Origin of the sequence: Methylobacterium sp. J-090 (genome assembly GCF_022829345.1) — a bacterium.
GTDB lineage: Bacteria > Pseudomonadota > Alphaproteobacteria > Rhizobiales > Beijerinckiaceae > Methylobacterium.
Genome location: NZ_JAKSXV010000075.1, coordinates 1 through 115,343 on the forward strand (window position 1 = coordinate 1; position 115,343 = coordinate 115,343).

Here is a 115,343-nt window from a genome sequence, read left to right on the forward strand (position 1 = left end):
GCGGCCAACGGCACCTGGAGCGTCGACGTCCCGGCCCTGGCCGACGGCGCCTACAGCTTCACCGCCAGCCTCACGGCGAACGGCAGCGTGGTCACCTCCCAGCCCCTCGCGCTCACCATCGACACCACCGCCGATGCCGGCACGGTGGCGACCCTGACCGTCGATCCCACCGGCGACCATAGGATCAATGCCAGCGAGGCCGGCACCGTGGCCTTCACCATCGCCGGCCTCGACCCGGATGCCGTCGGCCGGGTGACGTTCACGGATGCGACCCACGGCATGACGTCCATGGACGTCGGCAACGGCACCTACAGCGCCGACCTCTCGGGCTTTTCCGGACCGGTGACCTCGGTCCTGACGATCCAGGACGCGGCCGGCAACACCGCCACCCGCACCGGCACCCTCGTGACCGTCGATGCCGTCGCCCCCATGGGCACCGCGACGCCGTCCCCGCAGGGCGGCAGCGGCGCCACCACGTTCACCTACGCGGTGACCTTCTCGGAGGCCGTCGCCAACGTGACGGCGGACGATTTCGTCCTGACCGGCACCGGTGGTGCGTCGGGACGGGTCGGCTCCGTCGCGGTCGACGGCACCGGCTACCTGGTGACGGTGACCGATGTCGCCGGGACCGGAAACCTATCTCTGGGACTGGCCGCCACCGCCGACATCGCCGATGCCTTCGGCAACCGCGCAACCCTGTCGGCGACGCCGCGGGCGGTCGATGTCGGCGGAGCGCCGCAACCGGCCCCCACGCTCATCACCGGGTTCGGTGACGACACCGGTGTCCGGGGCGACGGGATCACGGCCGATGCCACCCCGGCGCTGTCGGGAACGGCTGCCGCCGGTGGAACCGTCACGGTCGCCTATGTCGAGGCCGGCGTGTCGAAATCGGTGAGCGCTCCGGTGGACGCCACCGGCGCCTGGACCGTGGCGATCCCCGCCCTGGCGGACGGCAGCTACAGCTTCACCGCCTCGGCGGTGACGGCCGGTGGGGCGCCCTCCGGGACGTCCGGGCCCCTGACGGTCACCGTGGACACCGTGGCGGATGCCGTCCCCCTCGTCTCCCTCACCGTCGATGGACCGGCCGGCGGGGTCCTGACCCCGGCCCAGGCGGCGGCCGTGACCTTCGTGGTCGCGGGCCTCGACCCGGGTTCCGCCGCCGCCGTGACCTTCACCGACGGAAGCCACACGGTCCGGGTCGAGGCCGGCGCGGACGGCTCCTACCACGCCGATCTGTCGGGCCTGACCGGACCCGTGACGTCCGCCTTCGTCGTCTCCGACGCCGCCGGCAACAATGCCGTGGGAACCGGGAACGGCGTCGTCATCGGCCAGACCGGCACGTCTCCCGGGGGCCCGCCGCCCACCGGCGAAGGCCCTCCGTCCGGCGGAAGCGCGCCGGGCCACGATACACCGCCCGTCGTCGCGCCCGTCGTCACCGGCCTCCAGCCCGATACCGGCATTCCGGGCGACGGAATCACCAGCGATCCGTCCCCGACCGTCGCCGGGACGGGCACGCCCGGCGGCAGCGTGACCGTCACCTACGGCACCGGTTCCGGGTCGCAGAGCGTCACGGCGCCCATCGGCTCCGACGGCGCCTGGACGGTCAAGCTGCCGACCTTGCCCGACGGCACCTACGACGTGGTCGCGACGGGGCGCGACGCGGCCGGCACCGCGACGCCGGCCGGCCAGCCCTTCCGGATCGTCGTCGATACCGTGGCCGATGGCGGGACGCCCGTGTCCCTCGCCGTCGAGCCGACCGCTGACGGGGTGGTCAACGCCGTCGAGGCCGTCGACACGGCCTATCGCGTCGCCGGCCTCGATGCCGGGTCGGTGGCGGCGGTGACGTTCACCGACGGCACCCACACGGTCACCACGCAGGTGACGGGCGACGGCCGCTACGCCGTCGATCTGTCCGGCCTGAACGGCCCGGTGACGAGCACGATCCTCGCCACCGATGCCGCCGGGAACGGAGCGCGGGCCACGGGCAACACCGTGACCTTCGACACCGTCGCACCGGCCGCCCCGGTGGTGACGGGCTTCTCCGAGGATACCGGCATCCTCGGCAACGCCACCACCGCCGATGCCACGCCGACCCTCCTCGGGACCGCCGAGGCCGGAAGCATCGTGTCCATCGCCTACGACACGCAGCAGGGGCCGCGCACGGCCACGGCGGTGGCCGGGACGGACGGTCACTGGAGCCTCGATCTGCCGCGCCTGGCCGAAGGCAGCTATGCCTTCGTCGCCAGCGCGACGGATGCGGCGGGCAACCGCGGCCAGGCCTCGGCCGCCTTCGGCCTCACCATCGATCCGCGCGACGGCGGAGCGGCGACCGGCGGCGGGAACGCGACGGACGGGGGTGGCACCGGCGTCAACCTGGCACCGAACGCCGTGGCCGACACCATCGCGACGGTGACGCACGCGGCGGCGGTGACCGGCAACGTGCTCGCCAACGACAGCGATCCCAACGCGGGCGACGTCCTGCACGTGACGGCGGTTCGCTTCGCCGGCGGGATCACCCTGGCCGTTCCCACCGAGGGGACCGTCACGGTCCTCGGGGATCACGGGACGCTGCATCTCGCCGCCGATGGCAGCTACAGCTACCAGGCCATCGGATCGAGCAACCTCTCGACCAGCGTCCACGTCGCCGAGCTCTTCACCTACACGGTCTCGGACGGGAAGGGCCTCTCGGCCCAGGCGGGACTCGCCGTGTCCCTCGCCGGGGCGGCACCGGCGGCGGAAGCCTCCTTCGGCTTCGCCTTCACCGAGGCCCGGGTGGAACGCCTCGGGGAGACCCTCGTCCTGACGGGTCCGGATGGAATCCAGCACGATATCGGCGGGATCGGGACCCTCCATTTCGCCGACGGATCGATCCAGCAGAATGACGGGCACGCCCTCGTCGACGACGTCTGGTACCTCGCGCACAACCTCGACGTCTGGAAGGCGGGCGTCGATGCCGACACCCACTACGCGACCTACGGCTGGCACGAAGGCCGTGATCCGAACGCCTACTTCTCGACGCAGGCGTACCTCGCGGCGAACCCGGACGTCGCGGCGGCGGGGGTCAACCCCCTGGAGCACTACGCCCAGTACGGCGAGCACGAGGGCCGCAGCCCGAGTTCGGACTTTTCGGGCGAGGCTTATCTGGCCCTGTACTCCGACGTCGCGGCATCGGGCGAGAATGCCCTGGAGCACTACCTGCACTACGGCCAGGGCGAAGGCCGCAACGTTCAGGACGGAAAGGGGAGCCAGGGCCATATCGGCGCCTTCGACCCGGCCTTCTATCTCGCGCAGAACCCCGATGTGGCCGCGGTGGCGGCTGAAGCGGGGGCCTTCACCCTCTCGGCGCCGGACTACGCGTTCCACCACTACGTCACCTACGGGGCCGGCGAAGGGCGCGCGCCCAACGCCGTGTTCGACCCGGGCTTCTACCTGTCCGCCAACCCGGACGTGGCTGCGAGCGGCCTCAATCCGCTCCTCCACTACGAGGAGTACGGTTGGCGCGAGGGTCGTGACCCGAGCCCCGGCTTCGACACCAACGCCTACCTCGAGCACAATCCCGATGTGGCCGCCGCCGACATCGATCCGCTCCAGCATTACCTGGACTTCGGCATGAAGGAGGGCCGCCTCCCGGTCTGAACGCGGTCCCGGCTCGGGGGGCCCGGCGGTGAAACGCCGGGCCTTCTCCGATTTCGGGGGTTCGCGGTGGCAGGCCTCTCGCGGAGACGCGCTTGTCGCGGGCGTGCCCCTCGTCAAGATCGGCGAGTTCGGCCGACCGAAATCATTTTCAAGTTCTTATCTGTCGATCTTGCCGTCGAATTCCAACTTAATATTATTAAAATCGGGCTTTTATCTGATGTTTAACCATTCATCGAGAAAGAGTGGCACTCAAATACGTAGTACGACTTATAAATAGACGCCTCGATTGGTTTCGGCGCCGCAAAGTCAGGGCACCCCACCTGGAGTTCGACAATGCCGTACTCAATTTTCGTCAGAAGAATCGACTCGTCCCGGGGGTCCGCCCCCGAGATCCTCGCGCGTGAGATCGAGAACGAGGGCGAGGCCTGCAAGATCGTGCGCGGCCTGGCGAGTTCCTACGGGGAGTTCGGTCTCGACTCGCGCAGAAGCGTCTACTGGTTCCGCAACAGGCGAGGCCTGCACGAGATCTGGACCGCGGCGTCGGACTGACGGACGGGGCCGTCATGGTCCCGGCGACGGATGCGTGAAGGACGACACCGTGGCGCTTCCGTCGCCTTCCAGCCGGAAAACACCGGTCTCGGCGCGGGGCCTACTGGCTTCGCCTGCGCGCCAGGATTCGCCCGATCCTGAACAGGAGCATATCCACCAGGACGGCCAGATAGGTGTCGCCGCTCCGCCGGATCGCCGCATGGGCCCGGATGCAATGGTCGGCGGCCAGGTGGAGGGGGTCCGCATCCGTCGATACCTCCGGCACTGGCGTGAAGGGCGAGGCCCGCCGGGTCTCCGTCGTGTCGATGTAGGCCCCGTAGCCGTGCATCAGGCCGGTGGTGTCGAGGGTCAAATGACCGCGATTCAAGATCCAGCGGACCTCGCCCGCCGCGCTCAGGACGCGAAATTCGATTGCGATTGGGCCCCCGGTCTGGCGAACGCGGCGAACGGCTGCGAACACCCACTCCCGATCCTCGGGGTGGATGCACCCGAACGCGACATCGAGGGGGATCGGTTTCCCCGCCAGAGCCCGGTTCCCCGCCAGGAGCGCGGCGGCGCCTTCGTCCAGCAGGGACAGACCGGCAGGCACGTCCGTGTCCCAGGTGCCGACTATCCCTGCTGCGTGCAAGGCAGACATATTCGTCGATGAGGATAACATTCATCTACCTGAGCATGATGGTCGGATCACAATCGAAGTCACGCACCTTTTTTACAGCACATCTCACTACCCATCTCCGCGAGACGGTTATGAGCTCTGGATTTGATACTTTTTGCGAAGACCTTTTTTCCGAAAGAAACCCGACAAATTTGTTCTCATACCAAAACGACGATGACTTCAACGCGTGGCCGTCGGCCCGTGCGACAGCGTGGGGGCGACGTCCGTCGAATGCGCCGAACTCGACCACGGGTCGGGTTCAGCGCCGATCGGTTTGTGTGTGCAGATGCTGCTCAGGCCGCTCCTGCAAGCGCACGATCCACCGAAGGTCCGACGGCACGTCTCCGCTTGAAACATTCAATCAGACCCACGCCGTTGTAAACAGTGGGACAAAATCGCCCGACGCTTCATCAACGTAAGAATTGGCTTTCTGTTTCCGTACGATATCGCGCCTAAGTAAGACACTTGTCTCTTCTGGAGAGGTGTTCGCTGAAAGCAATGGATGCCGGCCATCAGGAACTCAGCGATCCCGTCGCAGCGGGGGTGCGAGCCGGCGTTCCGTTGCTCGACGGGGCAGGGGCGTTCACATCGAGATCTTCCACATCGAGATCTTCGGGTTGCGGGAGGATGCCACCCGATCGAACGATCGTGTTCACCGACGGGCATGCCCGGCCCCGATCTCACTGCGCCGCATCGGGCCGTGGCGCGGTCTCGTCGGAGATGCCGACCTTCGCCCACACGTACACGGCAAGCAGTGCCACCGGCAGCCCGATCAACGACGTACCGACGAAGAACCACGTGAAGCCGGTCCGCTCGATGGCAAGGCCCGAAAACCCCGCGAGCACGCTTCCCGGGAAGGCGCACAGCGACGTCAGCAGCCCGAACTGGCTCGCCGCGTGATCGGCCGATGCGAGCGTCGACATGTAGGTGATCAGGACGACGGACGCGAAGGCATAGGCGAAACCGTCGATGCTGACGGCGGCTGCGAATGTCCAGAACGCCGTCCCGCCATCGCCTCCGTGGGCCGCGAGGTAGGCGAGGCTCAGGTGCGCGGCCGAGCCCGCCACGGTGCCGATCAGCAGGCTGGGCAACATGCCGATCCGGGGAATGAGGGCGCCGGCCAGGAACGTGCCGCCGAGGCCGATCCAGAAGCCGAAGACCTTCGTGACGGTGGCGATGTCGGTGTTGGAGAAACCCTGGTGCTTGAACAGCGGAACAGCCATCGCACTCGCGACGTAGCCCGGCATGCGGAAGCCGGCGACGAGAAGCAGGATCACGGGCGCCATAGGCCCGAGCCGGGCTAGGAGTTCCCGAATCGGCGCCCAGATCGTGTCGATGAAGCCGGTCCCGGCAAGGTGGGGACGCTGGTCGGAGGGCGGTTCGGGCGCGAGCACCGCCGCGATCATGCCGGGGAGCATCAGCGCAGCCATACAGAGATAGGCACCACGCCAGCCGATCCTGTCGGCCAGGAGCAAAGCACCGGCGCCGGCCGCCAAGTTGCCGATCCGCCAGCCGATCTCCGTCCATGACGAGAGCACAGCCTGCTTTTCGGGCGGCCGCACGCTGGTGATGCGCCAGCCGTCGATCACGAGATCGAGCGTTGCTCCGGCGAAACCGAGGACGAGCGAGAAGCCGATGGTCCAGGCGAGTTGGTGGGCGGGATCACCGAAAGCGATGCCCGCTGCCGCCGCCATGACGCCCAGCTGTGCGACCACGATCCAACCGCGCCTTCGGCCGAGAAGGCGCCCGAACAGGGGTGGATCGTACCGGTCGAGGAATGGCGCCCATAGGAACTTGAACTTGTAGGCGAGGGTCAGCTCGCTCAAGAGCCCGATCGTCACGATCGAGATCCCGATGTCGGACAGCCAAGCCGATTGCGTCGCGTAGACGAGAAGGAACGGGATGCCGGACGTGAAGCCGAGGCCGAGGGCCGGTGCGATCCGTCGATCCGTGAACAACGCCGACCAGAAGGGTGTCGCCTCCGGTTTCGCTACGTTTGCCGGGCTCATGTTCGGTCTTCTCCGGTTCCGCCTGTGCGGGTGCTCGCCGTTCCCGGTTCAGGCACCCCCGTCCGTTCCGAGGCGCACTGTGCCATGGCCCGCACCCCTGCGAGCGCTCGTCGGACCGGCCCAAGGCTGTACCGTCCCGCCCTCTTCCGTTCCACCAGCGTGCGCAGGTCGCCCCCGGGGCGCCCGATGCGCACGTCTCGCTGTTCGTTGGCCGCCATCGCTGTCGAGTTCCACGGCGCGCCCGGGCGCCGGAGGTGACAGGGACCTCGTTTTATCATCGCCCGAACGGCTCGATCGGCATGGCACCCGTCGCCCCCCCCCTCGTCCCGGTAGGAGGTACCGTTCTCCCTTCTGAAACAAACCTCGCGTCTTCATTTCCCGAACCCATGGGCCTTGATGCGCGAGGCCAGGGTGGTGGGACGCAGTCCCAGCAGGGCGGCGGCGCCGTTCGGCCCGAACACCCGGCCGCCCGTGAGGGCGAGCGCCGCTGCGATCTCGGCGCGGTCGCGGGCCCGGCGGTCGGTCTCGGTTGGTGGGCGGTCTGCAGGAAGCGCGGCAGGGGGCGTGGCGAGGCGGCGAGGCGGGTCGGTCTCCGGGAGGTCGAAACGGAGCCGACCGCCGACGGCCAGGATGGCCGCCCGCTCGATCACGTTCTCCAGCTCGCGCACGTTGCCGGGCCACGCGTAGCGCGCGAGCCGGCGCGCATCGCCTTCCGTGAGGCGCGGCTCGGGGATGTTGAGCCGGCGCGCGGCGCCTTTCAGGAAGTGCTGCGCGATCAGCGCGATATCCTCCGGGCGCTCGCGCAGGGGGCTCGCCGCCACGGGAAAGACGTTGAGGCGGAAATACAGGTCCTCGCGAAAACGTCCGCGGCGCACCTCGTCCTTGAGGTCGCGGTTGGTCGCGGCGACGAGGCGGATGTCGACGGCGCGGGTGCGCTCCTCGCCGACGCGTTCGAACGAGCGCTCCTGCAGCACCCGCAGCAGCTTGCCCTGGAGGTCCAGCGGGATCTCGCCGACCTCGTCGAGGAACAGCGTGCCGCCATCGGCGAGTTCGAAGCGGCCGACCCGGTCGCGGAGCGCGCCGGTGAAGGCGCCCTTGGCATGGCCGAAGAACTCGCTCTCGAACAATTCGCGGGGCACGGCGGCGCAGTTCACGCGGATCAGCGGGCGGTCGCGCCGGCGGCTCGCCTCGTGGATCGCGCGGGCGATCAGCTCCTTGCCGGTGCCGGATTCGCCGGTGACCAGGACCGTGGCGTCGGTGCCGGCCACGAGGTCGATCTGGCGGAGCGTCGCCTCGATGGCCGGCGAGCGGCCGATGATCCCCTGGTGATGGCTCTCCAGCCGGATCTCCTCCTTGAGGTAGGCGTTCTCCAGCTCCAGCCGCTCGCGCAGGCTATCGACCTCGGCGAGCGCGCTGCGCAGGCGCTCCTCGGCCTCGCGGCGCTGGCTGATGTCGCGGAACACGATGACCGCGCCGAGCAATTGCCCGCGGTCGCGGATCGGCGTCGAGGTGTACTCGACGGGAAACGACGTGCCGTCCTTGCGCCAGAACACCTCGCTGTCGACCTGATGCACCGCGCCGTCGCGGAAGGCGGCGTAGATCGGACAGTCGTGGTGATGGTAATGCCCCCCGTCGGGGTGGGTGTGGTGCACGGTGGCGTGCATGTCCTTGCCGACGAGATCCGTGGCGAGCCAGCCGAGCATGCGCTCGGCGGCCGGGTTGATGAAGGTGGTGACGCCGTCGGCGTTGACACCGTAGATGCCCTCGCCGGCCGCCCGGAGGATCAGCTGGTTCTCGCGCTCGATATCGCGAAAAATCCGCTCCATCCGCTGCCACTCGGCGATGCCGGCGCGCATGTGCTGGTCCGCCTGCCCGTCGATCACCCGGCGGCGGCGGGCGTCGAGGTCGGCGAGCGTCACGAGCAACCGGCCGTCCCCGAGGGGGCTCGCGGAATATTCGAGGCGCAGGCTCTTGCCGTCGGCGTGGCGGGGGATGAGCGCCTGCGACCACCATTGCCCCTTGGCCAGGGCCCCTTGCGTGAACACGATCAGTGCCGGGCGCTGGCCCGGATGGAGGGCGCTCGGCGCCATGGCGCGGAGCACCGCGCGGTCGTAGCCGAGCAGCCGTGCGGCGGCCGGGTTGGCATCGACGATCCGGTCGGCCGCCGGATCGAGCACCAGCATCGGCTCCCGGTGCTGCTCGAAGACCAGCCCGAGTTGTTCACCCCGGTCACACGCCAAGTCCGCTCTCCCCACTACGAAACTTCGTGATATGGCTACGAGATTTCATGATACACGAGATTTCGTAATTTTCATGAGGTCCGACAACCTCTTGTGCGCATTCGATTTTCACGAATTTTCCGGGCTGGCACATCGCTTGCGCTGAGGGGGCAGGCACCATCCGCTGCGCGAGGACCCCATGGCCCTGTTCGACAATCCCTTCGACGCGAAGCTGCGCCTCTCGCGCGGCGGCTGCACCTGCGGCGAGCATGCGAGTCAGGCCGCGCACGAAGCGGCGTTCTCGGGCGATGCCGAGATCCAGCGGGTGGTCGATGGCGCGGTGATGCGCGCGCTGTTCCCGCAGGACGCCCAGCGCCGCGCCTTCCTGCGCAGCGTCGGTGCCGCGACGGCCGCCGCGGCCGTTGCTCAGTTCTTCCCGACGAAGTTCGCGGCCGAGGCTTTTGCCGCGTCCGGCGTACCCGAGAAAAAAGATCTCAAGGTCGGCTTCATCCCCATCACCTGCGCCACGCCGATCATCATGGCGAAACCCATGGGCTTCTACGAGAAGCAGGGCTTGAACGTCGACGTGGTGAAGACCGCCGGCTGGGCGGTGATCCGCGACAAGACCCTGAACAAGGAATACGACGCCGCCCACATGCTGGCGCCGATGCCGCTGGCCATCTCGCTGGGCGTCGGCTCGAACCCGACGCCGTACACGGCGGCCGCCATCGAGAACGTCAACGGCCAGGCGATCACGCTGGCCATGAAGCACAAGGACCGGCGCGACCCGAAGGATTGGAAGGGCTTCAAGCTCGCCGTGCCGTTCGACTACTCGATGCACAACTACCTGCTGCGCTACTACCTCGCGGAAGCCGGCATCGACCCAGACACCGACGTGCAGATCCGTGCCGTGCCGCCGCCGGACATGGTCGCCAACCTGCGCGCCGACAACATCGACGGGTTCCTGGCGCCCGATCCGGTGAACCAGCGCGCGGTCTATGACGGCGTCGGCTTCATCCACATCCTGTCGAAGGAGATCTGGGACCGCCATCCGTGCTGCGCGTTTGCGGCCTCGAACGACTTCATCACCCAGACGCCGAACACCTACGCCGCTCTGCTCCGCGCGATCATCGAGGCCACCGCCTACGCCTCGAAAGCGGAAAACCGGAAGGAAATCGCCGCCCAGATCGCGCCGGCGAACTACCTCAACCAGCCGGTGACGGTGGTGGAGCAGGTGCTCACCGGCACTTTCGCGGACGGGCTCGGCAACGTGCGGAAGGTGCCCGACCGCGTCGATTTCGATCCCTTCCCGTGGCAATCCTTCGCCGTCTGGATCATCACCCAGATGCAGCGCTGGGGTCAGGTGAAGGGCGAGGTCGACTACAAGGCGGTCGCCGACAAGGTCTTCCTGGCGACAGACGCCGCCAAGCTGATGAAACAGGAAGGCCAGACGCCCCCGACCACGACCAGCAAGACCTTCGTGGTGATGGGCAAGACCTTCGATCCGGACAAGCCGAAGGAATACCTCGAGTCGTTCAAGATCCGGAAGGCCGGCTGACGCCATGGCCCGCAGCCTTCCTTTACGCGCAGCCCTGCTGTCGCTCTCGCTCCTCGTCGGCTTCCTGCTCGTCTGGCAGGTCGCCGTCAGCGGCACGGGCAAGACGCAGGCGATGGACCCCGAATACGCCGCCCTGATGGGGCAGGCCGCCACGACCGGCAAGTCGGCGATGCCGGGGCCGATGGATGTCGGCGCCACGATCTGGAAGCACCTCAAGGACCCGTTCTACGACCGCGGGCCCAACGACAAGGGGCTCGGCATCCAGCTCGCCTACTCGATCGGTCGCGTGGCTCTGGGCTACCTGCTGGCGGTCGTCGTCGCGATTCCGGTGGGCTTCCTCATCGGCATGTCGCCCCTGATGGGCCGGGCGCTCGATCCGTTCATCCAGCTCCTGAAGCCGGTCTCGCCGCTCGCCTGGATGCCGCTCGCGCTCTACACGATCAAGGATTCCGGCCTCTCGGCGATCTTCGTGATCTTCATCTGCTCGCTCTGGCCGATGCTGATCAACACCGCCTTCGGCGTCTCGGGCACCCGCAAGGAATGGCTGAACGTCGCGCGCACCCTGGAGGTCGGGCCGATCCGCCGCGCCTTCACGGTGATCCTGCCGGCTGCCGCACCCACGATCCTCACCGGCATGCGGATCTCCATCGGCATCGCGTGGCTGGTGATCGTCGCCGCCGAGATGCTCGTGGGCGGTACCGGCATCGGTTACTTCGTCTGGAACGAGTGGAACAACCTCTCGATCAACAACGTGATCGTCTCGATCTTGGTGATCGGCCTCGTCGGCATGATTCTGGACCAGCTGCTCGCCCGCGCCCAGCGCCTCGTGACTTTCCCGGAGTGAGGCCATGCCCGGAGTGAGACGATGAGCATCCTCCCCTTCGCCCGGCGCAAGCCCGACGCCCCTGCCAGGACTGCCGGAACCCGCCCCATGTCCGACGAAAAATTCATCTCGATCGAGGGCATCGCCCGGCGCTATCCGGCACCCGGGGGCAAGTCTTCGGGCAGCAAGACCTCGACCGTGTTCGAGGATCTATGGCTGCCGATGCGGCGCGGCGAGTTCGTGTGCATGATCGGGCACTCGGGCTGCGGCAAGACCACGGTGCTCAACATCCTGGCCGGCCTCGAAGCGCCGACCGAGGGCGTCGTCATCGCGGCGGGCGAGGCGATCGAGGGCACGAGCCTCGATCGCGCGGTGATCTTCCAGGGCCATGCCCTGCTGCCCTGGCGGACGGTGCTCGGCAACGTCGCCTACGCGGTGTCCTCCCGCTGGCGGAAGGCCGGCAAGGCCGAGGTCGAGGCGCGGGCGCGGAAAGCCATCGCCACGGTGGGCTTGGCCGGCTCCGAGCACAAGCGCCCGTCCGAACTCTCCGGCGGCATGAAGCAGCGCGTCGGCATCGCGAGGGCGCTGTCGATCGAGCCCAAAATCCTACTGATGGACGAGCCGTTCTCGGCCCTCGACGCGCTCACCCGCGGCACCCTGCAGGACGAGGTCAGGCGCATCTGCGTCGAGACCGGGCAGACCGTGTTCATGATCACCCACGACGTCGACGAGTCGATCTATCTCGCCGACCGCATCGTGCTGATGACGAACGGACCGATGGCGAAGGTCGCCGAGATCGTCGAGAACCCGCTGCCCAAGGACCGCGACCGGACGCAGCTCCACCACGCGCCCGGCTACTATGCGCTCCGCAACCATCTGATGGACTTCCTCGTCACCCGCTCGAAGACGCTGCGGGACGCGATGCCGGCCGGCTACGACCAGCGCAACCCGCCGGTCGTACGCCCGACGCTGAGCGAGGCGGATGCTGCGGCGATCGCTGCGAGCGAGCCCGTCGGGAAGCGTGCCTGATCTTTCAACACAGAGGACGGAACACCATGAAGCGCGAAGACCTCACGGAAAAGCTCCTCGACATCAAGCGCGAGAAGGGCTGGACCTGGAAGCACATCCAGGCCGAGATCGGCGGACTCTCGCCGATCCTCATCACCGCGGCCTGCATGGGGCAGATGAAGCTGCCGAAAGCCCAGGCGAAGAAGGCGGCCGAGCTGTTCGGCCTGACCCAGGCCGAGGAGCGGATGCTCAACGAGGCGCCCTATCGCGGCTCGATCCCCCAGATGCCGCCCACGGACCCGCTGATCTACCGCTTCTACGAGCTGGTGATGGTCTACGGCACGACGTGGAAGGAGCTGATCCAGGCGGATTTCGGCGACGGCATCATGTCGGCCATCGACTTCAACATGACCATGGAGCGCGAGCCCAACAACAAGGGCGACCGGGTGAAGATGAACCTCTCGGGCAAGTTCCTGCCGTACAAGTACTACGACAACGAGGACGGCGTCCCGGAATACGGCTTCAAGGAAAGCTGAAACAGTATTGCAGCGAGTCCCGCCGTACCGATTTGTGCGGCGGGAGCTTGAGATGATATCACAAACGAGATTGAAATCCATTTTTCCATGAAATTGCTGATGCGCGTGCCTGCTCTCGGGACGCGCGCAGAATGACCCAATGGCGAGGTCGTATCGGAGGCAAACAGTTCCGATTGTCGGAAGTGCTCCCCTGTCACGATCTGGGCACTCGAAGATCGCATGGCAGCCTGAAGCGCCTTTGGCAGGGGGGGCAACCTGGAGCGCTCGGCGGCTCTCTCCGGTGGGACGATCAGGCCGACCGACACACGGGGCTGTTCGGCATGTGAACAGTCACATGAACGAAGATAGTGATTTTCAGGAAACGGCTCTGATCGATCTGGCCGGTAATATCGTTTCGGCCTTCGTGTCGAGCAATTCGGTGCCCGTGGCGGAACTACCGATGCTGATCCGCAGCGTCCACGCGGCGTTGAGCGGTCTCTCTGCCGGCCCGGCGCAGGTCGGGGCGCAGTCCGTAGCGGAACCCGCCGAGAAGCCGACGGCGGCACAGGTCCGCAAGTCCCTGACGCCGGACGGCATCGTCAGCTTCGTGGACGGCAAGACCTACAAGACCATGAAGCGGCACCTGACCACGAACGGCTTCGATCCGTACAGTTACCGCGAACGATTCGGCCTGCCGGCCGACTATCCGATGGTCGCACCGAACTACGCGGCGCAGCGCTCGGCCCTGGCCAAGTCCATCGGACTTGGTCGCCCCGGCGGCCGCAGCGAGGGTGCACAACCAGCGAAGGTCCCGGGCCGGAAGCAGGCTGCCTGAGTTCTCTACGGTCACCCGAGCTACCGAAGCCCCGCAGCCTTTTCAACGCGGGGCTTTGTCGGACCATCATGCGAACCAGTATGCTACCAGAGAGCTTCGGTTCGGATCGGCAGCTGTCGCAATCGTTTGCCGGTAGCGTTGAACACGGCATTGGCGATCGCAGCGTTGACGCCAATAATGCCGAGTTCGCCCAGGCCTTTCAGGCCGAGGGCGTTCACCTCCGTATCCGCGTCCGGCACCAGGATGGCTTCCATCGCGGGCGTGTCGGCGAAGGTTGGCACGAGGTATTCGGCGAGGTCATCGTTGCGGTAGTGCCCGGCATCGACCACGGTTTCCTCCAGCAGCGCCGAGCCGAGGCCCCACAGCATCCCGCCGACGAGTTGGCTGCGGGCCGTCAGCGGGTTGAGGACCCGGCCAGCCGCGAAGGCGCCCGTGAGACGGGCCACCCGGATTTCACCGGTCTCGCCATGCACGTGCACCTCGGCGAACTGCGCCCCGAAGGCCCAAGACAGCGTATCGGCGCCTCCGCTCTTCAGGGCGATCCGCCCGGCCCGCATGGCGTCGAGGGCTTCTGTCCCGCTGCCTGGCGGGACGAACTCGGCCAGCGTCGTGATGCGGTCGCCGCCGCTGCGTGCCACAAGGTCGCTCGACTGCTCATACCGCCCGTCCGGCGCCGCCAGGGTTTTTGTGCGGAATCGCAGATGCGCCGGGTCGCAACCGGCAAGGGGGCCGCCGGGCGTGACGGCCACAGCCGCCAAGCGAGCACGAAGCGCCTCGCAGCCGAGGGCCAGGGTGTGCATCAGGCTCGTCGTCGTCGATGAGCCGCCCGACAGGCCAGCGGGTGGCAGCGCCGTATCGCCGAGGCGCACGGTGACGGCCTCGACGGAGATCCCGAGCCCGTCGGCGGCCCCCATGGCGAGCAGCGTCGCGATCCCATTGCCGATCTCGTGATGCGCCGTCTCCACGTGGGCGGTGCCATCGGCCAGAACAGTCACCCGCATGGTGGCCGGCGAAATCTTGACCGGGCGTACGGAACTCGCGCAGCCGAGGCCGACCCGCCAGGGGCCCGTGCGCCGGGTTCCGGGCTCGCGGCGGCGCTCCCAGCCGAAAGCCGGCGCGCCCGCGTCGAAGCAGGCCATGAGGGGGCGGGACGAGAACGGCTTGCCGCTGATCGGGTCGATGTCGGTGTCGTTGCGTCGGCGCAGGGCGATGGGGTCGAGGCCGAGGGCGTGGGCCATCTCGTCGACGGCGCTCTCGAGGGCGAACAGGTAGGGCACCTCGGGTGGTGCCCGCATGGGGCCCGGCGTGTTGCGATCGATCCGGACCGCACGCTCGTCCGTGTGAACGTTGGGGCAGGCATAGAGGCTCGCCGTGACGTCCGTGCCCTCCATGGCGAACGGGTCGAAGCGCGAGGTGGTCACGGCCGCCTCATGCACGAGTGCAGTGAAGCGGCCGTCACGGTCCGCCCCGAGGCGGATGTTGTGGCGGGTCTCGGGCCGGAAGTTGGCGATGGTGAAGCACTGGCGCCGCGTGGGGACGAGGGACACCGGGCGTCCGAGGCGCCGGGCCGCCAGAGCGATGGGGGCTGTGTACTGAGACAGGGCGAATTTCGAGCCGAAATGGCCGCCGATGAGGTTTGCCACAACGCGGACGTTTGCTGGATCGAGGCCGAGCTGCGCGGCGAGCCCGTGCTGGACGGCTCCGAGATAGCGGGTCGGTTCATGGACGGTGAGGTGCGGTCCGTCCCAGATACAGGTTGTGGTGAACAACTCCATGGGGTTGTGATGCTGCACCGGCGTCTCGTAGCGCGCCTCGATGCGCACGGGCGCGCTCGTCATGGCCACGGCGGCATCGCCGGTGCGAGGATCTTGATGATCGGGCTTGAGGTCGGCAAGGCGCACGGTCTCGGCGCCAGGTTCGTCGAACCCGGCGGCAAATGGGCTCTTCTCGTAGGTCACCCGCACCCGTGCAGCGGCGGCCTGAGCCGCTTCTCGGGTCTCGGCAACCACTACGGCAACGATCTGGCCGGCATACGCGATGGCGTCGGAGCCGAGGGGTAGGTGCGAAGAGTTCGCGTAGCCGCCGGCCATCAGGTGATCGACGGGGCGGATCGTCCCGGCGAAGTCGCGATGGGTGAAGAGGCCGAGGACGCCGGGCATGGCCTTCGCCGCCTCGAGCTCGAACCCGACGATGCGGCCGCGGACGATGGTGCTGGTGACCAGGGCCGCATGGGCGAGGCCCGGCAGAACGATGTCGGAAGCGTAAATCGCCGCCCCCGTCACCTTCGCCGGCCCGTCGATCCGGGTGTGCGGATGTCCCAGATGAGTACGGGCTCGAGGTTCGACGGCGTGGTCGCCGCTCACGGCAGACCGTTGCCGCCGGCCGCGCCGTAGACCTGCCCCGTCGCGTAGCTGCCGTCGGAGGAGGCGAGCTGCACGTAGATCCCCGCGAGTTCCACGGGCTGGCCGGGGCGGCCGAACGGCGTCTGCGCGCCGAACTTCTCGAGCTTCTCCATGGAGGCGCCGCCAGAGACCTGGAGCGGTGTCCAGATCGGTCCTGGCGCCACGCCGTTGACGCGGATGCCCTTCTTGGCGAGCTGCTTGCCGAGCGAGCGCACGAAGTTCGTCGTGGCGGCCTTGGTCTGTGCGTAGTCGTAGAGATCCGGCGTCGGGTCGGTCGCCTGTTCGGAGGTCGACGCGATGATCGTCGCGCCCGGCTTCAGATGCGGCAGGGCCGCTTTGATGATCCAGAACGGCGCGTAGATGTTCGTCTTCATCGTCCAGTCGAACTGCTCGTTGGAGATGTCGAGGATCGAATCGTGGGCCTGCTGGCGGCCGGCATTGCTCACGAGGATGTCGAGGCCGCCAAGACCCTCGACGGCCCGCGCGACGAGGTCGCGGCAGAAGGCTTCGTCGCGTAGGTCGCCCGGGATGGCGATGCCCTTGCGACCGGCCGCCTTGATCAGATCGACGACCTCGCGCGCATCCGGCTCTTCATCCGGAAGGTAGTTGATGGCCACGTCCGCGCCCTCGCGAGCGAAGGCGATCGCCGCCGCCCGGCCCATGCCGGAATCACCCCCGGTGATGAGGGCCTTGCGCCCGGCGAGCCGGCCCGACCCACGATAGCTCGTCTCGCCGTGGTCGGGCTTCGGGTCCATGCGGCCAGCGAGGCCCGGCCAGGGTTGCGATTGACGCTTGAACGGCGGCGCCGGAAACTTGCCGATGGGGTCCGTCAGGGGCTGCTGCGCCGCAGCCGACGGCTCCTGCGCCTGTGCGGCGCTTGTTGCAGCGGCGACGGCGAGACCCGTGCCAACGGCGCCGACGATTTGACGGCGCGAGGGCGAAGGGATGTCGTTCGAGGTCATTCGATTGTCCTGCATTGCTATGCTGGGAGAACCGGTACGGGGTCGGAACGTTCAGGCGCAGCGCTGTCGCAGGAAGCGATCGATGATTTCCGGACGCAGCTCCGCTCGCGGACGATCGATATCTTAGGTTAAGGTTCGGCGAGCGCCTGCTGATCCATGGCATCCGCGACCGCAAGCGCCAGTGCGAGATCACCCGGCGTTGGTGGCTTGTCGACGGCGCCGGCCGGCGCATCGACTACGAGGCCGAGCGGTTCGACGCCTATGGCGGTCTCAGCCGCGAGGAAGAGATGATCGGCCCGACGATCCCCCTCGATACCATGCCGGGAAAGGGCGTGCTGCGTGGCGTCATCGCCTACGACTGCAACCCGCTGCAGCGCGCGCTGGGCTGGTCGACCATCTCCATGCTCCAGCCCTCGGAGTTCGAGATCATGCCGAAGGCGGCGCCGTGACCTGTTCACCCGTCGAGCTGCAGGATTTCGGGGCCGTCTCCGCGCTGATCGCGGGCCTCGTGGGTCTGATCATCGGGGGAGCGGCCGGGAAGCGGTAGATCTGGCACACCAGCCGCTTCGTACGGTGCACCCCCACGACGGGACATCCTCATCCAAGAACCAACCCGATCCGTTCGCAGCAATGCAAGGCTTCGATTATTTACATTCAATCTCGGAAACCTGTAGCCGCCTCCATGGTTATTTGTGGAGAGGGCTCAACCATGCGTGTCCGAATCTCTTTTCTCGCATTGCTCGGTCTCTGTGCACCCTCGCTGGCGCAATCCCCAGCGCCCCCGTCATCCGACGGGGGCAAGGTCGATGTGCGGTTGGATGAGCTTCGCTATGCAGCCACCCCAAGGCAGGCGAAGGATCTCGACACTCTGAAGCTGGCCTCGGCACAGCGACAGCGCGCCGAGTCGGTCAGTGAGAAGACGAACGGCTTATGGCAGTCCTGGATCGTTTCGATTTGCGAAGGGTGCGGAAACACGCCGCCCTACAAGAAGACGGTCGGCGACGATTTCGCGAATCGGAAGGGTCGCTACGTGGCTGGCCTGGAAGGCAAGGTCGTCGAACCGCAGGCCTCCGCTCCACGAAAGGCCTTGCCCGTGAGAAACTGGCGCAGCCTCTACGCGGACCTCTCCACCGAGAACATCAGCCAGATCCGGCGTATGCCGGCACGGTAGTGTCCAGAAGCCGATCGAGCCATTCCAGCCGCCCGGAGCAGCTCGTGGCAGGTTCTTCGTTTGGCCCTCAGCCCTCCACGAACGGAGGATGGGCTAGAGCCAGCTCGAACATCCGTGTCACCCAACCGTTGGTCTCTTCCAAGAAGCCAGCGAGGAAACGATGAGCGAGAAGAAAGCGCCCCCGAGTGATGCGACCTCCGCGTCGACCGCACCTGATCCGCAGGACGCTCTGAACGTGCCCATGGACCAGGTGATCACGAAGACCCCGAAGATCGAAGGCAGCCACACGCAGGAGACCATCGATCCGGCTGAGCGGCTACCCGAGGACCCCGAGGAACAGAACGACCTCGCCTGACCCGGCATATCCGCCGACCTAAAGTCCGGCGGACTCGCGCCCCGGCGGGCTTTTCACCGGAACGGACGGGCGGGCACGGTGGTTGCCGCTGAGGTTCAGAACTGGAGCACACATGACCAAGATTATGGCTCTCGCCCTCGGCGCGTCGCTGTGCAGCGTCTCGGCCCTCGCACAAACGTCCACCGGTCCCGCGACTGGCCCCGGACAGGGCTCTGCGCCCGTCGTGCAGGGGCAGCCGAATACCACCGGCAACGACCCGAGCGTATCGATCTCGCGTGGCGCGACGGGCGCCGAGACGGCTACAACCGATTCAGCTTCCGGAGGCAATGCGAGCAAGCCTGAGCAGTCCGTACCAAACAGCAGCGCGGGCGGCAGCAGCCGCTGAGCCCCGCAGCGCAGGAGACTAACTTCACCCGCCCGGAGCAATCCGAGGCGGGTTTTTTGTGAGCAGTTGCCCTGAGGTGTGACACAGGGCCCGGGAAACCGTTGCCGTCGACACGACTTTACCTACCCCAACGGCCGATGACGCTTCCGTCATACAGCCCACCGAAAGCATTCCGTGAAGATCTCTCTAATCGCCGGCGTCGCCATGCTCATCGCCGTCCCAGCGTTCGCCCAGGGCGGCCCTCCGCGTCAGCCGGGCGTCATCGTCCAGAACGAAACGAACACGACGGGCAATGACGGAAACATCGTGATCTCCCGCGGGGCGACCGGCGCCGATACGATCACCACCAATTCGGCGGCTGGCGGGAATGCATCGCGACCCGAGCAGGCGTTCCCCAACGGCAGCGCCAACGGCGGCGGCGGCGGGGGGCGCTGATTCACCGGCGCAACGAGCGCTTATCGTACCCGCCCGGCTCGCGTCGCGGCGGGTTTTACTTTGCTGGGCGAGCCTACAACACGTTCCGCTCGGATGCTTAGCTCTATCCAAAAATTTTTGACATCCATCTCAGCTTAACGATTTAAACAGAACGTTCTCTTGATCCACAAATCGAAGCACTAAGATTATTTTCCAAAATTTGCACTGAATTCAATCATATGATGTATTTACGAAAATAATTCAAATTTATTGGTCAGCGTAGCTTGCCAAATATTATTTCTCCACAGAGTATTCGATTAAAGAGACCTTATTGATGTGGAGAGTGCTATGCGAGAGAGCGCTGGTTTGCAGACAGTCAATATTCTCAATCTCGCAGGGGTTATTACGGCCGCCTTCGTGTCGAATAGCTCACTATCCGTAGCAGAGCTGCCGGCGCTGATCCGCAGCGTCCACACCGCCCTGAGCAGCCTCGCCACCAACACGATGGAGGCAGCGGAGGAGTCCGGCGAGAAGCCCACTGCCGCGCAGATCCGAAAGTCCGTCACGCCGGACGGCATCGTCAGCTTCGTGGACGGCAAGACCTACAAGACCATGAAGCGGCACCTGACCACGAACGGATTCGATCCGTACAGTTACCGCGAACGATTCGGCCTGCCCGCCGACTATCCGATGGTCGCATCGAACTACGCGGCGCAGCGCTCCGCGTTGGCCAAGTCCATCGGCCTCGGTCGGCCTTTTGGCGGGCGCGAGGTTGAAAGGCCGGTAAAATCCTCTGGTCGCAAGCAAGCCGCTTGAGTGCGCCAATCGATCATCGCATCTGTTAGGCCATTTTAACCTCTTCGGCTCTGGCCGCACACATGAGCGGCCGGGGCCTTTTCCACCTCAGCCGCCCTGCAGGCTCTCCGCGAAGTCCTCCGGCACCTCGCCGAGCTGCCCGAGCCTGTGCTCGCGTGAAATCGGCGCAGGCAGCCGCGCGGTGCAACGGCCTCGCAGCCTGCGCGTAGCTCCCTTGCGGGGGCATCGACCACGCGCAACCTCGGGAAGCGAACGGCCCATGAATCACAAGCCCCTGCGCGATCAGGTGATCGTCGTCACCGGCGCCTCTTCCGGGATCGGCCTCGCCACGGCCCGCATGGCCGCGAAGGGCGGAGCGCGCGTGGTGTTGGCGGCCCGCAGCGGCGCGGCGTTGGCCAACATCGTCGCGGAGATCGAGGCAGGTGGGGGAGAGGCCGTCTGGGTCGAAGCCGATGTCGGCGAACGGGCCGAGGTCGAGGTCATCGCCGCCAAGGCGATCACGGCGTTCGGCGGCTTCGACACCTGGGTCAACGTCGCCGGCGTGACCATATACGGTCCCCTGCGGGCGGTGTCGGACGCGGATCACGCCCGGCTGGTGCAGACCAACTTCTGGGGCACCGTCTACGGATCGCTGGTCGCCGTCGAGCACCTGAGCCGGCGTGGCGGCGCGCTGATCAACGTCGGCAGCCTCGCCTCCGACCTCGCCTTCCCGTTCCAGGGCATGTACTCGGCCACCAAGCACGCGGTGAAGGGCTTCACCGACGCCCTCCGGATGGAGCTGCGCCACGAAGGCGCCCCGGTCTCCGTGAGCCTGATCAAGCCGGCCTCCATCGATACGCCCCTGCCGCGTCGGGCCCGCAACTACATGGATCGCGAGCCGATGCTGCCGCCGCCGGTCTATCCACCGGAAGAAGTCGCCAACGCGATCCTGCATTGCGCCGTGCATCCGCTGCGCGACGTCATCGTCGGCGGCGCTGGCAAGGTCTTCGCGGCGAGCAAGGAGTTCGCCCCCGGCGCCTTCGATCTCCTCGCCCCGGCCATCGTCGCCATGCAGAAGCGCCCCGGCCGCCCGCGCCGTCCGGCCGGGACCCTCCACGAACCCCAGCAGGACGACACCGGCTTCGCCAAGGGGGACCAGCCGGGCTATGTCATGCGGACCAGCGCCTATACCCGCGCCAGCCTGCACCCCCTCGCCCTCGTGGCCGGAGCGATCGGGCTCGGCCTCGCCGCGACGGCGGTCCTCGCGCCGCGCGGCACCGGACGGCGGTCTTGACGTGAACGCACCTGCGCTGCGCCTGAGCCCAGCGGCGCCCTCGACCGCCGACAGGGCGGTGACCCGCCGTACGGTGGATCTTGGGGGCGGACGCACCCTCGCCTATGCCGAAGCGGGCGAGGGACCCGCCCTCGTCCTGATCCACGGGACGCTGATGGCGCTGGAGGATATGTGGCTCGCCCTCATGCCGATCCTGTCCCGTCACTACCGTGTCATCGCCGTCGATCGTCCCGGACACGGCCTGAGCCGGCGGCGGCGGTCGATCGACGCCTCGCCCTGGCGACAGGCCGAGATCATCCACGACGCGCTCCAGATCATCGGCGTCAAGCGTCCCCTTCTGGTCGGCCACTCATTCGGCGGAACGGTTGCCCTGTGTCACGGCTTGCGCTTCCCGGCTGAGACGGCGGGCATCCTGGCCCTCGCCCCACTATGCTTTCCGGAGGTCCGCCTTGAACAGATGCTGTTCGGGCCGCGGTTCACCCCCGGCCTCGGCGAGGTGTTGGCGCCGCTCCTGGCTGGAACCTCGGACCCCGCCCTGCTGCCGCTCCTGTGGCGTGCGATCTTCCTGCCGCAGATCATGCCGAAGCCGTTCGCCGAGGGCTTCCCCTTCGCCCTGGCCAGCGGACCGGAGCGGATGATCGCCGAGGGCGAGGATGCGGTGAGCGTCTGGCCGGCGCTGACCCGTGCCGCGATGGCCTACACCGGTTGCGCGGTGCCGGTTCGCATCCTCGGCGGTACGGCCGATGTCGTCGTCAACAACGCTTTGCATGGGGCCCTCGCCGCTTTGTCGCTGGCGGGGGGAAGTTTCGATTGGGTGCCGGGTGCGGGGCACATGCTCCATCACTTCCACCAAGACTTAGTTTCGTCAGCTGTTGAGACGCTTAGCAACCGCGCCCCCTGACGCCGATGGCGGGAGCTGCACCTCCGCATGACAGTCCTACGGAGTTCTTAGGCGGTGTCCTAGGATTCGCATGGGCAATCGCCCGAGACCTGTCGGCGTTCAGGGTTTGTGCGCGGATAGGAACGCTTCGGATCACAGGCGCTTTGCTCCCTACAACAATCAGGGAGTGAAACAGTGATCCAGGCCGATACGCCACTGCCCGGTGCCGATCTCCAACCAATCGAGGATGCGCCGGCCCCACCGGAACTGCCCGAGCGAGAGGCACCAGCCATCCCGGAAGAAGACGATCCGGAGATCGAGAAAACCGAAGAGCAGCCGAGCTGAAGCGCCTTCAGAGCCGCAATCCTGGGAGACACGTCATGGACAGCGCATCAACGAGCGGGGCGCCGGACGGATCGGTGATCCGCCGCGATTCCCCTCGGCCGGATCTTCTGGCCTTCGAAATCAAGGACAAGATCACCAAGGCCGATATCGAGTGGATGTCGGCGCACACCGACGAGGCCATGCAAACCCTCGACAAGATCGACATGCTGATCATCATGTCGAACTACGAAGGCTCGGACCTCGGTGCGACTTTCGACGGTTACGCGGCCAGCGTGAAGGTTCGCTCGGTCGCGCACATCAGGCGCTACGTTGTGGTCGGTGCACCGGCCTTCGCTCAAGCCATGATCAACCTCTCAGGCTTCGTCATGCCGGTCGAAACCAAAACGTTCGATCTTGAGGACGAGCCTGCGGCCTGGGCTTGGCTCGCGCAGGACCCGTCTGCAACCGGCTGATCGGAAGGGGCCGAACGCGATCATCGAAGCGCGGCGGACGGACTGATCGCCCGCCGGGCCACACCGAAGCCAAGGCTTACGGCGGGTCCTTCCTGGAGCCCTGCGCCACGATCCGCATCTCGGCGTCGGGTAGCGGTCGCTGAAGCTCCAGGGCGATCTCCGTGGGGGCTGCGAGCCACGTGCTCCATTCCTCCGGCGTCGTCAGCAGCACCGGCATGGCCTTCGGATGGACGGGGCCGACCACGCCGTTCGGCTCGCAGGTGAGGAACGAGAACAGCCGGTGCTCTTCCTCGGTCCGGTCGGGGTTCTCGGCCTTCGTGCCGCGCACGCCCGTCCAGGGGCGCCAGATGCCGGCGAAGGCGAACAGCGGCCGATCCTCGTCGAGGGCGAACCACGTCGGGGTCTTCTTCGGCTTGGTGTCGGCGTATTCGCTGAAGGACGAGACCGGCACGAGGCAGCGGAACTCGGGCTTGAGCCAGGGCCGCCAGTGCGGGCTCTTCACGTTGCGCACGTTGGTGACGGGGTGCTCGCCGAACTGCTTCGGTCCCGGGATGCCCCAACGGAACATCTCCATGACGCGTTCGCCGTCCGCGTCGACCCGCACGATCGGCGCCCGCTGGTCGGGAAAGATCCCCGGCATCGCCGGTAGGTTGCCGGTGTGGTCGGCCGCGACGCCGAAGGATTCCCGGATCTCGGTCTGGGACGTCACCAGGCTGTAGAGGTTGCACATTCACCTATGGACGCCCGTTAGTTGGCACCGAGGACATGATGTCTCGAATCGTGCTGCGCCGATCGGATTGACGGCCAGTTATGGATCTCAGGCCGCCCGTGCGAGGGCGGCCTGGAACTCCGACTCCGGCAACAGGGCCCCACCGGTGGTCCAGACGACGTGCGTCGCGTGGGCGATGTCCGGCAGGGCGGCACAGGCCGGTCCCACGGCCGCGAAAGCCGCCGCCGCCGACGGTTCGAGGCGTAAGGCCGCCCGGTCCCAGAGCACGCGCAGCCAGGCGAACAGGTCGGCGTCGCTCACCGTCACCACGGCCTCGACGAGGGCGCCGACGGTGCCGGCCACGAGCATCGAGGCCGTGGCCACGGCCAAGCCGTCCGCGGCAGTGCGGTTGTCGAGGCCAAAATCGTAGACGCTCACCGACCGCTCCAGGCCCGCGGCGAGTTGCACTAGCATGCAGGGCGCGGCGACGGGCTCGACGAAGACGCAGCGCACGGCATCGCCGAAGAGCAGCTTCAGGCCGAGGGTGACGCCGCCGGGGGCGCCCCCGACGCCGCAGGGGAGGTAGACGCACAGCGGATGGGCCTCGTCCACCGTCACGCCCGCCGCGTGGAGCTGGCGCCGCAGGTCGAAGGCCGCCGCCGCGTAGCCGAGGAACAGGTCCACCGAACTCTCGTCGTCGACGAAGTGGGCATCACCCCGGCCCTCGAACGCGACCCGCGCGGCGGCGACGGCGCTTCCATAATCGCCCGCATGCTCCACCACCCGGGCGCCGAGGTCGCGCAGGCGCCGCTTCTTCCAGGCCTTGGCATCGTGGGACATGTGCACCTCGACCTGGAAGCCGAGGGCGCGGGCGATCACCCCGACGCTGAACCCGAGGTTGCCGGTGCTTCCCACCGCCACCGTATGAGCGCCGAGCGCCGCGCGGACATCCGGTTCGGCGAGGCGCGCGTAAGATTGCCCGGGGGTCAGCCAGCCCGCCGCGAAGCCGAGCCGCTCGGCATGGACCAGCACCTCGTAGACCCCGCCCCGCGCCTTGATGCAGCCGGTGAGCGGCAGATCGTGGTCGGCCTTGACCCAAACCGCCGTCCCGGCTTGCCCCGACACCCGCTCTGCCATTTCGGTGGAGAGCGGGTGGAGGGGGGAATCGATCCGCCCGGTCTCGAGTTCGGGAAACAGCCGGGCGAGCAGCGGATCGAACCGACGCCAGCGCGCCTGCGCACCCTCCACCTCGGCGAGGCCGTAGGCCAATCCCGGCAGGATCTCGGCCGCGCGGCCGAGGCGCGGATTGCGCCAAAGGGTGGGCCGGCCCTCCCGCACGGCCCCGGGGATCTCGCCGGAGAAGGCCGGTGCCGCGCCGTCGGTGGTCATGCTGGTGGGTGTCCTGTGCCAGGAATCAGAGATCGATGGGCGCATTGTCGACCACTTCCTTCATGACGAAGAAGGTCCGGGTCTGGCGCACGCCCGGCAGGGCGATCAGCGTCGCGCTGTGAAGCCGGTTGAAATCCGCCATATCGGAGACGCGGATCTTGAGGAAGTAGTCGAAATCACCGGCGACCAGGTGGCAGTCGAGCACCATCGGCATGGCGCGGGCCGCGGCCTCGAAGGCGGCGAAGCTCTCGGGGGTCGAGCGGTCCAGCACCACGCCGACCATCACGAGGGAGCCGCGGCCGACCTTCTCGGGTGCGATCAGCGCCCGGATCCCCCGGACGTAGCCCTCGTCGAACAGGCGCTGGATGCGCCGATGGCAGGTGGCCGCGCTGGTGTTCACCCGCTTGGCGATCTCGGCATTGCCCATGCGCCCGTCCGCCTGGAGCAGGCGGAGAATCTTCAGGTCCATCCGGTCCAGCCCAGCGTCCATGAAAGATCCTTCCGTCCGACCGGCCGATAACGCAACGATCCTGCGATCATCGATGCCGAACTTCACGGGAGGCAAGAAACGGGCGCGCATTTCGAGAGCACCTTCCGCCGCTCCTTTGCTAGCTTTTCCGGGCTGACCAAGATCATGGCCGACCAGGAAGGGCACTGCACCCATGCTATCGAACTTCGAGCGCTATCCCCTCACCTTCGGCCCGAGCCCGATCGAGAAGCTGTCGCGCCTCACCGACCATCTCGGCGGCGATGTCGAGATCTACGCCAAACGCGAGGATTGCAATTCGGGCCTCGCCTATGGCGGCAACAAGCTGCGCAAACTCGAATACATCGTGCCCGATGCCATCTCGAGCGGGGCCGACACCCTGGTCTCCATCGGCGGCGTCCAGTCGAACCACACCCGCATGGTCGCGGCGGTGGCCGCCAAGATCGGCATGAAGTGCCGGCTGATCCAGGAGGCCTGGGTGCCGCACGAGGATGCGGTCTACGACCGGGTCGGCAACATCCTTCTGTCGCGGATTATGGGCGCCGAGACGCAGCTCGTGGACGACGGCTTCGACATCGGCATCCGCGAGAGCTGGACGGCCGCCCTCGCGGACGTGAAGGCCAAGGGCGGCAAGCCCTACGCGATCCCCGCCGGCGCCTCGGTGCACAAGTTCGGCGGCCTCGGCTACGTCGGCTTCGCCGAAGAGGTGCGCGCCCAGGAGGCCGAGATGGGCCTGCGCTTCGACTACATCGTCGTCTGCACCGTCACGGGCTCGACCCATGCCGGCATGGTGGTGGGCTTTGCCGCCGACGGGCGCGCCCGCAACGTCATCGGCATCGACGCCTCCTTCACGCCGGCTCAGACCAAGGCGCAGGTGCTCGACATCGCCCAGAAGACGGCGGCCCTCATCGGCGCCCCCGAGATCGTCGCCGACGACGTCGTGCTGAACGAGGATTACGCCTACCCGGTCTACGGCGTGCCCTCGAAAGAGACCATCGAGGCGATCCGCCTCTCGGCCCGTCTGGAGGCCATGATCACGGACCCCGTCTACGAGGGGAAGTCCATGCAGGGCATGATCGACCTCGTGAAGAAGGGCTTCTTCCCCAAGGGCTCGAAGGTGCTCTACGCCCATCTCGGCGGCGCCCCGGCGCTCAACGGCTACAGCTACACCTTCCGCAACGGCTGATGTCAGCCGCCGTCGGCAGCCACCGGCGGCAGGGCGGCGACGAGCTGCCGGAGGAAGGCCTGCACTGCGTGCGGGAGCTTGCGCTCCTGCATCACTTGAACCTGGATGCCCCGCATCAGGCTCATCCGCGACTGCACGGGGATGCTCACAAGCTCACCGAGCCGGATCGGCGTCTGGACCGAGAGCGCCGACATCAGTGCGAGGCCCTTCGTCCGGCGCACGAATGGGAGAAGCGCGGAGAGGATGTTGGCCGTCAGTGTTGGCTCGATGACGATCCCCTCGGCGAGGCAGGCCGCGTCGAAAACCTGACGGGCGGTCGTGTCCAGGGTCGGCACGGCGATGGGATAGGTCCGCAGATCGGCGATCTGGATCGCGGCGCGCCCCGCCAGGGGATGATCCGGGACGCAGAGCGCGATCATCGCGACGACGTTGTCGTAGACCACGCGGACGAGGGAGGTCGGCGACAAGCAGAAGGTGATGCCGATATCGGCGTCGCCTGCCGCTACGGCCTGGGTGACCTGGGCCGGCGGCAGCATCTGCAACTCGAATCGGATGCCGGGATAGAGCGCATGGAACTCTGCGATGGCGTTGGGCAGCAGATCGAGGGCGAAGCCTTCCGAGGTCGCCACGCGGATGAAGCCGCGCGCGAGCCCCTGCAGCTCCTGGATCTCGGCCGCCACCTGCTCGGCGCGCAAGAGGGTCTGCCGGGCATGCTCGGCCAGCAGCTCCCCGGCGGGACTCGGGACCATGCCGCGCGGGCGCCGTTCGAACAGCACGCATCCGAGTTCGGCCTCGAGGTTGGCGATCTGTCGACTGATCGCGGACGCGGCGACGTTCAGCCGGTTCGAGGCGGCCGCAATTGATCCGGCATGGGCGACGGCCAGGAAATAACGCAGGCCAACCATCTGCATCCCACGACCTCCCTTGCCGAAACGGCACGGCATCCATCGCTAAATTCTACTTGTTGCGATGCAAAATGCACAACATCATGACACGACGAAAAAAGCGGCACCGCGGGACTTGATTCGGTGAAGCGATGCGCCGCGCAGCGTAAAGGACATCGGGATATGGCGAGACACACCTGTGCGGTGGGCGCGGCCCTCGCTCTCCTGCTCGGCGCGACGGTCCTTCCGGCGCTCGCCGGCAAGGCCACGGACACCCTGGTCTATGCGTCGGACACGGAGCCGGAAAACGTCAGCCCGTATCACAACAGTGCCCGCGAGGGCGTCATCCTGGCCCGCAACGTCTGGGACACCCTGATCTACCGCGACCCGAAGACGGGTGCGTACCAGCCAATGCTCGCCACCGCCTGGAAATGGGTCGACCCGACCACCCTCGAACTGACCCTGCGCGAGGGCGTGACCTTCCACAACGGCGACGCGTTCACTGCCGAGGACGTAGCCTTCACGTTCAACTACGTGCTGACGCCCGAAGCCCGCACGGTGACGAAGCAGAACGTCGACTGGATGAAGTCGACGGAGGTGGTGGACGCCCGGACCGTCCGCATCCACCTGAAGTCGGCCTTCCCGGCGGCACTCGAATACCTCGCCGGCCCGACGCCGATCTTCCCCGGCGCCTACTTCAGGAAGGTGGGCCTCGACGGTTTCGCCAAGGCCCCCGTCGGTACCGGTCCCTATCGCATCACCGCCGTCGAGAACGGCCGCGGCGTGAAAATGGAGCGATTCGCCAAGTACTGGCCCGGCAGCCCCATCGGAATGCCGAAGATCGGCAAGCTCGAATTCCGCGTCATTCCCGATGCCGACAGCCGCATGGCCGAGCTCGTCACCGGCGGCATCGACTGGATCTGGCGCGTGCCGAGCGACCAGGCCGATCAGCTGAAGGGCGCCCCCAACGTCTCGGTCCTCAGCGCCGAGACCATGCGGGTCGGCTTCCTGCAGTTCGACACCCTCGGCCGGGCCAAGGAAAACTCGCCTCTGAAGGACCCCCGCGTCCGCCAAGCGATCTCCTACGCCATCGATCGCAAGGCGATGGTCGACAACCTCGTGCGCGGCGGAAGCCGGGTGATGAACGCGGCCTGCTTCATCGACCAGTTCGGCTGCACCGACGAGGGCGTGACGCGCTATGCTTACGATCCGGCGAAAGCCAAGGCGCTCCTCAAGGAGGCCGGCTATCCCAACGGTTTCGAGATCGATCTCGGCGCCTATCGCGAGCGGGACTACGCGGAGGCCGTGATCGGCTACCTGCGCGCGGTCGGCATCACCGCCCGCCTCAACTACCTGCGCTACGCCGCGTTGCGCGATCTCATCCGGGGCGGCAAGGTCTCCATCGCCTTCCAGACCTGGGGCTCGTTCTCGGTCCTCGACGTCTCCGCCTTCACCGGCGTCTACCTCAAGGGCGGCGACGAGGACCTGACCAAGGACCCCGAGACCATCGCGGCCCTTCAGGCCGGCGACGGCGCCGTCGATCCGGCCGTGCGCAAGGCGAAGTACGCCGAGGCGCTCAAGCGCATCGCGGCCCAGGCCTACATCCTGCCGATGTTCTCGTACTCCACGAATTACGCCTTCACCCAGGACCTCGCCTTTACGGCGCAGCCCGACGAGCTGCCGCGCTTCTACGCCGCCAGCTGGAAGTAGCTTCCGCGCTCCCATGGCGGCGGCGCGCCGCCGTGGGACGGGGAAGCGCAACCGCGTTCACTGACCGGAGGAGCCGGCCCATGCTCAGGTTCATGCTGCAACGGGTGATCGTCGCCATCGCGGTGGCCATCACCGTCTCGGTGGCGAGCTTCCTGCTGCTCCACCTTTCCGGCGACCTCGCCGCCGCCATCGCCGGCCCCGAGGCCACCGCCGCGCAGGTGGAGGCGATCCGGGTTCAGCACGGGCTGAACCAGCCGATCCTGGCGCAGTTCGTCGCCTGGGCGGCCCGCGCGATCCGCCTCGACTTCGGCAATTCCTTCTACTTCCGGGAGAGCGTGGTCGAGTTGCTCGCCTCCCGCATGCCGATCACCCTTCTGCTCGGTGTCGTGGCGCTGGCCGTCGCCCTGTTCGTGGCGATCCCGCTGGGCGTCCTGGCGGCGGTCAAGCGCGGCACCTGGATCGACCGGGCCGCCCTGTCGGTCTCGGTGCTGGGGCAGGCGATGCCGAGTTTCTGGTTCGGCCTGACCCTGATCATGATCTTTTCGGTGAACCTGCGCTGGCTGCCCGTCTCGGGCAACACGACGTGGAAGCACTTCGTCCTGCCGGCGGTGGCGCTCGGCTACTACGCCATGCCCGCCGTCATGCGGCTGACCCGCAACGGCATGCTGGAGGTGCTGGCCTCCGACTACGTCCGCACGGCCCGGGCCAAGGGCTTGGCACCGCGAAAGATCCTGATCCGCCACGCCCTGCGCAACGCCGTGATCCCGGTCATCGCGCTGGCCGCCGTCCAGTTCGGCTTCATGCTTGGCGGCTCCATCGTCATCGAGGCGGTGTTCTCCCTCCAGGGGCTCGGACAGCTCGCCTGGGAATCCATCGCCCGCAACGACTTCCCCGTCGTCCAGGCGATCGTGCTGGTCCTGGCCATGATCTACATCGCCCTGACCCTGGCCGCCGATCTCCTCAACGCCTTCCTCGACCCCCGGCTGCGCCAATGACCCGCCAGCCCGCCGCCGCTCCCTCCCATCCCGGCAGACAGGGGACGCCCGTGTCCGATGCGCTGATGTCCACGCCGTCGATCGCCACGCCCGAGTTCGTGGCCCCGCCGATCCTGGCTCGGCAGGGGCCCTCCTCGTCCCCGGCCGAGCCCTTGTCCGGACCCTTGCCCGCCGCGCGCTCGCCCACGGCCCTGGCGCTCCGGCGCGGCCTCGGCCATGGCGGGTTCCTCATCGGCGCGGGCATCCTTGGCGTCATTGTCCTGGCGGCGCTGGCCGCCCCACTCATCGCGCCGCACGATCCCTACGCGCAGGACGTCTCGCGCCGGCTGATCCCGCCGATCTGGAACGCGAAGGGGACGTGGGACCACGTGCTCGGCACCGACAAGCTCGGGCGCGACTATCTCAGCCGCCTGATCTACGGCAGCCAGATCTCGCTCCTGATCGGTCTGGCCTCGGCGGTCATCTCAGGGATCATCGGCACGATGCTCGGGGTCTGCGCCGGATATTTCGGGGGCCGGGTCGATGCGGTGGTGAGCTACGTCGTCACCACGCGACTCGCCATGCCGGTGGTCCTCGTGGCGCTCGCCATGGCCTCCCTGGTGGGCGGCTCCCTGAAGGTGGTCGTGCTCGTCCTCGGCTTCCTCCTGTGGGACCGCTTCGCCGTGGTCACCCGCGCGGCGACCCGCCAGATCCGGGATCAGGACTTCATCGCGGCAGCCCGCGCCACCGGCTTCTCGAATACCCGCATCCTGGTCCAGGAGGTGCTGCCCAACATCCTCAACGCCCTCATCGTGGTGGCGACCCTGGAGATGGCCCACGCGATCCTGCTGGAGGCCGCCCTGTCGTTCCTCGGCCTCGGCGTCCAGCCGCCCTTGCCCTCCTGGGGCCTGATGATCGCGGAGGGCAAGCCGTACATGTTCTTCCAGCCCTGGGTCATCACCATCCCGGGCGTCGCTCTGCTGGTTCTCGTGCTCGGCATCAACCTGCTCGGCGACGGCGTGCGCGACATCACCGCGCCCGAGGGCCGGCGCTGAGCCTTTCGACACCCCTCCAGGCTACCGGAACCCGAGGATCCATGTCCCGACACGATGCCATCGCGCGCGCGACGCGCCACTACGACGAGGGTGGCTTCCTCGCCGCCCTGCAGGACGCCGTCGCCCGGCCCACCGAGAGCCAGACCACTGGCCAAGTGCCGGCGCTCCACGCCTACCTCACCGACTGGCTCGTCCCGGCGATCGCGCCCCTCGGCTTCACCGGCCGCGTCTACGACAATCCGGACGGCGTCCACGGCCCGTTCCTTATCGCCACCCGGCACGAGGGCGACGACCTGCCGACCGTGCTGATCTACGGGCACGGCGACACCGTGCGCGGCTACCCCGAGCAGTGGCGCGCGGGCCTCGATCCCTGGCGGATCGTCATCGAGGGGGACCGCTGGTACGGCCGCGGCACCGCCGACAACAAGGGCCAGCACATCCTCAACCTTGGGGCCCTGGGGGCCGTGATCGCGGCGCGCGACGGGCGCCTCGGCTTCAACACCACACTCCTCATCGAGATGGGCGAGGAAGCCGGCTCGCCGGGCCTGCGCGAGCTCTGCCGGGCCGAGGCCACGGCGCTCCGCGCCGACGTGCTCATCGCCTCCGACGGGCCGCGGGTGAGCGCCGAGCGCCCGACCGTATTCCTCGGCTCGCGCGGCGGCTTCACCTTCGAGCTCGACCTCGACCTGCGCGAGGGCAGCCACCATTCCGGCAACTGGGGCGGCCTGCTGCGCAATCCCGGGACGGTGCTGGCCAACGCCATCGCCACCCTGGTCGACGGGCGGGGCACCATCCTCCTCGATGCCTTGCGCCCGCCGCCGATCCCCGAGGGCGTACGCGCGGCACTCGCCGACATCACCGTCGGCAGCGACCCGACGGCCCCGGAGATCGACGCGGATTGGGGCGAGCCCGGCCTGTCGCCCGCCGAGCGCGTCTTCGGCTGGAACACCCTCGAAGTGCTCGCCTTCAAGACCGGCGATCCCGACGGCCCCCTCAACGCCGTGCCGTCCAAGGCCAAGGCGACGCTACAACTGCGCTTCGTCGTCGGCACCGATTGGGAAAGCATCCTGCCGGCGGTCCGCGCCCACCTCGACGCCCACGGCTTTCCCATGGTCGCGGTGAGGGCCGCCCGCACGGAGGTGTTTCGCGCGACCCGGCTTCCCGTCGACGACCCCTGGGTCGGCTGGGCCCTCGCTTCCATTGCCGAGAGCACGGGCAAGCGCCCGGCGCTGCTGCCCAATCTCGGCGGGTCGCTCCCCAACGACGCCTTCTCGGAGATCCTCGGCCTGCCGACCCTCTGGGTGCCCCATTCCTACCCGGCCTGCCTCCAGCACGGGCCCGACGAGCACCTCCTTGGCTCGACCTCCCGCGAGGCCCTCGGCCTGATGGCCGGGCTGTTCTGGGACCTCGGCGAGACCGGATCGGCCATCCTGGCGACACGCAAGGCCCGGCGGGAGACCTGACCATGACCGAGCCCGTCATCCGCATCCGGAACCTCACGCTGGCCCTCCCCAAGGGCGCCGACCGTCCGAACGCCGTCGAGGACCTGTCCCTCGACCTGATGCCGGGCAAGATCCTCTGCGTCGTCGGCGAGTCGGGTTCGGGCAAGTCCATGAGCGCCTACGCGCTCACGGGCCTGCTGCCCCGCGCCCTGACTCCGACCAATGGCCGGATCGAGTTCGAGGGCCGGGATCTTCTCACCCTGGACGAGCGGGGCTGGCGGACCCTGCGGGGCCGCCGCATCGCCATGGTGTTCCAGGAGCCGATGACGGCCCTCAACCCGGTGATGCGCATCGGCGACCAGATCGCCGAGATGTTCGAGGCGCACAACCTCCTCACCCCGGCCGAGCGCCGGGTGCGCGCCATCGCGCTGGCCACCGAGGTCGGCCTGCCCGATCCCGCCCAGATCGTGCGCGCCTATCCCCACCAGCTCTCCGGCGGCCAGCGCCAGCGCGCCATGATCGCCATGGCGCTGGCCCTCGAACCCTCCATCCTCGTCGCCGACGAGCCGACCACGGCCCTGGATGTCACCACCCAGGCGCAGATCCTGACGCTGATCCGCGAATTGCAGCAGCGCCGGGGCATGAGCGTCCTGTTCATCACCCACGATTTCGGTGTGGTGGCCGACATCGCCGACCACGTGGCCGTGATCCAGCGCGGCCGGCTCGTGGAACAGGGCTCGGCGCAGGAGGTCCTCGGAAACCCGCAGCATCCCTACACCCGGGCGCTCCTCGCGGCGGTGCCGAGCCTCGTGCCGCCGCCGCGCGAATCCCGCGCGGACGCGCCCGTGGCCCTCTCCGCCATCGGCCTGACCAAGACCTACACCACGCGCGGCGGGCTGTTCGGCAAGCCCCGCGTGGTCCAGGCCGTGAAGGAGGTCGCCTTCGACGTCCGGCGCGGCGAGACCCTGGGGCTCGTCGGCGAATCCGGCTCCGGCAAGTCCACCACGGCGCGCCTCGCCATCCGCCTGGTCGAGCCGGACCGGGGCACGGTGCGGCTCGGCGCCCTCGACTACACGGCTTTGGGCGCGCGGGACCTGCGGGCGGAGCGCCACCGCATCCAGATGATCTTCCAGGACCCCTTCGCGTCGCTGAATCCGCGCCGGACCGTCGAGCAGATCCTCACTGCCGGACCCATCGCCCACGGGGTCCCGGCGCGCGTGGCGCAGGAGCGGGCCCGCGAACTCCTCGACCTCGTCGGCCTCTCGGCCAGCGCGGCCGCGCGCTACCCCAACGCCTTCTCGGGCGGCCAGCGCCAGCGCATCGGCATCGCCCGGGCGCTCGCCATGGAGCCCGACGTGCTCGTGGCCGACGAGGCCGTCTCCGCCCTCGACGTCTCGGTCCAGGCCCAGGTGCTCGACCTCCTCGAAGATCTCAAGCAGCGCTTGAACCTCGCGATGCTGTTCATCACCCACGACCTGCGGGTCGCCGCCAAGATCTGCGATCGGATCGCCGTGATGCATCGCGGCGCCATCGTGGAGATGCGCCCCACCGCCGATCTCTTCCGGCAGCCGGATCATGCCTATACCCGCACGCTCCTCGCGGCGGTGCCGGGCGTGCAGGCCATGCGGCCCTGACCGCGCGTCGGCCCGCCCTCGCGCGTGGATGGGCGTGGGCAGCGCCCCGTGGTCCCATCTCCGCCTCGCGCACATCCGTCCTTCGGGGTATGGGCCGCCGTGTCCCACGGCATGAAGATCGGGCGGGCCGATGATCGACTTGTTCAGCGATACACAGACGCGGCCGACGGCGGGCATGCGCGCGGCCATGGCGGCGGCGGAGGTGGGGGACGAGCAGTCCGATTCGGACCCGTCGACGCTCGCCCTGTGCGCGCGCGTGGCGGCGTTGCTGGGCTGCGAGGCGGGTGTCCTCATGCCGTCCGGCACGATGTGCAACCTCGTGTCGATCTTGGTCCACACGCGGCCCGGGGACGAGATCGTCGTCGACGATCAGTCCCACATCTACAACACGGAGGCCGCGGGCTCGGCGGCCATCGCGGGCGTGTCCGTGGCGCCCCTGAGGACTACGGCGGGGGTCTACACGCCCGAAGCGTTCGAGGCCGCCATCCGTCCCCCGGCCCGAACGGCGCCGCGCTCGGCCCTGGTCTCCATCGAACAGACCACGAGCTTCTCCGGCGGCTCGGTGTGGCCCCTGGCGGATATGCGGCGCATCCGGGACATCGCCCATCGGCACGGACTGAAGGCGCATATCGACGGGGCCCGGCTCCTGAACGCGGTGGCCGCCACGGGCATCCCGGCCAGGGAGTACGCGGACGGGTTCGACAGTGCCTGGATAGACCTGAGCAAGGGTCTCGGCTGCCCGGTCGGCGCCGTGCTGTGCGGGGACCGGGATTTCATCGCCGAGGCCTGGCGCTGGAAGTACCGGCTCGGTGGCGCCATGCGCCAATCGGGCATCCTGGCGGCGGCCGGCCTCTACGCCCTCGATCATCATCTCGACCAGCTCGCCGCCGACAATGCCCATGCGCGACGCCTGCGCGACCTGATCGCGGACGCACCCGGTCTCGCCATCGGCGCGGGAGCGGCCCAGTCCAATATCCTGTGCTTCTCGGTGGAGCCCCTCGGGGTGACGGCTTCGGATTTCGCGGATTCCTGCCTGCTGCAGCAGGTCAGGGTGCGGGCGATCGGCACGTATGGGATACGTGCGACGACCCATCTTGATATCGATGAGGCCGGCATCGTCCGCGCGGCCGCGGTGATCCGCGCCGAAGCCCAGCGCCTTTTGCGGTGTATCGGTCGGTGAATCCCCGGCGCGCCGCAACAAGGATTACCAAGCTGTTGGCCGAGTCCTCGATCACCCGTCTCATTCTGATCCTGGCGGGAGCGGGTTTCGCCAGCACCTTCGCCGGCCGCTCCATCGAGCCGCTCGTGGGCGTGCTGGCCCGCGACCTGCGCGGCGATCCGCATACGGTCGCCCTGCTGTCCACCGCCTTCGCGCTGCCCTACGCACTCATCCAGCCGGTCCTCGGCCCGGTCGGCGATGCCCTGGGCAAGGAGCGCATCATCGCAATCTGCCTCGGGATCCTCGCGCTGGCCTTGGCCGGCTGCGCCGTCACGACGGAGATCACGACCCTGTTCGGGTTGCGCATCCTCGCAGGCGCCAGTGCCGGCGGCGTCGTCCCCCTGGCCCTGGCGCTCATGGGCGACCGAATTCCCCTCGAACGGCGCCAGGTCGCCATCGGCCGATTTCTCGTGGCGGTGATCCTCGGCCAGCTCTCCGGCTCGACCTTTGCGGGCCTGATCGAGGGGCGGATCGGCTGGCAGGGCGTCTTCGCGATCACCGCGATCGTGGCCGCTCTGGGCTGCGGTGCCGCCGTCCTCGGCTTCGAGCGCGGAGTCGGCCCGGTGCCGCACCGGCCGGAATTCCGAGCGGCCATCGCCCGCTACCGAACGATCCTGGCCAATCCCCGGGCCCGCGTGCTCTTCGGAGCGGTCTTCGTCGAGGCGATCGCGGTCTTCGGAATCTTCCCGCACCTCGCACCATTGATCGAGGCCCGCGGCGAGGGCGGGCCCCGCGAAGCCGGTCTCGCCCTGGCCGGCTTCGCGGCAGGCGGCCTGCTCTACGCGGTCTCCGTCGGTCTGCTGCTGCGCTTTCTCGGACTCTCCCGGATGCTGATCGCGGGTGGGGCTATCTGCGCCGGGGCACTCCTCGCCATCGGCGTCGCCGGCCGCTGGCAGCTCGACTGCGCCGCCCTCGTCGGCCTCGGCCTCGGCTTCTACATGCTGCACAACACCTTCCAGGTGCAGGTGACCGAGGTCGCGCCGACGGCGCGGGCCTCGGCGGTGGCGCTCCACGCCTTCTCGTTCTTCTGCGGTCAGGCTCTCGGCGTCGCGATCCTCGGCGGCGCGCTTCAGACCCTCGGGCAGTTCGGTTCGCTCGCCCTCTGCGCGGCGACCATCGCCGTCCTCGGTCTCGTCACGGCGCGACTCCTGATGAGGCCGCCCGGATCGACGACGTCTGGCTGAGCCTCTGTTATCTGGCGTGTCCCGATAGACCAAGCACGGCATAACACCGGCGCTCGTTTGCCGGTGTTGAAGGCGTGGCACTCCCTCGGCGCAGATTATGCGTTCGATCGCGGGTAGGGAGCGTTCTGTCAGTTCGCCAGCGGCTCACAGCGCCGGGTCTTCACCTGTCAGAATGATGCGGTCCGTCCCGTCGACGATGTTGAACGATCACTCGTTTCCCATCACCTCGCCGAGTCGCACTGGCGCAAGGTTTTCGATCGATCGAAAATTTGTCCGAGCAGCTCCCGGTCCTGGACAAGGATCGCCGGGGTGACCCCCGGGGGGGGGCCCGCCCCTAGGGCTAGGCCACGGTGCAGAGCCGACCTAATGCGCGATACGATTCGACCGGAAAAGGCATCGCCCCGGCGCACGCGTGCTACCCCGATGTTACCCAAGAGGTCACAGACCTCGCGAGGTCGAACCCTAAGGCCGCTAGGTCATTGTGATTAAGGGAGATTTTTGGCGCACCCGACACGATTCGAACGTGTGACCTTTGCCTTCGGAGGGCAACGCTCTATCCAGCTGAGCTACGGGTGCTGACCGCGACGGTTTCCTAGCTCATGCCGCGCCTGGGCGCAACGGGGATGCGCGCGCATCCTGCGGAGGAGGAAGCGTCAGAAAGCCCTCGCCACCGGCCCGGCCCTTCGGCGACGGGGGAGGTCGAGGGCACCCGTCGCCGGAAGGACCAAAAGGATATCAGAACGATCGAGGGCGATTGGCCGATGGCCTCGTCGTAGATGGCCCCAACCTATAGGAAAGGGGCCGGATCCTTCTCGGGACGCGGGGGGCGGACATCGTTTCGGTTCCACCAGCCGCCGCCCAGCGCCTGGAACAGGGCCGCCGTGTCCGCGTACTGGTTCGCCCGCGCGCCCGCCGAGGTCACGATCGCCGACAGGTAGGATTGCTGGGCGATGAGCACCTGCGTGCTGTTGATGGCGCCGGCCGAATACTGCTTGCGGATCAGATCGAGGCTCTGGCTCGTCGCCTTCTCGGCGGCGGCGGCGGCGGCCACCGCCTGAGCATCGGATTGGAGCGCCCGCAGGGCGTCGGCGACGTTCTGGAAGGCACCGATGACCACGGCGCGGTACTGGGCCTGGGCCTGGTCGAGGGTCTCTTCCGCCGCGCGCTGGCGGCGGAACAGGGTGCCGGCGTCGAAGATCGGCTGGGCCACGGTGCCGACGATGCCGTAGAAGCTTGCTGCCGAGCTTGCGAGCTGCGCGATCTTGACGGCGCTGGAGCCGCCATTGGCGGTGATGTTGAACTGCGGTAGGCGGTTGGCGACGGCGACCCCCACCAGCGCGCTCGCCTGCTGCACGTTGGCCTCCGCCGCCCTGACGTCGGGGCGCTGCTGCACGAGGTGCGAGGGCAGGCTCACGGGGAGCCGGGTCGGCAGGCGGAGCGACGCGAGGGTGAAGGTCTGGGTGACCTCCTCGCTCGGGAAACGCCCGACGAGGGCGGTCAGGAGGTTGCGCTGGATGGCGAGCTGCTTCTCGAGGGGCGGCAGCAGCTGCATCGACACCGAGAGGGCGGCCTGCTGCACCACCACGTCGGCGCCGGCGATCTGGCCTAAGGACAATTGCTTGTTGTAGAGGGTCAGCACCTCGGTCTGTGCCTGGATCACCCGCTTCGTCGCATCGATCTGCGCGCGCAGGGACGCCTCCTGGATGGCGGCGAGAACCACGTTGGCGGTGAGCGAGAGGTAGGCGGCCTCGAGCTGGAAGCGCTGGTTCTCGGCCTGGGCCTCGAGGGATTCGATCTGGCGCCGGTTGCCGCCGAACACGTCCGGGGTGAACGAGACCGTCACCTGCGGGGTGTAGAGGCTGTAGAACAGCTGGCGCTGGTCGTTGAGCGGGCTCTGCAACGCGCCGCCCGGCACCTTCTGGCGCGAACCGAGGCCGTTGAAGCCCACCTGCGGGAACAGGGTGCCGCGCTGAGCCTCGACGTTCTGCTGGGCGATACGCAGCGCCGCCTGGGCCGCGTCGAGGTTGGGGTTGTTGGTGAGCGCTTCCTCCACGAGGCGGTTGAGCGCCCGGGAGTGGAACAGGGTCCACCATTGGCCGGGCACGTCGGCCCCGGCGATGAAGTTCTGGTCGGCCGAGCCGCCCTGGCGCGTCGTCACCTTGTCGGTGGCGGTCGGGTTGCCGAGGGGCTCGCGGGTGTAGCGGGTCACCGGCGGATCGGCGGGGGGGACGAAATCCGGGCCGACCATGCAGCCGGCGAGGCCCATCACCAAGGCTGCGAGGCCGGCCGTGCGCAGGAGGTCGGCCATTCCGGACCGGATCGTGGTGCGTCGCATGGTGGTCCCGCCGGGCATCCGTTGCGCGTAGAGGCGACGGCGGCCCTCGGGAGTCAACGCGACGAGCCCCGCGTGAACGAAGCTTTCATCGTTCTGTGTCGCCGGCATCACGCGTACTCGGCCCGGGCCGCCGCGTGTGCCGCCTCCGGCGGACGCATCCCCGGCGCCGGACGGCGGCGCGAGAACAGGGCGATGAGGATCGGCACGATCACCAGGATGAGGTTGGGGGCGAGCATGATGCCGCCCACCACGACGAGGGCGAGGGGCTTCTGCACCTGCGAGCCGATGCCCGTGGAGATCGCCGCCGGCAGGAGGCCGACGCAGGCGGCCACACAGGTCATCATCACCGGGCGCATGCGGACGTTGGCGGCGTGCCACACCGCGGCGCCCCGCTCCCAGCCCTCGTCGAGGAGCTGGTTGTAATAGGAGAGCAGGATCACGCCCTCCATGGTCGAGATGCCGAACAGCGCGATGAAGCCGATGGCGGCCGAGATCGAGAACGGCGTCAGGGTCAGCGCCAGGGCGAAGATTCCGCCGATCATCGCCATGGGGATCACGCTGAGCGTCAGCAGCATGTCGGTGAGCGAGGCGAAGTTGACGTAGAGCAGCAGGGCGATGAGCGCGATGGTGATGGGCACCACGACGCTTAGACGCGCCACGGCGTCCTGCAGGTTGGTGAACTGGCCGACCCATTCGAGGTGGAAGCCCGCCGGCAGGGCGACCTCCTGGGCGATCCGGCTCTGGGCCTCCAGCACCGCGCCGCCGAGATCGCGCCCGCGCACCGAAAACTTCACCGGGATGTAGCGCTCCTGATTCTCGCGGTAGATGAAGGCCGCGCCCGAGGTCAGCTCGACGGTGGCGATCTCGGAGAGCGGCACCTGGATCACCCCGCCGGCGGGGTTGGCCGCCCCGATGGTGATGTTGCGGATGGTCTCGAGGTTGCGGCGGTACTCGGGCGCGAGGCGCACCCGCATGGGGAAGTGCCGGTCGGACCCGTACTCGTAGAGGTCGCCCGCCGTCTGGCCGCCGATGGCCGCCTGGACGGTGGTGTTCACGTCGCCCGGGGTCAGGCCGTAGCGGGCGGCCTTGCGCCGGTCGATGTCGATGCGCACCGTCGGCTGGCCCAGGGAGGCGAAGACCGAGAGGTCGGCGATGCCGGGGATCGTCGCCAGCGACGCCTTCACCGCCTCGGCGGTGCGGGTGAGTTCGTTGAGGTCGCTGCCGTAGATCTTGACGGAGTTCTCGCCCTTCACCCCCGAGGCGGCTTCCTGGACGTTGTCCTCGATGTACTGGGAGAAGTTGAACTCGATGCCGGGAAACGCTTCGTCGAGCTGCTTCGAGAGGGTGCGGACGAGGGTGTCCTTGTCGAGGTCCTTGCGCCACTGGTCGATGGGTTTCAGGGGCGCCAGGATCTCGACGTTGAAGAAGCCGGTGGCGTCGGTGCCGTCGTCGGGGCGCCCCTGGTGGGACAGGACGGTGACGACCTCCGGCACCTCGGCGACCATCTTGCGCAGGCGCTCGACATAGGCGTTGCCGGCTTCCAGCGAGATCGAGGCCGGCATGGTGCCGCGGATGTAGAGGTTGCCCTCCTCCAGTTTCGGGAGGAATTCGAGGCCGAGGGTCTTGGCGGCGATGGCGGACGCGCCGAGCATCGCCGCCACCACGAGGAGCGACAGCAGCTTGTTGCGCAGGCCGAAGCGCAGGATGAGCACGTGGCCGAAGCGCAGCAGGCGCACCACCAGGGTGTCGCGCTCCTCGACGTGGTTCGGCAGGATCAGGGCCGAGAGGGCGGGCGAGACCGTGAAAGTGGCGAGCAACCCGCCGACGAGCGCGTAGGCGTAGGTCTTGGCCATGGGTCCGAAGATGTGACCCTCGACGCCCGTCAGGGTGAAGAGCGGCAGGAAGCCGACGATGATGATGGTGGCCGAGAAGAAGATCGCCCGGTTCACCTCGGCGCCCGCGATGGCGATGGTGCCCAGCCGCCCCGTGAGGCCGCCGGGCGCCTTCTGGCCCTCGCTGTGCTCCGGTTCGGCCACGTGCCGGAAGACGTTCTCGACCATGATCACGGTGGCGTCGACGATGAGGCCGAAATCGATGGCGCCGAGCGACAGGAGGTTGGCCGAATCGCCCCGCAGGACGAGGATGAGGATGGCGAACCCGAGCGCGAACGGAATCGTCGCCGCCACGATGATGGCACTGCGGAGCGACCCGAGGAACATCCACTGTACCACGAAGACGAGCACCACGCCGAAGACGAGGTTGTGCATCACCGTGTGGGTGGTGGTGTGGATGAGCCCGCTGCGGTCGTAGATCCGCTCCACCTTCACGTCGGGGGGCAGGATGCCGCTGGCGTTGATCCGGTCGATCTCGGCCTCGACGAGCTTCAGGGTCGGCAGGCTCTTGCCGCCCCGGCTCATGAGCACGATGCCCTCGACGATGTCGTTCTGGCCGTCATGGCCGACGATGCCGAGGCGGGGGGCGTTGGAGACGCGGATGTCGGCGACATCGCGCACGAGGACCGGCACGCCGGCCACCTGCGTCAGCATCGTGTCGCGGATGTCGTCCATGTCGCGGATGAGACCGATGCCGCGCACCACCGCCGATTGCTCGCCGACGTTGAGGGTCTGGCCGCCGACGTTGATGCTCGAGTTGTTCAGGGCGGTCACGAGCTGGACCAGGGTCAGGCCCTGGGCCTGGAGGCGGTTGAGATCGACGGCGATCTCGTACTCCTTGGTCTTGCCGCCGAAGGCGGTGACGTCGACCACGCCGGGAATCGCCTTGAACCGGCGCTGCAGCACCCAGTCCTGCAGGGTCTTGAGTTCGGTCGACGAGTAGCCGGCCGGCCCCGTTACCTTGTAGCGCATGATCTCGCCGACGGGACTGGTGGGCGAGATCTGCGGCTGGGCGCCGCCCGGCAGGGGCGGCAGCTGCGACAGGCGGTTGAGCACCCGCTGCAGGGCTTCCTGGTAGGTGAAGTTGTAGTTGAACTGCACCTTCACGTCGGACAGGCCGAACAGCGAGATGGTCCGCACCACCGTGGCGTTGGGGATGCCGGCGAGTTGCACCTCCAACGGGATGGTGATGTAGCGCTCGATCTCGTCGGCCGACTGCCCGGGATTCTGCGTGATGACGTCGACCAGCGGCGGGACCGGATCGGGGTAGGCCTCGATGTTCAGCTGCGTGTAGCTGGCGTAGCCGAGCGCCATCATCGCGAGGAACATGAGGAACACCAGCACGCGCTGGCGCAGGGCGAAGACGATCAGGCTGTTCATCGCGCGCGATTCATGGTCGGCCGTTCAAGGCTGGAAATCTCAAAGATGCGACGGGCGGGCGTCCCGGCTCAGGACGCCTTGTCGCCGCTGACCGCGCGATCCATGAAAAGGGCGCCGCGGGTGACGATCTCCTCGCCCGCCGCCAAGCCCTCCACCACCTGCACCATGCCCTGGCCGGCGAGACCCAGGGTGACGGCGCGGGCCTCGATGGCACCGTCGGGCCGCGCGACCCAGACCTGGGCCCGGCGGCCCTCGTAGACGATGGCGGCCGGGGGAATCGCCGGCGCGGTCTGGCCCGGTCCCGTGAAGATCGTGAAGGCGGCGAACATCTCGGGCTTGAGCACCCGGTCGGGATTCTCGACTTCGCTGCGCACGGACAGGCGGCGGGTCGCCGGATCGAGGCTGGCGGCCATGTAATCGACCTTCCCCTTGAAGGCGCGGGCGCCGAAGCCCGCCACCCGGGCCTCGACGTCCTGGCCGATGCGGATCTTCGGGATCTCGCTCTCGCGCACGTTGGCGACGAGCCAGACCGTCGAAAGGTCGCCGATGACGAAGACGGGCTCGGCCGAGGTGCTGAGGTACTGGCCGATGCCGACCTTGCGCTGGACGATGGTGCCGGCGATGGGCGCCCGCAACTGCGTCTCGGGGCTCATGGCGGTGCCCTTCTTCTCGTAGGCGGCGATGTCCGCGTCCGACTTGCCGAGGATGCGCAGGCGATTCTTGACCGCCTCCAGGCTCGCCTCGGCGGTCTTCAGGTCGCTCTGGGCGCCGATCACGTCGTTCTGGGCCGACTGGTAGTCCTTCAGGGCCACGGCTTTCGCCTGGAACAGCTCCTGCTGGCGGGCCGCGATGGTCATGTCGAGCTTCAAGAGGGCGGTGGTCTTGGCAATGGTGTTGAGGGCCGCCTGATAGTCGCTCTGGGCCTGGACCATGTCGGTGGCTTCCATGGTGAGGAGCACGTCGCCGGCCTTCACCTCGTCGCCCGCCCGCACCAGCACCTTCGTGACGCGGCCCGAATAGGGCGAGGTGACGGGGACGTTGTCGTCGTCGTTGAGCGCGATGCGCCCCTCCGCCGTGCCCTCGGGCCGGAAGGTCATGGTCTTGACGGGGGCAATTTCCAGGGCCGTGCGCTGGGCCGGGCTCGGGCGGAACACCCGCGCGACGGACGCGGCGCGGCTACCGACGGCGTCGGCGGGGTCTTCTTCCGACCCACCCGAAATCCGGGCCAGGCGCTCGCGCACGGTCGTGAGGGCCCAGCCGGCGAAGGCCGAATCGCGCTCCGACCAGGCGACGGCGCCGAGGCCGGCGCAGATCACCAGACCCAGCAGGACGATGAGTTTGGAGATACCCTTCCGGGGACCTGGGGACATGTCGACACTTTCCGGCGGCCGGCGCGAGGCACTGTTGGTTTCGTTCTGTCCGGCCACGCCAACGCGCCATGGAGGGGCTGCCGACAGGGCAGGATGATCTTGAGTGCGGGCACCGATCGCACGGTCCGCCGGGGAGGCCGAGCCTCGCTGGTCTTGCCGTTGGACGGGTGCCTATCTTGGCCCTATCCATGTGGCCGCGTGGACATGCGATCGGATCATGAGCGCCGGGACCAAGTTCCGCTCCCCCTCCAGTCCCGTCGCTGAACCGTATCCAGATGACGGGATTCGTGACATGAGAATGACGCGGGGACGCGGACGGGAACACGAACCCGTGACCGCCGAATCCGTCCCACGCGTCGCCGCCGGTTGCTTATCACCGCCACCCGGAACCGACGACAACAAAGTGCTGCTTCGGCCGGGGCGCGACCGCATAGGCTCGGCCGGGCCGGTCCCCATTCCTAGAAATCCGCGTGGAGGCGGGTGCCGAAGAAGTGCGCCGGGCCACGGTCCCGGTTGTAGGCCGGGTTGGCGACGAACTGGTAGTCGGCCGTCAGCACCAGGGCCTTGCCGAGGCTGAGCGCATAGTAGGTCTCCACCGCGCGCTCGGGCGCGTAGGTCAGCCGTCCGTCGCCGATGAGCAGGCCCAGCCCCCCATTGGCGAAGTAGGCGCGGTGGGCGGGCGAGAGCTGATTCATCGACGTGCCGAGGCCGATCGTATCGCTCGGCCGGCCCCATTGGCTGCCCTTCAGGGAGAGGCCGCCGGAAAAACTCCGGTCGATGTCGGTGAAGGACAGGTTCTCGTTGCGCCCGTCGGCGGCGCTGGCGCGGGCGAACACGCCGAGATCGGCGGTCACCGCCTGTTCGAGGTTGATGTAGACGCCGCTCTTGCGCCGGGGCCGCCGGGTCGCCGCCACCGCGTCGTTGATGTCGTCGAAGGCGCCGGATTGGGTCAGGCCCACCACCTCGCGGTAGCGCGCGCTGTTGCCGACGTTGGAGAACGCGCCCAGCCGCAGCTTGCCCGGCTGATCGAGGAACGGCAGGACGTGGCGCTCTTCCAGCTCGACGGTGAAACCGCCGCGCTCGAACACCCGTGGGTCGAGGACGTCGTTGGAGGGCTCCTTGGGCACTTGGGTGTAGGCCGCGCGCACGGCGAATTCCGCGCGGTTGTACTCGACGAGGACGCCCTGCGTGTAGCCCGGAAGGTTCGCCGGAAAATCCCACGCCGCCGAACTCCACAGACCCCAGTTCGCGAAGTCTACGCGCGGGTCGTGAGCGTACCGGTTGCCGTCGAAATAGTCGCCCATGGCGAACTTGCCGGCGATGAGCGTGATGCGCTCGACGTCGTAGGTGTTGGCGACCTGGTTGGGACCGTCCGCCAGGGTCTCGGTCTCGCCGCCGAGGCCGAAGGTTTGCTTCACGAAGTAGCGGGCGGAGCGCAGCTTCGGGAACGGTGCGCCGGCCTTCTGCGCCTCGCCGTTGGTGAAGCCGGCGACCCCGAGGGTGCGGCTGAGGCCGAAGCCCTGGGAGAATTCCGGGTTGTAGTAGAGTTCGGTGCTGTCCGTGAGCTTCAGCCCGAGGAACAGCGTCGCCGTGGTCGTCGCCTGCGCCTGATGCGGCACGAGACTGTTGGGGCCGCTATAGGGCGCGCGGAACCCCGACACCGCCTGATTGAAGAACGTCGTCTGGCCGTGGAGCGAGAAGCGCTCGCCGAGAACCGGGCCGGCGTCCTCCGCCTCGTCGGGCAGGCGCAGACCGCCGGGATGCCAGATCAGCCGCGCCATCACCTCGTTGGCGACGAAGCTCGCCCGCGTCGAGACCGGGCCGCCCGCCGCGCCCGGCACCGTGCCGAGGTCGAACCGGCCGCTGCCGCCGAGATCGTTGTAGCGGTAGTCGATCCCGAGGCTGAGATGTTCGTAGACGGCGAACTGCACACCGGCCCCGAGGGTGAAGCCGAGGAAGCTGCGGTCGCGCCGCGCGGTGCCGACGAGGCCCGTCGCGGGGTCGGGATAGGTGGCGAGGAACCGCGCCTCGGCTCCTGCGAGCCCGAAGGTGGCGTAGATCAGCGACCGCTCGAACGCGTAGCCGAGGCGGGCGCGCAGAGCCCCGAACGCGTCGGACTTGACCCGGATGAGGCTGAAGGCGGGATCGACGGATTCGGTGCCGAAGCCGAGGGCTGTCGAGGCCACGGGCCGCTTCAGGTTGCTCCCGAAGACATCGGCCTCCACGCCGGCGAGCCACGGCCCGGTCTGCCAGTTGTAGCCGGCGAAGGCGCCCCCGACGGCGGTGGTGGCCTCGCGGCTGCGGTCCGAGCGCCCGGTTGCGTCGCCGGTCTTGAAGGCCGGGACGGGGCGGCCGCCGATGGTGGTCGGGCCGAACCCGAAGGCCCCGAACGAGGCCCCGGCGCTGCCCTCGAGCCCGAGATAGCCGCCGCTCCAATCGACGAAGGCGGGCGGTGATCCCGCATCGGAACGCCGCGGCGCGGCAGGGTCGGCCGCGTATGCCGCCTGCGCGAATCCCAGACCGACGAGCAGCGCGGCCGTCCTGGATATCCCGCGGATCGACGGGTCGGAGAATCTCGGCATCGGACGGGTCTCGGACGGATCGAAGGTCATGCGCTCCCGCCTCGCTAGCCGCACCGAATGACGTCACCGTGTCGGGGCTCGAACGGCTCGGCGCGCCGAGGACCCTCATGCGGTGCGAGGAATGCGGATCGTCCGACGACGGATCAGCGGATGCGATACGCGAGGACGGGGGTCGTGTCCCCTGCGGTCCTATCGGTGTCCGGGCACGCCCACGATGATAATCCTCGGCGGGAGACAGGTGGCGGCAAAGCGTGATATTTGGGCAACGCCGTGGCCGACCACCGAGTGATGGGCGCGGGCTCGACGCCGAAGAACGTTGGTGCGGAACCGACGGACGGAAGGGACGCAGGCGCCTGCGATCGCGTGGATCGGTGCTCCACAGGATTCTCAAGACATTTCCCGCCTACGACTTCGAAAGCATCGAGATTTTCCGCATCAATCCCGAACGACCATCGATGTTCGGTCGTTTTTCGGCGCACAGCGCGGCTCGACGCAGCTCAATTCGAGGATTCTTACTTGCCCCCGACGATCCGGGATCGACCTGGCCCCTCGGATGAGGTTAACCAACCCTTAAGAACGCACGGCCTAGGTTGAAGGCGAGGGAATCCGGCGGGGCGTTGGACCCGTCGGGAGGGGAGACGGCGTGCGTTGGGGGGCTGACCGCTGGCGGTTCTATCGGCTGATCGGCCGCGAGGTCGCACAGGCCGCGCGCAATGCCTATGCGGGCGCCACCGGCCGGCCCGACATCCTGGCGGGTGCCCGCGTCACCGGCCTCGTCATCGCACCCCACGACCTGCGCACCAGCGACGCCACCTTCGCCGACGATATCTATGCCGGGCTGTTCGTCTTCGCCGGGCGCTCCCTGTCGGTGAGCGGTCGCTCGCCCTTCGACTACGCGCCGCCATCGCCGGAATGGGCCGACGCCCTCTACGGCTTCGGCTGGCTGCGCCACCTGCGCGCCGCCGATACGGCCCTCGCCCGCGCCAATGCCCGCGCGTTCGTGGCCGATTTCATGGCCGGGCGCGGTGAAGCGGAGCTGGCGAAACCCACGCCCGTGGCCGCGCGCCGGCTCATCGCCTTCCTGTGCCAGTCACCCCTGGTGCTGGAGGGGGCCGACCACGCCTTCTACCAGACCTTCCTCAAGACCATCGGCCGGACGGCGCGCGACCTCGAACGCGACCTGCGGCGCGGGATCTCGCCCCAGACCCGGCTGCTCGCCGCCGTGGCGCTCTGCTACGCCGGGCTCTGCTGCGAGGGCATCCAGCCGATCCTGCGCCGGGCCACCCGCATCCTCGTGCGCGAACTCGAACGCCAGATCATGCCGGATGGCGGCCACCGCAGCCGCGATCCGCGCTTCGCCATGGAGCTTCTCCTCGACCTGCTGCCCCTGCGCCAGAGTTTCCTCGGACGCGGCATCGATCCGCCCGAAGCGCTGCTGCATGCCGTCGACCGGATGCTGCCCCTCCTGCGGCTCCTGCGCCACGCCGACGCCTCGCTGAGCCATTTCAACGGCATGGGCGCCACCGCCGCCGACCATCTGGCCACCCTGCTGGTCTATGACGGGGCCATGGCCCAGCCGCTCATGCACGCGCCGAATTCCGGCTACGAGCGCCTGGAGGCCGGCCGCGTGCTGCTGGTGGCCGATGTCGGCGCGCCGCCGCCGCTCGTCGATTCCATCAATGCCGGGGCGGGTTGCCTCTCCTTCGAACTGTCGAGCGGTCCCCAGCGCATCGTCATCAATTGCGGCCTGCCGGCGAGCGGACCGGAGCTCCGGCGGCTCGCCCGCAGCACGGCGGCGCATTCCACGGCGACGGTCGCCGATTCCTCTTCCTGCCGGTTCCTCACCGGGGGCGGTGCCTGGTACGAGCGCTGGGCCGTACGATGGCTCGCCGGGCGCATCGGCCCCGTGGTCCTGCGCGGCCCGAGGTCGGTCAAGGCCGAGCGCACCCTCGACCCGGATGGCACGCGGGTGCTCGCCGCCCGCCATGATGGCTACGTCCCGGATTTCGGCCTCGTCCACGAGCGGCGCTGGCGCCTGGCCGCCGACGGGGCGGACCTCGAGGGCGAGGACGCCTTCGTGCGGTCCGGATCGGCGCGCACGAAGGCGCACGAGGTCGCCATCCGCTTCCACCTGCACCCGGCCATCGCCGCGCGCGGACGGGAGGAGGGCGGCCTCGAACTCGTGTCGCCCATCGGCGAGGTCTGGCACGTCGATGCCGAGGGCGCGCAGATCGCCCTGGAGGAGAGCGTCTACTTCGCCGGGCTGACGGGCGCGCGGCGCACGGACCAGATCGTGCTCTACCTCACGGTGTCGGAGGACGCGCGGGTGCGCTGGCGCTTTGCCCGGGCCGTACCGCCGGACGCCTGACACTCCGGCCGCACGATGGCCCAACCCTGGCCCGCACACCGGATTTCGTGTTAGGCGCCCGGCAGTTCCATCGCTTTCGACCGGACGAACCTCCATGTCGCATGATCAGGTGCGGGTGACCCGTGCTCTCCTCTCCGTCTCGGACAAGGCGGGGCTCGTCGATTTCGCGAAGGCCCTGAGCGCGCGTGGGATCGCCCTCGTTTCCACCGGCGGCACCCACCGTGAACTCGTGGCCGCCGGCCTTCCGGTCACGGAAGTCGCGGATCTCACCGGCTATCCCGAGATGATGGACGGGCGGGTCAAGACCTTGCACCCGGCGGTCCATGGCGGCCTGCTCGCCGTGCGCGACAACCCCGAGCATCAGGCGGCGCTCGCCGCCCACGGCATCGGCGCCATCGACCTCCTCGTGGTCAACCTCTACCCGTTCGAGGCCACCATCGCGCGCGACGCGTCGTTCGACGATTGCGTCGAGAACATCGATGTCGGCGGCCCGGCGATGATCCGCGCGGCGGCCAAGAACCACGCCGACGTGGCCGTGGTGGTCGAGGTGGCCGATTACGGGGCGATCCTCGCCGAACTCGATGCCCAGGACGGCTCGCTCTGCATCGGCACCCGCAGGCAGCTCGCCCAGAAGGCGTTCGCCCGCACGGCCGCCTACGACGCCGCCATCGCCAAATGGATGACCGGCTCCGTCGGGCAGGACACCGCCCCGGCCTTCCGCGCCATGGGCGGCCAGCTCGCGCAAGGTCTGCGCTACGGCGAGAACCCGCACCAGGCGGCCGCCTTCTACCGGGCCCCGGGCCGCGTGCGCCCCGGGGTCGCCAGCGCCCGCCAGCTCCAGGGCAAGGAACTCTCCTACAACAACCTCAACGACACCGACGCGGCCTACGAGTGCGTCGCCGAGTTCGATCCCGCCCGCGTCGCGGCGGTGGCGATCATCAAGCACGCCAACCCGTGCGGGGTCGCCGAGGGCGCGAGTCTGATCGAGGCCTACGAGCGGGCGCTCGCGTGCGACCCGACCTCGGCCTTCGGCGGCATCGTCGCCCTCAACCGCACCCTGGACGCCGAGGCCGCCGCACGGATCGTCGAGATCTTCACCGAGGTGATCATCGCACCCGACGCGAGCCCCGAGGCCATCGCCCTCGTGGCGGGGAAGAAGAACCTCCGGCTGCTGCTCGCCGGCGGCCTGCCCGATCCGCGCGCGGCCGGCGAGACGGTGAAGACCCTGTCCGGCGGCTTCCTCGTGCAGGACCGGGATGCCGCCGTCATCGACGACATGCCGCTCACCGTGGTGACGAAGCGCGCGCCGACGGAGCGGGAATACGCGGATCTCCGCTTCGCCTACCGCATCGCCAAGCACGTCAAGTCGAACGCCATCGTGTACGCGAAGGACGGCGCCACCGTCGGCATCGGCGCCGGGCAGATGTCGCGGGTGGATTCCTCGCGGATCGCCGCCTGGAAGGCGGGGGAGGGCGCGGCGCGCATCGGCGCGGCCGAGAGCCTCGCCAAGGGCGCAGTGGTTGCCTCGGACGCGTTCTTCCCTTTCGCCGACGGCCTGCTCGCGGCGGCGGAAGCCGGCGCCACGGCGGTGATCCAGCCCGGCGGCTCGATGCGCGACGCCGAGGTGATCGCCGCCGCCGACGCGGCCGGCCTCGCCATGGTCTTCACCGGGCACCGCCACTTCCGGCACTGATCTCGCACGGGGCGCGCGGCCAGCGCCGAGCGCCCCGTCCTACCGAGGCTTCCCTCCATGACCGACACTCAGATCCAATCCCGCCGTACTGAGCGCCGGGCGGCCGGCAAGCGCCTGCGCGAGGCGGTGCCGCGGGAATCCCACGCCGCGTGGCAGCCGGCGGAAGGGCGCGATCCCCTGGCGATCCTGCGGGCGGGCGATTCAGGCCGGCTCATCGAACTCATCCCCCTGCGCCACGAGCGGATGCGCGCGAGTCCCTTCGCGTTCCTGCGCGGAAGCGCCGCCGTGATGGCCGCCGATCTCGTCGGTGCCGCCGCGCCGGGCATCCCGGTCCAGGCCTGCGGCGATTGCCACATCGGCAATTTCGGCGTGTATCGCAGCCCCGAGGGGCAGACCCTGTTCGACATCAACGATTTCGACGAGACCCTCTGGAACGTCGATTTCACCGTCGACGTGAAGCGCCTCGCCGCCAGCATCGCGGTTGCCGCCCTGCCGCAGGGCGAGGACAAGGCGCGCCGCGCGGCCCGGGCGGGCGTCCGCGCCTATCGCGAGCATATGCGCGAACTCGCCATCCTGGGGCCCCTGGCGGTCTGGCACAGCCGGATCGACCTCGAGCACGAGATCGGCCGCCTCGGCGACGGTGACCTGTGCCGGAACCTCCTGGCCAAGGCCGCGGCCGAGACCGCCGACGGCCTCAGCCACGGCGATGCCCCGGACCTCGATCCGAGTACCCAGCACGCCGATCCGGCCCAGTGGCGCATCGCCGACAAGGCGCCGACGATCTTCCACGGAGGGCCGAACGGGCTGACCGAGGCCGTCGAGGAGGCGAAGGCCGCGTTGCTGGCCTATCCGCAAAGCCTCACCGCCGACCGCAATCTTCTCGTCCTGCGCTACGCGCAGCGCGATGTGGCCTTCAAGGTCGTGGGGATCGGCTCCGTCGGCACGGTCTGCGCGGTCGGCGTCTACGCCGATGCCGATGGGGCGCCGCTGTTCCTGCAGATCAAGGAGGCCCGGCCCTCGGTCCTGGCGCCCCTGGCCTTGCGGCCGTTCTTCCTCGCCTCGGAAGGCCAGCGCGTCATCGACGGCCAGCGCATCATGCAGGCGGCGAGCGATCCGTTCCTCGGCACGGCCTATTCAAGCGCGAGCGGGCGCTCCTACTACGTGCGGCAGCTCAAGAACAAGAAGCTCTCGGCCGTGGCCGAGATCCTCGCCGCGAGCGGGGCGAAGGCCTATGCGCAGCTCTGCGGAACCACGCTCGCCCGCGCCCATGCCCGCTCGGGCGATGCGGCGACCATCGCCGGCTATCTCGGCAGGGGCGCGGCCTTCGACGAGGCCGTGGCCGAATTCGCCATGCTGTATGCCGCGCAGACGCAGGCCGACCACGCCGCGCTGCTCGACGCGGCGGGGTAGTCCTCGGTTTCCGACCGCTCTCGGAGATCCGGCTCGCAGCCCACGAAAAAGGCCCCGTCTCGCGACGGAGCCTTTTTCGTATTTGCTGTCCCGCCCGGCTCGGGAGCTACGGCCGGTTGGGCGAACCGCCCGTAGCTCCGTCCCTGGGTTCACACCCGATCGGCTCAGCGCGTGGGCGCCTCGTCGTAGGTGAAGATGTCGCGATCCTTGGTCTCGGGGATGAACAGGGCCCCGATGATCGCGGTCCCGATGGCGATGACGATCGGGTACCAGAGGCCGAAATAGATGTCGCCGGTCTGGGCCACCATGGCGAAGGCGGTGGCCGGCAGGAGGCCGCCGAACCAGCCGTTGCCGATATGGTAGGGCAGGGACATCGAGGTGTAGCGGATGCGCGTCGGGAACAGTTCGACCAGGGCCGCCGCGATCGGGCCGTAGACCATCGTCACGTACAGGACGAGGATCGTCAGGATGCCGATGATGGTCAGCTTCTGGGCCGAGAAGATGTCGATCATCTTGGCGAAGTTCGAGAGGCCGTCCTTCGGGTCGATGACGATCTTCACGATGCTCGGGTTGGTGGCCGTGGGGTAGCCGGCGGCGGTGAGTGCCGCACCGACATCCTTGGCGAAGGCCGGATCGGCGGCGGCGAACTCCTTGCCGGCGACGGTGACGGTGGCCTTGGTGCCGGCGGCGACCGGCTCGGTGGTGTAGTTCACCGCGGACCGGGCGAGCAGCGCCTTGGCGATGTCGCAGGAATTGGTGAACTTGGCGGTTCCCACCGGATTGAACTGGAACGAGCAATCCGCCGGGTCGGCCTTCACCACCACCTGCGTGTTCTGCTGAGCCGCGTGCAGGGCCGGATTGGCCGCAGCGGTCAGCGCCTTGAACAGCGGGAAGAAGGTCAGCGCCGCGATCACGCACCCGCCGAGGATGATCGGCTTGCGGCCGATCTTGTCGGAGAGCGCGCCGAAGAATAGGAACCCACCGGTGCCGAGGATGAGGGACCAGGCGATGAGCACGTTGGCGGTGAACTGGTCGACCTTCAGGATCGTCTGCAGGAAGAACAGCGCGTAGAACTGGCCGGTGTACCAGACGACGGCCTGGCCGGCGGTGAGGCCGAGGAGGGCGAGCAGCGCCCACTTGGCATTGCGCCACTGGCCGAACGCCTCCGAGAGCGGCGCCTTCGAGCCGGTGCCCTCTTCCTTCATCTTCTTGAAGGCCGGGCTCTCCTGCATCTGCAGTCGAATCCAGACCGAGACGCCGAGCAGCACGATCGAGACCAGGAACGGAATGCGCCAGCCCCAGGCGGCGAACGGCGTGATCGTCCCGGCGGAGCCATCGGCCAGGGTGGTGGCGACGGGGGCGTAGTTGGCGTTCACGTAGATCTGGGTGAACAGGATCACCATCAGCGACAGCAGCAGCCCGAGGGTCGCCGTGGTCTGGATGAAGGCCGTGTAGAAGCCGCGCCGGCCGCGGGGCGCGTGCTCGGCCACGTAGACCGCCGCGCCGCCGTACTCGCCGCCGAGCGCCAGGCCCTGCAGCATGCGAAGCGCCAGCAGGGCGACGGGCGCGACCCATCCGACGCCGTACTCGTTCATCGTCGCGTAGGAGGGCAGCAGGCCGACGACGAAGGTCGAGATGCCCATGATCAGGATGGTGACGAGGAAGGTGTACTTGCGGCCGACGAGGTCGCCAAGGCGGCCGAACACAAGGGCGCCGAAGGGACGCACGAGGAAGCCGGCGGCGAAGGCCAAAAGCGCGAAGACGTTGCGCGTGGCTTCAGGATACGCGGAGAAGAACTGCGCCCCGATGATCGCGGCGAGCGAGCCGTAGAGGTAGAAGTCATACCATTCGAAGACGGTACCGAGCGAGGAGGCCAGGATGACCTTCTTCTCGCCGGCGCTCATCGGCCGGGTGGCCGAATCGCTGACGGGCATTGCGCTTGACGCAACCATAATGACGTTTCTCCAGCATCTTGACCGCTCGGGCGTTGTCCGCCCGTAGCTGTTGAACCCCTGTGCGTATCCAGTTGTCGTGGGCCGGTGATGGGATCGACCGACCCCGAACATCCGAACGACGCGCCCTGACTACGTCGAGCCGAATGCTAAGCGACGCCATGATTTCGCCCAAGAGCGTTGGCGAACGGAAAAGTACCGAATTCAGAAATAATTCAACCAATAACCAAGTAATTTTTTGCTCCGGCCGGGGATTAAAAGACCCCCGCCATGCGAAGAGGGGCGCGGCTCACGCCGCGCCCCTCCCATTCCCGTCCGTTGCCCGGATGCTCAGTGCGCATGCGCCCCGTCGGCACCGATTCCGGTCTCTGAGCGGACGAACTGCGCGTCGAACAGAGCGCGCTCGCGCTTGGCCCGCGCCGTGTTGTCGAGCTTCGACACGACGTAGATCGTGAGGAACGCGAGCGGCATCGAGAACAGGGCCGGGTTGTCGTAGGGGAAGATCGCCACAGGGTTTCCGAAGGTGGTGACCCAGACGGCCTTCGACAGGACCACCATGCCGACGGCCGCGAACAGGCCGACGAAGCCGCCGATGAGGGCGCCCCAGGTGGTTGTGCCCCGCCACAGGATCGACATGGTGAGGACGGGGAAGTTGCAGCTCGCCGCCACCGAGAAGGCGAGGCCGACCATGAAGGCGACGTTCTGGTTCTCGAAGACGTAGCCGAGGTAGATCGCCACGATGCCGATCACCACCGCCGAAATCTTGGAGAGCCGCACCTCGGAGGCTTCGTTGGTGCGCCCGCGGGCGATGACGCTGGCGTAGAGATCGTGACTGACGGCCGAGGCGCCCGCCAGCGTCAGGCCGGCCACCACGGCCAGGATGGTCGCGAAGGCCACCGCCGAGATGAACCCGAGGAAGTATGGTCCGCCAACGGCGTTGGCGAGGTTCACCGCGACCATGTTGGTCCCACCGAGCATGTCCTTCAGCTTGTCGAAGGCGCCGGCCGGGCCGAGCTTGAAGTAGACCGGATCGGACATCAGCAGGGAAATGCCGCCGAACCCGATGATGAACGTGAGGATGTAGAAGTAGCCGATGAGGCCGGTGGCGTAGAACACCGACTTTCGGGCCGCCTGGGCGTCGGACACCGTGAAGAACCGCATGAGGATGTGCGGCAGGCCGGCGGTGCCGAACATCAGGCCCATGCCGAGGGAGATCGCCTCGACGGGATTGTTGACGAGGCCGCCGGGTCCCATGATCGCGTCGCCCTTGGGGTGCGTCGCGACGGCCGCCGCGAACAGGGCCTCGGGGTTGAAGCCGTATTTGTAGAGCACCGCGCCGGCCATGAAGGTGGCGCCGCCGAGCAGAAGGCAGGCCTTGATCACCTGGACCCAGGTGGTGGCCTTCATGCCGCCGAACGCGACGTACACGATCATCAGCACGCCGACGATGACCACGGCGTAGAGGTAGGGCAGGCCGAACAGGAGCTGGATGAGCTTCCCCGCGCCGACCATCTGGGCGATGAGGTAGAACGCCACCACCACCAGGGTTCCAATCGCCGAGATGATGCGGATGGAGGTCTGGTCGAGACGGAACGAGGCCACGTCGGCGAAGGTGAACTTGCCGAGATTGCGCAGGCGCTCGGCGATGAGGAACAGCACGATGGGCCAGCCGACGAGGAAGCCGGTGGAGTAGATCAGTCCGTCGAAGCCCGAGGTGTAGACGAGGCCCGAGATGCCGAGGAAGGAGGCCGCCGACATGTAGTCGCCGGCGATGGCGAGGGAGTTGGTGCCGGCCGAGATGCCTCCGCCGGCGGCGTAGAAGTCGGAGGCCGACTTCGTGCCCATGGCGGCCTTGTAGGTGATGCCGAGGGTGAAGAGGACGAAGAAGCCGAACATGCCGATGGCCGGCCAGTTCGTGGCCTGCTGGACGACGGGGCCGAGATCGGGGCCGGCGGCGAAGGCCGCGCTTGCCGCGAGCGCCGCCAGGGCGCTTCCGAGCAGGATGGGGTGGTTGAAGCGGCTCATCGGGCCAGATCCCGGTTGAGTTCGGCCGTCAGCGCGTCGAAGCGGCCGTTGGCGCGCTGGACGTAGATGCCCGTGAGGATGAAGGCGAAGACGATCACGGCCACGCCGAGGATGAGGCCGAGCGACGTGGTCGCGCTGCCGACCTTGGTGGCGAGCAGCGCCTTGTCGAAGGCGATGAGGCCGATGAAGCCGAAATAGACCACCAGCATGGCGCCGGTGAGGATCCAACCGAAGCGCGTGCGTTCGTGCACGAGTTCCTTGAACCGCGGATTCTGCGCGATCCGCGCAGTCACAGGATCAGACATGGCGCAACTCTCCGCGTGAGCCGGCCCCTTCTCCAGGATGCCGGTCTCCGATGTTGATGATGTCGTGGAAGTGGGTGGTTCGGCGAGCGTCGAGGGGACGCCCGCCTTGTCCGCCGTCCGGCCGCGTTCAGTGCGTCCGGTTCTGGCGGTTCTCGATGAGGTCGTCGACGACCGCCGGCTCGGCGAGCGTCGAGGTGTCGCCCAGCGACGAGAACTCGTCCTCGGCGATCTTGCGCAGGATGCGGCGCATGATCTTGCCCGAGCGGGTCTTGGGCAGGCCGGGCGCGAACTGGATCAGGTCCGGGGAGGCGATGGGGCCGATATCCTTGCGGACCCAGGCCACGAGTTCCTTGCGCAGGGCGTCCGAACCCTCTTCGCCCTCCATGAGCGTAACGTAGGCGTAGATGCCTTGGCCCTTCATGGAATGGGGGTAGCCGACAACGGCCGCCTCGGCGACCTTGGCGTGGGCCACCAGGGAGGATTCCACCTCGGCCGTACCCATGCGGTGGCCCGAGACGTTGATCACGTCGTCGACGCGCCCCGTGATCCAGTAGTAACCGTCGGCGTCGCGCCGGCAGCCGTCACCGGTGAAGTAGGTGCCCGGATAGGTCGCGAAGTAGGTCTGCTCGAAGCGCTCGTGGTCGCCGTAGACCGTCCGCATCTGGCCGGGCCAGGAATCCGCGATGCACAGGTTGCCCTCGCACGGCCCGTCCAGGACCTTGCCCTCGGCGTCGACGATGATCGGTTGCACGCCGAAGAACGGCCGCGTGGCCGAGCCGGGCTTCAACTTCGTCGCACCGGGCAGGGGGGTGATGAGGATGCCGCCGGTCTCGGTCTGCCACCAGGTATCGACGATGGGGCAGCGGGAATCGCCAACAACCTTGAAGTACCAGTCCCAGGCCTCCGGGTTGATCGGCTCGCCGACCGAACCGAGCACCCGCAGGGAGGACCGCGAGGTCCGCTTCACCGGTGCCTCGCCGCCGCCCATGAGGGAGCGGATCGCGGTGGGGGCGGTGTAGAAGATGTTGACCTTGTGCTTGTCGACCACGTCCCAGAACCGGGAATTCGACGGATAGGTCGGGATGCCCTCGAACATCAGGGTCGTGGCGCCGTTGGCGAGGGGCCCGTAGACGATGTAGCTGTGGCCCGTGACCCAGCCGACATCGGCCGTGCACCAGTAGACCTCACCCTCGCGGTAATCGAAGACGTACTGGTGGGTCATCGACGCGTAGACGAGGTATCCGCCGGTGGTGTGGACCACGCCCTTGGGCTGCCCCGTCGAGCCGGAGGTGTAGAGGATGAAGAGTGGGTGCTCCGCCTCGACGGGCTCGGCCGGGCAATCGTCGGTGACCTGGGCGGCGGCCTCGTCGTAATAGACGTCGCGGCCCGGCTCCATGGCCACGGCTGAGCCGGTGCGGCGCACCACGACCACGTGGTCGACGGCATCCTTGCCGAGGCGCGCGATGGCGGCATCCACGTTGGCCTTCAGCGGAACCTTGCGGCCACCGCGCAGGCCCTCGTCGGCGGTGATGATGAGTTTCGAGGCGCAGCCCTCGATGCGGCCGGCGAGCGAGTCCGGTGAGAATCCACCGAACACGATGGAATGGATCGCCCCGAGCCGCGCGCAGGCGAGCATGGCGTAGGCGGCCTCGGGGATCATCGGCAGGTAGAGGGTGACGCGGTCGCCCTTCGAGACGCCGCGATTGCGCAGCACGTTCGCCATCCGGCAGACTTCGGCGTGAAGCTGACGGTAGGTGATGTGCTTGGATTCCGTCGGGTCGTCGCCCTCCCAGATGATGGCGACCTGATCGCCACGGGTCTCGAGGTGACGGTCGACGCAGTTGTAGGCGACGTTGGTGCGACCGTCCTCGAACCACTTGATCGAGATGTTGCCCGGCGCGAAGCTGGTATCCTTCACCTTGGTGAAGGGCGTTGACCAGTCGATCCGCTTGCCGTGCTCGCCCCAGAAAGCGGAGGGATCATCGACGGAGGCCTTGTACATGGCCTGATACTTGGCGTCGTCGACATGGGCACCCTCGGCCCACTCGGTGCGGACTTCCACCACCTTCTCGTCCATGGCGTTTTCCCTTGCGGTGCCCGATCGTATCGCGATGATCCGCGCAGCCGGGGCTTCCTAAAAACCTTCTTAGGCGCAGGGAGATATCCACGGCAAGCGCCCAGCCCACTATACTTCTGGACGGGGTGCCCGAAGATGATGCGTCACAGCATTCAATTGCAGCCGGTGCAGATTCCCTGCCCGATCTTGCGGTCGAGGGTGCGCTCCGGCCGGGTCGGCTCCGACGATTCCCGCGGGCGCTCGCCGTCCAGGGCGCGGCCAGGAGGCTTGGTCACACCCGTGGCGGTGATGTTGCGGAATTCGCCGGCGGATTCGAGGTTCTTCATGGGCGCGGCGTCCGTACCCTGCGCCAGGGGAGATGTGATGGCCAAGGCCGTCAGGCCCGCGACCAGGAAAAATCGGCTCGACACTGTCCAGGGCATGGGAACCTCCTGCTTTATCCGATAACGCGCGGAGAAATGAGGAGTTCTATGCTCCGGCACGCCGGCTGGCCTGAGCGGACGGGAACAGCATCTCCACCAGGGTGCCCTCGTCCTTGCGGCTGGTGATCCGGAACTCGCCGCGATTGGCCTCGACCAGCGCCTTGGTGATGGGCAGGCCGAGGCCGGTACCGCCGCCGGGGCGCGGCCCCTGCACCGGCGCGGCGCGGTACGGCTCCAGCAGGGCGTCGACCTCGTCGGGCGTCAGGCCGATGCCGGTGTCGCGCACCCTGAGGACGATCTCGCCCCGATCGGCCATGGTGGTGGTGACGATGACCTGACCGCCGGCTTCCGTGAACCGGATCGCGTTGGCGATGACGGTCATGGCGGCCTGACGCAGGGAGCGCTCGTCGGCGACGAGGGGGGCGAGGTCGGCGGAGAAGCTGGTGCGGACCACGATGCGCTCGCGGGCGGCCTCCGGCTGCATCTGGGCGACGCAGCGCGAGACGAGGTCGTTCAGGGGGATCTCGGCAAAGTCGAGGTCGAGGCGCCCGGCCTCGATCCGCGCGAGATCGATGAGGTCGTCGACGAGGCCAACGACCTCCGTCCCGGATTTTCGAATGTCGTCGAGATAGTCGCGGTAGCGATCGCTACCCAACGGACCGAACGGCTCGGCCAGCATCAGGTCGGTGAACCCCAGGATGCCGCTCATCGGCGTGCGGATGGCGTGGCTGATCCGGGCCAGGAACTCGGATTTCCGGGCGCTCGCCATTTCGGCGAGACGCAGGGCCTCAGGGTCGAACGCCCGCGCTTCGCGCGATTCGTCCGTCGTCCCGACGCCCTTTCCCGGCACGGGTCGGAGGATGGCGCAGAGCCGGGGCTCCGCCGTGTCGGACACGGCGCGGACCTCGAGCCGGAGGGGCAGGGGGCCATCGGGGCCACGGGCGATCACATGGCGCGCCGCGCCCTCCGGCACGCCGTGGGCCACCGCCAGGACATCGATGGTGCTCTCGGGCACGAACAGGCTCAGGAGACTTTCCCCCACCACTTCGCGGGGATCGGCGCCGAACAGCGCGGCGGCGGCGCGATTGAGGTCGAGGATGCGGGCGCTGCCGTCGAGGGTGACGACACCCTCGTCGAGGGCATCGAGGATGCCGATGGCGTCGCGGGCGCGATGCGCGGCGAAATCCTGCGCGATCCGCTCCGCCGTCAGCGCACGGACGGGCTCGTCCGCCGCCGCGTCGCGCGCCAGGAGGATCTCGGCCGGCCGCCCGCACCAGTCGATGGCCGAGCGCTGGAGATCGACGCCGCGATGGCTGCCCTCGCGGGTGGTGAGGATCGCCGGCGCATCGCTCGCGGTCCGCTCGTGAGGCGGTAGGCCCTGGAACAAGTGGGCGATGCCCCCGGCCGCCGCGAGGGCGTCGAGGTCCGCGAACCCGGCGAGGTCGAGGAGGGTCCGGTTGGCGAACAGGACGCCTTCGTCGCGGTAGACGAGGACCCCCGTGGGCAGACGCTCCAGGGTCGCGGCCAGGGCCGCCTCCGGCGCGGCCGGTTCCGGCACCCGGGGCAGCGGCCCGGGAAACGGCATCACGGCACCGCCCGGATTCGCACGCTCGCCCTCGGGCGACGCCTCGGCGGACTCGTCCCCGGCAAAGCGCGCGCCGAGGGCGCGGGCGATCTCGCGGAACGCTGCGTGCTCGTGCGTCGTCAGGGACGCATCGACCGTCGGTTCCGGCGCGTGGTCCCGTTCGGCCGGCGCGGCATCGGCGTGGGCGCGATGCTCGGGGGGCAAGCCCGCGACCGCCGTCGAGGGCGGCCCCTCGGTGGCCCCTGCCTCGGCAGAAATTTCGGCGACTGGCGCAGCTTCGGCGACTGGCGCGACTTCGGTACGACGCACGAGGCCGAACCCGGCGAACCCGCGCGCCGCCTGCCCGGCGCGCGCGAGGGGAACACCGGACAGATCGAGTTCGACGATCCGGTCCGGATCGGGGAGGCGGATGCACAATGGGATCGCGCGGAACGTCCGGTGAGCGTCGAGGACCGCGATCAGGCCCTCGGCGTCGCGGGCGATGCCGGCGCGCGACAGCGCATCCCACGATCGCCCGAGCAGCGCACCGCGCAGGAGGCCTCCGGCCGGGCCGCCGACCCGCACCAGGGTACCCGCCGCATCGGTCTGCCAGGTGAAGCGCGGAACGGCGCCGGGTCCGGCGGCCTCGTCGGGATCGTCAGCCCCGGCCGCGCTGCCCTCGGCCGGCGCATGCGCCGTCACCGTTCCGGCAGGACCGTCCGGCCCGATGGGGCGCAGGCGCGGGGACGGCTCCGTCAGGATCAGGACGAGGACCGCGCGCCCATCGGACACCGAGGCCCGCAGAACGAAGCAGGTTGTGGGCGTGGCGAGGCCACGGCGATCGAAGCGGATGCGGGCAAGGGTGGGCTGCGCCGTCGCCCGGATCTGCGCGCCCATGCGAAGACCGGCGACGACAGCGCCATCCGTCCCCGTGATGGCGCGCGCCACCGGGCCGGCCGCCCGCGAAGCGTGGACGAGACGCGCGCCGGTCTCGTCGAGGATGATCAGGGCGCGATCCGGCCGGCGCAGGAACGGTCCGAGGCGCAGATCGCCCTCCAGACCCCGCACCATCGCGTCCAGCGCCGCATCGTCGCTCAGGCCCGGCCCTTCGACCCCGTTATCGAACATTCGCACCCAGTTCACGTGGCGAGCCTATGGAGAGCATGTTTTCTCTTTACCCCCGGCGGGGTGGGGAGTGGACATCAATCGGCGGCGCCACACGTTTACCTGTTGTCAATCTTAATGCACCCGCACAGGGTGGCATAGGGCGGATAGTGTGTTATTGTGCAGCGCACAACGAACGATCTACAAGCAGTCCAAGAGGAGAGGATAATGACCAGCACCCCGAATTACGAAGTCCCCGCCGAGATGCGCGATTTCGCCGAAAAGAGCGTCGATCAGGCGCGCAAGGCGTTCGACTCGTTCATCAGCGCGGCACGCCGCACCGCCGACACCGTTCAGGGTTCGGCCGAGACCGCCCGGACCAGCGCGCATGACGTGTCCGCCCGCGGCTTCGAGTTCGCCGAGCAGAACGTGACGGCGGCCTTCGATCTCGCCCAGAAGCTCGTCCGCTCGCGCGACCTCCAGGAGGCCATGCAGCACCAGGCCGAGTTCGTCCGCAGCCAGTTCGCGGCGATCCAGGCCCAGGCCAAGGAGTTCGGCGGCCTCGCCCAGACGGCGATGCAGCAGAGCGCGGAGAAGGCCAAGGGCGTCATGCAGGAATCGGCCGAGCATGCCCGCAAGGCCATGGAGCAGGGCGCCGAAGCCGCGCGCAAGGCTGGTGCCGACACCGAGCAGGCCATGCGCAACGCCGGCAACAACTAAGACCCTGACTTTTCGAACTCACCGCGCTTCCGGGACCGTCGGCGCGGCGCGGTTCGATATTGCAGTGCAGCATCACCACAACGGCCCGTTCCGCATGCAGCGGGGCGGGCCGTTTCGATTCACATGGCGGGCCGAGCGCCGGTCCCGCCCCGGACGGTTCCGGACAGCGGTTTTCGCATCGCCCGTTCGGCAGACCGGATTCCACTTCTCAAGGCGATGGTTTAACGGTTGCGCCCCGCCGGGCGTCCCGCCCGCGACGGACCGGATGGATCGAGGAGCGCGTATCCGATGCGACCTGCCTACCGAATCAGCGTGATGGCCGCGGCCCTGGCCGCCGCGCTCGGGTCCCATGGCGCCAGCGCGCAATACTACGACGACGGCTACGACCGGCCGCCGCCGCGCCGCTACTATGACGATCGCGGGCCGCCGCCGCGCCGCGGCTACGACGATCCCTACGCCCGCCCGGCCCCGCGCCGCGCCGCGACGGGCCTCAACTGCGATGCCGTCCAGTCGGGCCTCACCGGGTTCAAGCCGTATTCCTGCCCGCTGCCGGGTCCGCGCCCCCTCGGGGTCCGCTGCTTCTGCGACATGCCCATCGCGTCATTCAGCGCGCCGCAGACCGCCGTCGGGAGGGTGGTGCCGTAGGGCGACGGCGAACGCGAAAGAGCCGCCCTTCTTCCGAGGGGCGGCTCTTTCGTTTCCGGATGGGTCGTATCCCGGTCCGAAGCGATCAGTTCAGCACGACGACCTTGGCACCGACACGGACGCGCTCGTACAAGTCCGTGACATCCTCGTTCGTCATCCGGATGCACCCGGAGGACACCGCCTGACCGATGGTATCCGGCTCGTTGGAGCCGTGGATGCGGTACTCGGTGTTGCCGATGTACATGGCCCGCGCCCCGAGGGGGTTCTCGACGCCGCCGGCCATGTAGCGCGGCAGATCGGGACGGCGCGCGATCATCGCGGCCGGCGGGGTCCACGACGGCCACTCCTTCTTGGCCGTCACGGTCTTGGTGCCCGACCAGGTGAAGCCGGGACGACCGACGCCGACACCGTACCGGATCGCCTCGCCGTTCGGCATCACGAAGTACAGGCGCCGTTCGGCGGTGGAGACCACGACGGTGCCGGGCTTGTAGTCGCCGCGGAAGGCGACGATCTCGCGCGGGATCGGCGCCACCTGCGCCTGGGGGGCCGCCTGCACGCCCTGGCCGACGGTGCCCTGGTAACCGTAGGGGCTGGCCCCGGTCTGGCCGTAGACGGGGTCGGCGTAATAGTCCTCGCCGGCTTCGGCGCCGAACGGATCGTAGGGGTTTGCCAGCACCGGGCCGCTGGACAGAACGCAGACGCTGAGAATGCCCGCGAGGGCGGAGGCGAAGGTCTTCATCGTTGATGCCTTACCTGAAGCGTAACCTTTGCTATACAAGCGTAAGCGTAGGCTGCCGGTTCCACGAGGCCCTGAAGATTTCGTTTCTCCCCGGATCGAGCGCGGTCAGAACACCTCGTCCGTGTGCACGTCGAAGCGGGCGAGGTGGGCGTAACCGAAATTCGTGGTGATCGCGACGTCCGTGGCGTCCCGGCCCCGGGCCATGACAATGCGGCCGATGCGCGGGGTGTTGTGGCGCGCGTCGAACGTGTACCAGCCGCCGTCGAGATAGACCTCGAACCACGCCGAGAAATCCATCGGGTCGGGGACGGGCGGGATGCCGATATCGCCGAGGTAGCCGGTGCAGTAGCGCGCCGGGATGTTCATGCACCGGCAGAAGGCGACGGCGAGATGCGCGAAATCGCGGCACACGCCCTGGCGCTGCATGAAGCCGTCCCAGGCCGTCCGGGTGGCATCGGCGCACATGTAGTCGAAGCGGATGCGCTCGTGGACGTAATCGACGATGGCCTGGACCCGGCCCCAGCCCATGGGCGTCCCGCCGAACAGGGACCAAGCGGTCTCGGACAGCTTGTCGGTGTCGCAGTACCGGCTGCCGAGGAGGTAGACGAGGACGTCCGCAGGCAGGTTCTGGACCTCGATCTGCTGGGCGTAGGGCGCGTAGATGTCGGGCTGTCCGGAATCCTGCACGATGAAATCGGCCGAGATCGTCAGCCGGCCCGGCGGCGTCACGATCCGCGTGAGGATGTTGTCGAACACGTCGCGGTACTCCTGCGACGGGATCGGCGGGTCGAAGGTGATCACGTGCGGCGTGAGCAGATCGGGCATCCGCGAGGGATGGACGCTCAACGCCAGGATCATGGGGGTCGGCTGAACCGATTCGAAGGCGATGTCGAACCCAGTCCTGATCTTCATGACGCTCACCCGATCTCTCGAACCTGAAATGCCGTGTCCCCAGGGGAATATCCGGGGAATGCAGTAATCGGACCGTCAACGCGCCAGCATGGGATCCGGAGCCCGGGCATCGCTGACGCTCGGCTCGATCTCGTCGACGGCGACGCTGACGGTCATGCCGAGATCGTCGGCGGGAAATCCGAAGAAGGAGCCGTGCAGGGGGACCGCCTGGCGCGGGTCGCGCGCGACGGCGACGCGGATGAGGTCGCGGTTGCCGACGATGCCGTTGGTCGGGTCGAACTCGATCCAGCCGGCGCCCGGCAGGTAGACCTGGACCCAGGCATGGGTGGAGCCGCCGCCGACATGGCGCTCACGGTCCCCGCGCGGATTGTAGAGGTATCCGGAGACGAAGCGGGCGGCCATGCCGAGCGCCCGCACGGCCTCGATCATCAGCACGGCGAAGTCGCGGCAGCTGCCGCGCTTGAGCCGGAGGGTGGTGACGGGGTCCTGCACGCCCTTCTCCTGGCGGGCGAGGTAGGCGAAGTTGCGCCGCACGCTGCGGGTCATCTCCGCGAGAAGCTCCTGGGTCGCGATCCGCCCCCTAGATGGTACGAAGCCGCGCGCCCAGGCGTCGACCTCGTTGCGCGGGTCGGGGTGCTGACGCTCCATGGAGCGGCTGAGATCGGCGATGTCGTCGGCGCCGTAGCCGAACGGATAGAAGGCCGCGTGCGGCGCCAGGGGGAAGTCCGGCGCCAGTTCGGGCGTGTGGTCGAGGGTGATGGCGCAGTCGAAGACGAGGGTGGAAGCCCGGCCCTGGAAGGCGGCCACGGCGACGCAGTTGCCGAACACGTCGTGCATCCAGCGCAGCGACACGGGCTCGGGCGTGATCTTCAGGGCGGCGGCGATGAGGCGCTGATCGTAGCTGTCCCGCGGCCGGAACATGATCCGGTGCTCGCCGAAACCCACGGGCTGACGGTAGCGGTAGGTCGTGATGTGGCGGACGGACAGGATCGGCACGGATCGGCTCCACCACGCCGAACAGCGCGGCCTCGGTTCCGATTAATGCAAGAGGTGCGCCCAGGCGAGATGCTGCGCCGCAAAATAAGACGCCCTCAACGCAGGACGGGCTGCGGTTCGGTGCGGGCCCGCTCCGCCTCGCCGAGGAGGTCCATGGGTCGCCAGGGCTTGGGAATGAACACCGCCTGCGGGGCGAGGGCGGCGGGGCGTTGCGTGCGCTGGCCGGAGGTGACGACGAGCCGGGTCGTCGGCCACAGGAGGGCGATGGCGGAGGCGAGCTGGACACCATCCATCACACCCGCCAGATGCACGTCGGCGAAGACCAGTGAGACGTCGCCGCCGCGCTCGCGCATGATCGCGATCGCCGCCTCGGCGCTGTCGCACCCCACCACACCGAGCTCCGTTTCCTCGAGCAGGGCCTCGGCCAGGGCGCGGGTGGCGGCGTCATCCTCCACCACGAGGGCGAGCTTGCCGGACTTGGCGGCGATGGGACGTGCGGCGGCGGCGGGCGGGGGCTCGGGCTGGCGCACCTGCCGCACCAGGGCGGCGAGATGCTCGGGCACGCCCTCGGCGATGAGGTCGTCATAGAACGAGGCCAGCGCCTGGCCGATCCGGTCGAGGGACAGGCTTGGGCTCAGGGTCTCGGCGGGACCGGACGCGCGTCCCTCCGAGGCGCGACGTTGCGGCATGCCGTTCGTATCGGCCTCAAGGTCGGCCAAGCGGAGCCTCCAACGTTGGTGTCTCGCGGTGGCCCGAGGGTCGGACACACGGACATTAAAGCCGGGACGGCGCGCTCAGTTGCTCAAAAATCCGATTCCGCGAATCCGATAGGTGCCCGGAGGGGGCCGTCGGATCAGTCCGCCGAGGCGTCGGCGTAGGCCATGACACCGGCGACGGAGCGGACATCGCGGTAGCGGGCGCCGCGCGCGCTCATCATCGCCTCGAACTTCTCGTGCACCTGGGCCACGGAAAGGCTGGTCGCCTTGCGGCGTCCGCGCTGGGCGGCGAAGAAGATCGTCTTGTTGGCCCGCGCCGGCCCCGGCAGCATCTGGGCGGCGGCGGCCTTGGGCTTGTCGGCGACGGTGGCGAGGAACTCCTCCGCGTCGTCCGGCCCGAGGAAATGGGCGAGGTAGACTTCGCCCAGCGACAGGTCGCGGCCGATGCGGAGCGCGATGCGGGCGGCGTCGCGCTTGAGCATCTCGCCGGCCATGAGGGCGGAGAGGTAGGGGTCGCGGCGCAGTTCGAGGATGCGGGTGCGCTCGGCGGGGTCGTTGACGGCGGGCCGGCCGTTGTCGCCGGTCACCACGAGGGCCGCGTCCTGGGTCAGCCCATGCTTGGGACCGAAATCGCGCACGACGCCGAGCCAGGTCCGCTCGATGAACTGGAACAGGCCGGTGGCCGAGGAGGTCTGGGCCTGCACCTCCGTCTTGAAGCTCGATTCCTTGTCGGCCACCGCCATGAGCAGCACGGGGTCGGTCTGTACGGCCTGGGCGGCGCGGACGATCTTCTGCACGAGGTGGCGGCGGATCTTCATCGGGCCGAATTCGAGGATGTCGTTGGGGTCGCCCACCGCGCTCTCGGTGATGAGGAAGTCGTAGGACACACGGTCGACGGCATTGGAGCCGAGTTCGGTGTCGAGGTCGTGGATCGGCGCGAAGGCGGCCGAAGCCGTCAGGACGCTGGCGGGCGTGCCGAGGATGGCGGGTGGGGCGATCTGGACGCGGGGCCGGGGCATGGCGACGGTGGTCATCGCCTGAGCCGATTGCACCACGCCACCGAGGCTCGCCCCGTTCGGACCGACGCCGTTCAGCAGGGCGACGCTCAGGCCGCCCGCGAGCAGCGTCACCGACAGGACGGAGCGGATGAGGGCGGTGCGGCTGCCATGCTCGCGGCCGACCCGGCCCCCGAGGGTGAGGGCGTCGGAGGCCGGAAACACAGCGTTCGCCGCCGAGCGCCCGCGCAGGGGACCCCTGACGGGGCCGGTGGCGAGGGCAGTCCGTGACGATCCGACCGTGCGACCCTGCATGTGCTGTTCTCGTCCCCGCGGCTGGTAACTCTGGGGACAGATTATCTTGACAGATGTGGCGACAACACGGCCTCGCTTGTGGCGAAGCCGTGGCACCCGACTTTTCCTTAAGCGATGCGAGCCTTGAGGGCGGCCACGACGGCGTCGCCCATCCCGGCGGTGCCGAGGGCCTGCGTTCCCTCCGCGGCGATGTCCCGGGTGCGGGCCCCATTCGCGAGGGCATCCGTGATGGCGCCGTCGAGGAGATCGGCGGCCTCGCCGAGGCCGAACGAGTAGCGCAGGGCCATGGCGAGGGACCCGATCATGGCGAGCGGATTGGCGAGGTCGCGCCCGGCGATGTCGGGGGCCGAGCCGTGCACGGGCTCGTACAGGGCCTTGCGCGAGCCCTTGGCATCGACGGCGCCGAGCGACGCCGAAGGCAGCATGCCGAGCGACCCCGTGAGCATGGCCGCGACATCCGAGAGCACGTCGCCGAACAGGTTGTCGGTCACGAGCACGTCGTACTGCTTGGGGCGGCGCACGAGCTGCATGGCGCAGTTGTCGGCCAGCACGTGTTCCAGGGCCATGTCGGCGTAATCGGCCTGGTGGACACGGGTGACCACCTCCTTCCACAGGACGCCGGATTTCATGACATTGTGCTTCTCGGCCGAGGCGACGCGGCCCGAGCGCTTGCGCGCGAGATCGAAGGCGACGTGGGCGATGCGCTCGATCTCCCCCGTGGTGTAGACCTGGGTGTCGACGGCGCGCTTCGAACCGTCGGGGAGGGTGGTGATCTCCTTCGGCTCACCGAAATAGACGCCCCCCGTGAGCTCGCGCACGATCATGATGTCGAGGCCCTCGACGAGTTCGCGCTTGAGGGCGGAGGCGTCGGCGAGTGCGGGGTAGCAGATCGCCGGGCGCAGGTTGGCGAACAGGCCGAGATCCTTGCGCAGGCGCAGCAGGCCCGATTCGGGGCGGATCTCATAGGCGACCTCCGCCCATTTCGGACCGCCCACCGCGCCCAGAAGCACCGCGTCGGCGGCGTCCGCCCGGGCCAGGGCCGCGTCGGTGAGCGCCACACCGTGGGCATCGATGGCGCAACCGCCGACGAGGTCGTGCTCGGTCTCGAACGCGGCGATCCCGGCCTGGCCGAGAAAGCCGATCACCTTCTCGACCTCAGCCATCACCTCGGGGCCGATGCCGTCGCCGGGCAGGAGGAGGAGCTTGTAGTTGGTCATGGGATCTACTCGCTTCGGTTCGTCGTCCCGTCGGACGCTGTTCGATGGATCGCGGTGGAGCCGGAGCTCCCCGGGTTGGCTCAGACTGTGTCGGCTCAGACCTTCCGCGCGACGGTGAAGCGCGCCGCATCCCTCAGGATCTGCGCCCTGTCGCCCCACGCCGACACGGCGTCCTCGCAGACGCCGACCAGACGGTCGCACTCGGCGCGCGCGCCCTCGAGGCCGAGGCGATCGACGAGAGTGGCCTTGCCGGCCTCCTTGTCCTTGCCGGTCGCCTTGCCCATGGCCTCGGCCGAGGCCTCGCGGTCGAGGATGTCGTCGGCGATCTGGAAGGCCTGGCCCAGCGCGTGGCCGTAGCGAAGCAGCGCGCGGCGCTGGTCCGGCGTCGCGCCGCCCACGATGGCGCCGGCCTCCACGGAGAAGGCCAGGATCGCGCCGGTCTTCATGGCCTGGAGCTGGAGGGTGTCGTCGACGGTGAGCGAGACCGGGCCGAAGCGCCCCTCAGCCCCGAGATCGAGGAGTTGGCCCCCGACCATGCCGCCGAGGCCCGAGGCCTTGGCGAGGCCGAGCACGAGGTCGGCGCGGATCGCGGCGTCGGGCTGCCAGGCCGAATCGGCCAGGACCTCGAAGGCCAGGGTCTGGAGCGCGTCGCCGACCAGGATGGCGGTGGCCTCGTCATAGGCCTTGTGGACGGTCGGCTTGCCGCGCCGCAGGTCGTCGTCATCCATGGCCGGCATGTCGTCGTGGACGAGGGAGTAGCAGTGCACGAGCTCGATGGCCGAGCCGGCGGCGAGGGCGCCCGCCTCAGGCCCGCCGAGCATGCGGGCGGTCTCGACGGCGAGGAACGGGCGCAGGCGCTTGCCGCCGCCGAGCACGGCGTGGCGCATGGCCTCCATGAGCCGTACCGGCCGGGTGATCTCGCCGGGCTGCGTCTCGACGGTCAGGCGGTCGGCGAGCCAGGCCTCGACGGCGTCGGCCACCGTGGCGAGCCTGTGGGAAAACGCATCGACCGGGGCATCCGCCTTGACCGAAGCGTGGGATCCTTGCGTTGACGTCATGGTCGGGCGGGCCTTCGGAAGTGGGAACGTGGTGCGAGTGGGGGAGGTTCGGATTCAGGACGAGGCGGAGCGTGCCGAACAGCCCCTGCGCCGCAGGCCGGTCCAGGCGGCCACGCGCCCGGCGCGCGGCCGAAGCCTGCGCCGGCTCGTCGGCCTCGCCATGCTGGTGCCCGCCCTCGTCCTGGGGTTCCTGCTCGTCATGGCGCTCGTCTATAGCGCGGTGACCCCGCCCTCAACCCTGATGCTCGGCCGATGGGTCGCGCTGAAGCCCGTGGATCGCCAGTCCGTGCCCCTGGCGGCGATCTCGCCCCATCTCGTGCAGGCGGTGATCGCGTCGGAAGACCAGCGCTTCTGCCTTCACAACGGCGTCGATTGGGGCGCCCTGCGCGACGTGGTCGACGACGAGGAGGGCCCGAGCCGGGGCGCCTCGACGATCTCGATGCAGACGGTGAAGAACGTGTTCCTGTGGCCGGGCCGCTCGGTCCTGCGCAAGGGCCTGGAGATCCCCCTGGCGCTGGCGACGGACGCCCTGTGGGGCAAGCGCCGGATGCTGGAGGTCTATCTCAACGTCGCCGAGTGGGGGGAGGGGGTGTTCGGGGCCGAAGCCGCCGCGCAGCGCTGGTTCGGCAAGCCCGCCCGCGACCTCACGCGCGGGGAGGCGGCCTTGCTCGCCGCCGTGCTGCCCAACCCGATCCTGCGCAATCCGGCCCTGCCGTCGCGCGGCGTGCGGGCCCAAGCCGCGCGCATCCAGGCGCGGATGAACGGCGTGGCCGGGTTGATGGGGTGCCTCAAGCGGTAGGCCTCCCTCCCGAGACACGGATCCCGACCGGGGACCGGCCCGACACCGAGCCCGCTTTTGGAGCGTCGCCGTCGCGTCCGGCATGATATCGCGTGGTCCGATCGGCGAATCGGCGCCGCTCCCGATCCCGGACGTCCTCCCGCCATGATCCGTACGCCGCGCTTCGTCCTCGCCGCCCTGCTGTCGGCCACCCTGATCTCCTCGCCCGCCCTGGCCAACGACAGCGCCGCCGAACTCGACGCCGGCGGCCTCGTCCTCGTGAAGGACCCCGACATCGCCCTGACGCGGGAGGACCTGCGCATCGGCCTCGACCGCATCACCGTGCGCTACGTCTTCCGCAATCGCTCGGGAAACCCGCGCACCGTGCGGGTGGCGTTCCCGCTGCCCCCCATCGATGGCGCCGAACTCGTCACCTCGGCCCAGAGCCTCCCCAACGAATCGAGCGCCAATTTCGTCGGCTTCACCGTGACGGCGGACGGCACGACTCTGACCCCGCAGCTCGAAGAGCGGGCCTTCCTCGGCACCCGGGAGGTCGGCGACCTCCTGCGCAAGCACGCCATCCCCCTCAACCCCATGCGGCGCGACGATCTCGGCAAGGCCCTGGCCAAGCTGACGCCGGCGGCGAAGGCCGAACTCGTGGCAGCCGGGCTCGTCCTGGCCGAGGAAGGGCCGGACGGGGGGCAGTGGCGCAGCGAGGCCAAGTTCCATTGGGAGCAGGTGTTTCCGGCGGGACGCGACCTCGTCATCGAGCACGCCTACCGGCCGGTGAAGGGCAGCCTCCTGATCGAACGGACCATCCTCGACGACCGTGCCTTCCGCGCCCGCCACTGTCTCGACGACGCGGGCGTCGCGGGCATCCGCCGTCTCCTCGCCGCCAAGGATCGGGAGACCAAGGGCCGGGACGCCACGATCCACGCCGTCGTGGTCCCCTACATCGTCACCACGGCGCGCAACTGGGCGGGCAGCATCGGCACCTTCGCGCTCACCATCGACAAGGGGACCCCCAAGACCCTGGTGAGCCTGTGCCGCAGTGGCATCGCCAAGACCGGACCGACCACCTTCGCCTTCACCGCCACGGACTACGTGCCCGATTCCGATCTGCGGGTGCTCTTCGTCTCCCCGGATGCGGAGGCCCTCGGCATCCGTTAGAGGAGGCCGGAACGCTTCCAGAAAGACGCGCGATGCAGAAAGACACGCGATGACCGACGCCGAGACCTTCGAACTCACCCTGGAGCGCATCGCGCTGATCCGCCGGATGGTGGTGGCCTGGAACCGCGAGGGCGCCGGCGCCCCCGTCGTCCATCCGGATGCGCCCTACGGCAGCACCGACCGGGACGGCGACATCTTCAACGTCACCGGCGACGACGACGGGGCCGACGAGGAGCATCGGGCGCTGGGCGACGGCCTGGCGGTGTTCTGCGCGAACGCCGTCCTGAAGCCGGGGCGCTACGCCTATCACAACACCCTGGCCAAGCTCGATCCGACGGATGTCGGCGACGTGTTTCGCGACGAGGCCACGGGCGAGACGCCCGAGCACGTCACCTTCGACGTCAGCGCCGAGCACATCGCCCTGGTGCAGGCGCTGAACGTGCTCTGGGATACGGCCCGCGACGTGCCGGCCATCGACGTGGCGCGCCCTTACGGCACCGCGTCCGAGCCGCCGACCCTGCACCACGAGATGCAGCCCGCCCTGCAGATCTTCTTGCGCTACGCCGACCTCGGGCCGGGGATGTTCCGGCGGGGTGGGGGCGGCTGGGTCGCGGCCTGAAGATCCAATGAAGACCCTCTCCCGCGGAGGGGAGAGGGTTCGCGTTCCTCAGGCGCCGAGCTTCTTCTTGCGCTGGGCGAGGGTGCGCAGGCGGAGCGCATTGAGCTTGATGAAGCCCGCCGCGTCGCGGTGGTCGTAGGCGACGGCGCCTTCCTCGAAGGTGACGAGATCCTGGTCGTAGAGCGAGTTCGGGCTGGTGCGGCCGATGACGTGGATGCCGCCCTTGTAGAGCTTCAGCCGGACCTCGCCGGTGACCATCTCCTGGCTCTTGTCGATGAGCGCCTGGAGCATCTCCCGCTCCGGCGAGAACCAGAAGCCGTTGTAGATCAGCTCCGCGTATTGCGGCATGATCTGGTCCTTCAGGTGCGCCGCGCCCCGGTCCAGGGTGATCGACTCGATGGCGCGGTGGGCCGGAAGCAGGATGGTGCCGCCCGGCGTCTCGTACATGCCCCGGCTCTTCATGCCGACGAAGCGGTTCTCGACGAGATCGAGGCGGCCGATGCCGTTGTCGTGGCCGAGCTGGTTGAGCTTGGCCAGCAGGGTCGCGGGCGACAGCGCCTCGCCGTCGATGGAGACGGCGTCGCCCTTCTCGAAGCCGATGGTGATGATCGTCGGCGTGTCGGGCGCCTCTTCCGGCGAGAGCGTGCGTGAGAAGACGTAGTCCGGCACCTCGTCGGCGGGGTCCTCCAGCACCTTGCCCTCGGAGGAGGCGTGCAGGAGGTTGGCGTCGACGGAGAACGGGCTCTCGCCGCGCTTGTCCTTGGCGATGGGGATCTGGTGAGCTTCAGCGAAGGCGATGAGTTGCTCACGGCTCTTCAGGTCCCATTCGCGCCACGGGGCGATCACGGTGACGTCGGGCTTCAGCGCATAATAGCCGAGCTCGAACCGGACCTGGTCGTTGCCCTTGCCGGTGGCGCCGTGACAGACGGCGTCGGCGCCGAGGCGCTCGGCGATCTCGATCTGCTTCTTGGCGATGAGCGGCCGGGCGATCGAGGTGCCGAGCAGGTACACCCCCTCGTAGACCGCGTTGGCGCGGAACATCGGGAAGACGTAGTCCCGCACGAATTCCTCGCGCAGGTCCTCGATGAAGATGTTCTCGGGCTTGATGCCGAGGAGTTCGGCCTTCGCCCGCGCGGGCTCCAGCTCCTCGCCCTGGCCGAGATCGGCCGTGAAGGTGATGACCTCGCAGCCGTAGGTGGTCTGCAGCCACTTGAGGATGATCGAGGTGTCGAGGCCGCCCGAATAGGCGAGCACGACCTTGTTGACGGGCTTCGGATTCGCGTCGGTCATCGGACTCGCTTCAGGTTGGAACGGGTATCGGAAGGGGCTGGTCGCGGCTTATCAGCGGACCGCCGATCGGTGCAACCGTCGTGCCGTGGGCGCGTTCGCTCCCCGTGGACACGGCTTCTGCGGCCTTGCCGGAACCACCGTGACGGGCGAAGCTCGTTCCCTCTCAAATCCCGGAGATTCGACGTATGCCGCGCCGGCCGACCCTCGAATTCTGGTACGAGTTCGCCTCCACCTACTCCTACCTCTCGGCCATGCGGATCGAAGCTCTGGCCGATGCCGCCGGGGTCGAGGTGCGCTGGCGGCCCTTCCTCGTCGGCCCGATCTTCGCTGCGCAGGGGTGGAACTCGTCGCCGTTCAACCTCTATCCCGCCAAGGGCCGGCACATGTGGCGGGACTTCGAGCGCGAGGCCGCCCGCCTCGGCCTTCCGCCGGTGACGCGCCCCGATCCGTTCCCGCAGAACAGCCTCAGCGCCACTCGGGCGGCCACCTACGGCATGGACCACGACTGGCTCGTGCCGTTCTCCAAGGCGGTCTACGCGGCCGAGTTCGCGCGGGGCCAGTCCATCGCCGAGCCGCCGGCGGTGGTCGCCCTCCTCAACGGCCTCGGCCTCGACGGGACGATCATCCTGAAACAGGCGGCGGCCGAGGCGAACAAGGGGCGTCTGCGCGTCAACGGCGAGGAGGCGCGCTCGCGCGGCATCTTCGGTGCGCCGACCTTCCTCACCGGCGATGGCGAATTGTTCTGGGGCAACGACCGCCTGGAACAGGCCCTGGCCTGGGCGGCGGGCGATCGTCCGGGAGCGATGCGCGAGTAGACGTTTCGTCCCGGCCCGAACGGGACTAGAAACCGGCCCGATCGTTCCTCGCTTCCGGGCCACCCCATGCGCTTCGACCGTCGGCACTTCCTCGCCTCCACCGCCGGCCTCGGCATCGGCCTCGCGGGCGCCGGCCGGGCCTTCGCCCAGGGCTACGGCCAAGCCTACAAGGTCGACAGCGACGAGGGCCGGCCCGTGGCCAACACCCGCCTGCCCGGCGAGATCGTCGGCGAGATCTCGGGGCTCAAGGGTGTGACCTATGTCGGACCGGCCGAGGCCGAGACGACCCTATACGAGTTCTTCGACTACAATTGCCCGTATTGCCGTAAGGCCGCCGCCGACATGGTCTCTCTGGCCGAGAGCGACCCGACCCTGCGGATCGGTCTGGTCAACAACCCGATCCTGTCGCCGCAATCGGCCCAGGCCGCCAAGGTGGCCCTCGCCGTCCAGCGCAAGCTCGGTTCGGCCGCCGCCTGGAGCCTCTACCGGACGCTGCTCGGGGGACGCGGCACCATCGACGGAACCGGCGCCCTCAAGGCGGCGGCCAAGCTCGGCGTACCGTCGGCCGAACTGGAGACCATCGGCGACAGCGAGGAGGTCCGCCTCGCCCTCAAGGCGCAGATGCGGATGGCGGCCGATCTCGGGCTGGCCGCGACCCCGTCCTACGTGCTCGGCAACACCGGACTCCTCGGCCATCCCGGCGCGAAATCCCTCGCGCGGATGATCGCCGCCACCCGGCGCTGCGACCGGATCGCCTGCTGAACCCGCCTCACCTTCGCCACCGTTTGGCGCGAGCGATGCCTCGGCGCACGATCGCACCGCACAAGCCGGCGCGTCCCCGTTCGGGTCGCGTTTCGCTCTTCGGCTGTCCCGCGCCAGCGCGGCCGTTCGTCTTGCGCCTCCACAACCCGCATGCTAGGCCCTCGCCGCGCCGGAAGGGCGGGTTTTTCCATGACTCGCGCAGACCGGCACGTTCCCAATCCTGACGGTTCCGCACGCCTGCGCCGGACACGGTACACGGCGGCCGGAACCCTAGGGCCGGATTGAAGAGAGAGCGGCGCGTGGCGCAGAACGGTTCCGAGGCGGCTTCTCCGGTTGCAGGCGTGGCAGCGCGCTACGCGTCGGCCTTGTTCGAGCTGGCGCGCGACGAGCGCGCCGTCGACGGCGTGGCCGAGAGCCTGGAGCGCTTCGGCGCCCTGCTCAGCGAGAGTGCGGACCTGCGCCGGCTCGTGCGCAGCCCGGTCTTCTCAGGCGCCGAGCAGGAGGCCGCCATCGGGGCGATCCTCGACAAGGCGGAGATCACGGGTCTCGGCGCGAACTTCATCCGTCTCGCCGCCGCCAACCGCCGCCTGTTCGCCCTGCCGGACATGATCCGCGCCTTCCGCGTCCTGGTGCGGGAATCGAAGGGCATCGTCCGCGCCGAGGTCAGCGTCGCCGAGCGTCCCTCGGATGCGGTGATCGAGGAGATCAAGGCCAGCCTGCGCGACGTCGCCCGCGCCGAGATCGACCTCGATCTCAGGATCGACCCGAGCCTGATCGGCGGCCTCGTCGTCAAGATCGGCAGCCGCATGGTCGACGCGTCCCTGCGGACCAAGCTCAACGGAATTCGCCTTGCGATGCGGGAAGCCCGGTAAGAACCCGCCAGGGTTCCCCCGCTCCCGTCCCAGACCCCATTCATAACGACAACGACAAGAGGCCCGACGATGGACATCCGCGCCGCCGAGATCTCCGCGATCCTGAAGGATCAGATCAAGAATTTCGGCCAGGAAGCCGAAGTCTCCGAGGTGGGTCAGGTTCTGTCCGTCGGTGACGGTATCGCCCGCGCCTACGGCCTCGACAGCGTCCAGGCCGGCGAGATGGTCGAGTTCGAGTCGGGCGTGCGCGGCATGGCCCTCAACCTCGAACAAGACAACGTCGGCATCGTGATCTTTGGGTCCGATCGCGACATCAAGGAAGGCCAGACCGTCAAGCGCACCGGCGCCATCGTCGACGTGCCCGTCGGCAAGGCGCTCCTCGGCCGCGTCGTCGACGCGCTGGGCAACCCCATCGACGGCAAGGGCCCCATCGCCACCACCGAGCGTCGCCGCGTCGACGTGAAGGCCCCGGGCATCATCCCGCGGAAATCCGTGCATGAGCCGATGGCCACCGGCCTCAAGGCCATCGACGCCCTGATCCCCGTCGGCCGCGGCCAGCGCGAGCTCATCATCGGCGATCGCCAGACCGGCAAGACCGCCATCGCCCTCGACACGATCCTCAACCAGAAGCCGGCCCATGCGGGCACCGACGAGAACGCCAAGCTCTACTGCGTCTACGTCGCCATCGGCCAGAAGCGCTCCACCGTCGCCCAGTTCGTGAAGTCCCTGGAAGACAACGGCGCGCTCGAATATTCCATCGTCATCGCCGCCACGGCCTCCGATGCCGCCCCGATGCAGTTCATCGCGCCGTTCGCCGGCTGCGCCATGGGCGAGTACTTCCGCGATAACGGCATGCACGCCGTGATCGTGTACGACGATCTCTCCAAGCAGGCCGTGGCCTACCGCCAGATGTCCCTGCTCCTGCGCCGCCCGCCGGGCCGCGAGGCCTATCCGGGCGACGTGTTCTACCTGCACTCGCGCCTGCTCGAGCGCGCCGCCAAGATGGGCGACGCCGCCGGCAACGGCTCGCTGACCGCCCTGCCGGTCATCGAGACCCAGGCCAACGACGTCTCGGCCTACATCCCCACCAACGTGATCTCGATCACCGACGGCCAGATCTTCCTCGAGACCGACCTGTTCTACCAGGGCATCCGCCCGGCGGTGAACGTCGGCCTCTCGGTCTCGCGCGTGGGCTCCTCGGCCCAGACGAAGGCGATGAAGAAGGTCGCCGGCAAGATCAAGGGCGAGCTCGCGCAGTACCGCGAGATGGCCGCCTTCGCGCAGTTCGGCTCGGACCTCGACGCCTCGACCCAGAAGCTCCTGAACCGAGGCTCGCGCCTCACCGAGCTCCTGAAGCAGCCGCAGTTCTCGCCGCTGAAGATGGAAGAGCAGGTCGCGGTGATCTATGCCGGCGTCAACGGCTACCTCGATGCCCTGCCGGTCTCGAAGGTCCGTCCGTTCGAGGACGCCCTGCTGTCGACCCTGCGCACCAAGCACGCCGATCTGCTGACCAAGATCCGCGACTCGAAGGATCTGTCGGACGACAGCGCCAAGACGCTCAAGGGCGTCGTCGAGGCCGTGGCCAAGTCGCTGGCCTAGTCGCTGGCCTGAAGGACCCTCGGCCGATCCGTTCGGACCGGCCGAACGTCAGTGCAAGAACGTCAGTCTCAGTGAGGCGCCCGGAAAGCCGGGCGCCCCTTCTTGAGCCGCAGCGGATGGATCTGGAAGTCACCCCATGGCGAGTTTGAAGGATCTGCGTAACCGCATCGCTTCGGTGAAGGGGACGCAGAAGATCACCAAGGCCATGCAGATGGTCGCCGCCGCGAAGCTCCGGCGCGCCCAGATGGCCGCCGAGAGCGCGCGTCCCTATGCCGAGAAGATGTCCCAGGTGCTCGGCAACCTCGCGGCCAACCTCGTCGGCGGCGTCCAGGGCCCGAAGCTTCTCTCCGGCACCGGCTCGGAGAAGACCCATCTGCTCATCGTCTGCACGGCCGATCGCGGCCTGTGCGGCGGCTTCAATTCGTCCATCGTGCGTCTCGCCCGTGAGCACATCCGCCGGCTGACGGCCGAGGGCAAGACGGTGAAGATCGTCACCGTCGGCAAGAAGGGCTACGACCTCCTGCGCCGCCAGTACCGCGATCAGATCATCGAGAACCGCGACCTGCGCGGCAACAAGCCGGTGGATTACGAGTTCGCCGCCGAGATCGCCGACAGCGTCATCGCCCGCTTCGAAGCCGGCGAGTTCGACGTGGCGACGTTGTTCTACTCGCGCTTCCGCTCCGTGATCGCCCAGGTGCCCACCGCCCAGAAGCTGATCCCGGCCGAGCTGCCCGAGACCGGCGCCACCGCCCCCGACGCGGCCCTGCAGTTCGAGCCGGACGAGGAGACGATCCTCGACACCCTGCTGCCGCGCAACCTCACGGTTCAGGTGTTCCGCGCGCTCCTCGAGAACGCCGCCTCCGAGCAGGGTGCCCGCACGGGTGCCATGGACTCCGCCACGCGCAACGCGGGCGAGATGATCAAGAAGCAGACGCAGATCTACAACCGCACGCGTCAGGCCATGATCACCAAGGAACTCATCGAAATCATCTCGGGCGCCGAGGCCCTCTAGGCCGCTCCGGCACCCGGACCGCAACATCGTCGAAGGACCCGTATCATGGCGAACACCGCTACCCCCGGCGCCGGCTCCAACAAGGTCGGCCGCATCACCCAGGTCATCGGCCCCGTGGTCGACGTTCACTTCGACGGCCACCTGCCCGAGATCCTGAACGCCCTCGAGACCAAGAACAACGGCAACCGCCTCGTCCTCGAAGTCGCCATGCAGCTCGGTGAGAGCACCGTGCGCTGCGTCGCCATGGACACCTCGGAAGGCCTCGTGCGCGGCCAGGAAGTCACCGACACCGGCGAGGCCATCAAGGTCCCGGTGGGCTTCAACACCCTCGGCCGCATCATGAACGTCATCGGCGAGCCGATCGACGAGGCCGGCCCGATCGTCTCCGAGACCCTGCGCGCCATCCACCAGCCGGCTCCGTCCTACGCCGAGCAGTCCACCGAGTCGCAGATCCTCGTCACCGGCATCAAGGTGGTCGATCTCCTCGCCCCCTACGCCAAGGGCGGCAAGATCGGCCTGTTCGGCGGCGCCGGCGTCGGCAAGACCGTGCTGATCATGGAGCTCATCAACAACATCGCCAAGGTGCACTCGGGCTACTCGGTGTTCGCCGGCGTCGGCGAGCGCACCCGCGAGGGCAACGATCTCTACCACGAGATGATCGAGTCCAAGGTCAACATGGACCCCAAGGAGAACAACGGCTCGGCCGAAGGCTCCAAGTGCGCCCTCGTCTACGGCCAGATGAACGAGTCCCCCGGCGCCCGCTCGCGCGTCGCGCTCACCGGCCTCACGATCGCCGAGGATTTCCGCGACCAGGGCCAGGACGTGCTGTTCTTCGTGGACAACATCTTCCGCTTCACCCAGGCCGGCTCGGAAGTGTCGGCGCTGCTCGGCCGCATCCCCTCCGCCGTGGGCTACCAGCCGACGCTCGCCACCGACATGGGCGCCCTGCAGGAGCGCATCACCACCACCACCAAGGGCTCGATCACCTCGGTGCAGGCCATCTACGTGCCGGCCGACGATCTGACCGACCCGGCGCCCGCCGCCTCGTTCGCCCACCTCGACGCCACGACCGTGCTGTCGCGCTCCATCGCCGAGAAGGGCATCTACCCGGCTGTGGATCCGCTGGACTCGACCTCGCGCATGCTCAACCCCGCCGTTCTGGGCGAGGAGCATTACGGCGTCGCCCGTCAGGTCCAGCAGACCCTGCAGCGCTACAAGGCTCTGCAGGACATCATCGCGATCCTGGGCATGGACGAGCTTTCGGAAGAGGATAAGCTCACCGTCGCCCGCGCCCGCAAGATCGAGCGCTTCTTCTCGCAGCCGTTCTCGGTGGCCGAGATCTTCACCGGCTCGCCCGGCATCCAGGTGCCGCTGGCCGACACCATCAAGGGCTTCAAGGGCCTCGTGAACGGCGACTACGACGATCTGCCGGAGGCGGCGTTCTACATGGTCGGCACCATCGAGGACGCCAAGGAGAAGGCCAAGAAGATCGCGGCGGCGGCCTGATCTTGAACACCAGGATCGGTCTTCTCCTCGTCGGCCTCCTGGTCGGTGGCCTCGTCGGGTATCTCACCCGGCCCCAGGCCGCCGAGATCAGAATCGGCGACTTTAGCCTCGAGGTTCAGGGGGACAAGCCGGCCGGTACGGGCGGCGGCTCCCTGACCACCGGCCAGATGCAGCATATCGGCATCTTCGGCGTCATCGGCGCGGCTCTGGGCCTCGGCGCCGGCTTCGTCGCCGGTCGCGGCCGGGCCTGAACCGTTCCACGGCGCACGGCCCCGGGCCGCGCGCCGTCTCTCAACGACAGACACCCCGAACCGGGATTCGCGACGTCATGGCCACCTTCCAGTTCGATTTCGTCGGTCCCGAGCGGACGGTGTATTCCGGCCCCATCGAGGCCGTGCAGCTGCCCGGCGTCGAGGGCGAGATGACCGTCCTGCCGGGGCACGCCCCCGTCCTGACCGCCCTCAAGGTCGGCGTCATCGTCATCAACGAGGCCGGGCACGCCGGCAAGCGCGTGCTCGTGCGCGGAGGCTTCGCCGATATCGGGCCGACCTCCGTCACCGTCATCGCCGAGCGGGCCAATCCGTTCGAGGAGATCACGCCGGAATCCCTCGACCGCGACATCGCCGCCATCGAGCTGCAGCGCGACGCGACCACGGATTTTGCCAAGAAGGACGAGCTCAACGGCCAGATCGTCCAGCTTCAGGATGCCAAGGTCGCCCTGGCGTTTTGATCCGGCGTCCGCTTGATCGAAGCGGTCGCAGGATCACGAAGCCCGCGCGGCGCTTGAGCGAAGCCCAAATCCGCCATCCCGAAGGGATCAACCGGATTTGGTACGAGGTTCAGTCCAGGGCGCGGGCGAGCAGGATCTTGCGTGCGCCCGCATCGGCCTGACAGCCGCCGGCGAGCCAGAGCGCGCGCGCACGGCTCAGACGCCGTCCGATCTCAGGCCCGGCCGGGATGCCCCTTGCCAGGAGATCGCCCCCGGTCAGGGGAAAGACCGGCACCGGCACTTCGCCCCGAACCATCCGACCGAGCAGATCGCGGGCCTCCGGCGTCGGATGCGGTCGGTCACCGCCGTCCAGAACAGCGAGGGCGAGCGCGAGGGCCCAGGCTCCGTGAACGGCCGTCAGGCTTCGCACCCCGAAACCGTCGATCTCGGCCGTGTCCTTCACAGCGGCGAGCGCCCTGGCATAGACCACGAGCCCGTTCTGTTCCGCCTTCGACAGGCGTAGCCGCAAGGCCAGCCGCTCCGCGTCGTCCACCGAGAACACCGCGAGGGCCGCCAACCGTGCGGTCTCGTCCCAGGGCGGCCGGGCCACCCGTTCGAACCGCCGGAGATCGCCGATCCCGCCGATGAGCCGGCCTAGAAGCCCCGTCTCGCTCAAGGTCGTCACCGCCGGCACCGCGCCGGTTGCGAGAAGCAGCTTCAGCAGCTCCGAACGCACCCGCTCGCGCGACAGGCCATCGAGGGCCGCCCGAGCCCTGATGCAGGCCGCCAAGCCTTCAGGGTCGGGTACCCCGGCGCCGTAGCGGGCCTGGAACCGGAAGAACCGCAGGATGCGCAGGGCATCCTCGCGGATGCGGGTCGCAGCCTCGCCGATGAAGCGGACGCGGCCGGCCGCGAGGTCCGCCATCCCCCCCGTCGTGTCGTGCAATTCCCCGGTCGCATCGACCGAGAGGGCGTTGATGGTGAAATCCCGCCGCTCCGCATCGAGGCCGAAGTCGCGGCCGAAGCGGACCACGGCGTGGCGCCCGTCGGTCTCGATGTCCTCGCGCAGGGTCGTGACCTCGAACGTCGCCCCCTCGGCCGTCAGCGTGACGGTACCGTGCTCGATCCCCGTGGGGATGCTGCGCAGGCCGGCGGCTCCGGCCCGGGCGATGACGGCGTCGGGCAGGAGGGTGGTGGCGAGATCGATGTCGTCGGAGGGATGGCCGAGGAGCGCGTCGCGCACGCAGCCGCCGACGAGGCGCGTGTGCTCGCCCGGCACGCTCAGCGCCGTCAGCACCCGGGCGAGGCCGGGCGTCGCGAGGAGACGGCGCGGTCCGTCGGGATCGAGGCGGTGCCCGCTCACTGGAAACGGCCCGGCACCACCACGCCGTTCTCCATGTGCGGCGGCACGTAGCCGCCGCGATGGCGCTCTCCGAACAGCCCCGTGGCCACGAGGGACAGGATCACCAGCACGATCCCCGCCAGGGTCAGGCGGAAGACCTTGCCCTCCCAGTGGGCATGGTGCCGGGGATGCCGCCCGCTGAGGGCGAGATACCCCGCGAACAGCAGGAACGGCAGGAGGAAGATCAGGACTTCCTCGACGAGCTTGCGGATCATGACACTCTCATTCGGGCCGGCGGCAAGGTGCCGGATCAGGGATAAAGGCGTTCGTGAAGGTTGTTCACGATGCCGGCCGTCACGCCCCAGATCCGATGGGCGCCGTAGGCGATCACATAGTAGCGCCGGGTGCGTCCCCGCCAGACCGCGCTCTCGATCCGCCGCCGGCCCCGGTCGAGGAGATAGGAGAGCGGCGCCTCGAAGGTCTCGGCGACCTCGTCGGGGTTGAGGCGCAGGGTGGCGCCCGGATCGACGAGGCCGAGCACGGGCGTCACCAGGAACCCCGTGGCCGAGAGGTAGGGGTCGAGATAACCGAGGGTCCGGATCGCGCCGGCCTCGAGGCCGATCTCCTCGCGGGCCTCCCGCAGGGCGGCGCCGGCCGGGGTCGCATCGCTGGGGTCGATCTTGCCGCCCGGAAACGCGATCTGGCCGGAATGGTCGCGCAGGTGCGCGGAGCGGACGGTGAAGACGACGCCGAGCCCATCGGGGCGCGGCACCACCGGCACCAGCACCGCCGCGCGCCGATGCGGCCCCGCCGGCACCACGTCGATGCCGTCGAGATCGTGGTCGCCGCGGGGGTTGGCCGTCGGGTCCCCCAGCCCGGGCGGCTCCGCGTCAAGATACAGGGCGGCGCGCCGGACGAGGTCGGCGACGGCGGCATCGCTCATGCGGCGCCGCTGGGCGCGATCCGGTGGAACGTGCCGCCGGCCGCGATGCCGAGCCAGCCGTCGCGCTCCTCGGCGAGCGCCACAAGGTCGTAGGTCAGGGCCCGGGTCACCAGAGCCCACAGGCCGCGCCGGACATGCACGTAAGGGCGCAGGCCCCCGGCCTCGTCCTCCTCGAACCGCAGAGCGTGGTCGGAATCCACCGCCACGAGGTCGTCGACGTTGGTGCGCAGCGCGATGCGGCGGCCGTCGCCATCGCCCTCCACCGCCATCTCGACGGCGACGAAGGCGGCGTCCTCCACGGTGATCCCGACGCTCTCCACCGGCGTCACCAGCACGACGCGGCCATCAGGCTCGCGCCGCAGGATCGAGGCGAACAGCTTGACGAGCGCCGGGCGCCGGATCGGCGCGCCGTCGTGAAACCACGTCCCATCGGCGGCGATGCGCATGTCGATGGCACCGCAATAGGGCGGGTTCCACTGATCGACGGGCGGAGGCCCGCGCCGGGGCAGGTCGCCGAGGGCGGCGCTCAGGCGGTCGATGGTCGGATCGGATTGCGTCGGCGTCATGCGGATCAAGATAGCGCCTGGGAACGGCTTGGGAACGCCCGGCCCCCCAATCGACGCGCCAACCCCCTGCGTCCGATTCGCGACCGGAAAAGCACTGTCAAACGCAAGGCGCGCGCCTGCGTCGTCGCGCCGACCTTGCCAGGGTGACGCAAACGGCGCCACACTCGCGGCTCACGGTCGCCGTGCGGCCGATCCCCATCCACCGCCATCGACCTGCAGACGTCGAAGATCTGCAGACGTCGAGGCGGACCGCGAGGACCGACACCGCATGACGCAAGGCTCCCAGCCGGCCACGACCCTCGACGACGGCATCGTCGCCACGGCGGAAGCGTGTCTCGGGGCCGTGGGCGGCGCGCGTGAGGCGGTTCACAAGGTCATCTTCGGCCAGGAACAGGTGGTCGATCTCTCGCTGATCACCATCCTCTCCGGCGGCCACGGCCTTCTCGTCGGCCTGCCCGGCCTCGCCAAGACCAAGCTGGTGGAGACGTTGGGCACCGTGCTCGGCCTCGACGGCCGCCGGGTCCAGTTCACCCCCGACCTGATGCCCTCGGACATCCTCGGCACCGAGATTTTGGACGAGGACGCCAACCGCCACCGCTCGTTCCGGTTCGTGAAGGGGCCGGTCTTCACCCAGCTCCTCATGGCCGACGAGATCAACCGCGCGAGCCCGCGGACCCAGTCGGCCCTGCTGCAGGCGATGCAGGAGCATTTCGTTTCCGTGGCCGGCGAGCGCCACGACCTGCCACGCCCCTTCCACGTGCTGGCGACCCAGAACCCCATCGAGCAGGAGGGCACCTACCCGCTGCCGGAGGCCCAGCTCGACCGGTTCCTCCTGGAGATCGACGTCGGCTACCCCGATCGCGCCGCCGAGCGCCGCATCCTCATCGAGACCACGGGTATCGACGACCACAAGCCCCAGGCGGTGATGACGACGGAGCAGCTCCTCACGGCCCAGCGCCTCGTGCGCCGCCTGCCCGTGGGCGACGCCGTGATCGATGCGATCCTCGACCTCGTGCGCTCGGCCCGCCCCGAGGGCGGCGACCCGTCCCTCAAGGGCAAGCTCCTGTGGGGACCCGGCCCCCGCGCCAGCCAGGCCCTGACCCTGGCGGTGCGCGCCCGCGCCCTCATCGAGGGCCGCGTCGCGCCCTCCATCGCCGACGTGAAGGCGTTGGCCGAACCCGTCCTCAAGCACCGCATGGCCCTGAGTTTTTCCGCGCGCGCCGACGGCGAGACCATTCCGGGTCTCATCGCCGGACTCGCGGCCAAGCTCTAGCCCATGGCCATGGCACCGACGCGGGTCCTTCCGGCCGAGGCCCGCGCGCCCGGGCGACGCGAGACCGAGAGCGCCCTCACCCTCGCCGAGCGGATGCCGCGTCTGATCCTCGAGGCGCGGCGCGTCTCGACGACCCTGGCCCACGGCCTGCACGGCCGCCGCCGGGCGGGGCCCGGCGAGAGCTTCTGGCAGTTCCGCCCCTTCGTTGCCGGCGAGGCCGCAGCGCGCATCGACTGGCGCCGCTCGGCCCGCGACGACCGGCTCTACGTGCGCGAGCGCGAATGGGAGGCGGCCCACAACATCTGGTTCTGGATCGACCGCTCCGCCTCCATGGGTTTCGCCTCGCACCTCGCCCAGGCCCCCAAGGTCGAGCGCGCCCTGGTGCTGGCCTTCGCCCTGGCCGACACTCTGGTGGAGGGCGGCGAGCGCACGGGGCTCCTAGGCCTCACCCGCGCCGTCACCTCGCGCCGGATCGTCGAGACCCTGGCCCAGGCCCTCGTCGGCGACCGGGCCGGCCTCACCCGCGACACGCCGCCCCGCGCCACGCCGGGCCGCTTCGACGAGGCGATCCTGATCAGCGATTTCCTGTCGCCCCTGCCCGAGGTGAAGGCGACCGTCGAGACCATCGCGGCGCACGGCACCCACGGCCACCTCGTCATGATCGTCGACCCCGTGGAGGAGACCTTCCCATTCTCGGGGCAAGCCGTCCTGCACGACCCCGAGACCGACCGCAGCCTCGCCATCGGCGATGCCGGGGCCTGGGGCGAGGCCTATCGCACGCGCATCGCCGGGCACCGGGCCGGCCTCTCCGAGATCGCCCGCGCCCAGGGCTGGACCCTGACCGTCCACCGCACCGACCGACCGGCCAGCGAAGCCGCCCTTCGCCTGCTCACCCTCGTCGCCGCCGCGCGCGGGACCGGCTGAGGATCGCCACCGTGCTCGGATTCCCCCTGACCTTCGCCGCACCCCTGGCGCTCGCCGCGCTCATCACCCTGCCGGCCCTGTGGTTCCTCCTGCGGGTGACGCCGCCGCGCCCGCGGCGCATCGATTTTCCGCCGTTGCGGATCATGGCCGATCTGCTGCCCAGGCGCGAGACGCCGGCCCGGACGCCGCCCTGGCTCCTGATCCTGCGCCTGCTGGTCGCCGCCTTCCTCATCCTCGCCGTCTCCGGCCCGGTCTGGAACCCGTCGGGCCTCGGCGGGGATGCGGGGCGCACGCCCCTCGTGGTGGTGATCGACAACGGGTTCACCGCCGCCCACGACTGGCGCGAGCGCCTGAGGGTCGCCGACGACGCCGTCGAGACCGCCGCCCGCGACGGACGCCCCGTCGCGCTGGTGGCCCTGGCCGAACCGGCCGCACCCATCGAGGCGCGGGCGCCGGCCGATGCGTTGGAGCGCCTGCGCGCCATCGCGCCCCGGCCGCACCTCGCCGAGCGCGGTGCGCATCTCCCCGCCCTCTCGGCATTCTTCGAGCGCACATCTGGCGCCGCCGTCCTCTGGATCAGCGATGGCGTGACGGGGCCGGGGGAGGAGCCCTTCGCCAAGGGCCTCGCCGACCTCGTAGGCAAGCATGGTACCACCCTCACCATCCTGAGGGCCGACCGTCCACCGGCCCTCGCCCTGTCGGCGGCCGAGTCCGGCGGACGCCTCACCGCCCACGTCCTGCGCGCGGCGGCCAACGGCCGCGATGGCGGAATCGTGCGCGCCCTCGACCAGAAGGGCCTGCCGCTCGCCGAGCACGACTTCACCTTCGCGGATGACGCCACCGAGACGGAGATCGCCTTCGACCTGCCGGTGGAACTGCGCAACGGCATCAGTAGGCTCGAAATCCTCGGCGAGCGCTCGGCCGGCGCCGTGACCCTGGTGGACGAGCGCGGCAAGCGCCGCCGCGTCGGCCTCGTCTTCGGCGGGACCAGCGATCAGGCCCAGCCGCTCCTGGCCCCGACCCACTACCTGTCCCGCGCCCTGGTGCCCTTCGCCGACGTGCAGGAGCCGCGCGGCGCCAAGGGCGTCGCCGAATCCGTCGCGCAGATGCTCGACGGGCAGGTCTCCGTCCTGGTGCTCGCCGATGTCGGCGCCCTCGACGCCGCCACCCTGGAGCGCGTCGAATCCTTCGTCGATGCGGGCGGCTTGCTCCTGCGTTTCGCCGGGCCGCGGCTCGCCGCCGGCAACGATCCCCTCGTGCCCGTACGCCTGCGCCGCGGCGGCCGGACGCTGGGCGGCACCCTGTCCTGGGACAGCCCGAAGACCCTGGCGACCTTCGCGCCCGAGAGCCCGTTCGCCGGCCTCGTCCCCCCGGCCGATATCGGCGTGCGCCGCCAGATCCTGGCCGAGCCCGACGGCGAGCTGCCGGGCCGCACCTGGGCCTCCCTGCAGGACGGCACGCCCATCGTGACGGCGCAGAAGCGGGGGCAGGGGCTCGTGGTTTTGTTCCACGTCACCGCCGACACCACGTGGTCGAACCTGCCCCTGTCGGGCCTGTTCATCGACATGCTGCGCCGCGTCGTCGCCCTGGCCGGAACCGGTGCCGCGCCCGTCGGCGACGTCGCCCGTCCCCCCGCCGCGGTGCTCGCTCCGCGCCTGACCCTCGACGGATTCGGGGCGCTCGGCACGCCGCCGGCCGGCGCCACCGCCGTACCGGCGGACTACGCCGAGCGCGGTTCGTTCGAGCATCCGCCCGGCTTCTACGGCCCCGCCGAGGGCGGCGTCGCCGTCAACGCCCTGACGGTGGCCGACCGCCTCAAGCCCCTCGACTTCGCTCCCCTGGCCGCCGCCCGCACGGGATCGCTCGCCGGCGCCGAGACCCTCGACCTACGCGCCACGCTCTTCTCCCTGGCCCTCATGCTCCTACTGCTCGATACCCTCGCGGGCCTCTGGCTCGGCGGCTTCTTCCGCCGCGTCGGCGGCCGGGCGGCCACGGCCGCCGCCGTGGTCCTCTGCCTCGCGGCCCCGAACCTCGTTCCGGCGCCGGCCCGGGCTCAGGCTCCGGCTCAAGCTCAGGCGGCCGGGCGACCGAACGGCTTCGACTCGGCGCTCGCCACCCGCCTCGCCTTCGTCGTCACCGGCGACGAGGCGGCGGATACGGCGAGCCGCGCCGGCCTCGCCGGCCTGACGCAGGTGCTCGCCAACCGCACGGCCCTGGAACCGGGCGACCCCATCGGCATCGATCCGGCCAAGGACGAACTCGCCTTCTATCCGCTGATCTACTGGCCCATCGTCGCCGGCCGGCCCCAACCGAGCGCCGTCGCGATCCGGCGCATCGACGCGTTCATGCGCAACGGCGGCACCGTCCTGTTCGACACCCGCGACGCGCTGACCGCCCGCCCCGGCGGACCGCCGACCCCGGAGGCCCTCTATCTCCGCACCATGCTCTCGACCCTCGAAGTCCCCGAACTGGAACCGATCCCGGCCGACCACGTGCTGACCAAGGCGTTCTATCTCGTGGATACGTTCCCCGGCCGCTACGCCACGGGCCAGACCTGGGTCGAGGCCCTGCCGCCGGCCGCCGAGGGCACCGAGCGCCGCCCGGCGCGGGCCGGCGACGGGGTGTCGCCCATCGTCATCACCGGCAACGATCTCGCCGCCGCCTGGGCGGTCGGCAAGCGCGGCGAGCCGCTCTACCCAATCGTCGGCGGCGAGGAGCGCCAACGCGAGATGGCGCTCCGCGGCGGGGTGAATTTCGTGATCTACACCCTGACCGGCAACTACAAGGCCGACCAGGTCCACGTGCCGGCCCTGCTGGAACGGCTGGGCCAATGAGGGGAACCGAAACAGGAATGCGGGAGGCCACACGCCGATGCTGAGCCTCAGCTTCACCCCCCTCGTGCCCTGGCCGGTGCTCATCGGCTTCGGCGTTCTCGTCGCGGTGTTCGCCGTGCTGGCGGTCCTGGCGCGCGGGCGTACGGCGGTTCTGCGCGCCTTGGCCCTCGGCTTGGTGCTGCTCGCCATCGCCAACCCGGCCCTGGTCCGGGAGGACCGCGAGCCGGTGAAGGACATCGTCGCCGTCGTGGTGGACCGCTCGGGCTCGCAGGGCCTCGGCGACCGACCGGCGATGACGGATGCCGTGCGGGCCGAGCTCCAGCGCCGCTTCGGTGCCCTGACGGGGATCGAGCCGCGCTTCGTCGACGTGCCCGACGCCAAGGACAGCGACGACGGCACCAAGCTCTTCACCGCCCTGTCGCAAGCGCTCGCCGACGTGCCGCCGGAACGGATGGCCGGCGTGGTGATGCTGACCGATGGCGTGGTGCACGACATCCCGGCCTCCGCGGCGGCGCTCGGCATCAAGGGGCCGCTTCACGTCCTCGTCACGGGCCATCCCGACGAGCGCGACCGCCAGATCAAGCTCATCGAGGCGCCGCGCTTCGGCATCGTCGGGCGCGATCTCACGATCCGCGCGGAGGTGATGGAGCGCGCCGGCACCGGTAACGCCGTCGTCACCGTGCGCCGGGACGGCGAGGAAGTGGGCCGGCGCGCCTTCCCCACGGGACGGCCGTTCTCGCTCACCATGCGGATCGAGCATGGCGGTCCGAACGTCGTCGAGATCGAGGTCGAGCCGCTGCCGGGCGAGCTCACGACGGTGAACAACCGCGCCGTCCTGCCCATCGAGGGCATCCGCGAAAAGCTCCGGGTGCTGCTGGTCTCGGGCGAGCCGCACCAGGGTGAGCGCACCTGGCGCAACCTGCTCAAATCCGACGCCAACGTCGATCTCGTCCACTTCACCATCCTGCGCCCGCCGGAGAAGCAGGACGGCACGCCGATCTCGGAGCTGTCGCTCATCGCCTTTCCGACGCGGGAGCTGTTCGTCCAGAAGATCAAGGATTTCGACCTGATCATCTTCGACCGCTACGCCAACCAGAGCGTGCTGCCCTCGGCCTATTTCGACAACATCGTCCGCTACGTCCGCGAGGGCGGGGCGCTGCTCATCGCGGCGGGGCCGGAATTCGCGGGCCAAGCGAGCCTGTCGCGCACCCGGCTCTCGGCGATCCTGCCGGGCGAGCCCAACGGGCGGGTGGTCGAGCAGCCCTACAAGGCCGCATTGACCGGCACCGGCACCCGCCATCCGGTGACCCGGGCGCTGCCCGGCTCGGAGGCCTCGCCGCCGGCCTGGGGCGACTGGCTGCGCATCGTCTCCGCCCAGGTGAAGCCCGGCATCCAGCCGATCCTTCAAGGGCCGAACGCCCTGCCGCTGCTGGCCCTGTCGCGCGAGGACAAGGGCCGCGTCGCGCTGCTGCTCTCGGACCATGCCTGGCTGTGGGCCCGGGGCTACCAGGAGGGCGGCCCCTACCTCGACCTGCTGCGGCGGCTGGGCCATTGGCTGATGAAGGAGCCGGCCCTCGAGGAGGAGGCCCTGCGCGCCCAGACCACGGGGCGCGGGCGCGAGGTCCGCGTCGAGCGCCAGACCATGGCCGACACCGTCGAGCCCGTCACGGTCACGGGACCCACGGGCACCGAGCGCAGCCTGACCCTGGGCCAAGCCGAGCCCGGCCTGTTCTCGGCGACCTTCGAGGCGGAGCAGCTCGGGCTGCACACCCTGCGCTCGGGCAGCCTCGTCGCCTTCGTCAGCGTCGGCCCGCCGAACCCGCGCGAACTCGCCGACGTGTTCAGCGACACCGAGCGCCTCAAGGCCCTGGCCGAGGCCACGGGCGGCTCGATCCGCCGCGTCGCCGAGGCCGGCGGCACGGTGGTGCCGCGCCTCCAGGCCGTGCGCGGCGGGCGGGCGAGCGGCGCCGACTGGATCGGCTTCCGCCCGAGCGACAGCGCCAACATTCGGGGTGTGGCGGTCTATCCTCTGGCCCTCGGCCTTTGGGCGTTGGCGGCCCTCGCGGCGGCGGTGCTCGCCATGTGGCTGGTGGAGGGGCGGCGCGGCCGGACGGCCTGACGCCCGTGGTGAGGGACGGGAAACCAAGTTCCGCCGCGGGGCGGTGCGGTTAAGGTCCGCTGAAGGGCGGGGATCGCATATTGCATACGATCGCCCAGCGTGCTCCGGACCGAACCCATGCCCCTGACCCTCATCGACACCGCCGCGCCCTCCCTGGCCGAGGCGGACAACATGCGGCTTTCGGAGCTTCTGGGCGCCCTGAGCCACGCCCTGGACCTGACCGAGGGCCAGCCCGTGGGTCACTGCGTCCGCGCCTGCTGGATCGGCGTGCATGTCGGCCGGACCCTGGGGTTGCCCGATCTTCAGCTGTGGGAGCTATACTACGCGATCCTGCTGAAGGATCTCGGCTGCTCGTCCAACGCCGCCCGGATCTGCCAGCTCTATCTGGCCGACGATCTCGCGTTCAAGCACGACTACAAGACTGTGAGCGACCGCCTGCCCCAGGTGCTCGGCTTCGTGTTCTCGCATACGGGCCTCAAGGCGGGACTGGCCGACCGTTTCCGCGCCATCCTCAACATCCTGCAGAACGGCGGCGAGATCGCCCAGGAACTCATCGAGACCCGCTGCCAGCGCGGCGCCGAGATCGCCCGGCAGATGCGGTTTCCCGAGGCCGTCTGCGGCGGCATCCTGGCCCTGGACGAGCACTGGAACGGGCAGGGCAAGCCCAACAAGCTGGCCGGCCCGGCGATCCCGCTCTACGCCCGCATCGCTCTCCTGGCGCAGATCGTGGACGTGTTCCACCGCTCGGCCGGCCGCGACGCGGCCATGGCGGAGATCCGCTCGCGCGCGGGCACGTGGTTCGACCCGCAGGTGGTGGCGGCCTTCGAGCACGTCGCCGGATCGGAAGCGTTCTGGACGGTCCTGGCGTCGGACGATGTCGAGGACGCTGTGTTCGCCCTCGAACCGGCCCAGCGCCAGATCGTGGTCGATGCGGATTACCTCGACGACATCGCCCGGGCGTTCGCGCAGATCATCGATTCGAAGAGTCCGTTCACCTCCGGCCATTCCGAGCGCGTCGCGGTCTATGCCGACCTCATCGCGGAGGAGCTCGGCTTCGATTCCGAGCGCCGTCGCTGGCTCAAGCGGGCCGCCCTCCTGCACGACATCGGCAAGCTCGGGGTCTCCAACGCCATCCTCGACAAGAACGGCAAGCTCGACGACGCGGAATGGGTGGCGATGCGCAACCACGCGGCGCTCTCCGAGAACATCCTCGGCCGGGTCATCGCGTTCCGGGACATGGCGCGCATCGGCGGCGGGCACCATGAGCGCCTCGACGGCAAAGGCTATCCCCGGGGCCTCGCGGGTGAGGCCATCTGCATCGAGACCCGCATCGTCTCGGTCTCGGACGTGTTCGACGCCCTCACGGCCAATCGCCCCTACCGGGCGGCGATGCCGATCCCGAAGGCCCTGGGGATCATGCGGGCCGAGGTCGGGGCGTCGTTCGACCCAAGGTGCTTCGCGGCCCTGGAACGGGCGCTGTCGAAGCTCGACGCGCTCCAGAACGCGGCCTGACCGCCTCGCCGGAAGCCGAACTCACGCAGTTCGGCCGGCAAAGAACCGTGCGATCTCCGCCGCCGCCCGGTCCGGGGCTTCCCGATGCGGAAAGTGCCCGACGCCCTCCAATGGCGCGAGGTCCAGGTCCGAAAACGTCTCGCCGAGACGGTCGGTCCAGGCGTAGGGGAACAGCGGGTCGGCGGTGCCCCAGCGCACGCAGGTCGGCACGGTGATGGGGGCCTGCGGCGGGGCTTCGCCCTCGATCATGGCGAGGCGGCCGGCTTGCGCGCTGACGTACCAGTTGAAGCCGCCCTGCAGGTTGCCCGGAGCCATGAAGTTGTCGGTGAAGGCGTCGAGGACGTCGTCGAAGGCCGCCGGGTTGCCGCCGGCCCAGTGCCTCAGGAAGTGGCCGATGTAGAGCCGGCAGGCCTCGCGGGACGACCCGACGAGGGCGGCGGCGAACGGCTTCACATGAAACGATTGGTACCAGATCTCGGCGAGCATCTCGGGCGCGGCCAGGCGCGGACCGATGCCCGGATAGGGGCAGTCGAAGAAGAACAGGCCGGTGAGGCGTTCGGGTGCCGCACGCCCTAGAGCCTGACCGACATAGGCGCCGACATCGTGACCCACCACGCCGGCGCGCTCGATCCCGAGGGCATCGAGGAGCCCCACGATGTCGGCGGCGTGAACATCCGCGCCGGCCTCGGTCGAAGGGCCGGAATCGGGTTTCTCGCTGGTCCCGAAGCCGCGCAGGTCGGGCGCGATGAGATCGAACCGATCGGCAAGCCGCTTCATCACCGGCTCCCAGGTCAACCAGAATTCCGGCCAGCCGTGGAGCAGGACCAGGGGCTGGCCCTGTCCCACGTGGGCGACGTGGAGATCGACGCCGTTGGCGCGCACGGTCTCGTGGCGAATCGTCGAAGGGCTGTCCGTCATCGTTCACTCCCGCGCGACTGCCGCGCGGAGGATCAACGCGTGCGCACCGCGCTCACGTTCCCCGCAACCATCCCGGCGGCGCCGGACACGAGTTCGCACCACAGGAAGCGGGTGGGATCGACGGGACCGGGCGGGATCAGCCGGCCGGGCGGCACCGGCGTGAAGCCGAAGCGGCGGTAATAGGGGGCGTCGCCCACCAGCACGACGAGGCCGTGGCCAGCGGCGCGGGCCGCGTCCAGGCTCGCCCGCATCAGGGCGCCGCCGATGCCGCGCCCCTCGAAGCTCGGATCGACGGTGAGGGGCCCCAGCACCAGGAGGGGGCCTTGCGCCTCCGCCGGCCCGAGGCGCACGGAACCGACGAGGTAGGTGCCGACCAGCGCCGTGAAGCACAGGTCGGCGACGGGTGTGGTGCCCTCGCGCAGGCGGTAGGCGGTGCGGGCGAAGCGCCCCGGCCCGAAGGCGCGGGCGTGCAGGCGCTCGATGGCCTGCGCATCGCCGGGATGCTCCGTCCGGAGGACCAGGGGCAGAGAGGTCACGTGGCCCGGGCCGAGAAGTCGATGCGCGGGTCGATCCAGGTGTAGATCAGGTCCGACAGGAGATTCACCGCAAGCCCCACGAGGGAGAAGATGTACAGGGTCGCGAACACCACCGGATAGTCGCGCCCGACGATGGAGGTGAAGGACAGGAGCCCGAGACCGTCGAGGGAGAAGATCGTCTCGATGAGGAGCGAGCCGGTGAAGAAGGCCGAGATGAACGCCGCCGGGAAGCCCGCGATGACGATGAGCATGGCGTTGCGAAAAACGTGCCCGTAGAGCACGCGGCGCTCGGACAGGCCCTTCATCCGCGCGGTCAGCACGTACTGCTTGCGGATCTCGTCGAGGAACGAGTTCTTCGTGAGCAGGGTCGAGGTGGCGAAGGCCCCGAGCACCAGGGCGGCGAGGGGCAGGGCCATGTGCCAGGCGTAATCCACCGCCTTGCCCCACAGGCTCAAGCTGTCGAAGTTCTCGCTGGTGAGACCGCGTAAGGGGAAGATCTGGAAGAACGAGCCGCCGGCGAACAGGATGATCAGAGCGATGCCGAACAGGAAGCTCGGGATCGCGTAGCCGACGATGACGACGCCCGAGGTCCAGAGGTCGAAGCGCGAGCCGTCATGCACGGCCTTGCGGATGCCGAGCGGAATCGAGATGGCGTAGGAGATGAGCGTCATCCACAGGCCGAGGGAAATCGACACCGGCAGGCGCTCGCGGATCAACTGCAGCACCGACACATCGCGAAAGTAGCTGTTGCCGAAATCGAACCGGGCGTAGTCCCAGATCATCTTCAGGAAGCGCTCGGGGGCCGGCTTGTCGAAGCCGAACTGCTGTTCGAGCTTCTTGATGAAGGCCGGATCGAGCCCCTGCGCCCCGCGATAGCGCGCGCTGCCCTCGCCGCCGGCCCCGGACTTGGCCGCCCCGCCGAGATCGCCGGCCCCACCGGTGACCCGCGACAGGCTGCCCTCGCCCTGGCCCTGGAGCTGAGCCAGGACCCGCTCGACGGGGCCGCCGGGGGCGAACTGCACGATGACGAAGGTGATGAGCATGATGCCGAGGATCGTCGGCACCATGAGGGCGAGGCGGCGCAGGATGTAGGAGGGCAAGCGGGGGACCTCAGTTTCGGCCGATGCGCCGGGCCTTGGCGACATCGTACCACCACAGGGCGGGTGCGCCGAGGTCGTAGGCGGGCCCCTTGGCCGGGCGGCCGTAGACGTCCCACAGGGCGAGGCGATGATCCGCCTTGTACCACATGGGCACCCAGTAGCGCCCGGCCCGCAAGGTCCGGTCGAGGGCGCGGCAGGCGGTGACGAGATCTTTTCGCGAGGCCGCGTTGGCGACCTTATCGATGAGCCGGTCGATGGCCGGATTGGCGATGCCCGCGAGGTTGTTGGAGCCGGGCGTCGTGGCACTCCCCGAGCCGTAGGCCTCGCGCAGCTCGGCGCCCGGCGTCATCCCGCTGGCGTAGCGCCGGGACGTCACGTCGAAGTCGAAATCCTTGAGGCGGGACTGGTACTGCGAGGCGTCGACCACCCGCATGCGCGCCTTGATGCCGATGAGGCCGAGGTTGCGGATGAACGGGTGCGTCACCGGCTCGAAGACGGGATCGCTGTCGAGGAACTCGATCTCCAGGGGCTTGCCGCCGGGGAGCCGCACGACCCCGCCGTCCCGGGTGCAGCCGGCCTCGCGCAGGAGCGCCACGGCGCGGCTGAGATTGGCCCGGTCCTGACCCGATCCGTCGGACTCAGGGGGGCTCCAGGCCTCGCCGAACACCGCCGCCGGCAGGTCGGCGCGCAGGGGATCGAGGAGGGCGAGTTCGGCCGCGTCGGGCGTGCCCGTGGCCTTGAGGTCGGAATTCTCGAAGAACGAGGCCGTGCGGATGTAGGCCCCGTAGAACAGGTTCTTGTTCGACCACGCGAAATCGAAGCACAGGCCGATGGCCTCCCGCACCCGGGCATCGCGAAACGCCTCGCGGCGGGTGTTGAGGAACCAGCCCTGCGTGCCGGAGGGACGCGCATCGGGCACGATCTCCTTGCGCACCCGGCCCTCGGTGACGGCGGGAAAGTCGTAGAGCGTCGCCCAGACCCGGGAGGTGAATTCTTCGCGAAACGTGAAGGCGCCGCTCTTGAACGCCTCGAAGCCCACCTGCCGGTCGCGAAAATACTCGTACCGGATGGCGTCGAAATTGTTCTGGCCGATGGTCACGGGGAGATCGACGGCCCAGTAATCGGCCACGCGCTGCAGCTCGATGAAGCGGCCGGGCTCCAGGCGCCCGACCTGATACGGGCCAGAGCCGAGGGGCGCCTCCAGGGTCGAGGCCTCGAAGTCGCGCTTGTCGTAGTAGGCCGCCGAGAACACTGGCAGGCCGGCCACGAACAGGGGCAGGTCGCGGCTGCGGCCCGGCACGAAGTTGACCACGACGGTCTCGTCGCCCTCGGCGGTCGCCCCGCTCATATCCTGGAGCATCTGGGCGATGCCCGGATGGCCCTTGGCCTTGAGGATCATGAGCGAGAACGCGACGTCCCGGGCGGTGATCCGGGTGCCGTCGTGGAACCGGGCCTGGGGCCGCAGGGCGAAGCGGTAGGTCAGGCCGTCCTCGGAGATCTCCACCGCGCGGGCGAGTAATCCGTAGACGGCGTCGGGCTCGTCCAGCGCCCGCACCATCAGGGAGTCGAAGGTGAGGTTCATGCCGGCCGCGCCATCGCCGCGCAGGACGTAGATGTTGAGGGTGTTGAAGGTGTCGTTCGCCTGATTGCCCTGGGTGGAGGCGAGCTGCGCCGAGAACCGGCCGCCACGCGGCGCCTCGGGGTTGACGTAGTCGAAGTTCCGGAAGTCGGCGGGGTACTTGAGGTCGCCGAAGCTCGACAGGCCGTGGCGGGCGGCCGCTTCGGCCCGGCCGAGCCCCGGCAGGGCGGATGCGGCGGCAAGCGCCCCGGCGCCGAGGACGACCTTGCGCCGGCTCGGGCCGCTCAACGCGGGGCCCCGGTCTTGGCGGCGAGCGCCTCGTCGTACCACCACGTCGTCGGGAAACCCGAACTGCCGTAGGTCGGCAGGATCTTGGGACGGTTGAACCGGTTCCAGCGGATCGTCCGCGAGACGTTGGAGGCCCATTGCGGCACGACGTAATCGTGGGCGAGCAGCACCCGGTCGAGGGCATGGGTGGCGGCCAGAACGCCCGGCCGATCCTTCGCGTAGATCACCTTCTCCACCAGGGCGTCGATGCCTGCGTCCTTGATGCCGATGAGGTTGCGCGAGCCCTCCTTGCCGGCGGCGGCCGAGCCCCAGTACTCGCGCTGCTCGTTGCCGGGCGAGAGGGATTCGGGCCACGAGGTCGTGGTGATGTCGAAGTCGAAGGCGCGCAGACGGTTCTGGTACTGCGCCTGGTCGATGACCCGCAGATTGCTCTGGATGCCGATGAGCTTGAGCTGCGCGGCGAACGGCAGCACCACCCGCTCAAACACGCTCTGGAATTCGAGGAACTCGACGGTGAGGGGCTCGCCCGTCTTGGCGTTGACCATCTGGCCGCCGCGGAGCTCGTAGCCGGCCTCCTTGAGAAGGCGCACGGCCTCGCGCAGGTTGGCGCGCACGGAATCCGGCGTTCCGGCGACGGGGTTGGTGTAGGGCGTGGTGAAGACGGAGGCCGGGACCTTGTCGCGCACGCTCTCCAGGATCGCCAGCTCGTCGCCCTGGGACAGGCCGGAGGACGCGAGCTCCGAGCCGTAGAAGTACGAGTCGATGCGCTTGTAGAGGCCGAAGAACAGCGACCGGTTCATCTCCTCGAAGTTCATGGCGAGATTGAAGGCCCGGCGCACGCGCGGATCGGCGAACTTCGCCCGGCGGGTGTTGAACGCGAAGGCCTGCATGTTGCCGTTGCCGCGATCGGGGAACTCCTCCTTGACGAGGCGGCCCTCCTTCACGGCCGGGAAATCGTCGTAGGCGGTGGCCCAGTTGCGGGCGACGTTCTCGGCCCGGAAATCGTAGAGGTCGCCCTTCAGGGCCTCGATCTGCACGGTGGAGTCGCGAAAATACTCGAACCGCAGGGTGCCGAAATTGTTGCGCCCGACGTTCACGGGCAAGTCCTTGCCCCAGTAATCGGCCACCCGCTCGTAGGTGGCGCTGCGGCCCGGCTCGAACTTGGCGAGGCGATAGGGGCCGGAGCCGAGCGGGATCTCCAGGGTGGTCTGCGTCACGTCGCGGGGGCGTCCCTGTGCGTCCGTGCCCGTCCACCAGTGTTTCGGCAGCACGCGCAGCTGGCCGATGACCTGCGGCAGCTCGCGGTTTCCGGCCTCGGCGAAGCTGAACGTCACCTCGCGCGGTCCCGTGACCTCGGCCTTGGTCACGCTCTGGTAGTAGGCGGCGAGCGACGGGCTGTTCTCCTTCTGCACCTGGAAGGACCATACCACGTCCTCGGGGGTGATCGGCTTTCCGTCGTGCCAGCGCGCGCCCTCGCGCAGGCGGTAGGTGACCGCCGAGAGGTCGTCGGCGAGGCGCAGACCCTCGGCGACGAGGCCGTAGGACGAGAACGGCTCGTCCGCCGATTCCGTCGTCAGGGTATCGTAGAGCTGCGCGATGCCGTTCTCGAGGTCGCCCTTGCGGCCCGCCACGACGATGTTGAAGTTGTCGAAGCCCCCCTGCGCCCCGAGGCGCACGAGGCCGCCCTTGGGGGCGGCCGGGTCGGCGTAGTCGAAATGCTTGAAGTCGGGCGGGTATTTCGGCTCGCCCATGAGGGTGACGGCGTGGCGCCACGCGCCGGACGGCGCCGTGGCGGCAGCGGTCTGGCCGGCCGGATCGGGGGCAGCGCGCGCCACGGGCGCCATCGCGCAGAGGGCCAGGCCGGCGGCCAGGGACAGGGCGAAGGATCGTCCGATCAGGGCGTGTCGCATCACGATGGCGCGGTCTTTCCGGTTGGTCCAGGGCCTCGCGCATGCCGTCCGCACGACGACAGCAGGCGGCCGTTCTAGGACGGACTGAGGGGAGGCGCCAAGGGTGCGCGTCCGCGCAGTGGAGTGTGCGCGTCCGCGCAGTGGAGTGTGCGCGTCCGCGCAGTGGAGCGTGCGCGTCCGCGCAGTGGAGCGTGCGCGTCCGCGCAGTGGAGCGTGCGCGTCCGCGCAGTGGAGCGTGCGCGTCCACGCAGCTGTCCCATAGCCCCGAACGAAGAAGGCCGGGACTGAGCCCGGCCTTCTCGATCGTCAGGGGATTCGCCGACCTACTCGGCCGGCTTCGGCGCCGGAGCCGGCGGAGCTTCGGCCGGAGGCGCGGGCGGGGCAGGGGGGGCGTCGGCCGGAGGAGCCGGCGGGGCGGGCGGCTTCTCGGCCGGGGGGGCCGGAGGCGTCTCGGGCGCGGGCGGGGGAGCGGCCGGAGCCGGCTTGGCCTCGGCAGGTTTGTCGGCCGGCTTGGCCGCGTCAGGCTTGGCCGCGTCGGGCTTGGCCTCGGCCTTCTTCTCGGCCGCCGGCAGCGGCGCCGGGGTGTCGGCGAGGGTGCGCAGATACGCGATCACGTCGGCGCGCTCGGTGGGCGAGGTGATGCCGGCGAACGCCATCTTGGTGCCGGCGACGTAGCCTTTCGGGCTCGTCAGGAAGTGGTCGAGTTCGTCGTAGGTCCAGGCGCCGCCCTTCTCCTTGAGGGCGGCCGAGTACTCGAACCCGCTCTCATGGGCCTTCTGGCGCTCGACGACGCCCCAGAGGTGCGGGCCGACCTTGTTGGGGCCGCCCTTGTCGAAGCTGTGGCACGAGGCGCACTTCTTGGCGGCCGACTGGCCCTTGTCGGCGCTGGCGCTGGCCAGCCGGATCGGCAGGGGCTCGGCCTTCGCCTCGGGGGCACCCCCGGCGGCCTTGGCCTGCGGCTCGGGCAGGGCGTAGCCGGCGGCGCCGGCGGGCTTGGGATGGTAGATCAGCTCGGCGACGAACCCGGACCCCACGGCGAACAGGAGTGCGCCGAGCGCAGCACCCGCGACCTTGTTCAGCTCGAAAGAGTCCATTCTCGACAACTCCGATGCGTCCGGCTGGGCGCGTGTGCGGGCGGGTCCGGACACGGGATGTGTCGGACTTTGGAAACAGTCGAGGGTGCTTAGCCGCTGGAGCCCGATCTTGACAATGGCGCTCGGGGACGCCGCGTAGTCGCAGAGGCCGATCCGTCACCCGTGTGGCGCCGAAATCCGGCCCCCGCATGACAACACCCGCCCCCACTGCTAAGCGGACCGCGTGAAACGCGCCGCAGCGCGGCGTTTTGCGAGAGACACGCGGCAGCCGGCCGGCCGGAGCGATCGTCGAAGATATGTCCGACCCCCTCGTGCTCATCCCCGCGCGCCTTGCCGCGACGCGCCTGCCGGACAAGCCGCTTCTCGATCTCTGCGGCGCCCCGATGATCGTCCATGTCTGGCGCAGGGCCGTGGAGGCCGGGATCGGCCCCGTGGTGGTGGCCACCGACACCGCCGCCATCCGTGACGTGATCGAGGCCGAGGGCGGCATCGCGGTGATGACCCGGGCCGACCACCCGTCGGGGTCGGACCGCCTCGCCGAGGCCCTGGAGATCATTGATCCGCAGGGCAACCACGACATCGTCGTCAACGTGCAGGGCGACCTGCCGACCATCGATCCGGCCATCATCGGCGCCGCGATCCTGCCGCTGGCCGACAAGGCGGTGGACATCGCCACCCTGTGCGCGCTCATCACCGACGAGGCGGAGCGCGACGATCCCAACGTGGTCAAGCTCGTGGGCCATCCCATCTCCCCGCACCGCCTGCGGGCGCTCTACTTTACCCGGGCGCGGGCGCCGTGGGGGGAGGGGCCGCATTACCATCACATCGGCCTCTACGCGTATCGCCGCCGGGCGCTGGCGCGGTTCATGGCCCTGCCGCCCGGCACGCTCGAGGTCCGCGAAAAGCTCGAACAGCTGCGGGCGCTGGAGGCCGGCATGCGCATCGACGCCATCCTGGTCGACGATCTGCCGCTCGGCGTCGACACGCCGGCCGACCTGGAGCGCGCGCGCGCCGTGCTCTCGGCCCGTCGCCTGAACTGAACAGCCCGACCCGACAAAAGCCCGACCCGAGAAGAGTCCGATGCCCCACCGCACCATCTCCTACCAGGGCGAGCCCGGCGCCAACTCGCACATCCTCTGCGCCCAGGCCTATCCCGACTGGACGCCGCTGCCGTGCCCGACCTTCGAGGACGCCTTCGCAGCGGTGAACGAGGGCCGCGCCGCCCGCGCGATGATTCCCATTGAGAACTCCATCGCGGGCCGGGTCGCCGACATCCACCACCTCATCCCGACGGCGCGCCTGCACATCGTGGCCGAGCACTTCCTGCCGATCCATTTTCAGCTGATGGTTCTGCCGGGGACCGAGGTGGAGGCGCTGCGAAGCGTGCACAGCCACGTCCACGCGCTGGGCCAGTGCCGCAAGATCATCCGGCGCCTCGGCCTGCGCGCCGTGGTGGCGGGCGACACGGCGGGCGCCGCCCGCGAGGTCGCCGAGGCGCGGGACCCGAGCCGAGGCGCCCTGGCGCCGGCGCTCGCGGCCGAGGTCTACGGCCTCGAGATCGTGGCGCGGGACGTCGAAGACGAGAGCCACAACACCACGCGCTTCGTGGTGTTCGCGCCCGATCCGAAGCCGATCGCGGCGGAGGCGGGTCCGGCGGTGACGAGCTTCATCTTCCGGGTGCGCAACATCCCGGCCGCCCTCTACAAGGCGCTCGGCGGGTTCGCCACCAACGGCGTCAACATGTCGAAGCTCGAGAGCTACATGGTCGAGGGCCAGTTCTCGGCGACCCAGTTCTACGCCGAGGTCGACGGCCACCCCGACGAGCCGGGCCTCGCCCGCGCCCTCGAGGAACTCGCCTACTTTTCGCGGGAGGTACGGATCATCGGCACCTACCCGGCCGATCCCTATCGCGAGGTCAGCCGCCTGGCGGCGGAGTAGGTGGCCCGACGGCGGACCTGCATCACGCCGCGGCGGCGCGCAAGCCCGCCCGATATGCCTGGGTCTGTCCCGCGTAACCCCATGCGTCACCGGGCACTTCGTCGATGACGACGTAGGTCGCCGTGGGCAACTCCCGACCCAGCACGGCGCCGAGCAGCGCGTGCGCGGCGGTGACGAAGTGTGCCTTCTCCTGCGTCGTGTTGGTGCCCGAAGTCACCTTCGCGTCGAGATGAGCCGCGACTGTGACCGGCGCGGCGCCGACGGTCCAGGAGGCCGTCTCCACCCGCTCGATCAGGACGGCCGTGAGATCGGCCTTCTTGCGGAGCACATCCGCCATCAAGGCGGTGATGCCCGCCTGCAAATCCTCGATCTGCGCCGCCGCGATCGGGCCGGCAACCTTCACGTTCACGAACGGCATTTCGCCCTCCACGCCATCCGGCTCGGCCATCCCGAACCTTCGACACGATGAAGGTAGGCGCGCCACATCATTTCGAATATCAGAAACTTTTAAACTGATAGTTTTACAAAACAGAACGATCGCGATGTTGCCGACGAATCTCGACATGGACGTTCTGCGGTCCTTCGTGACCGGGGTCGATCTCGGCGGGTTCGCCAAGGCGGCCACACGGCTCGGCCGCTCGCCATCGGCGGTCAGCCTGCAACTCCGCAAGCTGGAGGATCAGGTCGGAAGGCCGCTCTTCCGGAAACAGGGACGCGGCCTTACCCTGACCGAGGCCGGGGAAACGCTGCTCGGCTACGCCCGTCGGCTTCTCGATCTCAACGACACCGCCCTGGCGGCCCTGCGCGTGCCTGCTTTGTCCGGTGATGTCCGGGTCGGTCTACCGCAGGATTTCGCCGAGACGCATTTCCCGACGGTCCTGGCCCGGTTCGCGCGCGCGCATCCGGGCGTCCGCATCGAAGCCCGGGTCGAAAGGAACGCCGAACTGCGTGCCGCCTTCGAGGCGGGGGATCTCGATCTCGTTCTCCTGTGGCGGGAGGACAACGGACTATCGCGAGGCGAAACGGTGATCGATCTGCCCATGGTCTGGGTCGGTCCGCATGACGGCTACAGGCATGAGCCCGGCCAAGCACTTCCTCTCGTGGCCTTCGATGCACCATGCCTGTTCCGGCGCGCCGCCCTCGCTGCCCTCGACGAGGGTGGCATCCCGTGGCGAACGAGCTTCAGCAGCCCAAGCCTGACCGGGCTCTGGGCGGCCGTCGCGGCCGGGCTCGGCGTCACGGTGCGAACACCCCATGGCCTCCCGCCGGCACTCTCGCCGCTCGACCCGACGGCGGCGGGCTTGCCGAAGCTGCCCTGCCTGAGCCTGTCGCTGCTGAGCGCGGGATCGAGCAATCCGACCGCAGAGCACCTCACGACCGTTCTCAGGGAGTCCTTCGCGGGCGGGGCCATCCAACTGGAACGCGGCGATCTTACGGAAGACGGATCTGTGATCCAACGACCGCCATCACTCTGACGTCATCGCCGACCGGCATAGGGAGGGCTCGGCTTCCGATACCCGGCCGCCGATGCCGCCTCAGCCGCCCCGGCTCGTGCTCGCCAGCCCCGCCGTCCGGCAGATGTCCTTGGCGGGTTCGTTGAGGATGGTCTCGGCCGCCGGCACGTCGCGGTCGGCCTCGACCATGCGGGCCTGGATCGGCGAGACCGCCGGGGCGGCGGACGCGTAGGCCATGGCGGTGGTGGGAACGCTCGGGGCCGCGGGGGCACCCGGCTTGCGCTTCTCGTAGAACGCGTTGCCGCCGGCCACCGCCACGTAGTGCATGTTGTCATAGGGGAAGCGCAGGCCGGCCGTGTGGAAGTGCATGGCCCGGCCGACCTTGGGGTGGCGCTGGCCGTCGAGCACCGCGTCGGTCACCTCGGCGACGCGCTGCAGGTCCTTGGCCTCCATGGATTTGGTCAGCACGCCCGGCGCAAATTGCCGGGGCTGGCCGACCACGGAGCAGATGCCGCTCCCCGGGGGCGCCGATTTCACGCGGTTCATCACCACCGTGCCGACGGCCAGCAGCCCGTCGCGGTCGCTGCGGTTCGATTCGAAGTACATGGCCCGCCCGAGGCAGTCGCGCTCCGCGTCCGTGGCGGCGACGGGCTGGGCCAGGGCGACGGAGCCCGTGGTCTGGCCGGGAATCAGGGTGGAATTGCAGGCACCGAGGGAGGGGACCGCCAGGATCAGACCGAGGAGAGAACCCGTTTTCGTCGCCCACGAACCCTGCATGCCGTCTCGCTCCCTAGTGATGTGTTCGCCGGGGCGCGGGGCCGGGGGCGATGCGTGACGGTCAGGCTTGGCCGTCATTCGGGTCTTTTTCGGGCAGCGCCCGGAGGTCAGGCGGCTTTCGGCCGGGCTGCGTCGCACGTCGCCGGGGACTGTGCCGTATCGGCCTCACCCAGGACGGGCGCCGGGGGAAACTCGATGATGCGCAGGACCGCGGCGGCGGGCGCCTCCGGCTCGGACGGCGCAGCCTCGGGGACCGGGGCCTCGGGAACGGGTGCCGGGCGCGACTGGGCGAACAGGGCGGCACCCGCCTTGGACCCGGCGGCCTTGATCAGGGTGGCCTCGCCGCAGGTGCCGGCCATGCGGTGGCCGAGGTCGAGGAGGCGCTCGCGCTCGACGCAGTAGGCCGCCACCCGGGCGCGGGCGTATTCCGGCATGCCGGCGATCAGGGCGTCGAGTTCGGCGCCCTGCGCCCGGTACAGGGTGGTGATGAGCTCGACGGGGATCGGGTACTTCGCCAGGGTCGGCGCGGTCGGCCGGAGGGGAGAGGCTGCCATCGCGGGTCCAGTCACTGTGCGGAAGCACCAGTTCGGCCCGATTTGGTTAACGGAGGGTTACTCGCGCTTGATCAGCCGATCGACCACGAGGTCCGACCAGAAGCCCGGGCGGAAGTCGCGCTTCAGGGCCTCGGGGTCGTAGACCGTCTCGACCCAGGTGAGGAAGTCGAGGCCACGCGCCTCGCCCTCTCGCAGGTACGCCGCGAAGAACGCGTCGAGGATGCCGGTCTTGGCGAAGCGGAAATGGCCGTAGCGGGCCGAGAGCTGGCCCATGGCCTCCGCGACGGGCCGGCCTTCGTGCAGGATGAGGTAGAGCACCGCGCCCATGCCGGCCCGGTCCGCGCCCGACTTGCAGTGCATCATCGCCGGATACTCGACGCCCGCGAAGAAGTCCTTCGCGGCCAGGATCGTCTCGCGGGACGGGGCCTCGCGCGAGCGCAGGACGAATTCCACCAGGGTCAGGCCCTGGCGCGCGCAGGCCTCGCGCTGGAGCGGCCACGAGCCGTGCTCGCGCCCGCCCCGGAGCGAGATCACCGTGCGGACGCCCTGGCGCTTGAACCAGGCGAGCTGGTGCGGCGTCGGCTGGGCCGAGCGCCACAGCTTGCCCTGGCCGACCCGGTGGCGGTTGAGATAGGCGAGGCGAAACACGCCGTGATCGACCAGCAGCATGTTGGCCCAGGCCTTCGCCCGCGAGACCGGGCCGGCGATGGGCCGCTCGAACCGGGCGATGCGGGCCATGCGCCGCGCGTAGCGGGTCTCTGGCTTGAGGAAGCGCTTGAACACGGAGCGGGGAACGTCGCGGCTGTCTCGGGGGGAGTCCCCAGCCTCTAACAGGCGCTCACCGGCCGGGCAAACCGAGGCGCGCGATCCGGCATCGCCCTTGCCTTGTCTTCGCCCGGATCGTCATCTTCGATACCGTCGTCGGAGCGATGCCATCGAGCGCGGGGACCGTCATGAGCACGAGCACCACCAGTATCCGCCGCGCCCGCCCCACCGATGCCGACCGCCTGTCGGACGTGTTCGACGAGACCTGGCGCGCGGCGTATCGGGGGCTCATCCCGGGCGTCTCCCTGGAACGGATGATCGCCCGGCGCAGCGCGCAATGGTGGCTCGGCGCCGCTCAGCGCCGGCGCCCCCTCGTGGTGGTGGAGACGGGCGAGGGCGTGGTGGGCTACGCGGTCTACGGACCGGCCCGGAGCCGCAGCCTCGGCACCGAGGGCGAGATCGACGAACTCTACATCCGGCCGGAGTACCAGGGCCTCGGCCTCGGCCGCCGCCTGTTCCGCGCCGTCCGCAACGACATGCACGACCACGGCCTCCACACGGTCGGGGTCTGGGCGCTCGAGGGCAACGACCGGGCGGAGACGTTCTACCTGGGGCTCGGCGCCACCGTCGCCGGGCGGGGCAGCGACAGCATCGCCGGCTCGGTGCTGCCCAAGGTCGGCTATCGCTTCGACTGACGCCGCCTCGCCAAACCGCGACGGCCTCCCCACCTGAGGTCCGGGCCGTTCCGGCCGGAGGGAGAGCCGATGGACGCCACCGGGCACGAGACCGTCACCGCGCGGGACTGGGACGACCGCGTCGCGCGGCTCACGGAGAAACTGCCGGCGCGCCTGGCCCGCGCCCTCGACTGGCTGCGCGAGCCCTCGCGGCGGATCATCCGGATCGTCGCCGCGCTGCTGTTCATCTTCGGCGGGGTGTTCTCGATCCTGCCCGTGCTCGGCCTGTGGATGCTGCCCGTGGGCCTCGCCCTCCTCAGCGAGGACGTGCCCGGCCTCAAGGTGCCCCTGGAGCGGAGCGCACGCTGGATCGGGGCGACCTGGGCCCGCGTGACGGCATCCTTCAAGAGATAGACGTCCTCCGCGCGGACGCGTGATAATCCCCGCCAAACGTAGCCGGGCAAGGGAGCCGGCGATTTCCTTGGTGACGCAACGGCCCTAAGACACGCCGGGAGAGGCCCTGGCGGCCCGGAAAACGCGGGAGAAACAGCTCATGATCATCGACAACGTCTCGATCGGAAAGAACGCGCCCGACGACGTGAACGTCATCATCGAGGTTCCCATCGGCGGCGACCCGATCAAGTACGAGATGGACAAGGAATCCGGTGCCCTCGTGGTCGACCGGTTCCTCTACACGGCGATGCATTACCCGGGCAATTACGGCTTCATCCCGCACACCCTCTCGGGCGACGGCGACCCGTGCGACGTGCTCGTCGCCAACACCCGCGCCATCGCGCCGGGCGCCGTCATGAGCGTGCGCCCCGTCGGCGTGCTGGTGATGGAGGACAATGCCGGCGAGGACGAGAAGATCATCGCCGTGCCGTCGCGCCACCTCACCATGCGGTACGACCGCGTCGAGAACTACACCGACCTGCCCGACATCACGATCCACCAGATCCAGCACTTCTTCGAGCACTACAAGGATCTGGAGCCGGGCAAGTGGGTCAAGATCGTGCGCTGGGGCGACAAGGCCGAGGCCCACCGCCTCATCCTCGAGGGCGTCGAGCGCGCCAAAGCTAACAAGGCGAAGTAAGCCCGAAGCGGCGCGGGCGGCCTACAGGGCCTGCCCGCGCAACAACCTCGGCAGGGTGCCGCGCGCCGCGGCGGCCTGCCCGATGAACAGGCGCTTGAGGCCGGGCAGGCGGTCGACGAGGCCGAGGCCGAGGTCGCGCGCGAGGCGCACCGGCAGGGCGTCCGTGGAGAACAGGCGGTTGAGCCCGTCCGTCATCGCCCCCATGGCGAGGGTCTCGAACCGGCGGTCGCGCTCGTAGGCCTGCAGCACATCGGGCGCTCCCGGATCGAGGCCGAGGCGCAGGGCGTCGGTGACCGCCTGCGCCAGGGACGCCGCGCCCGCGAGCCCGAGGTTCAGCCCCTGGCCGGCGATGGGGTGGATGACGTGGGCGGCGTCGCCCAGCAGCGCCATCCTGTCGGCGCGGAACCGGCGGGCGATGCCGAAGGCGAGGGGGTGCGCGCTCGGGCCGGCCTCCAGCACGAGGCGGCCGAGGCCGTGGCCGAACCGGCGCTCGATCTCCGCCAGGGTCTCGTCGGGGCCGCCGCCGAGGAGGGCGGGGACATCCGCCGCCCGCTCGGTCCAGACGATGGACGAGCGGTGCGAAGGTTTCCCGTCTTCGCGTTCGCCGCCATCGACGAGGGGCAGGATGGCGAAGGGACCGCTCGGCAGGAAATGCTCCCAGGCGCGGCCCGCATGCGGGCGCTCGTGCCCGATGGTCGCGACGATGCCCGATTGCGGATACGACCAGCCGACCCAGCCGATGCCGGCCCCCTCGCGCAGGCGCGAGCGCGCCCCGTCCGCCGCCACGAGGAGGGTCGCGGATTCGGTCCGTCCGTCCGTGCGCTGGAGTTCGATGGCCTCGGGCCCCGGATCGGCCGCCGCGATCCCGACGGCATCGAGGACCACGCCCGCCTTCGCGCAGGCCGCCAGCAGCGCTTCGACCAGGGGCTCGGCCTCGACCATGTGGGCGAAGGGCTCGCCGGCCTGCGCGTCCTGTGCCGAAGGCTCTTGCGCGGAAGGCTCTTGCGCGGAAGGTTCTTGCGCGGAAGGTTCTTGCGCAAAGGTGAGGAAGACCGGGCGGACGGGGTCGGCGAGCCGGCTGTCGCTCACCACCATGTCGCGGATCGGCTCGGCCGCCACGGAAACCGTCTCCCAGATCCCGAGGCGCTCGAACATCCGCCGCCCGCCCGCCGCCACGGCGAAGGCCCGGCCGCGGTGACGCGACGCGCCGGAGGCCAGACCCGGATCGCAGACGGTGACGGCCAGGGCCGGGCCGTGGGCCTGCTTCAGGGCGAGCGCCAGGCTCAAGCCCGGAATCCCGGCCCCGGCCACCACCACCCTGCGCTGCCCCGATCCGCCCATCGCGCGTCCCCCCATCGAACTCGCCCGGAGTGCCACTCCCCGGACCTCAGGGCAACGCGCGGGCGTCGCCCGCGGCAGCGGCATCGTCGCCGGCCGCATGGATCACGGCACCCAGGCTTGCTATGGCGGCCCGATCGTCCGTCTGACCACCGAGGGCACCCATGGCCGGCATCGTCGCCGAACTCCTCGACATCCTCGATCTCGCGCCCTTGGGGGCGGACCGGTTCCGGGGCGAGAGCCTGCAGACCGGCTGGTTCCGGGTGTTCGGCGGACAGGTGGTGGCGCAGGCCCTGGTGGCGGCCTCGCGCACGGTGCCGGAGACGCGTCCGCCCCACTCCCTGCACGCCTACTTCCTGCTGGGCGGCGATCCCAAGGCGCCCATCGACTACGCCGTCGAGCGCATCCGCGACGGGCGCAGCTTCGCCACCCGCCGGGTGGTGGCGACCCAGCACGACCGGGCGATCTTCGCCATGTCGGTCTCCTACCACGATGCGGAAGCGGGGGCGGTCCATCAGGCGACGATGCCGGACGTGCCGCCCCCCGAGGCGGTGGCCGAGGCCCCCGCCGCCGCCGCGCAGGCGGCCCGGGACGGCGCGGTGATCCCGGCGCCGATCCTGTCCTACTTCGGGCGCAAGCGTCCCATCGAGCTGCGGCCCGTGGAGATCGAGCGCTACCTGCGCCGCGCGCCGCGCGATCCGCGCTTCCATGTCTGGATGCGCGCCGTCGACCGTCTCCCCGACAATCCTGCGATCCACCGCGCGGTGCTCGCCTACGCCTCCGACATGACGCTGCTGGACGCCACCCTGATTCCGCACGGGCAGACGGTGTTCGACGGCGAGATCCAGTCGGCGAGCCTCGACCACGCCCTGTGGCTGCACCGTCCGTTCCGGGCCGACGACTGGCTGCTCTACGCCCAGGACAGCCCGAGCGCCGAGGGTGCGCGGGGCTTCGCCCGGGGCCAGATCTTTTCGCGGGACGGCACCCTGGTGGCCTCCGTCGCCCAGGAGGGCATGATCCGGCCACGTCGTCCGGAGGCCTGAACGTTCGGTCCGCCGATGCGGCGCGTCGACCCCACATTTGCCGGTTTTTACGGCAACATGCCTTCTGAGATTGCAAACTTGGCTGGAATCACGCCTGCATCGGCGGCAGCGTTCGGACAGTTTCTGGGCAGATACGGCCATGGGGAAAAAGTTCCCTTTGGCATAGTCCTTGAATGAGGCGGTCGAGCGTCAGGGTCATTCCGATCCGCGCGGAATCAACCGGACCAGCCGGGTCGCGACGCACAAGCGCGCCGGCCGGGTGACCACTCGGGACAAGGGGGCGCCGCCCATGAAAATCGTGATGGCTATCATCAAGCCGTTCAAACTGGAGGAGGTCCGGGACGCCCTGACCGGCATCGGCGTGCACGGGCTCACCGTCACCGAGGTGAAGGGCTACGGCCGCCAGAAGGGCCATACCGAGATCTACCGCGGCGCCGAGTACGCCGTGAGCTTCCTGCCCAAGCTGAAGATCGAGGTGGCGGTGGCCGCCGATCTCACCGGCAGCGTCATCGATGCCATCGCGGCCGCCGCCCGCACGGGCCAGATCGGCGACGGCAAGATCTTCGTGCTGCCCCTCGAGAAAGCGGTGCGCATCCGCACCGGCGAGACCGACATCGACGCCCTCTGAGGGCCGGAAGCTTCCACCGCGCGCCCGTTTCGACGGGCCTGGGGAGAGTCGGGCCACCGGCCCCCGCCCTTCTGCCCGCCCTTCTGATTGTCCCCTTCAGCATCGCACAGCGACCGGGAGTCCTGTTTCCATGAAACTTCGCAATGCCCTGGCGCTCGGAATGGGAGGCGCCGCCCTGGCGCTCCTGTTCGTCGAGCCATCCCTCGCGCAGTCGCCGACCACGGAGGCCGTGCCGGCCGCCGCGAGCGCCGCGCCCGTCCCGAACAAGGGCGACACCGCCTGGATGCTCATCTCCAGCGCCCTGGTGCTGCTGATGGTCGTGCCGGGCCTCGCCCTGTTCTACGGCGGCCTCGTGCGCACCAAGAACATGCTCTCGGTGCTGACGCAGGTCTTCGCCATCGCCTGCATCTCCTGCCTCCTGTTTGTGATCTTCGGCTACAGCCTCGCCTTCACCAACGGCGGCGGCCTCAACGATTTCGTCGGCGGTTTCTCCAAGGCCTTCCTCAAGGGCATCGACGCGAACTCCACCGTCGCCACCTTCTCCAACGGCGTCGTGATCCCCGAATACGTCTACATCTGCTTCCAGATGACGTTCGCGATGATCACCCCGGCCCTCATCGTCGGCGCCTTCGCCGAGCGGATGAAGTTCTCGGCGCTGGTCGTGTTCATGATTCTCTGGACCACGCTGATCTACTTCCCGATGGCCCACATGGTCTGGTACTGGGGTGGCCCGGATGCCGTCGGCAACGCCGCCAAGGCGCTGGCCGCCGCCACCGACGACGCCTCGAAGGCGACCGCGCAGGCGGCCCTCGACGCCGTCAACGCCGATGCCGGCCTGCTCTTCAAGTGGGGCGCCCTCGACTTCGCCGGCGGCACCGTGGTGCACATCAATGCCGGTGTCGCGGGCTTCGTCGGCTGCCTCATGCTCGGCAAGCGCATCGGCTACGGCCGTGACCTGCTCGCCCCGCACTCCCTGACCATGACGGCCATCGGCGCCTCGCTGCTCTGGGTCGGCTGGTTCGGCTTCAACGCCGGCTCCAACCTCGAGTCCAACGGCACCGCCGCCATGGCGATGCTGAACACCTTCGTCGCCACCGCCGCCGCCGCTCTCTCCTGGCTGTTCGTGGAATGGATGCTGAAGGGCAAGCCGTCGCTGCTGGGCATGCTGTCGGGCGCCATCGCGGGCCTCGTGGCCGTCACCCCGGCCGCCGGCTTCGCCGGCCCCATGGGCTCCATCGTCCTCGGCCTCGTGGCCGGCGCCGTCTGCTTCGTCATGTGCTCCACGGTGAAGAACGCGCTGGGCTACGACGATTCCCTCGACGTGTTCGGCGTGCATTGCATCGGCGGCATCCTCGGCGCCCTCGCCACCGGCATCCTCGTCAACGTCGATTTCGGCGGCGTCGGCCTGCCGGACTACACCACCAAGCCCGGCGAACTCGCCGTCGGGACCTACGACATGGCCGCGGCGATGCTGTCGCAGGCCAAGGCCGTGGGCTTCACCATCCTGTGGTCGGGCGTCGGCTCGGCGATCCTGTACAAGCTCGTCGACCTCACCATCGGCCTGCGCGTCACCCAGGACGAGGAGCGCGAGGGCCTCGACATCGCCGATCACGGCGAGCGCGCCTACAACTACTAGGACTCGCTCTTACGCGGACAAGCTGTCGGGGCCGCCCGTCGGGGCGGCCCCGAACGAACCCTCGCAAAAGGCCCCGGATCGCACGATCCGGGGCTTTTTTCGTCTGCGCACCCGCTCCGTCCACCATCCGATCTGGCGTGAGACACCTCACTTAAACCCGCATTAACCGCGTGGCCGTTAGCGTTACCGGACCGTTTCCCCATCGCGTCTGGTACAGCATGCGCTCGCTTCGCCGTTCCGCATCGCCCTACGACACGTTCGTCGACAGCTTTCGCCCGTTCCTGGCCAAGCGGATGACGGAGTTGGGCGGTCTCATCCTGTTTTCCGGCGCCATGGCGCTCACCGTCGCCCTGGCGACGTGGTCCATCGACGACCCGAGCCTGAACCACGCCACCGACCACGCCGCCCACAACGTGCTTGGCACGAGCGGGGCTGTGATGTCCGATCTCGCCATGCAGCTTCTCGGGCTCGGCTCCCTGGCCTTCGTCCTGCCGCCGGCCCTGTGGGGGGTGCAGCTCATGCGCTCGCGCGCCCTGCCGCGCGGGGGCCTGCGCATCACGCTCTGGATCATCGGCTTCTTCTCCGCGAGCGCGGTGGCGAGCGCCCTGCCGTCGACGGCGCGCTGGCCCCTGCCCACGGGCCTCGGCGGCGTCGCCGGCGATTCCCTGATCCATGCCGCCCGCACCATCGTGGGCATCGTCGCATCCCCGGCCGCCGCCCTGGTGGGCTTCGTCTTCGCCGGCATCGCCATCCTCAGCCTCACCGGCGCCTGCCGCGTCGGCGCGGTGCCGGAGGAAGAGGACGAGCCCCTGCACCCGGTCCGGCCGGCCCCCCATGGCCGCACCGACGACCGCTACGAGGACGACGAGCCGAGCCTCGGGATCGTGTCCCTCGGCGCCCTGGCGCAGATGCTCATGGGCGGGCGCGCGGCCCTGGCCTCACGTGTCGAGACCTGGCGCGAAGGCCGTGCCGCCCAGGCCGTCCTGGCGCACGACAACGCCTCGCCGGCGCTCGCCGCACGCCGGGCCTTCTCCGACGACGCAGCCCCCTGGGAGGCGCCCCCGCAGCGCGACGCCCGCCGCGAACCGGTCTTCGACGCGGCGGTGGCGCCCGCGCGCAGGGCTGCCCCGATCCTGCACGACGACGAGCCCGACGACGGCGGCGAGGAACCGGTTTTCGCGCAAACGCCGCAGCCCCCGGTACCGGATACGCGCTCGCGCGTCGCGGCCCCGCCCGCGGCCCCCGTGCCCCAGCGCCGGCCCGCGCCGGCGCCCGATCCGGGTACCTACGCCGTTCCGTCCCTCGGCCTCCTGGCCGAGCCGCCCCTCGTCTCGCCCTCGGCCCAGGTCTCGTCGGAGTCCCTGGAGCAGAACGCCACCCTGCTCGAAGCCACCCTTGGCGATTTCGGCGTACGCGGCGACATCCTGGCCGTGCGTCCCGGCCCCGTCGTCACCCTCTACGAGTTGGAGCCGGCGCCGGGCACCAAGTCGAGCCGCGTCATCTCGCTCGCCGACGATATCGCCCGCTCCATGTCCGCCGTCTCGGCCCGCGTCGCCGTGGTGCCGGGCCGCAACGCCATCGGCATCGAGCTGCCCAACGCCCGGCGCGAGACGGTGTACTTGCGCGAATTGCTGGCCTCCGTCGATTTCGCCGAGACCAAGCAGAGCCTCGCCCTGTGTCTGGGCAAGAACATCGGCGGCGAGCCGATCATCGCGGATCTCGCCCGCATGCCCCACCTGCTGGTGGCCGGCACCACCGGCTCCGGCAAGTCGGTCGCCATCAACACCATGATCCTCAGCCTGCTCTACCGGATGACGCCGGAGCAGTGCCGCCTGATCATGGTCGATCCGAAGATGCTCGAACTCTCCGTCTACGACGGCATCCCGCACCTGCTCTCCCCCGTCGTCACCGACCCCAAGAAGGCGGTCATCGCCCTCAAATGGGCCGTGCGCGAGATGGAGGAGCGCTACAAGAAGATGTCCAAGGTCGGTGTGCGCAACATCGACGGCTTCAACGCGCGCCTCGCCGAGGCGCGGGCGCGCGGCGAGATCCTGACCCGGACCGTGCAGACCGGCTTCGACCGCGAGACCGGCGAGGCCGTCTACGAGAACGAGGAGATGGACCTCACCCCGCTGCCCTACATCGTCATCGTGGTCGACGAGATGGCCGACCTGATGATGGTGGCGGGGAAAGACATCGAGGGGGCGATCCAGCGCCTCGCCCAGATGGCGCGGGCGGCCGGCATCCACCTCATCATGGCGACCCAGCGGCCCTCGGTCGACGTCATCACCGGCACCATCAAGGCGAACTTCCCGACCCGGATCTCTTTCCAGGTCACCTCGAAGATCGACAGCCGCACGATCCTCGGCGAGATGGGCGCCGAGCAGCTGCTCGGCCAGGGCGACATGCTGTTCATGGCCGGCGGCGGGCGCACGACGCGCGTGCACGGGCCGTTCTGCTCGGATTCGGAAGTCGAGAGCGTGGTCGCCCACCTCAAGCGCCAGGGCCGGCCGTCCTACCTCGAGGCGGTCACCGCCGACGAGGGCGAGGGCGGCAAGGGGGGGGCGGCCGACGACGTCGAGATGGACGGCGCCGTGTTCGACCAGGGCAGCTTCGGCGAGGCCGGCGGCGACCTCTACGCGCAGGCCATGCAGGTGGTGCTCCGGGACAAGAAGGCCTCGACCTCCTACATCCAGCGCCGCCTCCAGATCGGCTACAACCGCGCCGCCTCCCTCATGGAGAAGATGGAGATGGAGGGCATCGTCGGCCCGGCCAACCACGCCGGCAAGCGCGAGATCCTGGTCGAGGCGGACGCCCACGTGGGCTGACCGACCGGAAATCGTGCACAAACGAAAGCCGCCCCGAGGGTTTCCCTTCGGGGCGGCTTTCGTTCGCGGGAGACCGGAGCGTGAGGCGGGACCGGGTCCCGCCTCACGCCGAGAACTAGGCGCGGCTGACGCTCGCGGCGTTGATCTCGGCGATCTTCGTCGCACCGACCTGGCGCATGATGGTCTCGAACTCGCGCTGCATGAGCGTCAGCACCATCTCGACGCCGGGCTGGCCGAAGGCGGCGAGGCCCCAGGCGTAGGGACGCCCGACGCACACGGCGGTGGCGCCCAGCGCCAGGGCCTTGATCACGTCGGTGCCGCGGCGGAACCCGCCATCGATGAGGACTGGGACCTTGCCGTTCACGGCCGAAACGATCTCGGGCAGGACGCCGATGGTCGATTGCAGGCTCTCCTCGGCGCGGCCGCCATGGTTCGAGACGATGAGCGCATCGACGCCGTACTCGAGGGCCTTCTTGGCATCCTCGTGGGTGACGATGCCCTTGAGGACGAGCTTGCCCTTCACGATGCCGCGCAGGCGCTTGACGTAGTCCCAGGTCATGCCGGTGCCGTAGAGGTTCGTCACCTTCGACACGTCGAGGTCGTCGAACATCGGCTTGC

98 protein-coding genes and 1 tRNA gene (1 of these 99 running past the window's edge) are annotated in these 115,343 nt (G+C 69.2%); 55 read left to right on the plus strand and 44 right to left on the minus strand.

What is annotated here, in order from left to right; all coding sequences use genetic code 11:
• A partial coding sequence (locus MKK49_RS11365) for a beta strand repeat-containing protein (RefSeq protein ID WP_244028418.1) occupies positions 1–3,636 on the plus strand: 3,636 nt, incomplete at its 5' end.
• Between the two features lie 333 nt (positions 3,637–3,969).
• Entirely contained in the window at positions 3,970–4,185 is a 216-nt protein-coding gene (locus MKK49_RS11370; protein WP_244028419.1) for a hypothetical protein, read from the plus strand.
• Positions 4,186–4,285: 100 nt separating this feature from the next.
• Here MKK49_RS11370 and MKK49_RS24510 read toward each other — a convergent pair whose 3' ends face one another.
• From MKK49_RS24510 to MKK49_RS11390, 3 genes are all read right to left on the minus strand, one after another.
• Positions 4,286–4,843 carry a PAS domain-containing protein gene (locus MKK49_RS24510; protein WP_313899160.1) on the minus strand — a complete coding sequence of 186 codons (558 nt, stop codon included), beginning with the start codon at positions 4,841–4,843 and terminating at the stop codon, positions 4,286–4,288.
• A 677-nt stretch (positions 4,844–5,520) separates the two neighbouring features.
• Positions 5,521–6,849, minus strand: coding sequence for an AmpG family muropeptide MFS transporter (locus MKK49_RS11385; protein WP_244028420.1), 1,329 nt, complete (start codon positions 6,847–6,849; stop codon positions 5,521–5,523).
• 371 nt (positions 6,850–7,220) lie between these two features.
• A complete protein-coding gene (locus MKK49_RS11390) occupies positions 7,221–9,032 on the minus strand; it encodes a sigma 54-interacting transcriptional regulator (protein WP_244028767.1) in 1,812 nt (603 codons plus the stop codon).
• Positions 9,033–9,267: 235 nt separating this feature from the next.
• On the opposite strand from MKK49_RS11390, the gene MKK49_RS11395 reads away from it, so the two are divergent.
• From MKK49_RS11395 to MKK49_RS11415, 5 genes are all read left to right on the plus strand, one after another.
• Entirely contained in the window at positions 9,268–10,626 is a 1,359-nt protein-coding gene (locus MKK49_RS11395; RefSeq protein ID WP_244028422.1) for a CmpA/NrtA family ABC transporter substrate-binding protein, read from the plus strand.
• Positions 10,627–10,630: 4 nt separating this feature from the next.
• A complete protein-coding gene (gene ntrB / locus MKK49_RS11400) occupies positions 10,631–11,470 on the plus strand; it encodes a nitrate ABC transporter permease (RefSeq protein ID WP_244028424.1) in 840 nt (279 codons plus the stop codon).
• Between the two features lie 21 nt (positions 11,471–11,491).
• A complete protein-coding gene (locus MKK49_RS11405) occupies positions 11,492–12,478 on the plus strand; it encodes an ABC transporter ATP-binding protein (RefSeq protein ID WP_409565059.1) in 987 nt (328 codons plus the stop codon).
• 26 nt (positions 12,479–12,504) lie between these two features.
• Positions 12,505–12,993, plus strand: coding sequence for a cyanase (gene cynS, locus MKK49_RS11410; RefSeq protein ID WP_244028426.1), 489 nt, complete (start codon positions 12,505–12,507; stop codon positions 12,991–12,993).
• A gap of 334 nt (positions 12,994–13,327) precedes the next feature.
• Complete coding sequence (locus MKK49_RS11415) at positions 13,328–13,807, plus strand: MucR family transcriptional regulator (RefSeq protein WP_244028428.1); 480 nt, start codon at positions 13,328–13,330, stop codon at positions 13,805–13,807.
• Between the two features lie 83 nt (positions 13,808–13,890).
• On the opposite strand, the gene MKK49_RS11420 is transcribed toward MKK49_RS11415, so the two are convergent.
• Complete coding sequence (locus MKK49_RS11420; RefSeq protein ID WP_244028430.1) at positions 13,891–16,170, minus strand: xanthine dehydrogenase family protein molybdopterin-binding subunit; 2,280 nt, start codon at positions 16,168–16,170, stop codon at positions 13,891–13,893.
• Positions 16,167–17,171 (minus strand): SDR family oxidoreductase, encoded by a 1,005-nt coding sequence (locus MKK49_RS11425; RefSeq protein WP_244028433.1) that lies wholly within the window; start codon positions 17,169–17,171, stop codon positions 16,167–16,169. Before MKK49_RS11425 ends, MKK49_RS11420 begins: the two co-directional genes overlap by 4 nt.
• Positions 17,172–17,458: 287 nt before the next feature.
• Here MKK49_RS11425 and MKK49_RS11430 point away from each other — a divergent pair, with 287 nt between their 5' ends.
• The 9 genes from MKK49_RS11430 (at position 17,459) to MKK49_RS11470 (ending at position 23,262) form a co-directional block, all read left to right on the plus strand.
• Positions 17,459–17,620, plus strand: a complete 162-nt coding sequence (locus MKK49_RS11430) for a hypothetical protein (protein WP_244028435.1) — start codon at positions 17,459–17,461, stop codon at positions 17,618–17,620.
• 260 nt (positions 17,621–17,880) lie between these two features.
• Entirely contained in the window at positions 17,881–18,342 is a 462-nt protein-coding gene (locus MKK49_RS11435) for a hypothetical protein (RefSeq protein ID WP_244028437.1), read from the plus strand.
• Between the two features lie 160 nt (positions 18,343–18,502).
• Positions 18,503–18,697, plus strand: a complete 195-nt coding sequence (locus MKK49_RS11440; RefSeq protein WP_244028439.1) for a hypothetical protein — start codon at positions 18,503–18,505, stop codon at positions 18,695–18,697.
• A 559-nt stretch (positions 18,698–19,256) separates the two neighbouring features.
• Complete coding sequence (locus MKK49_RS11445) at positions 19,257–19,517, plus strand: hypothetical protein (RefSeq protein ID WP_409565060.1); 261 nt, start codon at positions 19,257–19,259, stop codon at positions 19,515–19,517.
• Positions 19,518–19,844: 327 nt separating this feature from the next.
• Positions 19,845–20,312 (plus strand): MucR family transcriptional regulator, encoded by a 468-nt coding sequence (locus MKK49_RS11450; RefSeq protein WP_244028441.1) that lies wholly within the window; start codon positions 19,845–19,847, stop codon positions 20,310–20,312.
• 259 nt (positions 20,313–20,571) lie between these two features.
• Complete coding sequence (locus MKK49_RS11455; RefSeq protein WP_244028443.1) at positions 20,572–21,585, plus strand: SDR family oxidoreductase; 1,014 nt, start codon at positions 20,572–20,574, stop codon at positions 21,583–21,585.
• Between the two features lies 1 nt (position 21,586).
• On the plus strand, positions 21,587–22,486 hold the full coding sequence (locus MKK49_RS11460; protein ID WP_244028444.1) for an alpha/beta fold hydrolase: 900 nt from the start codon (positions 21,587–21,589) through the stop codon (positions 22,484–22,486).
• 174 nt (positions 22,487–22,660) lie between these two features.
• Positions 22,661–22,810: a hypothetical protein gene (locus MKK49_RS11465; protein ID WP_244028445.1), complete on the plus strand. Its 150-nt coding sequence runs from the start codon at positions 22,661–22,663 to the stop codon at positions 22,808–22,810.
• A gap of 35 nt (positions 22,811–22,845) precedes the next feature.
• Positions 22,846–23,262, plus strand: a complete 417-nt coding sequence (locus tag MKK49_RS11470; RefSeq protein WP_244028446.1) for an STAS/SEC14 domain-containing protein — start codon at positions 22,846–22,848, stop codon at positions 23,260–23,262.
• Between the two features lie 76 nt (positions 23,263–23,338).
• Here the strand turns inward: MKK49_RS11470 and MKK49_RS11475 are convergent, their stop codons facing one another.
• The 3 genes from MKK49_RS11475 to MKK49_RS11485 all read right to left on the minus strand — a co-directional run bounded on the left by MKK49_RS11475 (position 23,339) and on the right by MKK49_RS11485 (position 25,850).
• Complete coding sequence (locus MKK49_RS11475; protein ID WP_244028447.1) at positions 23,339–23,992, minus strand: SOS response-associated peptidase; 654 nt, start codon at positions 23,990–23,992, stop codon at positions 23,339–23,341.
• Positions 23,993–24,079: 87 nt separating this feature from the next.
• A complete protein-coding gene (locus tag MKK49_RS11480; RefSeq protein ID WP_244028448.1) occupies positions 24,080–25,360 on the minus strand; it encodes a D-serine ammonia-lyase in 1,281 nt (426 codons plus the stop codon).
• 25 nt (positions 25,361–25,385) lie between these two features.
• Complete coding sequence (locus MKK49_RS11485) at positions 25,386–25,850, minus strand: Lrp/AsnC family transcriptional regulator (protein ID WP_244028450.1); 465 nt, start codon at positions 25,848–25,850, stop codon at positions 25,386–25,388.
• 172 nt (positions 25,851–26,022) lie between these two features.
• Between MKK49_RS11485 and MKK49_RS11490 the strand changes: the two genes are divergently transcribed.
• On the plus strand, positions 26,023–27,033 hold the full coding sequence (locus MKK49_RS11490; RefSeq protein ID WP_244028451.1) for a 1-aminocyclopropane-1-carboxylate deaminase: 1,011 nt from the start codon (positions 26,023–26,025) through the stop codon (positions 27,031–27,033).
• A gap of 2 nt (positions 27,034–27,035) precedes the next feature.
• Here MKK49_RS11490 and MKK49_RS11495 read toward each other — a convergent pair whose 3' ends face one another.
• Positions 27,036–27,944 carry a LysR family transcriptional regulator gene (locus MKK49_RS11495; RefSeq protein WP_244028452.1) on the minus strand — a complete coding sequence of 303 codons (909 nt, stop codon included), beginning with the start codon at positions 27,942–27,944 and terminating at the stop codon, positions 27,036–27,038.
• A 156-nt stretch (positions 27,945–28,100) separates the two neighbouring features.
• Between MKK49_RS11495 and MKK49_RS11500 the strand changes: the two genes are divergently transcribed.
• From MKK49_RS11500 to MKK49_RS11530, 7 genes are all read left to right on the plus strand, one after another.
• Entirely contained in the window at positions 28,101–29,627 is a 1,527-nt protein-coding gene (locus MKK49_RS11500; RefSeq protein ID WP_244028453.1) for an ABC transporter substrate-binding protein, read from the plus strand.
• Between the two features lie 80 nt (positions 29,628–29,707).
• Entirely contained in the window at positions 29,708–30,622 is a 915-nt protein-coding gene (locus MKK49_RS11505; RefSeq protein ID WP_244028454.1) for an ABC transporter permease, read from the plus strand.
• 65 nt (positions 30,623–30,687) lie between these two features.
• Positions 30,688–31,656, plus strand: a complete 969-nt coding sequence (locus tag MKK49_RS11510; protein WP_244028455.1) for an ABC transporter permease — start codon at positions 30,688–30,690, stop codon at positions 31,654–31,656.
• A 41-nt stretch (positions 31,657–31,697) separates the two neighbouring features.
• Complete coding sequence (locus tag MKK49_RS11515; protein ID WP_244028456.1) at positions 31,698–33,119, plus strand: M20 family metallopeptidase; 1,422 nt, start codon at positions 31,698–31,700, stop codon at positions 33,117–33,119.
• Between the two features lie 2 nt (positions 33,120–33,121).
• Positions 33,122–34,732, plus strand: coding sequence for an ABC transporter ATP-binding protein (locus MKK49_RS11520; RefSeq protein ID WP_244028457.1), 1,611 nt, complete (start codon positions 33,122–33,124; stop codon positions 34,730–34,732).
• A gap of 130 nt (positions 34,733–34,862) precedes the next feature.
• Positions 34,863–35,912 carry a threonine aldolase family protein gene (locus tag MKK49_RS11525; RefSeq protein WP_244028459.1) on the plus strand — a complete coding sequence of 350 codons (1,050 nt, stop codon included), beginning with the start codon at positions 34,863–34,865 and terminating at the stop codon, positions 35,910–35,912.
• 35 nt (positions 35,913–35,947) lie between these two features.
• Positions 35,948–37,135, plus strand: coding sequence for an MFS transporter (locus tag MKK49_RS11530; protein WP_244028460.1), 1,188 nt, complete (start codon positions 35,948–35,950; stop codon positions 37,133–37,135).
• Between the two features lie 499 nt (positions 37,136–37,634).
• Here MKK49_RS11530 and MKK49_RS11535 read toward each other — a convergent pair.
• The 5 genes from MKK49_RS11535 to MKK49_RS11555 all read right to left on the minus strand — a co-directional run bounded on the left by MKK49_RS11535 (position 37,635) and on the right by MKK49_RS11555 (position 46,694).
• Positions 37,635–37,711 (minus strand) — tRNA-Arg (locus MKK49_RS11535).
• A 211-nt stretch (positions 37,712–37,922) separates the two neighbouring features.
• Positions 37,923–39,578 (minus strand): efflux transporter outer membrane subunit, encoded by a 1,656-nt coding sequence (locus MKK49_RS11540; RefSeq protein WP_409565061.1) that lies wholly within the window; start codon positions 39,576–39,578, stop codon positions 37,923–37,925.
• Positions 39,578–42,742 carry an efflux RND transporter permease subunit gene (locus MKK49_RS11545; protein WP_244028462.1) on the minus strand — a complete coding sequence of 1,055 codons (3,165 nt, stop codon included), beginning with the start codon at positions 42,740–42,742 and terminating at the stop codon, positions 39,578–39,580. The genes MKK49_RS11540 and MKK49_RS11545 overlap by 1 nt, the downstream gene beginning before the upstream one ends.
• 68 nt (positions 42,743–42,810) lie before the next feature.
• The gene (locus tag MKK49_RS11550; protein ID WP_244028466.1) at positions 42,811–44,112 is read right to left on the minus strand and encodes an efflux RND transporter periplasmic adaptor subunit; all 1,302 of its coding nucleotides are present in this window, start codon (positions 44,110–44,112) and stop codon (positions 42,811–42,813) included.
• 458 nt (positions 44,113–44,570) lie between these two features.
• Entirely contained in the window at positions 44,571–46,694 is a 2,124-nt protein-coding gene (locus MKK49_RS11555; protein WP_244028468.1) for a carbohydrate porin, read from the minus strand.
• A 643-nt stretch (positions 46,695–47,337) separates the two neighbouring features.
• Here MKK49_RS11555 and MKK49_RS11560 point away from each other — a divergent pair.
• The 3 genes from MKK49_RS11560 to MKK49_RS11570 all read left to right on the plus strand — a co-directional run bounded on the left by MKK49_RS11560 (position 47,338) and on the right by MKK49_RS11570 (position 52,165).
• Positions 47,338–49,062 (plus strand): heparinase II/III family protein, encoded by a 1,725-nt coding sequence (locus MKK49_RS11560; RefSeq protein WP_244028469.1) that lies wholly within the window; start codon positions 47,338–47,340, stop codon positions 49,060–49,062.
• Between the two features lie 94 nt (positions 49,063–49,156).
• Complete coding sequence (gene purH / locus MKK49_RS11565; protein ID WP_244028470.1) at positions 49,157–50,755, plus strand: bifunctional phosphoribosylaminoimidazolecarboxamide formyltransferase/IMP cyclohydrolase; 1,599 nt, start codon at positions 49,157–49,159, stop codon at positions 50,753–50,755.
• A gap of 57 nt (positions 50,756–50,812) precedes the next feature.
• The gene (locus MKK49_RS11570; RefSeq protein ID WP_244028471.1) at positions 50,813–52,165 is read left to right on the plus strand and encodes a DUF2252 domain-containing protein; all 1,353 of its coding nucleotides are present in this window, start codon (positions 50,813–50,815) and stop codon (positions 52,163–52,165) included.
• 164 nt (positions 52,166–52,329) lie between these two features.
• Here MKK49_RS11570 and MKK49_RS11575 read toward each other — a convergent pair whose 3' ends face one another.
• From MKK49_RS11575 to MKK49_RS11600, 6 genes are all read right to left on the minus strand, one after another.
• Complete coding sequence (locus MKK49_RS11575) at positions 52,330–54,069, minus strand: MFS transporter (RefSeq protein WP_409565065.1); 1,740 nt, start codon at positions 54,067–54,069, stop codon at positions 52,330–52,332.
• 378 nt (positions 54,070–54,447) lie between these two features.
• The gene (locus MKK49_RS11580) at positions 54,448–56,142 is read right to left on the minus strand and encodes a cation acetate symporter (RefSeq protein WP_244028473.1); all 1,695 of its coding nucleotides are present in this window, start codon (positions 56,140–56,142) and stop codon (positions 54,448–54,450) included.
• A complete protein-coding gene (locus tag MKK49_RS11585; protein WP_056092703.1) occupies positions 56,139–56,447 on the minus strand; it encodes a DUF485 domain-containing protein in 309 nt (102 codons plus the stop codon). The genes MKK49_RS11580 and MKK49_RS11585 overlap by 4 nt, the downstream gene beginning before the upstream one ends.
• Positions 56,448–56,574: 127 nt before the next feature.
• Positions 56,575–58,524 carry an acetate--CoA ligase gene (acs, locus tag MKK49_RS11590; RefSeq protein ID WP_244028474.1) on the minus strand — a complete coding sequence of 650 codons (1,950 nt, stop codon included), beginning with the start codon at positions 58,522–58,524 and terminating at the stop codon, positions 56,575–56,577.
• A gap of 152 nt (positions 58,525–58,676) precedes the next feature.
• Positions 58,677–58,946 (minus strand): hypothetical protein, encoded by a 270-nt coding sequence (locus MKK49_RS11595; RefSeq protein ID WP_244028475.1) that lies wholly within the window; start codon positions 58,944–58,946, stop codon positions 58,677–58,679.
• A 46-nt stretch (positions 58,947–58,992) separates the two neighbouring features.
• Entirely contained in the window at positions 58,993–61,638 is a 2,646-nt protein-coding gene (locus tag MKK49_RS11600; protein ID WP_244028775.1) for an ATP-binding protein, read from the minus strand.
• Between the two features lie 204 nt (positions 61,639–61,842).
• Between MKK49_RS11600 and MKK49_RS11605 the strand changes: the two genes are divergently transcribed.
• Complete coding sequence (locus tag MKK49_RS11605; protein ID WP_244028476.1) at positions 61,843–62,334, plus strand: phasin; 492 nt, start codon at positions 61,843–61,845, stop codon at positions 62,332–62,334.
• Positions 62,335–62,622: 288 nt separating this feature from the next.
• The gene (locus MKK49_RS11610) at positions 62,623–62,979 is read left to right on the plus strand and encodes a hypothetical protein (RefSeq protein WP_244028477.1); all 357 of its coding nucleotides are present in this window, start codon (positions 62,623–62,625) and stop codon (positions 62,977–62,979) included.
• Positions 62,980–63,064: 85 nt separating this feature from the next.
• Here the strand turns inward: MKK49_RS11610 and MKK49_RS11615 are convergent, their stop codons facing one another.
• From MKK49_RS11615 to MKK49_RS11645, 7 genes are all read right to left on the minus strand, one after another.
• Positions 63,065–63,718 carry a L,D-transpeptidase gene (locus MKK49_RS11615; RefSeq protein WP_244028478.1) on the minus strand — a complete coding sequence of 218 codons (654 nt, stop codon included), beginning with the start codon at positions 63,716–63,718 and terminating at the stop codon, positions 63,065–63,067.
• Between the two features lie 105 nt (positions 63,719–63,823).
• Positions 63,824–64,630: a transglutaminase-like domain-containing protein gene (locus tag MKK49_RS11620; RefSeq protein ID WP_244028479.1), complete on the minus strand. Its 807-nt coding sequence runs from the start codon at positions 64,628–64,630 to the stop codon at positions 63,824–63,826.
• A 75-nt stretch (positions 64,631–64,705) separates the two neighbouring features.
• Positions 64,706–65,626, minus strand: a complete 921-nt coding sequence (locus MKK49_RS11625) for a transglutaminase family protein (RefSeq protein ID WP_244028480.1) — start codon at positions 65,624–65,626, stop codon at positions 64,706–64,708.
• 95 nt (positions 65,627–65,721) lie between these two features.
• A complete protein-coding gene (locus tag MKK49_RS11630) occupies positions 65,722–66,252 on the minus strand; it encodes a response regulator (protein ID WP_244028777.1) in 531 nt (176 codons plus the stop codon).
• Between the two features lie 227 nt (positions 66,253–66,479).
• Positions 66,480–67,652, minus strand: a complete 1,173-nt coding sequence (locus tag MKK49_RS11635; RefSeq protein ID WP_244028481.1) for a transglycosylase SLT domain-containing protein — start codon at positions 67,650–67,652, stop codon at positions 66,480–66,482.
• 107 nt (positions 67,653–67,759) lie between these two features.
• On the minus strand, positions 67,760–68,869 hold the full coding sequence (gene leuB, locus MKK49_RS11640; RefSeq protein WP_244028482.1) for a 3-isopropylmalate dehydrogenase: 1,110 nt from the start codon (positions 68,867–68,869) through the stop codon (positions 67,760–67,762).
• Between the two features lie 95 nt (positions 68,870–68,964).
• Entirely contained in the window at positions 68,965–69,927 is a 963-nt protein-coding gene (locus MKK49_RS11645; protein WP_244028483.1) for a polyprenyl synthetase family protein, read from the minus strand.
• 37 nt (positions 69,928–69,964) lie between these two features.
• Between MKK49_RS11645 and mtgA the strand changes: the two genes are divergently transcribed.
• From mtgA to MKK49_RS11660, 3 genes are all read left to right on the plus strand, one after another.
• Positions 69,965–70,726 carry a monofunctional biosynthetic peptidoglycan transglycosylase gene (gene mtgA / locus MKK49_RS11650; protein WP_409565066.1) on the plus strand — a complete coding sequence of 254 codons (762 nt, stop codon included), beginning with the start codon at positions 69,965–69,967 and terminating at the stop codon, positions 70,724–70,726.
• 144 nt (positions 70,727–70,870) lie between these two features.
• On the plus strand, positions 70,871–71,875 hold the full coding sequence (locus tag MKK49_RS11655) for a DUF4424 family protein (RefSeq protein WP_244028485.1): 1,005 nt from the start codon (positions 70,871–70,873) through the stop codon (positions 71,873–71,875).
• Between the two features lie 49 nt (positions 71,876–71,924).
• Positions 71,925–72,494, plus strand: coding sequence for a hypothetical protein (locus tag MKK49_RS11660; protein ID WP_244028487.1), 570 nt, complete (start codon positions 71,925–71,927; stop codon positions 72,492–72,494).
• Between the two features lie 48 nt (positions 72,495–72,542).
• Here the strand turns inward: MKK49_RS11660 and MKK49_RS11665 are convergent, their stop codons facing one another.
• Positions 72,543–73,784 carry an argininosuccinate synthase gene (locus MKK49_RS11665; RefSeq protein WP_244028490.1) on the minus strand — a complete coding sequence of 414 codons (1,242 nt, stop codon included), beginning with the start codon at positions 73,782–73,784 and terminating at the stop codon, positions 72,543–72,545.
• Positions 73,785–73,969: 185 nt separating this feature from the next.
• Between MKK49_RS11665 and MKK49_RS11670 the strand changes: the two genes are divergently transcribed.
• The 8 genes from MKK49_RS11670 to atpC all read left to right on the plus strand — a co-directional run bounded on the left by MKK49_RS11670 (position 73,970) and on the right by atpC (position 81,080).
• Complete coding sequence (locus MKK49_RS11670; RefSeq protein WP_244028493.1) at positions 73,970–74,599, plus strand: 2-hydroxychromene-2-carboxylate isomerase; 630 nt, start codon at positions 73,970–73,972, stop codon at positions 74,597–74,599.
• Positions 74,600–74,665: 66 nt separating this feature from the next.
• Positions 74,666–75,361 carry a DsbA family protein gene (locus MKK49_RS11675; RefSeq protein ID WP_244028495.1) on the plus strand — a complete coding sequence of 232 codons (696 nt, stop codon included), beginning with the start codon at positions 74,666–74,668 and terminating at the stop codon, positions 75,359–75,361.
• A 299-nt stretch (positions 75,362–75,660) separates the two neighbouring features.
• Entirely contained in the window at positions 75,661–76,233 is a 573-nt protein-coding gene (locus MKK49_RS11680) for a F0F1 ATP synthase subunit delta (RefSeq protein ID WP_244028497.1), read from the plus strand.
• Positions 76,234–76,302: 69 nt separating this feature from the next.
• Positions 76,303–77,832: a F0F1 ATP synthase subunit alpha gene (gene atpA / locus MKK49_RS11685; protein ID WP_244028499.1), complete on the plus strand. Its 1,530-nt coding sequence runs from the start codon at positions 76,303–76,305 to the stop codon at positions 77,830–77,832.
• Positions 77,833–77,968: 136 nt separating this feature from the next.
• Positions 77,969–78,844, plus strand: a complete 876-nt coding sequence (locus tag MKK49_RS11690) for a F0F1 ATP synthase subunit gamma (protein ID WP_244028501.1) — start codon at positions 77,969–77,971, stop codon at positions 78,842–78,844.
• Positions 78,845–78,889: 45 nt separating this feature from the next.
• The gene (gene atpD / locus MKK49_RS11695) at positions 78,890–80,350 is read left to right on the plus strand and encodes a F0F1 ATP synthase subunit beta (protein WP_244028503.1); all 1,461 of its coding nucleotides are present in this window, start codon (positions 78,890–78,892) and stop codon (positions 80,348–80,350) included.
• A 2-nt stretch (positions 80,351–80,352) separates the two neighbouring features.
• On the plus strand, positions 80,353–80,601 hold the full coding sequence (locus MKK49_RS11700; protein ID WP_244028505.1) for a hypothetical protein: 249 nt from the start codon (positions 80,353–80,355) through the stop codon (positions 80,599–80,601).
• Between the two features lie 77 nt (positions 80,602–80,678).
• The gene (gene atpC, locus MKK49_RS11705; protein WP_244028507.1) at positions 80,679–81,080 is read left to right on the plus strand and encodes an ATP synthase F1 subunit epsilon; all 402 of its coding nucleotides are present in this window, start codon (positions 80,679–80,681) and stop codon (positions 81,078–81,080) included.
• A gap of 109 nt (positions 81,081–81,189) precedes the next feature.
• Here atpC and MKK49_RS11710 read toward each other — a convergent pair whose 3' ends face one another.
• From MKK49_RS11710 to MKK49_RS11725, 4 genes are read right to left on the minus strand one after another with little or no spacing between them, the layout of a single operon-like run.
• The gene (locus tag MKK49_RS11710; RefSeq protein WP_244028509.1) at positions 81,190–82,422 is read right to left on the minus strand and encodes a CCA tRNA nucleotidyltransferase; all 1,233 of its coding nucleotides are present in this window, start codon (positions 82,420–82,422) and stop codon (positions 81,190–81,192) included.
• Complete coding sequence (locus MKK49_RS11715) at positions 82,419–82,676, minus strand: DUF6111 family protein (protein WP_244028511.1); 258 nt, start codon at positions 82,674–82,676, stop codon at positions 82,419–82,421. Before MKK49_RS11715 ends, MKK49_RS11710 begins: the two co-directional genes overlap by 4 nt.
• 35 nt (positions 82,677–82,711) lie before the next feature.
• The gene (locus tag MKK49_RS11720; protein ID WP_244028513.1) at positions 82,712–83,344 is read right to left on the minus strand and encodes a CoA pyrophosphatase; all 633 of its coding nucleotides are present in this window, start codon (positions 83,342–83,344) and stop codon (positions 82,712–82,714) included.
• Positions 83,341–83,910: a DUF1285 domain-containing protein gene (locus tag MKK49_RS11725; RefSeq protein ID WP_244028515.1), complete on the minus strand. Its 570-nt coding sequence runs from the start codon at positions 83,908–83,910 to the stop codon at positions 83,341–83,343. Before MKK49_RS11725 ends, MKK49_RS11720 begins: the two co-directional genes overlap by 4 nt.
• Positions 83,911–84,178: 268 nt before the next feature.
• On the opposite strand from MKK49_RS11725, the gene MKK49_RS11730 reads away from it, so the two are divergent.
• The 5 genes from MKK49_RS11730 to MKK49_RS11750 all read left to right on the plus strand — a co-directional run bounded on the left by MKK49_RS11730 (position 84,179) and on the right by MKK49_RS11750 (position 92,572).
• Positions 84,179–85,183 carry an AAA family ATPase gene (locus tag MKK49_RS11730; RefSeq protein ID WP_244028517.1) on the plus strand — a complete coding sequence of 335 codons (1,005 nt, stop codon included), beginning with the start codon at positions 84,179–84,181 and terminating at the stop codon, positions 85,181–85,183.
• Between the two features lie 9 nt (positions 85,184–85,192).
• A complete protein-coding gene (locus MKK49_RS11735; protein ID WP_244028781.1) occupies positions 85,193–86,107 on the plus strand; it encodes a DUF58 domain-containing protein in 915 nt (304 codons plus the stop codon).
• 11 nt (positions 86,108–86,118) lie between these two features.
• Positions 86,119–88,941 (plus strand): DUF4159 domain-containing protein, encoded by a 2,823-nt coding sequence (locus tag MKK49_RS11740; RefSeq protein WP_244028520.1) that lies wholly within the window; start codon positions 86,119–86,121, stop codon positions 88,939–88,941.
• Between the two features lie 37 nt (positions 88,942–88,978).
• Positions 88,979–91,060: a hypothetical protein gene (locus MKK49_RS11745; RefSeq protein ID WP_244028522.1), complete on the plus strand. Its 2,082-nt coding sequence runs from the start codon at positions 88,979–88,981 to the stop codon at positions 91,058–91,060.
• A gap of 117 nt (positions 91,061–91,177) precedes the next feature.
• Complete coding sequence (locus MKK49_RS11750; RefSeq protein WP_244028524.1) at positions 91,178–92,572, plus strand: HD-GYP domain-containing protein; 1,395 nt, start codon at positions 91,178–91,180, stop codon at positions 92,570–92,572.
• A 21-nt stretch (positions 92,573–92,593) separates the two neighbouring features.
• Here the strand turns inward: MKK49_RS11750 and MKK49_RS11755 are convergent, their stop codons facing one another.
• From MKK49_RS11755 to MKK49_RS11780, 6 genes are all read right to left on the minus strand, one after another.
• Complete coding sequence (locus tag MKK49_RS11755; RefSeq protein ID WP_244028526.1) at positions 92,594–93,490, minus strand: alpha/beta fold hydrolase; 897 nt, start codon at positions 93,488–93,490, stop codon at positions 92,594–92,596.
• 32 nt (positions 93,491–93,522) lie between these two features.
• Positions 93,523–94,026 (minus strand): GNAT family N-acetyltransferase, encoded by a 504-nt coding sequence (locus tag MKK49_RS11760; protein ID WP_244028528.1) that lies wholly within the window; start codon positions 94,024–94,026, stop codon positions 93,523–93,525.
• Positions 94,023–95,126 (minus strand): microcin C ABC transporter permease YejB, encoded by a 1,104-nt coding sequence (locus MKK49_RS11765; protein WP_244028530.1) that lies wholly within the window; start codon positions 95,124–95,126, stop codon positions 94,023–94,025. The genes MKK49_RS11760 and MKK49_RS11765 overlap by 4 nt, the downstream gene beginning before the upstream one ends.
• A gap of 10 nt (positions 95,127–95,136) precedes the next feature.
• Complete coding sequence (locus MKK49_RS11770; protein ID WP_244028532.1) at positions 95,137–96,993, minus strand: extracellular solute-binding protein; 1,857 nt, start codon at positions 96,991–96,993, stop codon at positions 95,137–95,139.
• Positions 96,990–98,903, minus strand: a complete 1,914-nt coding sequence (locus MKK49_RS11775; protein ID WP_244028783.1) for an extracellular solute-binding protein — start codon at positions 98,901–98,903, stop codon at positions 96,990–96,992. Before MKK49_RS11775 ends, MKK49_RS11770 begins: the two co-directional genes overlap by 4 nt.
• Before the next feature lie 323 nt (positions 98,904–99,226).
• Entirely contained in the window at positions 99,227–99,997 is a 771-nt protein-coding gene (locus MKK49_RS11780; RefSeq protein WP_244028534.1) for a c-type cytochrome, read from the minus strand.
• 296 nt (positions 99,998–100,293) lie between these two features.
• On the opposite strand from MKK49_RS11780, the gene MKK49_RS11785 reads away from it, so the two are divergent.
• Together MKK49_RS11785 and MKK49_RS11790 are read left to right on the plus strand one after the other, a co-directional pair.
• On the plus strand, positions 100,294–101,037 hold the full coding sequence (locus MKK49_RS11785) for a 3-deoxy-manno-octulosonate cytidylyltransferase (protein ID WP_244028536.1): 744 nt from the start codon (positions 100,294–100,296) through the stop codon (positions 101,035–101,037).
• Positions 101,038–101,077: 40 nt separating this feature from the next.
• Positions 101,078–101,935 carry a prephenate dehydratase gene (locus tag MKK49_RS11790; protein ID WP_244028538.1) on the plus strand — a complete coding sequence of 286 codons (858 nt, stop codon included), beginning with the start codon at positions 101,078–101,080 and terminating at the stop codon, positions 101,933–101,935.
• 22 nt (positions 101,936–101,957) lie between these two features.
• On the opposite strand, the gene MKK49_RS11795 is transcribed toward MKK49_RS11790, so the two are convergent.
• Positions 101,958–102,383, minus strand: coding sequence for a tautomerase family protein (locus MKK49_RS11795; RefSeq protein WP_244028540.1), 426 nt, complete (start codon positions 102,381–102,383; stop codon positions 101,958–101,960).
• 115 nt (positions 102,384–102,498) lie between these two features.
• On the opposite strand from MKK49_RS11795, the gene MKK49_RS11800 reads away from it, so the two are divergent.
• The gene (locus tag MKK49_RS11800; protein ID WP_244028542.1) at positions 102,499–103,410 is read left to right on the plus strand and encodes a LysR substrate-binding domain-containing protein; all 912 of its coding nucleotides are present in this window, start codon (positions 102,499–102,501) and stop codon (positions 103,408–103,410) included.
• A gap of 60 nt (positions 103,411–103,470) precedes the next feature.
• Here the strand turns inward: MKK49_RS11800 and MKK49_RS11805 are convergent, their stop codons facing one another.
• The 3 genes from MKK49_RS11805 to MKK49_RS11815 all read right to left on the minus strand — a co-directional run bounded on the left by MKK49_RS11805 (position 103,471) and on the right by MKK49_RS11815 (position 105,503).
• Positions 103,471–104,166, minus strand: a complete 696-nt coding sequence (locus tag MKK49_RS11805) for a cell wall hydrolase (RefSeq protein WP_244028544.1) — start codon at positions 104,164–104,166, stop codon at positions 103,471–103,473.
• Positions 104,167–104,273: 107 nt separating this feature from the next.
• Entirely contained in the window at positions 104,274–104,720 is a 447-nt protein-coding gene (locus MKK49_RS11810; protein WP_244028546.1) for a hypothetical protein, read from the minus strand.
• A 57-nt stretch (positions 104,721–104,777) separates the two neighbouring features.
• Positions 104,778–105,503 (minus strand): fused DSP-PTPase phosphatase/NAD kinase-like protein, encoded by a 726-nt coding sequence (locus tag MKK49_RS11815; RefSeq protein ID WP_244028548.1) that lies wholly within the window; start codon positions 105,501–105,503, stop codon positions 104,778–104,780.
• A 170-nt stretch (positions 105,504–105,673) separates the two neighbouring features.
• Here MKK49_RS11815 and MKK49_RS11820 point away from each other — a divergent pair, with 170 nt between their 5' ends.
• The 3 genes from MKK49_RS11820 to ppa all read left to right on the plus strand — a co-directional run bounded on the left by MKK49_RS11820 (position 105,674) and on the right by ppa (position 107,252).
• Entirely contained in the window at positions 105,674–106,180 is a 507-nt protein-coding gene (locus tag MKK49_RS11820; protein WP_244028549.1) for a GNAT family N-acetyltransferase, read from the plus strand.
• Positions 106,181–106,249: 69 nt separating this feature from the next.
• Positions 106,250–106,573 (plus strand): DUF2892 domain-containing protein, encoded by a 324-nt coding sequence (locus MKK49_RS11825; RefSeq protein ID WP_244028551.1) that lies wholly within the window; start codon positions 106,250–106,252, stop codon positions 106,571–106,573.
• A 139-nt stretch (positions 106,574–106,712) separates the two neighbouring features.
• Positions 106,713–107,252: an inorganic diphosphatase gene (gene ppa, locus MKK49_RS11830; protein WP_147711206.1), complete on the plus strand. Its 540-nt coding sequence runs from the start codon at positions 106,713–106,715 to the stop codon at positions 107,250–107,252.
• A 21-nt stretch (positions 107,253–107,273) separates the two neighbouring features.
• On the opposite strand, the gene MKK49_RS11835 is transcribed toward ppa, so the two are convergent.
• A complete protein-coding gene (locus tag MKK49_RS11835; RefSeq protein WP_244028553.1) occupies positions 107,274–108,593 on the minus strand; it encodes an FAD-dependent monooxygenase in 1,320 nt (439 codons plus the stop codon).
• 161 nt (positions 108,594–108,754) lie between these two features.
• Between MKK49_RS11835 and tesB the strand changes: the two genes are divergently transcribed.
• The 4 genes from tesB to MKK49_RS11855 all read left to right on the plus strand — a co-directional run bounded on the left by tesB (position 108,755) and on the right by MKK49_RS11855 (position 114,725).
• Complete coding sequence (gene tesB, locus MKK49_RS11840; protein WP_244028556.1) at positions 108,755–109,633, plus strand: acyl-CoA thioesterase II; 879 nt, start codon at positions 108,755–108,757, stop codon at positions 109,631–109,633.
• Between the two features lie 289 nt (positions 109,634–109,922).
• Positions 109,923–110,261 (plus strand): P-II family nitrogen regulator, encoded by a 339-nt coding sequence (locus MKK49_RS11845; RefSeq protein WP_244028558.1) that lies wholly within the window; start codon positions 109,923–109,925, stop codon positions 110,259–110,261.
• Positions 110,262–110,391: 130 nt separating this feature from the next.
• Positions 110,392–111,897 carry an ammonium transporter gene (locus MKK49_RS11850; RefSeq protein ID WP_244028560.1) on the plus strand — a complete coding sequence of 502 codons (1,506 nt, stop codon included), beginning with the start codon at positions 110,392–110,394 and terminating at the stop codon, positions 111,895–111,897.
• A gap of 218 nt (positions 111,898–112,115) precedes the next feature.
• A complete protein-coding gene (locus MKK49_RS11855; protein ID WP_244028562.1) occupies positions 112,116–114,725 on the plus strand; it encodes a DNA translocase FtsK in 2,610 nt (869 codons plus the stop codon).
• A 115-nt stretch (positions 114,726–114,840) separates the two neighbouring features.
• Here the strand turns inward: MKK49_RS11855 and MKK49_RS11860 are convergent, their stop codons facing one another.
• Positions 114,841–115,343: the end of an alpha-hydroxy acid oxidase gene (locus MKK49_RS11860; RefSeq protein ID WP_244028564.1), read on the minus strand. Its footprint extends 787 nt past the window's final position; the window shows 503 of its 1,290 coding nt (coding positions 788–1,290); its start codon lies beyond the right edge, outside the window; its stop codon occupies positions 114,841–114,843.

Bases quoted from the DNA above. Each gene is read 5' to 3' on its own strand.
- MKK49_RS11725 (WP_244028515.1), bottom strand. From the start codon at position 83,910: ATGACGCCGACGCAATCCGATCCGACCATCGACCGCCTGAGCGCCGCC.
- MKK49_RS11635 (WP_244028481.1), bottom strand. From the start codon at position 67,652: ATGCAGGGTCGCACGGTCGGATCGTCACGGACTGCCCTCGCCACCGGC.
- MKK49_RS11775 (WP_244028783.1), bottom strand. From the start codon at position 98,903: ATGCGACACGCCCTGATCGGACGATCCTTCGCCCTGTCCCTGGCCGCC.
- MKK49_RS11855 (WP_244028562.1), top strand. From the start codon at position 112,116: ATGCGCTCGCTTCGCCGTTCCGCATCGCCCTACGACACGTTCGTCGAC.
- MKK49_RS11610 (WP_244028477.1), top strand. From the start codon at position 62,623: ATGCGACCTGCCTACCGAATCAGCGTGATGGCCGCGGCCCTGGCCGCC.
- MKK49_RS11850 (WP_244028560.1), top strand. From the start codon at position 110,392: ATGAAACTTCGCAATGCCCTGGCGCTCGGAATGGGAGGCGCCGCCCTG.
- MKK49_RS11515 (WP_244028456.1), top strand. From the start codon at position 31,698: ATGTCCCGACACGATGCCATCGCGCGCGCGACGCGCCACTACGACGAG.
- MKK49_RS11575 (WP_409565065.1), bottom strand. From the start codon at position 54,069: ATGAGCGCCGGCGAGAAGAAGGTCATCCTGGCCTCCTCGCTCGGTACC.
- MKK49_RS11500 (WP_244028453.1), top strand. From the start codon at position 28,101: ATGGCGAGACACACCTGTGCGGTGGGCGCGGCCCTCGCTCTCCTGCTC.
- MKK49_RS24510 (WP_313899160.1), bottom strand. From the start codon at position 4,843: ATGTTATCCTCATCGACGAATATGTCTGCCTTGCACGCAGCAGGGATA.
- MKK49_RS11715 (WP_244028511.1), bottom strand. From the start codon at position 82,676: ATGATCCGCAAGCTCGTCGAGGAAGTCCTGATCTTCCTCCTGCCGTTC.
- MKK49_RS11595 (WP_244028475.1), bottom strand. From the start codon at position 58,946: ATGCCCTGGACAGTGTCGAGCCGATTTTTCCTGGTCGCGGGCCTGACG.
- MKK49_RS11485 (WP_244028450.1), bottom strand. From the start codon at position 25,850: ATGGACGCTGGGCTGGACCGGATGGACCTGAAGATTCTCCGCCTGCTC.
- MKK49_RS11425 (WP_244028433.1), bottom strand. From the start codon at position 17,171: ATGACCTCGAACGACATCCCTTCGCCCTCGCGCCGTCAAATCGTCGGC.
- purH (WP_244028470.1), top strand. From the start codon at position 49,157: ATGTCGCATGATCAGGTGCGGGTGACCCGTGCTCTCCTCTCCGTCTCG.
- MKK49_RS11495 (WP_244028452.1), bottom strand. From the start codon at position 27,944: ATGCAGATGGTTGGCCTGCGTTATTTCCTGGCCGTCGCCCATGCCGGA.
- MKK49_RS11785 (WP_244028536.1), top strand. From the start codon at position 100,294: ATGTCCGACCCCCTCGTGCTCATCCCCGCGCGCCTTGCCGCGACGCGC.
- MKK49_RS11520 (WP_244028457.1), top strand. From the start codon at position 33,122: ATGACCGAGCCCGTCATCCGCATCCGGAACCTCACGCTGGCCCTCCCC.
- MKK49_RS11450 (WP_244028441.1), top strand. From the start codon at position 19,845: ATGCGAGAGAGCGCTGGTTTGCAGACAGTCAATATTCTCAATCTCGCA.
- MKK49_RS11505 (WP_244028454.1), top strand. From the start codon at position 29,708: ATGCTCAGGTTCATGCTGCAACGGGTGATCGTCGCCATCGCGGTGGCC.
- MKK49_RS11780 (WP_244028534.1), bottom strand. From the start codon at position 99,997: ATGGACTCTTTCGAGCTGAACAAGGTCGCGGGTGCTGCGCTCGGCGCA.
- MKK49_RS11810 (WP_244028546.1), bottom strand. From the start codon at position 104,720: ATGGCAGCCTCTCCCCTCCGGCCGACCGCGCCGACCCTGGCGAAGTAC.
- MKK49_RS11405 (WP_409565059.1), top strand. From the start codon at position 11,492: ATGAGCATCCTCCCCTTCGCCCGGCGCAAGCCCGACGCCCCTGCCAGG.
- MKK49_RS11490 (WP_244028451.1), top strand. From the start codon at position 26,023: ATGCTATCGAACTTCGAGCGCTATCCCCTCACCTTCGGCCCGAGCCCG.
- atpA (WP_244028499.1), top strand. From the start codon at position 76,303: ATGGACATCCGCGCCGCCGAGATCTCCGCGATCCTGAAGGATCAGATC.
- MKK49_RS11415 (WP_244028428.1), top strand. From the start codon at position 13,328: ATGAACGAAGATAGTGATTTTCAGGAAACGGCTCTGATCGATCTGGCC.
- MKK49_RS11645 (WP_244028483.1), bottom strand. From the start codon at position 69,927: ATGACGTCAACGCAAGGATCCCACGCTTCGGTCAAGGCGGATGCCCCG.
- MKK49_RS11615 (WP_244028478.1), bottom strand. From the start codon at position 63,718: ATGAAGACCTTCGCCTCCGCCCTCGCGGGCATTCTCAGCGTCTGCGTT.
- MKK49_RS11670 (WP_244028493.1), top strand. From the start codon at position 73,970: ATGCCGCGCCGGCCGACCCTCGAATTCTGGTACGAGTTCGCCTCCACC.
- atpD (WP_244028503.1), top strand. From the start codon at position 78,890: ATGGCGAACACCGCTACCCCCGGCGCCGGCTCCAACAAGGTCGGCCGC.
- MKK49_RS11510 (WP_244028455.1), top strand. From the start codon at position 30,688: ATGTCCACGCCGTCGATCGCCACGCCCGAGTTCGTGGCCCCGCCGATC.
- MKK49_RS11605 (WP_244028476.1), top strand. From the start codon at position 61,843: ATGACCAGCACCCCGAATTACGAAGTCCCCGCCGAGATGCGCGATTTC.
- MKK49_RS11735 (WP_244028781.1), top strand. From the start codon at position 85,193: ATGGCACCGACGCGGGTCCTTCCGGCCGAGGCCCGCGCGCCCGGGCGA.
- MKK49_RS11390 (WP_244028767.1), bottom strand. From the start codon at position 9,032: ATGCTGGTGCTCGATCCGGCGGCCGACCGGATCGTCGATGCCAACCCG.
- MKK49_RS11580 (WP_244028473.1), bottom strand. From the start codon at position 56,142: ATGAGCCGCTTCAACCACCCCATCCTGCTCGGAAGCGCCCTGGCGGCG.
- MKK49_RS11805 (WP_244028544.1), bottom strand. From the start codon at position 104,166: ATGCAGGGTTCGTGGGCGACGAAAACGGGTTCTCTCCTCGGTCTGATC.
- MKK49_RS11395 (WP_244028422.1), top strand. From the start codon at position 9,268: ATGGCCCTGTTCGACAATCCCTTCGACGCGAAGCTGCGCCTCTCGCGC.
- MKK49_RS11835 (WP_244028553.1), bottom strand. From the start codon at position 108,593: ATGGGCGGATCGGGGCAGCGCAGGGTGGTGGTGGCCGGGGCCGGGATT.
- MKK49_RS11820 (WP_244028549.1), top strand. From the start codon at position 105,674: ATGAGCACGAGCACCACCAGTATCCGCCGCGCCCGCCCCACCGATGCC.
- MKK49_RS11825 (WP_244028551.1), top strand. From the start codon at position 106,250: ATGGACGCCACCGGGCACGAGACCGTCACCGCGCGGGACTGGGACGAC.
- MKK49_RS11555 (WP_244028468.1), bottom strand. From the start codon at position 46,694: ATGCCGAGATTCTCCGACCCGTCGATCCGCGGGATATCCAGGACGGCC.
- MKK49_RS11540 (WP_409565061.1), bottom strand. From the start codon at position 39,578: ATGCCGGCGACACAGAACGATGAAAGCTTCGTTCACGCGGGGCTCGTC.
- MKK49_RS11620 (WP_244028479.1), bottom strand. From the start codon at position 64,630: ATGAAGATCAGGACTGGGTTCGACATCGCCTTCGAATCGGTTCAGCCG.
- MKK49_RS11790 (WP_244028538.1), top strand. From the start codon at position 101,078: ATGCCCCACCGCACCATCTCCTACCAGGGCGAGCCCGGCGCCAACTCG.
- MKK49_RS11730 (WP_244028517.1), top strand. From the start codon at position 84,179: ATGACGCAAGGCTCCCAGCCGGCCACGACCCTCGACGACGGCATCGTC.
- MKK49_RS11795 (WP_244028540.1), bottom strand. From the start codon at position 102,383: ATGGCCGAGCCGGATGGCGTGGAGGGCGAAATGCCGTTCGTGAACGTG.
- MKK49_RS11455 (WP_244028443.1), top strand. From the start codon at position 20,572: ATGAATCACAAGCCCCTGCGCGATCAGGTGATCGTCGTCACCGGCGCC.
- MKK49_RS11755 (WP_244028526.1), bottom strand. From the start codon at position 93,490: ATGACGGACAGCCCTTCGACGATTCGCCACGAGACCGTGCGCGCCAAC.
- MKK49_RS11655 (WP_244028485.1), top strand. From the start codon at position 70,871: ATGATCCGTACGCCGCGCTTCGTCCTCGCCGCCCTGCTGTCGGCCACC.
- MKK49_RS11675 (WP_244028495.1), top strand. From the start codon at position 74,666: ATGCGCTTCGACCGTCGGCACTTCCTCGCCTCCACCGCCGGCCTCGGC.
- MKK49_RS11475 (WP_244028447.1), bottom strand. From the start codon at position 23,992: ATGTGCAACCTCTACAGCCTGGTGACGTCCCAGACCGAGATCCGGGAA.
- ntrB (WP_244028424.1), top strand. From the start codon at position 10,631: ATGGCCCGCAGCCTTCCTTTACGCGCAGCCCTGCTGTCGCTCTCGCTC.
- ppa (WP_147711206.1), top strand. From the start codon at position 106,713: ATGATCATCGACAACGTCTCGATCGGAAAGAACGCGCCCGACGACGTG.
- MKK49_RS11525 (WP_244028459.1), top strand. From the start codon at position 34,863: ATGATCGACTTGTTCAGCGATACACAGACGCGGCCGACGGCGGGCATG.
- tesB (WP_244028556.1), top strand. From the start codon at position 108,755: ATGGCCGGCATCGTCGCCGAACTCCTCGACATCCTCGATCTCGCGCCC.
- MKK49_RS11545 (WP_244028462.1), bottom strand. From the start codon at position 42,742: ATGAACAGCCTGATCGTCTTCGCCCTGCGCCAGCGCGTGCTGGTGTTC.
- cynS (WP_244028426.1), top strand. From the start codon at position 12,505: ATGAAGCGCGAAGACCTCACGGAAAAGCTCCTCGACATCAAGCGCGAG.
- MKK49_RS11370 (WP_244028419.1), top strand. From the start codon at position 3,970: ATGCCGTACTCAATTTTCGTCAGAAGAATCGACTCGTCCCGGGGGTCC.
- MKK49_RS11845 (WP_244028558.1), top strand. From the start codon at position 109,923: ATGAAAATCGTGATGGCTATCATCAAGCCGTTCAAACTGGAGGAGGTC.
- MKK49_RS11660 (WP_244028487.1), top strand. From the start codon at position 71,925: ATGACCGACGCCGAGACCTTCGAACTCACCCTGGAGCGCATCGCGCTG.
- MKK49_RS11800 (WP_244028542.1), top strand. From the start codon at position 102,499: ATGGACGTTCTGCGGTCCTTCGTGACCGGGGTCGATCTCGGCGGGTTC.
- MKK49_RS11440 (WP_244028439.1), top strand. From the start codon at position 18,503: ATGAGCGAGAAGAAAGCGCCCCCGAGTGATGCGACCTCCGCGTCGACC.
- MKK49_RS11585 (WP_056092703.1), bottom strand. From the start codon at position 56,447: ATGTCTGATCCTGTGACTGCGCGGATCGCGCAGAATCCGCGGTTCAAG.
- MKK49_RS11570 (WP_244028471.1), top strand. From the start codon at position 50,813: ATGACCGACACTCAGATCCAATCCCGCCGTACTGAGCGCCGGGCGGCC.
- MKK49_RS11470 (WP_244028446.1), top strand. From the start codon at position 22,846: ATGGACAGCGCATCAACGAGCGGGGCGCCGGACGGATCGGTGATCCGC.
- MKK49_RS11550 (WP_244028466.1), bottom strand. From the start codon at position 44,112: ATGTCCCCAGGTCCCCGGAAGGGTATCTCCAAACTCATCGTCCTGCTG.
- atpC (WP_244028507.1), top strand. From the start codon at position 80,679: ATGGCCACCTTCCAGTTCGATTTCGTCGGTCCCGAGCGGACGGTGTAT.
- MKK49_RS11480 (WP_244028448.1), bottom strand. From the start codon at position 25,360: ATGACCACCGACGGCGCGGCACCGGCCTTCTCCGGCGAGATCCCCGGG.
- MKK49_RS11690 (WP_244028501.1), top strand. From the start codon at position 77,969: ATGGCGAGTTTGAAGGATCTGCGTAACCGCATCGCTTCGGTGAAGGGG.
- MKK49_RS11665 (WP_244028490.1), bottom strand. From the start codon at position 73,784: ATGACCGACGCGAATCCGAAGCCCGTCAACAAGGTCGTGCTCGCCTAT.
- MKK49_RS11430 (WP_244028435.1), top strand. From the start codon at position 17,459: ATGATCGGCCCGACGATCCCCCTCGATACCATGCCGGGAAAGGGCGTG.
- MKK49_RS11745 (WP_244028522.1), top strand. From the start codon at position 88,979: ATGCTGAGCCTCAGCTTCACCCCCCTCGTGCCCTGGCCGGTGCTCATC.
- MKK49_RS11385 (WP_244028420.1), bottom strand. From the start codon at position 6,849: ATGAGCCCGGCAAACGTAGCGAAACCGGAGGCGACACCCTTCTGGTCG.
- acs (WP_244028474.1), bottom strand. From the start codon at position 58,524: ATGGACGAGAAGGTGGTGGAAGTCCGCACCGAGTGGGCCGAGGGTGCC.
- MKK49_RS11750 (WP_244028524.1), top strand. From the start codon at position 91,178: ATGCCCCTGACCCTCATCGACACCGCCGCGCCCTCCCTGGCCGAGGCG.
- MKK49_RS11435 (WP_244028437.1), top strand. From the start codon at position 17,881: ATGCGTGTCCGAATCTCTTTTCTCGCATTGCTCGGTCTCTGTGCACCC.
- leuB (WP_244028482.1), bottom strand. From the start codon at position 68,869: ATGACCAACTACAAGCTCCTCCTCCTGCCCGGCGACGGCATCGGCCCC.
- MKK49_RS11720 (WP_244028513.1), bottom strand. From the start codon at position 83,344: ATGAGCGATGCCGCCGTCGCCGACCTCGTCCGGCGCGCCGCCCTGTAT.
- MKK49_RS11600 (WP_244028775.1), bottom strand. From the start codon at position 61,638: ATGTTCGATAACGGGGTCGAAGGGCCGGGCCTGAGCGACGATGCGGCG.